This is a genomic window from Polynucleobacter sp. 80A-SIGWE (genome assembly GCF_018882295.1).
Taxonomy (GTDB): domain Bacteria; phylum Pseudomonadota; class Gammaproteobacteria; order Burkholderiales; family Burkholderiaceae; genus Polynucleobacter.
On the sequence record NZ_JACVOR010000001.1, the window covers coordinates 1 to 115,343 of the forward strand.

The 115,343-nt window shown below is 44.7% G+C and carries 112 protein-coding genes, 1 tRNA gene and 1 other RNA gene (1 of these 114 running past the window's edge); 48 read left to right on the forward strand and 66 right to left on the reverse strand.

The features are described from left to right. From ICN25_RS00005 to ICN25_RS00030, 6 genes are all read right to left on the reverse strand, one after another. A partial coding sequence (locus tag ICN25_RS00005; protein WP_216178473.1) for a filamentous hemagglutinin N-terminal domain-containing protein occupies positions 1 to 5,062 on the reverse strand: 5,062 nt, incomplete at its 3' end. A 111-nt stretch (positions 5,063 to 5,173) separates the two neighbouring features. Further along, entirely contained in the window at positions 5,174 to 6,892 is a 1,719-nt protein-coding gene (locus ICN25_RS00010) for a ShlB/FhaC/HecB family hemolysin secretion/activation protein (protein WP_216178474.1), read from the reverse strand. Then, positions 6,889 to 7,569: a response regulator transcription factor gene (locus ICN25_RS00015; protein WP_216178475.1), complete on the reverse strand. Its 681-nt coding sequence runs from the start codon at positions 7,567 to 7,569 to the stop codon at positions 6,889 to 6,891. Before ICN25_RS00015 ends, ICN25_RS00010 begins: the two co-directional genes overlap by 4 nt. A 148-nt stretch (positions 7,570 to 7,717) precedes the next feature. After that, a complete protein-coding gene (locus ICN25_RS00020; protein ID WP_216178476.1) occupies positions 7,718 to 8,401 on the reverse strand; it encodes a response regulator transcription factor in 684 nt (227 codons plus the stop codon). An 85-nt stretch (positions 8,402 to 8,486) separates the two neighbouring features. Then, positions 8,487 to 10,376 carry a 7TM-DISM domain-containing protein gene (locus ICN25_RS00025; protein ID WP_216178477.1) on the reverse strand — a complete coding sequence of 630 codons (1,890 nt, stop codon included), beginning with the start codon at positions 10,374 to 10,376 and terminating at the stop codon, positions 8,487 to 8,489. 80 nt (positions 10,377 to 10,456) lie between these two features. Further along, entirely contained in the window at positions 10,457 to 11,185 is a 729-nt protein-coding gene (locus tag ICN25_RS00030; protein WP_216178478.1) for a hypothetical protein, read from the reverse strand. Positions 11,186 to 11,607: 422 nt separating this feature from the next. On the opposite strand from ICN25_RS00030, the gene ICN25_RS00035 reads away from it, so the two are divergent. From ICN25_RS00035 to dacB, 10 genes are all read left to right on the forward strand, one after another. Further along, the gene (locus ICN25_RS00035; RefSeq protein ID WP_216178479.1) at positions 11,608 to 11,967 is read left to right on the forward strand and encodes a hypothetical protein; all 360 of its coding nucleotides are present in this window, start codon (positions 11,608 to 11,610) and stop codon (positions 11,965 to 11,967) included. Positions 11,968 to 12,169: 202 nt separating this feature from the next. Next, entirely contained in the window at positions 12,170 to 12,868 is a 699-nt protein-coding gene (locus ICN25_RS00040; protein WP_216178480.1) for a TnsA endonuclease N-terminal domain-containing protein, read from the forward strand. Then, positions 12,865 to 14,844, forward strand: a complete 1,980-nt coding sequence (locus ICN25_RS00045) for a Mu transposase C-terminal domain-containing protein (RefSeq protein WP_216178481.1) — start codon at positions 12,865 to 12,867, stop codon at positions 14,842 to 14,844. Before ICN25_RS00040 ends, ICN25_RS00045 begins: the two co-directional genes overlap by 4 nt. 14 nt (positions 14,845 to 14,858) lie before the next feature. Next, positions 14,859 to 15,716 (forward strand): TniB family NTP-binding protein, encoded by an 858-nt coding sequence (locus ICN25_RS00050; RefSeq protein WP_216178482.1) that lies wholly within the window; start codon positions 14,859 to 14,861, stop codon positions 15,714 to 15,716. Position 15,717: 1 nt separating this feature from the next. After that, positions 15,718 to 16,710 (forward strand): TniQ family protein, encoded by a 993-nt coding sequence (locus ICN25_RS00055; RefSeq protein ID WP_216178483.1) that lies wholly within the window; start codon positions 15,718 to 15,720, stop codon positions 16,708 to 16,710. Then, complete coding sequence (locus ICN25_RS00060; protein ID WP_216178484.1) at positions 16,686 to 17,498, forward strand: TniQ family protein; 813 nt, start codon at positions 16,686 to 16,688, stop codon at positions 17,496 to 17,498. Before ICN25_RS00055 ends, ICN25_RS00060 begins: the two co-directional genes overlap by 25 nt. Positions 17,499 to 17,856: 358 nt before the next feature. Continuing rightward, positions 17,857 to 18,684, forward strand: coding sequence for a diguanylate phosphodiesterase (locus ICN25_RS00065; protein ID WP_216178485.1), 828 nt, complete (start codon positions 17,857 to 17,859; stop codon positions 18,682 to 18,684). Then, the gene (locus tag ICN25_RS00070) at positions 18,684 to 19,307 is read left to right on the forward strand and encodes a response regulator transcription factor (RefSeq protein WP_046330786.1); all 624 of its coding nucleotides are present in this window, start codon (positions 18,684 to 18,686) and stop codon (positions 19,305 to 19,307) included. The genes ICN25_RS00065 and ICN25_RS00070 overlap by 1 nt, the downstream gene beginning before the upstream one ends. Positions 19,308 to 19,314: 7 nt before the next feature. Next, positions 19,315 to 21,744 carry a response regulator gene (locus tag ICN25_RS00075; RefSeq protein WP_216178486.1) on the forward strand — a complete coding sequence of 810 codons (2,430 nt, stop codon included), beginning with the start codon at positions 19,315 to 19,317 and terminating at the stop codon, positions 21,742 to 21,744. Positions 21,745 to 21,801: 57 nt separating this feature from the next. Beyond that, the gene (gene dacB, locus ICN25_RS00080) at positions 21,802 to 23,361 is read left to right on the forward strand and encodes a D-alanyl-D-alanine carboxypeptidase/D-alanyl-D-alanine-endopeptidase (protein WP_216178487.1); all 1,560 of its coding nucleotides are present in this window, start codon (positions 21,802 to 21,804) and stop codon (positions 23,359 to 23,361) included. On the opposite strand, the gene ICN25_RS00085 is transcribed toward dacB, so the two are convergent. From ICN25_RS00085 to ICN25_RS00115, 7 genes are all read right to left on the reverse strand, one after another. Then, entirely contained in the window at positions 23,307 to 24,401 is a 1,095-nt protein-coding gene (locus tag ICN25_RS00085; protein WP_216178488.1) for an L-threonylcarbamoyladenylate synthase, read from the reverse strand. The genes dacB and ICN25_RS00085 overlap by 55 nt on opposite strands. Positions 24,402 to 24,403: 2 nt before the next feature. Continuing rightward, on the reverse strand, positions 24,404 to 25,588 hold the full coding sequence (locus tag ICN25_RS00090) for a 5-(carboxyamino)imidazole ribonucleotide synthase (RefSeq protein ID WP_216178489.1): 1,185 nt from the start codon (positions 25,586 to 25,588) through the stop codon (positions 24,404 to 24,406). Positions 25,589 to 25,591: 3 nt separating this feature from the next. Beyond that, a complete protein-coding gene (gene purE, locus ICN25_RS00095) occupies positions 25,592 to 26,086 on the reverse strand; it encodes a 5-(carboxyamino)imidazole ribonucleotide mutase (RefSeq protein ID WP_216178490.1) in 495 nt (164 codons plus the stop codon). 81 nt (positions 26,087 to 26,167) lie between these two features. Continuing rightward, positions 26,168 to 27,064 (reverse strand): phosphoribosylaminoimidazolesuccinocarboxamide synthase, encoded by an 897-nt coding sequence (locus ICN25_RS00100; protein WP_216178491.1) that lies wholly within the window; start codon positions 27,062 to 27,064, stop codon positions 26,168 to 26,170. 7 nt (positions 27,065 to 27,071) lie between these two features. After that, positions 27,072 to 28,136 carry a class II fructose-bisphosphate aldolase gene (fba, locus tag ICN25_RS00105; RefSeq protein WP_015421964.1) on the reverse strand — a complete coding sequence of 355 codons (1,065 nt, stop codon included), beginning with the start codon at positions 28,134 to 28,136 and terminating at the stop codon, positions 27,072 to 27,074. 62 nt (positions 28,137 to 28,198) lie between these two features. After that, the gene (pyk, locus tag ICN25_RS00110; RefSeq protein WP_216178492.1) at positions 28,199 to 29,635 is read right to left on the reverse strand and encodes a pyruvate kinase; all 1,437 of its coding nucleotides are present in this window, start codon (positions 29,633 to 29,635) and stop codon (positions 28,199 to 28,201) included. Between the two features lie 2 nt (positions 29,636 to 29,637). After that, positions 29,638 to 30,849: a phosphoglycerate kinase gene (locus ICN25_RS00115; protein WP_216178493.1), complete on the reverse strand. Its 1,212-nt coding sequence runs from the start codon at positions 30,847 to 30,849 to the stop codon at positions 29,638 to 29,640. A 211-nt stretch (positions 30,850 to 31,060) separates the two neighbouring features. Here ICN25_RS00115 and ICN25_RS00120 point away from each other — a divergent pair, with 211 nt between their 5' ends. The 5 genes from ICN25_RS00120 to ICN25_RS00140 are packed head-to-tail and all read left to right on the forward strand — an operon-like array spanning position 31,061 to position 34,385. After that, positions 31,061 to 31,984, forward strand: coding sequence for a branched-chain amino acid transaminase (locus ICN25_RS00120; protein ID WP_216178494.1), 924 nt, complete (start codon positions 31,061 to 31,063; stop codon positions 31,982 to 31,984). Between the two features lie 14 nt (positions 31,985 to 31,998). Further along, a complete protein-coding gene (locus ICN25_RS00125) occupies positions 31,999 to 32,190 on the forward strand; it encodes a zinc-finger domain-containing protein (RefSeq protein WP_015421968.1) in 192 nt (63 codons plus the stop codon). A gap of 45 nt (positions 32,191 to 32,235) precedes the next feature. Then, positions 32,236 to 33,273 carry a lipopolysaccharide heptosyltransferase II gene (gene waaF / locus ICN25_RS00130; RefSeq protein ID WP_216178495.1) on the forward strand — a complete coding sequence of 346 codons (1,038 nt, stop codon included), beginning with the start codon at positions 32,236 to 32,238 and terminating at the stop codon, positions 33,271 to 33,273. A gap of 34 nt (positions 33,274 to 33,307) precedes the next feature. Further along, a complete protein-coding gene (locus ICN25_RS00135; RefSeq protein WP_216178496.1) occupies positions 33,308 to 33,742 on the forward strand; it encodes a nuclear transport factor 2 family protein in 435 nt (144 codons plus the stop codon). 28 nt (positions 33,743 to 33,770) lie between these two features. Further along, positions 33,771 to 34,385: a DUF2946 family protein gene (locus ICN25_RS00140; protein WP_216178497.1), complete on the forward strand. Its 615-nt coding sequence runs from the start codon at positions 33,771 to 33,773 to the stop codon at positions 34,383 to 34,385. Here the strand turns inward: ICN25_RS00140 and ICN25_RS00145 are convergent, their stop codons facing one another. After that, on the reverse strand, positions 34,386 to 36,104 hold the full coding sequence (locus ICN25_RS00145) for a M48 family metalloprotease (protein ID WP_216178498.1): 1,719 nt from the start codon (positions 36,102 to 36,104) through the stop codon (positions 34,386 to 34,388). Between the two features lie 23 nt (positions 36,105 to 36,127). On the opposite strand from ICN25_RS00145, the gene moaC reads away from it, so the two are divergent. After that, a complete protein-coding gene (gene moaC, locus ICN25_RS00150; protein ID WP_216178499.1) occupies positions 36,128 to 36,604 on the forward strand; it encodes a cyclic pyranopterin monophosphate synthase MoaC in 477 nt (158 codons plus the stop codon). An 18-nt stretch (positions 36,605 to 36,622) separates the two neighbouring features. Here the strand turns inward: moaC and ICN25_RS00155 are convergent, their stop codons facing one another. The 14 genes from ICN25_RS00155 to ICN25_RS00220 all read right to left on the reverse strand — a co-directional run bounded on the left by ICN25_RS00155 (position 36,623) and on the right by ICN25_RS00220 (position 45,613). Next, positions 36,623 to 36,964 carry a hypothetical protein gene (locus ICN25_RS00155; RefSeq protein ID WP_216178500.1) on the reverse strand — a complete coding sequence of 114 codons (342 nt, stop codon included), beginning with the start codon at positions 36,962 to 36,964 and terminating at the stop codon, positions 36,623 to 36,625. A gap of 95 nt (positions 36,965 to 37,059) precedes the next feature. Then, on the reverse strand, positions 37,060 to 37,557 hold the full coding sequence (locus ICN25_RS00160) for a pilin (protein ID WP_216178501.1): 498 nt from the start codon (positions 37,555 to 37,557) through the stop codon (positions 37,060 to 37,062). Positions 37,558 to 37,679: 122 nt separating this feature from the next. Continuing rightward, on the reverse strand, positions 37,680 to 38,387 hold the full coding sequence (locus ICN25_RS00165) for a TerC family protein (RefSeq protein WP_216178502.1): 708 nt from the start codon (positions 38,385 to 38,387) through the stop codon (positions 37,680 to 37,682). An 83-nt stretch (positions 38,388 to 38,470) separates the two neighbouring features. Continuing rightward, the gene (gene sucD / locus ICN25_RS00170; RefSeq protein ID WP_216135082.1) at positions 38,471 to 39,364 is read right to left on the reverse strand and encodes a succinate--CoA ligase subunit alpha; all 894 of its coding nucleotides are present in this window, start codon (positions 39,362 to 39,364) and stop codon (positions 38,471 to 38,473) included. A gap of 15 nt (positions 39,365 to 39,379) precedes the next feature. Beyond that, positions 39,380 to 40,549, reverse strand: coding sequence for an ADP-forming succinate--CoA ligase subunit beta (sucC, locus tag ICN25_RS00175; RefSeq protein WP_215354929.1), 1,170 nt, complete (start codon positions 40,547 to 40,549; stop codon positions 39,380 to 39,382). Positions 40,550 to 40,671: 122 nt separating this feature from the next. Beyond that, positions 40,672 to 41,208, reverse strand: coding sequence for a recombination regulator RecX (gene recX, locus ICN25_RS00180; protein WP_216178503.1), 537 nt, complete (start codon positions 41,206 to 41,208; stop codon positions 40,672 to 40,674). 7 nt (positions 41,209 to 41,215) lie between these two features. Then, positions 41,216 to 42,298 carry a recombinase RecA gene (recA, locus tag ICN25_RS00185; RefSeq protein WP_370624697.1) on the reverse strand — a complete coding sequence of 361 codons (1,083 nt, stop codon included), beginning with the start codon at positions 42,296 to 42,298 and terminating at the stop codon, positions 41,216 to 41,218. A gap of 124 nt (positions 42,299 to 42,422) precedes the next feature. Then, positions 42,423 to 42,956 carry a DUF2878 domain-containing protein gene (locus tag ICN25_RS00190; protein WP_216178504.1) on the reverse strand — a complete coding sequence of 178 codons (534 nt, stop codon included), beginning with the start codon at positions 42,954 to 42,956 and terminating at the stop codon, positions 42,423 to 42,425. A gap of 373 nt (positions 42,957 to 43,329) precedes the next feature. Then, positions 43,330 to 43,731 carry a hypothetical protein gene (locus ICN25_RS00195; protein WP_216178505.1) on the reverse strand — a complete coding sequence of 134 codons (402 nt, stop codon included), beginning with the start codon at positions 43,729 to 43,731 and terminating at the stop codon, positions 43,330 to 43,332. Positions 43,732 to 43,739: 8 nt separating this feature from the next. Next, on the reverse strand, positions 43,740 to 44,198 hold the full coding sequence (locus ICN25_RS00200) for a hypothetical protein (protein WP_216178506.1): 459 nt from the start codon (positions 44,196 to 44,198) through the stop codon (positions 43,740 to 43,742). Continuing rightward, positions 44,195 to 44,569, reverse strand: a complete 375-nt coding sequence (locus ICN25_RS00205; RefSeq protein WP_216178507.1) for a hypothetical protein — start codon at positions 44,567 to 44,569, stop codon at positions 44,195 to 44,197. Before ICN25_RS00205 ends, ICN25_RS00200 begins: the two co-directional genes overlap by 4 nt. Next, positions 44,566 to 45,003 carry a DUF1810 domain-containing protein gene (locus ICN25_RS00210; protein WP_216178508.1) on the reverse strand — a complete coding sequence of 146 codons (438 nt, stop codon included), beginning with the start codon at positions 45,001 to 45,003 and terminating at the stop codon, positions 44,566 to 44,568. Before ICN25_RS00210 ends, ICN25_RS00205 begins: the two co-directional genes overlap by 4 nt. A 14-nt stretch (positions 45,004 to 45,017) precedes the next feature. Further along, on the reverse strand, positions 45,018 to 45,290 hold the full coding sequence (locus tag ICN25_RS00215) for a hypothetical protein (protein WP_216178509.1): 273 nt from the start codon (positions 45,288 to 45,290) through the stop codon (positions 45,018 to 45,020). Positions 45,291 to 45,292: 2 nt separating this feature from the next. After that, the gene (locus ICN25_RS00220; RefSeq protein ID WP_216178510.1) at positions 45,293 to 45,613 is read right to left on the reverse strand and encodes a hypothetical protein; all 321 of its coding nucleotides are present in this window, start codon (positions 45,611 to 45,613) and stop codon (positions 45,293 to 45,295) included. Positions 45,614 to 45,722: 109 nt separating this feature from the next. Between ICN25_RS00220 and ICN25_RS00225 the strand changes: the two genes are divergently transcribed. Then, the gene (locus ICN25_RS00225) at positions 45,723 to 46,685 is read left to right on the forward strand and encodes a YafY family protein (protein ID WP_255536678.1); all 963 of its coding nucleotides are present in this window, start codon (positions 45,723 to 45,725) and stop codon (positions 46,683 to 46,685) included. Positions 46,686 to 46,716: 31 nt separating this feature from the next. Here the strand turns inward: ICN25_RS00225 and ICN25_RS00230 are convergent, their stop codons facing one another. The 5 genes from ICN25_RS00230 to ICN25_RS00250 form a co-directional block, all read right to left on the reverse strand. Further along, positions 46,717 to 47,085: a DUF6876 family protein gene (locus ICN25_RS00230; protein WP_216178512.1), complete on the reverse strand. Its 369-nt coding sequence runs from the start codon at positions 47,083 to 47,085 to the stop codon at positions 46,717 to 46,719. 93 nt (positions 47,086 to 47,178) lie between these two features. Then, the gene (locus ICN25_RS00235; protein WP_216178513.1) at positions 47,179 to 49,935 is read right to left on the reverse strand and encodes a DEAD/DEAH box helicase; all 2,757 of its coding nucleotides are present in this window, start codon (positions 49,933 to 49,935) and stop codon (positions 47,179 to 47,181) included. Positions 49,936 to 49,947: 12 nt separating this feature from the next. Next, the gene (locus tag ICN25_RS00240) at positions 49,948 to 51,693 is read right to left on the reverse strand and encodes a site-specific DNA-methyltransferase (RefSeq protein ID WP_255536616.1); all 1,746 of its coding nucleotides are present in this window, start codon (positions 51,691 to 51,693) and stop codon (positions 49,948 to 49,950) included. Continuing rightward, positions 51,642 to 54,497, reverse strand: a complete 2,856-nt coding sequence (locus ICN25_RS00245) for an SNF2-related protein (protein WP_216862845.1) — start codon at positions 54,495 to 54,497, stop codon at positions 51,642 to 51,644. Before ICN25_RS00245 ends, ICN25_RS00240 begins: the two co-directional genes overlap by 52 nt. Before the next feature lie 68 nt (positions 54,498 to 54,565). Next, on the reverse strand, positions 54,566 to 55,333 hold the full coding sequence (locus ICN25_RS00250; RefSeq protein WP_216178514.1) for a hypothetical protein: 768 nt from the start codon (positions 55,331 to 55,333) through the stop codon (positions 54,566 to 54,568). A gap of 187 nt (positions 55,334 to 55,520) precedes the next feature. Between ICN25_RS00250 and ICN25_RS00255 the strand changes: the two genes are divergently transcribed. Continuing rightward, positions 55,521 to 56,093, forward strand: coding sequence for a hypothetical protein (locus tag ICN25_RS00255; protein WP_216178515.1), 573 nt, complete (start codon positions 55,521 to 55,523; stop codon positions 56,091 to 56,093). An 84-nt stretch (positions 56,094 to 56,177) separates the two neighbouring features. Beyond that, positions 56,178 to 56,579 (forward strand): hypothetical protein, encoded by a 402-nt coding sequence (locus ICN25_RS00260; protein WP_216178516.1) that lies wholly within the window; start codon positions 56,178 to 56,180, stop codon positions 56,577 to 56,579. Between the two features lie 15 nt (positions 56,580 to 56,594). On the opposite strand, the gene ICN25_RS00265 is transcribed toward ICN25_RS00260, so the two are convergent. The 3 genes from ICN25_RS00265 to ICN25_RS00275 all read right to left on the reverse strand — a co-directional run bounded on the left by ICN25_RS00265 (position 56,595) and on the right by ICN25_RS00275 (position 59,060). Further along, positions 56,595 to 57,170: a site-specific integrase gene (locus tag ICN25_RS00265; RefSeq protein WP_216178517.1), complete on the reverse strand. Its 576-nt coding sequence runs from the start codon at positions 57,168 to 57,170 to the stop codon at positions 56,595 to 56,597. Positions 57,171 to 57,379: 209 nt separating this feature from the next. Then, positions 57,380 to 58,711 carry a hypothetical protein gene (locus ICN25_RS00270; RefSeq protein WP_216178518.1) on the reverse strand — a complete coding sequence of 444 codons (1,332 nt, stop codon included), beginning with the start codon at positions 58,709 to 58,711 and terminating at the stop codon, positions 57,380 to 57,382. Position 58,712: 1 nt separating this feature from the next. Beyond that, the gene (locus tag ICN25_RS00275) at positions 58,713 to 59,060 is read right to left on the reverse strand and encodes a hypothetical protein (RefSeq protein ID WP_216178519.1); all 348 of its coding nucleotides are present in this window, start codon (positions 59,058 to 59,060) and stop codon (positions 58,713 to 58,715) included. Positions 59,061 to 59,388: 328 nt separating this feature from the next. Between ICN25_RS00275 and ICN25_RS00280 the strand changes: the two genes are divergently transcribed. Both ICN25_RS00280 and ICN25_RS00285 read left to right on the forward strand, forming a co-directional pair. Further along, complete coding sequence (locus ICN25_RS00280) at positions 59,389 to 59,862, forward strand: hypothetical protein (protein ID WP_216178520.1); 474 nt, start codon at positions 59,389 to 59,391, stop codon at positions 59,860 to 59,862. A 4-nt stretch (positions 59,863 to 59,866) separates the two neighbouring features. Next, a complete protein-coding gene (locus ICN25_RS00285) occupies positions 59,867 to 60,295 on the forward strand; it encodes a surface-adhesin E family protein (RefSeq protein WP_216178521.1) in 429 nt (142 codons plus the stop codon). A 46-nt stretch (positions 60,296 to 60,341) separates the two neighbouring features. Here the strand turns inward: ICN25_RS00285 and ICN25_RS00290 are convergent, their stop codons facing one another. Then, on the reverse strand, positions 60,342 to 60,662 hold the full coding sequence (locus ICN25_RS00290) for a hypothetical protein (protein WP_216178522.1): 321 nt from the start codon (positions 60,660 to 60,662) through the stop codon (positions 60,342 to 60,344). A 143-nt stretch (positions 60,663 to 60,805) separates the two neighbouring features. Then, complete coding sequence (locus tag ICN25_RS00295; RefSeq protein ID WP_216178523.1) at positions 60,806 to 61,327, reverse strand: hypothetical protein; 522 nt, start codon at positions 61,325 to 61,327, stop codon at positions 60,806 to 60,808. Positions 61,328 to 61,712: 385 nt separating this feature from the next. Here ICN25_RS00295 and ICN25_RS00300 point away from each other — a divergent pair, with 385 nt between their 5' ends. Continuing rightward, on the forward strand, positions 61,713 to 62,153 hold the full coding sequence (locus tag ICN25_RS00300) for a DUF6641 family protein (RefSeq protein ID WP_216178524.1): 441 nt from the start codon (positions 61,713 to 61,715) through the stop codon (positions 62,151 to 62,153). A gap of 16 nt (positions 62,154 to 62,169) precedes the next feature. Here ICN25_RS00300 and ICN25_RS00305 read toward each other — a convergent pair whose 3' ends face one another. From ICN25_RS00305 to ICN25_RS00325, 5 genes are all read right to left on the reverse strand, one after another. Then, positions 62,170 to 62,589 carry a hypothetical protein gene (locus ICN25_RS00305; protein ID WP_216178525.1) on the reverse strand — a complete coding sequence of 140 codons (420 nt, stop codon included), beginning with the start codon at positions 62,587 to 62,589 and terminating at the stop codon, positions 62,170 to 62,172. Between the two features lie 132 nt (positions 62,590 to 62,721). Then, complete coding sequence (locus ICN25_RS00310) at positions 62,722 to 63,048, reverse strand: hypothetical protein (RefSeq protein WP_216178526.1); 327 nt, start codon at positions 63,046 to 63,048, stop codon at positions 62,722 to 62,724. 59 nt (positions 63,049 to 63,107) lie between these two features. Beyond that, entirely contained in the window at positions 63,108 to 64,490 is a 1,383-nt protein-coding gene (locus ICN25_RS00315; protein ID WP_216178527.1) for a tyrosine-type recombinase/integrase, read from the reverse strand. A 135-nt stretch (positions 64,491 to 64,625) separates the two neighbouring features. Then, a tRNA-Met gene (locus ICN25_RS00320) sits at positions 64,626 to 64,702 on the reverse strand. A gap of 55 nt (positions 64,703 to 64,757) precedes the next feature. Next, positions 64,758 to 65,168 carry a hypothetical protein gene (locus ICN25_RS00325; RefSeq protein ID WP_216178528.1) on the reverse strand — a complete coding sequence of 137 codons (411 nt, stop codon included), beginning with the start codon at positions 65,166 to 65,168 and terminating at the stop codon, positions 64,758 to 64,760. A gap of 46 nt (positions 65,169 to 65,214) precedes the next feature. Between ICN25_RS00325 and ICN25_RS00330 the strand changes: the two genes are divergently transcribed. Next, positions 65,215 to 65,826 carry an MOSC domain-containing protein gene (locus tag ICN25_RS00330; RefSeq protein ID WP_216178529.1) on the forward strand — a complete coding sequence of 204 codons (612 nt, stop codon included), beginning with the start codon at positions 65,215 to 65,217 and terminating at the stop codon, positions 65,824 to 65,826. A 92-nt stretch (positions 65,827 to 65,918) separates the two neighbouring features. On the opposite strand, the gene ICN25_RS00335 is transcribed toward ICN25_RS00330, so the two are convergent. Continuing rightward, complete coding sequence (locus ICN25_RS00335) at positions 65,919 to 67,589, reverse strand: MFS transporter (RefSeq protein ID WP_216178530.1); 1,671 nt, start codon at positions 67,587 to 67,589, stop codon at positions 65,919 to 65,921. Positions 67,590 to 67,810: 221 nt separating this feature from the next. Between ICN25_RS00335 and ICN25_RS00340 the strand changes: the two genes are divergently transcribed. Continuing rightward, complete coding sequence (locus tag ICN25_RS00340) at positions 67,811 to 69,409, forward strand: gamma-glutamyltransferase family protein (RefSeq protein WP_216178531.1); 1,599 nt, start codon at positions 67,811 to 67,813, stop codon at positions 69,407 to 69,409. On the opposite strand, the gene ICN25_RS00345 is transcribed toward ICN25_RS00340, so the two are convergent. Then, positions 69,396 to 70,025 (reverse strand): trimeric intracellular cation channel family protein, encoded by a 630-nt coding sequence (locus ICN25_RS00345; protein ID WP_216178532.1) that lies wholly within the window; start codon positions 70,023 to 70,025, stop codon positions 69,396 to 69,398. The genes ICN25_RS00340 and ICN25_RS00345 overlap by 14 nt on opposite strands. An 81-nt stretch (positions 70,026 to 70,106) precedes the next feature. On the opposite strand from ICN25_RS00345, the gene maiA reads away from it, so the two are divergent. Beyond that, positions 70,107 to 70,787: a maleylacetoacetate isomerase gene (maiA, locus tag ICN25_RS00350; RefSeq protein ID WP_216178533.1), complete on the forward strand. Its 681-nt coding sequence runs from the start codon at positions 70,107 to 70,109 to the stop codon at positions 70,785 to 70,787. Here maiA and ICN25_RS00355 read toward each other — a convergent pair. The 3 genes from ICN25_RS00355 to ICN25_RS00365 are packed head-to-tail and all read right to left on the reverse strand — an operon-like array spanning position 70,758 to position 73,470. Next, positions 70,758 to 71,687 carry an AEC family transporter gene (locus ICN25_RS00355; protein ID WP_216178534.1) on the reverse strand — a complete coding sequence of 310 codons (930 nt, stop codon included), beginning with the start codon at positions 71,685 to 71,687 and terminating at the stop codon, positions 70,758 to 70,760. The two genes, maiA and ICN25_RS00355, sit on opposite strands and share 30 nt — an antisense overlap. A gap of 20 nt (positions 71,688 to 71,707) precedes the next feature. Continuing rightward, the gene (locus ICN25_RS00360; protein WP_216178535.1) at positions 71,708 to 72,232 is read right to left on the reverse strand and encodes a gamma carbonic anhydrase family protein; all 525 of its coding nucleotides are present in this window, start codon (positions 72,230 to 72,232) and stop codon (positions 71,708 to 71,710) included. Positions 72,233 to 72,267: 35 nt separating this feature from the next. Further along, positions 72,268 to 73,470 carry an ammonium transporter gene (locus ICN25_RS00365; RefSeq protein ID WP_216178536.1) on the reverse strand — a complete coding sequence of 401 codons (1,203 nt, stop codon included), beginning with the start codon at positions 73,468 to 73,470 and terminating at the stop codon, positions 72,268 to 72,270. Positions 73,471 to 73,607: 137 nt separating this feature from the next. Here ICN25_RS00365 and ICN25_RS00370 point away from each other — a divergent pair, with 137 nt between their 5' ends. Continuing rightward, positions 73,608 to 73,970, forward strand: a complete 363-nt coding sequence (locus ICN25_RS00370) for a Rap1a/Tai family immunity protein (protein WP_216178537.1) — start codon at positions 73,608 to 73,610, stop codon at positions 73,968 to 73,970. 50 nt (positions 73,971 to 74,020) lie between these two features. Then, complete coding sequence (locus ICN25_RS00375; protein WP_216178538.1) at positions 74,021 to 74,308, forward strand: glycine zipper domain-containing protein; 288 nt, start codon at positions 74,021 to 74,023, stop codon at positions 74,306 to 74,308. A gap of 99 nt (positions 74,309 to 74,407) precedes the next feature. On the opposite strand, the gene htpG is transcribed toward ICN25_RS00375, so the two are convergent. Together htpG and ICN25_RS00385 are read right to left on the reverse strand one after the other, a co-directional pair. Beyond that, on the reverse strand, positions 74,408 to 76,309 hold the full coding sequence (gene htpG / locus ICN25_RS00380; RefSeq protein WP_216178539.1) for a molecular chaperone HtpG: 1,902 nt from the start codon (positions 76,307 to 76,309) through the stop codon (positions 74,408 to 74,410). Between the two features lie 90 nt (positions 76,310 to 76,399). Next, a complete protein-coding gene (locus ICN25_RS00385) occupies positions 76,400 to 76,810 on the reverse strand; it encodes a rhodanese-like domain-containing protein (protein WP_216178540.1) in 411 nt (136 codons plus the stop codon). Positions 76,811 to 76,891: 81 nt separating this feature from the next. Here ICN25_RS00385 and ICN25_RS00390 point away from each other — a divergent pair, with 81 nt between their 5' ends. The 9 genes from ICN25_RS00390 to ICN25_RS00430 are packed head-to-tail and all read left to right on the forward strand — an operon-like array spanning position 76,892 to position 86,887. Continuing rightward, positions 76,892 to 78,154, forward strand: coding sequence for a putative Na+/H+ antiporter (locus tag ICN25_RS00390; protein WP_216178541.1), 1,263 nt, complete (start codon positions 76,892 to 76,894; stop codon positions 78,152 to 78,154). A 57-nt stretch (positions 78,155 to 78,211) separates the two neighbouring features. Further along, positions 78,212 to 79,570, forward strand: a complete 1,359-nt coding sequence (gene miaB / locus ICN25_RS00395) for a tRNA (N6-isopentenyl adenosine(37)-C2)-methylthiotransferase MiaB (protein WP_216178542.1) — start codon at positions 78,212 to 78,214, stop codon at positions 79,568 to 79,570. Next, positions 79,560 to 80,048 (forward strand): rRNA maturation RNase YbeY, encoded by a 489-nt coding sequence (gene ybeY / locus ICN25_RS00400; RefSeq protein ID WP_255536618.1) that lies wholly within the window; start codon positions 79,560 to 79,562, stop codon positions 80,046 to 80,048. Before miaB ends, ybeY begins: the two co-directional genes overlap by 11 nt. A gap of 56 nt (positions 80,049 to 80,104) precedes the next feature. Further along, positions 80,105 to 80,944, forward strand: a complete 840-nt coding sequence (locus tag ICN25_RS00405) for an HlyC/CorC family transporter (protein ID WP_216178543.1) — start codon at positions 80,105 to 80,107, stop codon at positions 80,942 to 80,944. Between the two features lie 8 nt (positions 80,945 to 80,952). Then, the gene (gene lnt / locus ICN25_RS00410) at positions 80,953 to 82,476 is read left to right on the forward strand and encodes an apolipoprotein N-acyltransferase (RefSeq protein WP_216862847.1); all 1,524 of its coding nucleotides are present in this window, start codon (positions 80,953 to 80,955) and stop codon (positions 82,474 to 82,476) included. A gap of 60 nt (positions 82,477 to 82,536) precedes the next feature. Further along, positions 82,537 to 83,421, forward strand: coding sequence for a glycine--tRNA ligase subunit alpha (gene glyQ / locus ICN25_RS00415; protein WP_015422011.1), 885 nt, complete (start codon positions 82,537 to 82,539; stop codon positions 83,419 to 83,421). A gap of 16 nt (positions 83,422 to 83,437) precedes the next feature. Beyond that, positions 83,438 to 85,576 (forward strand): glycine--tRNA ligase subunit beta, encoded by a 2,139-nt coding sequence (glyS, locus tag ICN25_RS00420; protein ID WP_216178544.1) that lies wholly within the window; start codon positions 83,438 to 83,440, stop codon positions 85,574 to 85,576. Next, the gene (gmhB, locus tag ICN25_RS00425; RefSeq protein ID WP_216178545.1) at positions 85,573 to 86,145 is read left to right on the forward strand and encodes a D-glycero-beta-D-manno-heptose 1,7-bisphosphate 7-phosphatase; all 573 of its coding nucleotides are present in this window, start codon (positions 85,573 to 85,575) and stop codon (positions 86,143 to 86,145) included. The genes glyS and gmhB overlap by 4 nt, the downstream gene beginning before the upstream one ends. A gap of 7 nt (positions 86,146 to 86,152) precedes the next feature. Further along, a complete protein-coding gene (locus ICN25_RS00430) occupies positions 86,153 to 86,887 on the forward strand; it encodes a 1-acyl-sn-glycerol-3-phosphate acyltransferase (RefSeq protein ID WP_216178546.1) in 735 nt (244 codons plus the stop codon). Positions 86,888 to 86,896: 9 nt separating this feature from the next. On the opposite strand, the gene rsmA is transcribed toward ICN25_RS00430, so the two are convergent. From rsmA to ICN25_RS00450, 4 genes are read right to left on the reverse strand one after another with little or no spacing between them, the layout of a single operon-like run. After that, positions 86,897 to 87,676, reverse strand: a complete 780-nt coding sequence (gene rsmA / locus ICN25_RS00435) for a 16S rRNA (adenine(1518)-N(6)/adenine(1519)-N(6))-dimethyltransferase RsmA (protein ID WP_216178547.1) — start codon at positions 87,674 to 87,676, stop codon at positions 86,897 to 86,899. Next, positions 87,673 to 88,701, reverse strand: coding sequence for a 4-hydroxythreonine-4-phosphate dehydrogenase PdxA (pdxA, locus tag ICN25_RS00440; protein WP_216178548.1), 1,029 nt, complete (start codon positions 88,699 to 88,701; stop codon positions 87,673 to 87,675). The genes rsmA and pdxA overlap by 4 nt, the downstream gene beginning before the upstream one ends. Beyond that, positions 88,676 to 90,124, reverse strand: coding sequence for a peptidylprolyl isomerase (locus tag ICN25_RS00445; protein WP_216178549.1), 1,449 nt, complete (start codon positions 90,122 to 90,124; stop codon positions 88,676 to 88,678). The genes pdxA and ICN25_RS00445 overlap by 26 nt, the downstream gene beginning before the upstream one ends. Next, complete coding sequence (locus tag ICN25_RS00450) at positions 90,121 to 92,667, reverse strand: LPS-assembly protein LptD (RefSeq protein ID WP_216178550.1); 2,547 nt, start codon at positions 92,665 to 92,667, stop codon at positions 90,121 to 90,123. The genes ICN25_RS00445 and ICN25_RS00450 overlap by 4 nt, the downstream gene beginning before the upstream one ends. Before the next feature lie 33 nt (positions 92,668 to 92,700). On the opposite strand from ICN25_RS00450, the gene ICN25_RS00455 reads away from it, so the two are divergent. The 10 genes from ICN25_RS00455 (at position 92,701) to ruvB (ending at position 102,264) form a co-directional block, all read left to right on the forward strand. After that, positions 92,701 to 93,702: an aminoglycoside phosphotransferase family protein gene (locus tag ICN25_RS00455; protein WP_216178551.1), complete on the forward strand. Its 1,002-nt coding sequence runs from the start codon at positions 92,701 to 92,703 to the stop codon at positions 93,700 to 93,702. A gap of 12 nt (positions 93,703 to 93,714) precedes the next feature. After that, positions 93,715 to 94,431, forward strand: coding sequence for an N-acetylmuramate alpha-1-phosphate uridylyltransferase MurU (gene murU, locus ICN25_RS00460; RefSeq protein ID WP_216178552.1), 717 nt, complete (start codon positions 93,715 to 93,717; stop codon positions 94,429 to 94,431). Beyond that, the gene (locus tag ICN25_RS00465; protein ID WP_370624675.1) at positions 94,424 to 95,794 is read left to right on the forward strand and encodes an aminopeptidase P N-terminal domain-containing protein; all 1,371 of its coding nucleotides are present in this window, start codon (positions 94,424 to 94,426) and stop codon (positions 95,792 to 95,794) included. Before murU ends, ICN25_RS00465 begins: the two co-directional genes overlap by 8 nt. Before the next feature lie 10 nt (positions 95,795 to 95,804). Continuing rightward, positions 95,805 to 96,962 (forward strand): FAD-dependent monooxygenase, encoded by a 1,158-nt coding sequence (locus tag ICN25_RS00470; protein WP_216178554.1) that lies wholly within the window; start codon positions 95,805 to 95,807, stop codon positions 96,960 to 96,962. A 150-nt stretch (positions 96,963 to 97,112) separates the two neighbouring features. Then, on the forward strand, positions 97,113 to 98,129 hold the full coding sequence (gene dusB / locus ICN25_RS00475) for a tRNA dihydrouridine synthase DusB (protein WP_216178555.1): 1,017 nt from the start codon (positions 97,113 to 97,115) through the stop codon (positions 98,127 to 98,129). A gap of 28 nt (positions 98,130 to 98,157) precedes the next feature. Next, the gene (locus ICN25_RS00480; RefSeq protein WP_215333949.1) at positions 98,158 to 98,397 is read left to right on the forward strand and encodes a helix-turn-helix domain-containing protein; all 240 of its coding nucleotides are present in this window, start codon (positions 98,158 to 98,160) and stop codon (positions 98,395 to 98,397) included. A 48-nt stretch (positions 98,398 to 98,445) separates the two neighbouring features. Next, positions 98,446 to 100,026, forward strand: a complete 1,581-nt coding sequence (gene purH / locus ICN25_RS00485; protein ID WP_216178556.1) for a bifunctional phosphoribosylaminoimidazolecarboxamide formyltransferase/IMP cyclohydrolase — start codon at positions 98,446 to 98,448, stop codon at positions 100,024 to 100,026. Between the two features lie 6 nt (positions 100,027 to 100,032). Then, positions 100,033 to 100,554 carry a crossover junction endodeoxyribonuclease RuvC gene (gene ruvC / locus ICN25_RS00490; RefSeq protein WP_216178557.1) on the forward strand — a complete coding sequence of 174 codons (522 nt, stop codon included), beginning with the start codon at positions 100,033 to 100,035 and terminating at the stop codon, positions 100,552 to 100,554. A gap of 26 nt (positions 100,555 to 100,580) precedes the next feature. After that, positions 100,581 to 101,165, forward strand: coding sequence for a Holliday junction branch migration protein RuvA (gene ruvA / locus ICN25_RS00495; RefSeq protein WP_216178558.1), 585 nt, complete (start codon positions 100,581 to 100,583; stop codon positions 101,163 to 101,165). Between the two features lie 31 nt (positions 101,166 to 101,196). Next, positions 101,197 to 102,264 carry a Holliday junction branch migration DNA helicase RuvB gene (gene ruvB / locus ICN25_RS00500; protein WP_216178559.1) on the forward strand — a complete coding sequence of 356 codons (1,068 nt, stop codon included), beginning with the start codon at positions 101,197 to 101,199 and terminating at the stop codon, positions 102,262 to 102,264. 3 nt (positions 102,265 to 102,267) lie between these two features. Here the strand turns inward: ruvB and tyrS are convergent, their stop codons facing one another. Continuing rightward, complete coding sequence (tyrS, locus tag ICN25_RS00505; protein ID WP_216178560.1) at positions 102,268 to 103,500, reverse strand: tyrosine--tRNA ligase; 1,233 nt, start codon at positions 103,498 to 103,500, stop codon at positions 102,268 to 102,270. A 101-nt stretch (positions 103,501 to 103,601) separates the two neighbouring features. Between tyrS and ICN25_RS00510 the strand changes: the two genes are divergently transcribed. Then, entirely contained in the window at positions 103,602 to 104,732 is a 1,131-nt protein-coding gene (locus tag ICN25_RS00510; protein WP_216178561.1) for an anhydro-N-acetylmuramic acid kinase, read from the forward strand. Between the two features lie 18 nt (positions 104,733 to 104,750). On the opposite strand, the gene erpA is transcribed toward ICN25_RS00510, so the two are convergent. The 4 genes from erpA to rplM form a co-directional block, all read right to left on the reverse strand. After that, entirely contained in the window at positions 104,751 to 105,125 is a 375-nt protein-coding gene (erpA, locus tag ICN25_RS00515; RefSeq protein ID WP_068319574.1) for an iron-sulfur cluster insertion protein ErpA, read from the reverse strand. A gap of 83 nt (positions 105,126 to 105,208) precedes the next feature. After that, positions 105,209 to 106,267, reverse strand: coding sequence for an N-acetyl-gamma-glutamyl-phosphate reductase (gene argC, locus ICN25_RS00520; RefSeq protein WP_216178562.1), 1,059 nt, complete (start codon positions 106,265 to 106,267; stop codon positions 105,209 to 105,211). Positions 106,268 to 106,379: 112 nt separating this feature from the next. After that, the gene (gene rpsI, locus ICN25_RS00525; RefSeq protein WP_071466175.1) at positions 106,380 to 106,781 is read right to left on the reverse strand and encodes a 30S ribosomal protein S9; all 402 of its coding nucleotides are present in this window, start codon (positions 106,779 to 106,781) and stop codon (positions 106,380 to 106,382) included. 9 nt (positions 106,782 to 106,790) lie between these two features. Next, positions 106,791 to 107,219, reverse strand: coding sequence for a 50S ribosomal protein L13 (gene rplM, locus ICN25_RS00530; RefSeq protein ID WP_015422034.1), 429 nt, complete (start codon positions 107,217 to 107,219; stop codon positions 106,791 to 106,793). Between the two features lie 420 nt (positions 107,220 to 107,639). On the opposite strand from rplM, the gene ICN25_RS00535 reads away from it, so the two are divergent. Next, positions 107,640 to 108,065, forward strand: a complete 426-nt coding sequence (locus tag ICN25_RS00535; protein WP_216178563.1) for an OsmC family protein — start codon at positions 107,640 to 107,642, stop codon at positions 108,063 to 108,065. A gap of 11 nt (positions 108,066 to 108,076) precedes the next feature. Here ICN25_RS00535 and rnpB read toward each other — a convergent pair. The 7 genes from rnpB to ICN25_RS00570 form a co-directional block, all read right to left on the reverse strand. Then, positions 108,077 to 108,383: RNase P RNA component class A (gene rnpB, locus ICN25_RS00540), an RNA gene on the reverse strand. A gap of 66 nt (positions 108,384 to 108,449) precedes the next feature. Then, a complete protein-coding gene (gene pyrC / locus ICN25_RS00545; protein ID WP_216178564.1) occupies positions 108,450 to 109,508 on the reverse strand; it encodes a dihydroorotase in 1,059 nt (352 codons plus the stop codon). A 2-nt stretch (positions 109,509 to 109,510) separates the two neighbouring features. Then, entirely contained in the window at positions 109,511 to 110,833 is a 1,323-nt protein-coding gene (locus ICN25_RS00550) for a glycerate kinase (RefSeq protein ID WP_216178565.1), read from the reverse strand. Between the two features lie 9 nt (positions 110,834 to 110,842). Further along, on the reverse strand, positions 110,843 to 112,666 hold the full coding sequence (locus tag ICN25_RS00555; RefSeq protein ID WP_216178566.1) for an ABC transporter ATP-binding protein/permease: 1,824 nt from the start codon (positions 112,664 to 112,666) through the stop codon (positions 110,843 to 110,845). 24 nt (positions 112,667 to 112,690) lie between these two features. Then, entirely contained in the window at positions 112,691 to 113,134 is a 444-nt protein-coding gene (gene nudB / locus ICN25_RS00560) for a dihydroneopterin triphosphate diphosphatase (RefSeq protein WP_216178567.1), read from the reverse strand. 21 nt (positions 113,135 to 113,155) lie between these two features. After that, positions 113,156 to 114,955 carry an aspartate--tRNA ligase gene (gene aspS / locus ICN25_RS00565; protein WP_015422041.1) on the reverse strand — a complete coding sequence of 600 codons (1,800 nt, stop codon included), beginning with the start codon at positions 114,953 to 114,955 and terminating at the stop codon, positions 113,156 to 113,158. 16 nt (positions 114,956 to 114,971) lie between these two features. After that, positions 114,972 to 115,343: the 3' portion of a DUF502 domain-containing protein gene (locus tag ICN25_RS00570; RefSeq protein WP_216178568.1), read on the reverse strand. 282 nt of this gene lie beyond the right edge of the window; the window shows 372 of its 654 coding nt (coding positions 283-654); its start codon lies beyond the right edge, outside the window; it ends in the stop codon at positions 114,972 to 114,974.

Sequence of the window (115,343 nt, forward strand, 5' to 3'; positions counted from 1 at the left end):
CACCGGTTGAGGGTCCTAAAGCTGCTGCGTTACCAGCTTTTAATGTACCCGCGGAGATGGTTGTTGTACCGGTGTAGGTGTTGGCATTGCTCAGGGTGAGAGTGCCAGATCCAGTCTTTGTGAAGCCATTACCACCCGAGATAACTCCAGAAAGAGTTAACTGTGTGCCCGCTACTGAGAAAGTATTATTAATTGCGCCTAAAGTGATTGCACCACTTAAAGAACTTGTGCCTGTTGAGGTGGCTAAGGTGCCGCCGTTAATGGTAAGGGCTTCTGTGAGAACAGCTACGTTTTGAAGATCTAGCGTTGCAGTACTAGCAATGGTGGTGCCAGCATCGCTTGTCCCCAAGCCGGCAGCGTTAGCAATGTTTAAGGTGCCCTTCAATACATTAGTTGAGCCAACATAGGTATTGGTGGCTGACAAGGTAACAGATCCTGTATCTGCAGATGAGCCAATAGTAAGAGCTGTAGTGCCCGTACCAGAGATAGCTGTAGTTCCAACTTCAAGACTTGCAGCGCTAGCCGCAGACAATGTTATGTAGTACCCAGCCAGCGTTACACCGCCCGTAATAACCCCACCTGAAACACTGCTACGAATCGTTCCACCTGATGATGTTATTGTGATTGCATTTGCAATCGAATATCCTGCAACATCCAACACTCCGCTACTACCTATATTTATGGCACTTGTCGAAAGAGCAGTTGAATTTGCAATCTTTAACTTGGCATAAATATTTGTAGCGCCAGTGTAGTCATTAGCTCCACCAAGAACTACAGTACCGGTAGCGCCATTTGCAATTGTTAAATTACCTGCGCCAGAGATAGTTCCATTAATTGTTAAAGTTGTTGATCCTGTCGCATAAAGAATTGAATTCTTAGTAGCCGACAAAGTAATTGCTGGACTAATAGTAATATCAGCACCCGTCTTTAATCCACCGCCCGACATAGTCAGACCACCTGCACCGCTATTAATGTTAGATGCTGATGTGATATACAGATAACCCCAGCTAAGTGTGGTTAAACCGGTATACGTATTATTTCCACTTAATGTCAGTACGCCTGAAGATAAAGGTGCATTTACTGTTACAGCTGTAGAACCTCCAATATTGGCAGCAATAGAGCTCGACGTACTACTACTTTTAATTTCGAGTGATGACAAATTAATAGAAGAACCACTCAATGCAACTGCTCCAGTACCTGATGCAATCGTTAACGAACCACTTGCACTAACAGTACCACTTAAGATTGCGATACCTGAGGCACCATTGCCGCCTACACCACCATTAGTTGAGCCACCGCCACCGCCAGAACCCGGTGTTACACCATTGGCTCCAGGCGCATTGCATCCATAGTTACATGTACCCCCAATACCGCCCGCACCGGAAGACCCTCCTGCACCAGGCACACCGGATACACCAGTATTTGCTCCCGCAAATGTGCCAGTATCACCGGCACCACCGCCGCCGCCAGCAGCGTATGCAACGGTAACCCCCGATATCTCACTAACAGTGCCAGCGCCGCCATTACCACCAGCAGAAGGAGTGCCCCCAGGAGAACCTGCGCCGCCGCTACCACCACCACCACTACCACCCGTATTTGCTACAGATGTTCCACCTGCATAACCTTGAGTTGCTGAACCGCCATTATTAGCAGAAATACCACCTGCGCCACCGCCAGATGCCCCACTAAGACCGGCCGATCCACCTGCGCCACCACCGCCGCCGCCATAAGAAGTTACACCAAATGCCGTTGAGTTACCACCATTCGATCCATTGCCTGAGCTAGCACCAGCACCGCCAGAACCAATAACAATTGAGTAACTAGAGCTAAAAGTTCCTGAGCCAGTCAATAAACCGCCCGCGCCACCGCCACCGCCCCAGTTAGAGCCACCACCACCACCACCGCCAACCAATAAATAATTAGCGTTATAAGACCCGGTCGGGGTATATGTATAAGTACCTAATGAACCAGAAAGCCCCGTTACAGTAGAACTACGCAAGCCATTCACAGACTGCCATGTATCTCCGCTTGTCGCGCCAATCTGAACTATCTGATAGTAACCACTAGAAACACTACCTGTAATAGTCACATCGCTATTGGTCGTAGTAAGTGTGACCGCCCCACTTAAAACTACATTACCGTTGTATGTTTGGGCACCACCGGTGGTGATGTTGGCAGCTATATATATTGCACCACCAGCATCAGGATTCAATGTCAGAGAGCCAGTTCCGGATGCATTAATAGCCGAGTTAATTAGGATATTGCCATTACCTGGCGTTGAGGTGCATCCAGAGACTGAAGGGGAGCAACCGGATGTACTGATAGAAACATTACTTCCCGCAAGGGTGGAGGCAATATTTCCAGCCAGCGCTGAATCAATAATGATGTCATCAGGATCAATCAGCCACATTCCGCCCCTACCAACATTAATGCTAGATAACATTGAAAGTGTGAGACCAGAGGTTTCGATATATCCACCGGCCTGATTGGTTGAATTGGGGTTTAGCTGAGATGCATTGAGGCTTGTCATTGAATCTAAGCTAGTGAATAAAGCAAAAGGCAATGTGCCGTTAGTCGCATCATTGCCTATCTTGATCGTGCCACCCTGACTATATCCAGTTGCCTCAAAAGAGGAATTTTGGATGGTCACACTGTTTTTTGCGGAAATACCAATGCTGCCACCACGACCATTTGAGCCATTAGTCTGAATAAGCGAATTTTGAATATTGGTATTACTGGCGCTGGATACGATCAGAAGTGATCCGCCATCGGTACTGCCACCAGTCGAAATAGTGGCTGAGTTAATTTGAATATCTTGATTACTGAAAAGTGAAATAGATCCACCAGGGCCATTATTGCCATTAGCCTGAATCAAGCCATTAACTGATAAGGAACTACTGGCAGAAGCCAAAACAGACCCACCTGCTAAGTCACTGTTAGCCAAGATTGAGCCTGAGAAAGTTGCTTGATTTGCGCTGACAAAGACCTCTCCACCGGGGCCATTATTGCCATTAGCCTGAATCATGCTGCCATTTTGCAGTTCAATTCTTGGTGCTGCTAAATAGATTTGGCTGCCGATATTATTGCTGCCGTTGGCGATAATTTGCGCTGAATTACCCAGAGTAATCGTTTGATCAGCCAACAAATAAATCACATTATTTTGCTTTGCTGGGTTCCATTGAGGAGCGCTCACAGCCGGATCGTTGGCAGCGGTTGTGGAGAAAACTTGATTCAATACAACCGCATTATTAACCAAAGTTGTGCCTAAATTTTGTGCAACCAAGAATGTAGGCAAATCTTCACGGCGAATAATTTGGCCGTTATAAGTCATTGAACTTGGCGCTGTATTGGTACTAGAAGTGTTGCTGCCAGCACTACTATTGAGGCGCCCAGAAACGTAAATTGCTTGGGCTAATAGAGAGATTACCCCACCTAAAACATCACTAGCGGAGGCATTGATATTGCCGTTAGCATAAATACTTTGGGCCTGAACGGTTACCTGCTTGGCATTAATCGTTGTGCCAACGTTCAAATAAGCGATTGAGCTGTTAATGATGACATTGAGATCTTGACCGGAAATATTGGCATTCAAATTAAATGTACCGGTCGAGAGCAGGGTCAAGGTAGTGCTTAAACCGCTCACTTTTTGAATTGCTGCAGCAATAGTCAAAGCACCAGTACCATTTTGAGTGCAAGCTCCCAAACTTGGGCAAGCCCCTTCAGCTACTGAAATAGTTACGTTGTTATTGACCAGCGCTCCTGAAATTACATTTGCCGCCTGAGAATCAATTACCAAATCAATTGGATCTAGCACCCAGGTTCCAGACTTACCCTTAGGTGCAGTGGTATTGATAGAAACGCCTTTACCCAGAACAACAGAGCCTTTAGAGCTAGTTTCGATGAAGCCGCCATTACCACCTAGAGCTCCACCCATTGCTTTGAGCGTCCCAGAAACAGCTGTTTGGACTGAAGACCAAATACTAATGGAGCCACCATTACCACTCTGGATTGCTGATACGTCCACTAATGCACCTTCGGCAATAGTCACACTATCAGCTAAACGAGTAGCCTGCGTTGGAATAACTTTGTCGGTTCCAAGTAATACTTTTCCACCCGCCGTAGCCCCAGTTGCAGTTGTTTTAGATGTCTCTGTGAGCGTGATTTTCTTGCCGGTAATCGCCACTTGACCACCAGCAGCAGTATCAGAATTAGCGCTAACGGTACCAGACTGGGCCACAGTCTCCGCTACCAAAAAGACTTGTCCACCCTCGCGGCGAACCCCATCAGCAGAAGCCGTTCCAGTATTTTTAATGGTTGAGCCCATTAACTCTTGGGCAGAGTTAGCAGCCAAAATGATTTGGCCGCCATTAGTTTGAATCAAACGCTTGTTCTCAATGAGAGACTTCACTACAGAAGCGTCAACCGAAACCTTTAAAGCCTGACCCGTTTCAAAAGTCAGCGTTACTTTTTGACCACTCACTAATGCAACCGAATTGGCACCGCTCATCACAGCAGTGATAACGCCTTCATTTTTTACTTGTGGAGCCATCAATGCAATGTAGCCATCTAAACTTGTTGAAGTAATGCGGCCTTTATTAACTACTTTGCCAGTCTGCCCACCTTCGAAGGTCAAGCTCTTTTTTCCTGCCATGTAATCTTCTTGATTAACATTCATCGTAGTGGCAACTAAACCACCTACATTGACTTCAGCATGCTTACCAAAGACAACGCCATTGTTATTCACAAAAATGACTTGGCCGGGAGCATTGACGGCGCCATTAATCATCGACTTAGTTGCGCCATTAACAACATTCAAAGTACTAGCAGCAGCATTTGGTTGGTTGAAATTGACGGTCGCATCTTTACCCACATTAAATGACTGCCAATTCACTACAGCACGTTGTGAGGTTTGGTTCACATTCATCACATTTCCCGATTGGGAAATCGCTGCATTTCCTGCGGTGACATTACCGCCAGTCGGCAATGCATTAGACGCAATTGTTCCTGCCAAACTTTGCTGAGCAAAGCTAGCAATTAGTAATGAAACGACTGTGCGTCTCATAGCTAATTTATTTAAAGGAATCATGCGTTTACAAATAATGGATAACCCTGAATTTTATAAAAATAGCCCTTCGCTACATATCCCACGATCAGGGGATATGGGCTTAGCTGCCTAGAAATAAAAAGTTCCTTTAATCCACCCCTGCGGACTGCGATAAGTATTGTCCACATTGAGTTGCTGGCCGTTTTGGTTATAAAGAGGATTGCTTCCTACGCGAAATGCCAAAGCAGCCTGCAATAAAAATTTCTCATAGGAATATTTGGCGGTCAGGCCAGTTGCATACAAAGGGTATGTATTTGCTGCGTGGGTTTGACCCTGCCAACCAGTGAAAGTTGAGACATACTGTTGCACTACGCCGGCATCAAAAAATGCCCCCAATGCAAAGCTTTCGTCGTACTTATGCGTTATCTCTAAAGAAGCAATAGCGCCTTGTGATCCGCCACCTTGCGCAACAGGATATGCACGGATACCGTAAGGTCCACCTAAGTAAAACTGCTCTGCAGAATTCAGATTCTTATTAGCCACTTGACCGTATGCTGATAACTGCGCGCTGGTTCTCTCAATGGGGAGTTGCTGGGTGTATGCGCCATTAAAAGAAAGCTTACCAAAACCCCCAGCAGTAGCAGCGCCATTCAAATCATTATTTGCTTGAGTAGTGTTACTAATAGACAGACTTCCTGCTGTTGCCGTAATCCCCCAATTCATTGATGAATCACTTGATAGCTGGTAGCCATTAAATCCTAAACTCACGTTATTTAATTGGTAGCTACTTACTTCGACATAATTTGTTTTATTAACGTAATTTTTATTCTCGTAAGCGAGAGTTAAGTTACTTTGGGAAGAAGCAGTTCTAGTAATAGCATAAGTAGAATAAATTCCATAGACCTGTGCATTACCTTCGGAAATTGTTGGCGAAAAACTAGTCAGTGTTTTGTAATTTAAGTTATTTGCGCCAATCGATACTTTCCAACCGTCATAGCCCACCGGAATGCCATACTTAATTTGGCCGTAGATTGAGCCTTGTGAACCAATAGCATCAAAGGTCAGCAAGTCACCAATACCAGCGAGATTATTTAAATTTAAGCTAGCAATGGCTTGGGGCACGCCTGTACTAGCCGAACCATAGTTAGAAGCATCTACTCTGCCGTTAAACCAAGGGGTCTCGGCGGACATTACAGAAATATTCGAAGTGCCAGCCGAGCTACCCTCGGTCATCTGCCCTTCAATTGCCGTACCAGGCAACTCATTTAATAAGGCCAAACTTCTCTCTAACCCCGGAAGACTTAATAGTGCTCCTTGCGGGTTATTGGCATAAAGGAAATTTTGAATGACTTCGCTTTTTAACTTGCCAGGAGATGCTTCAAATCGATCGATGATGACATCGCCCATTCGACCTTCAATCATCTTGATTTCGATGATTCCATCAGTGACATTTTGTGGTGGTAATGTTGCCTGAGCTACGCGGCCAATCTGTTGATAAAGCAAAGTTACTTCATTAGCAGCTTCTTTAATTTGAGTAACGGTAAGCTGCCTGTTTGTGTATGGCTTTAAAACCTCTAGCGCTTGCTGCTCAGTGATTAATGTAATTCCCGTTACCTTAAAACCCTTTACGTCAATTAGTGCTTCACCAGGTTTTGGCGGCGTTAACTCACGCTCTTTCTTTTTTAGAAATTGCTCAGGCGCAGGAGTAGGTCGCTCTTGATCAACTTCACGTTGCAATTGTTGTTGCAATGCTCCAGCATCAGGCACCTGCGCAAAAGTAAGTCCATGCAATCCCAATAGGCCCACAAACATCAGGCCAGCACGCCAATATAGAGAAATCTTAATCATGCGCGACCCTCCAACCCATTTGCCAACAATGCTCGGCCGGCATCCATGCTGACCAAACTGATAAGTTGAGATAGGCTCTTTGCCTCTAATTTACGCATGAGTGAAGTTTTATATTGCTTAACCGTATCCAAAGAAATGCCTAGAGCTGATACCAACTCCGCATTTGAATAGCCTTTAATCAGCAAATAAAAAACCTCTTGCTCTCTTGGCGATAAAACATTCAGCTTGCTTTGCAATGTTTCACGACTGGTAGAAAGTGCATGCATCTCAGCACTTAAATTCAAGCCATCTTTAATTGCTTTAATAATCAATTCATCTTCAGCGGGCATTAGCAGAAAATCGAGAGCGCCTAGCTTAACTGCAGCCACACCTTTAGTGACTGATTGAACTCTTCCGTAAAAAACTACAGGAATATTTAACCCTGTAATCTTTAATCTCTCAAGAACATCAAGGCCATCCATATTTGGCAAATCAATATTTGATAACAGCACGCTGGGTGTATTTTTTAGAATTTGTTTCTCTTGAAAAAAAGATGCTGGTGTAGAGAAAATGGAAACCAAGTATTGATTCTTCTCCAAAAAATTAGCAAGCTTGTCCCGCTCCAATGAAGGGGCATCTAAAACAAAAATCTGTTTTAGATTTTGTATATCTTGATTAAATAAATTACTTTTGGACATCTTTCCCAGTTCCCATCAAAGTGCGGTTGATACCGCAGCTTTATCCCACGATGGGGGGAATCGTACCCAGTCTATTTTTTGAGAAATTACAAGTTATTACATGTGGGCGACAGACCGACAATTACTAGTAGCAGAGCTCTTTGGTCGACTACTCTGAAATAACCATGCCTTCAGTAAGTTGATAACCCTGCTTCCAAAGAGCTTGGATAGCTGGCTCTGGAATTCCAGCCTCAGATAACTTCTTATTAAGCCGGTGAATGTATACAACTAAGTTGCCTTTATTCTTCTCAGTCAATTCCAATGACAGTAGTTCGAGTATCTGCCAATACTCTAGGGAGCGGCTGGGGGCCTCAATTAAGGCCTTTAGAATGATTGCCTCAGAAGAGCCGAGCTTTACCTTCATGTTGTGTCGAATAAGGAGCTTCCTCGCAACATCTAGCTTAGCAACATCTGGCTGAGCACTATTTTGTAACACCCTACGCTTTACACTGCTAACGGCAGCACTGAGTTCTTCAGCTGATATAGGCTTTGGCAAATATAAATCAGCGCCACTTTCATAACCAGCAATCTTATCTTTTGCCTCACCACGCACCGTGAGCAAGATGATCTGAATAGAGGGATAAGCCTGGCGATAGCGCTTTGCGATGCTAAGGCCGTTCTCACCAGGCAAGTTCAGGTCCAATATTAATAAGTCTGCACGATTGGAGGCAAAGTAGCTATCTAAGTCTTCTGCGCATGCACCCCCAAAAACAGAATGGCCATCACCCATTAAGTGATCCACAAAGATCTCTCTAAGGGCTTTATGGTCTTCAATGATTGCGATGTTTAGCATTACGCTCTTATTTATATCTAGGGTGGGAATCCCAATGTCTGCCAAATCGTAATAAAACCACATGCAAACTTATTACAACTTATTACTAACTATCCCCGTTAATGGGCATTTTGAGAGAAAAAATTACTTTGCCTAGGTCCGGTTTATAGGCCAATTGAGCCCCTAGGGCAGCCGATATATTTTGAATAAGGTACAACCCCAGTCCAGATCCTGTTTTTTCATATGCCTTGGGTGCTCTGTAATACTTGCTAAATACCTGCTTGTCATCGGGCATGCCAGCATTGCCTGGATAGTTAGCCACTGACACACAAATCCAAGGCTGATCGCCAATTGCGTGAGACGAAAAATCGATCTCAATAGGCATGCCTTCTTTGCCATACTTCGCCGCATTGTCAATCAGATTTACCAACACAGTTCTGAATAAATGAGCGTCTGTATTCACAATTAAATTAGCCGGCCCTTGAATCAGAAAGACTGCTCTACCTTCATAAATCTGAGAAATCTCATTTACTACTTGCTTAATATCGCAGGGCTCCTTGGTAATGCTCAAAGCTCTTCCATCAAACTTATCAGCCATCACGCATCGCTCAACGATATTGTTCATATCCATAATGGCTTGATCAATATGACCCTCAAACTTATCAAAGCTTTCTCTAGAATTAAAGCCCATACGCAAGACCGAGAGTGGCGTCTTTAATTCATGGGTGAGCATTGTCAAAAACTTTCCCTGCTCTTCGCGCCTTTCTTTTTCAAATTGCGCATTTGCATTTGCTTGGCTCACTTCAAAAATTTTCTCCTCTTGGGTAGTGCGATATCGATGTTGCAACAACATCAAGAAAACAACCCCAGTAATCAGGCCATATGCCAAGCCGGTATATGGTGTAAAGGCGTTTCCAGAGAAATAGCCAAGGGCTGGCAACAGATTGAGCCAACCCAACAAGTTGCTTATCAGATAGACGGCAAGCAACATGTACTTAGAAAGGATCGGCTTATTAAGTTTTTGCCAATTTATCCCAAAGAAGGGGATAAAGAGCAGGACAAATGACAATGTCCACAATCCAAGCAAATTAATATTTAAAGCCAAGCGAGCTTTATCTGTAAATAATAGTAATAGATTTATTGGAAAGAGGCACATGCAGCCAATAAAGATGGCATTAAACCATTTTTTTGAATCGAACTGGTGATAAAAATTAAAGTGAAACATAGCTATTGCAAATGCAAAAAATAGAATCACTACGGAAGAAAGCAAATCACTAAGTTGAGGGTCAACATAAGGGCTTAAAAAAATCTTAAAGTACCCCATCACTACGGATGCATGAATTAAGGCGGCGAACTGATTTATAACAAATACACCAACTAATCGATCTCTATCTATCACCCAAATGCCCAATGCCCATAAGAAAACAATTGCTAGTAGGCTAATGTAAAGTGCAAAGCCAAATTCCTGGGTTCGATCTACGGCGGTTATATCTTGGGTATTAAAGACCTGAACCCTCATTAGCGATGTACTGGTAGTTTGCATCCTTAGCCAAATGTATCGAGAGGCAACACCTTCAGGAATCTTGAAATTAAAGTTTAGGGAAGGATATTCATTAGCATCCCAGGCATATTGATCTCCAACAATACGATTGTTAGATTTTGAATAAGCTGGGTCAAATAGTTGAATTTCATCCAAAAAACATCCAGGCTGAATGCGAACAATTAAATCACGCTCGAGTCGATTAGCTCCATCCACTCCACCGCAGATTGCAGGGTCAATCTCAAGCCTTAACCAAAATGCGGAGCCACTAAAACCCTCGGCTAGCATCACGCCGGCAGGCTTATATGTTTGATCTTTTGCTTGCTCAAACGTCATTTGAGCAGTTTTATCTTCAAAATAGGCTCGATTGATTACACAATCTGTAGCCGCAAAAGACGTGGGCGCACCTACCAATAACAAGACGAAAGTAATAAGGGTTAGAGCGCCTTTGAACATAGGGGAATTATCCCTTGAAACAGATAGTTAAAGAAAATCTCATGACAATGGGAAATAAAAGCAGCCAAAGTCTAGATTACTCAAAACGTACGCACCACTTGAACATTTTGAATGCTCTTAATCGCATCTAAAAAGCACTCGCGACCAAAATTGCCTAACTTCTGCTCAAAATAGTCTTTTAGTGAATCGGTATATATCTTGAGAACTCGCTCAGAGCTGGCTGATATTGTTGTTTTAACAAAAAAATAAAAAAGAATCATTAGATATTCCCAAGTGATTCCATTTAAATTTGCCGCCTGCAATCGCAACATTTCTATTGGATTGACTGGGTACTGAACATCTACATCGGGATTGCGTCTGAAGCGCCAGCTTTCTATCTTTGGAAGGGGATATCTCTCTACCCCATGCTCGCCAAATACATCATCAATGCGACTAAATATTTCTTGCTCACTGATTGTCTTAAGCTCAAACAACTCCCAGAGTTTGGAATTGAAAACAATGGCAGTATCTAAAAAATCGGGGTGCTCATTAACTGCTTTTATTAATTCAGCAAGGCTAATTCGGCCTTTTCTACCCGGGGAAACTCCATTGCGAGCAATCTTTTCAAACACCTTGGGTGGCTCGTCAAAAACCTCCCCTAGATTGCCCAAAAACTTTTCATCTAAGTCTTTATAACTAAGCTTGGTGCGGCTCTTTACCTCTAAAGCCCATAACCTAACTCGCGCTATGTTGAGGACTGTCTTTTTTTGCCCTCCTCGAGGTCTTTTCTTTGCTAAATCTACGGAAAGGGGCGTTTGAATCAGATTCATGATTCCTTGAGTTTAGGGGAACCCTATTTCAAAATGAGAATTCTTTAAATATTCATACCAAATGATTAAAAAATTAAATAAACCAGGTCGGTATAACCTGCTTGGGCATACAACCACTCCTGAGCATTACAACTTGCCCATTAAAACCTCTCATAATTCATTGATGAATGAGAGTATTGGTGCCGTGTGCACACCTAAAGAAACTCTATGAAAGTGCCACAAGGAAACTCAGATTGGATAAGTCACTTAATGGTCAAAGAGAATCGAAAATTATTTTCAAAAAAATTAATAAAACTATTGACATTGACTTGGTTTTACAATCTCCGCTTGACAAAACCGCTTACGAGGCATATAATTCAATCTCACTCAAATATCACTGCCGTCCTTCAAGGGGATGGTCCTTCGGAAAGTAGTCAAGCAATATGAATGCATCTAGCATCATTACAACCGGTCTTAAGACTTGCACAACCAAGTCTTTACATCAAATAGACCCGAATCTACACAGTCGCCCATGCAACGAAGTCATTAAAGACTTCCCATGCAAGGCTCGCGATATCAACATACCTCATCCTCCATTTCAGCGCGCAACAAAAGCTGGCCTCAATGGATCACGGACAATATTTTTCCAGCAGCAAACTCAGTATTTCACTCCATTAAAGAGATATCTTCACCTTGGTGAGAGATCATTCAATGCTCAATTGAGCAACTTGGCAACCAATCTAGCCGCGTGGCTAGCAGGCGCAGCCCCTTGTTTAAAAGAAAAGGGGGCAACCAAAATGTAAAAAGCCAACTCGACCCTGAGGGCTAAATTGGCTTGACCGATTAAATCGGGTTACTGCGTCTGTAACCAAAGTATATCCGTTTCTTTGTGACAAGCAAATAGTTTCCCTCAGTTTTTTAGAAAAACCGTTCACGCGGTCAGGGGGAGTTTTTGCTTAAAAAAACCACAAACTCCCAAATCAATATGTCACAAAGGAGTCATCCATGTTTCAGTTCTATCAAGAAAACGGGAAATACTATTCCCGCACCAACAACTTTCAACACAAGCCCCTCCCTTTAGCAAGACAACCAGGGGGTAAGCGTAAAGCCCCGCATCGCCGCATTACATACCTCAATATCCCCTTTCTTCAACGTGATTTGATTGTTTGTGAATCCGATCTTGAGCGTGATTGCGCCATTATTGTTTCGCTCAATCCAGAGGTTGTGCGGATAGACGCCCAACCCCAAACATTTGACCTGGGTATCTATGGTCAGTACACGCCAGACTTTCTGGTGACCTATAAATCATTGCCGCCTTCCTATCTAGAAGCCAAGCCAGATGTATTTGCGCAAGAACCTGAGACATGGGAAAAGATTTTGGCTGCACATCGTTATTTCAAATCCAAAGGGATTGCTTACGAATTAATGACAGACTTAGATATCGAGAAAAAGAATCGTCATCTCAATGCCACTTATATTCATCGCTGTGCGAAGCTAGCTATATACGAAGAACAAAGTCAGAAAATTATTGACGTGGTCAATAGATATCCCAAAGGGATTCGGATGGAGGACTTGCAGGCAATTACTGGCTTATTAACAGACCATATCTTGCACTGCGTAGGTCAGCGTCAAATCAAGCTTAATTATCATTTTGAATATCAACCCTTGAGCATGGTTTATCCGTTGCAAGGAGAGTGCAAATGATGCCATATTCCATCCAAAGTGGCTTTTCTGTTTTGTACGAAAAAACTGAATATGCATTTGAGCGCATCAGCATTGATCGTTTTGGCGAACAATCGATCAGCCTTATCAATCGCAGACTCAATCTACCAACTGCATTTTCCGAAGCAGAGATTTGCCATAAGATTCAATCTGGTGAAATGACTTTACTAACCAGCGGCTTACACATCAAACCCGGAGCAGTTGTGAAGCCGACTCTATTTAAACCATCTAGCTATCTATGTAAGTATGAAAATCAGGTTCATGCCTACTGTATTGGAATGGAACAGCGCGGCATCACTAAGGGCATGCGCAAAAAGATTTCCCTGGCAATCCCAGAAATTGCTAGGGAAATTCTAGATGAAGATCCACCAAAAGACTCTACTGTGATGCGCTGGCTGCGAATTACAGGAGGAAACTCTAAAAACTTCAAACTCGTTACAGAAAACTTTATCGCCCAAAAAAGAGCTTCACGCAAGGCGCCAGAAGTAATCGCTGTAGCCAATGAGATCTTGGATGACTTCTACTTCATCACGAAATTGCATACACAAAAGCCAGAAGATATTGAAACCTGTACGGCTCGTATTAATGCTGAGTTATACAAGCGTGGAATTGTGGGGACCATTAGCTTAAGCACGGTTAAGAAGATCATTTCCAAGCGACCAGCTTATGAAAGAGACCGCATTCGCCTAGGCGCAACAGAAGCCAAGCATAAGCACCACCATTCATCGGGTGGCAAATGGCCCAGCAGAGCACTGCAACGGGTTGAAGTTGACCACACCACGCTAGATCTGAAGGTTCGTGATCGCTTAACAGGAAAAGATATTGATAAACCAACTGTTACTGTTTTAAAAGATTGCTATACCGGCTATCCGTTGAGTATCTGGATTTCATTTCAAGGCGAATCTACCGCTCGCATCATTAAGGCAATTCAATATGCACTAGAAGATAAATCAGCTATCAAAGATAAATATGGCTTAGAGCATGATTGGTTAACAACTCCAGCTATTTGGGAGAAGCTGGTAATGGATAACGCTTTAGCACACCATGCAGATGCCATGCATTCTCTTGCCAAAGATCTAGGATGTAGTTTTGAATTTTCCACCGTTCGTTCGCCATGGGAAAAAGGTGCAATTGAAAACTTTATGGGACGAATGAATCAAGCCCTTCCACTGCATGGAAGACCTACCAAACCTCATGAAGTGAAATCTAAGCAATCAAAAAAACTTAATGAAGCAGTTGTTTATTTTGATGATTTAGTGCAATACCTACACAAATGGATGGTAGATCTATATCCACACAAAATCGTCAAACGTAAGAATACAAGCCCGTATATGGAAATGGAAAAGGCCATTAAAACTTATGATGGTCTTCCAAAAATTCACTTTACCCCTTGTTCTGACTTGCTGAGAATGGCCATCTCAAAACCAACTTTTCATAAGATTGGTTCGGGTGGCTATGAAACAAAAGGTCTTACCTATCGTAGTCGTGAGTTATCCCAATTGGTACAAACGATCGGTCAAGATACTAAATTTGAAATTCGCCAAGATATCAATGATATTGGCGAGGTATTCGTATGCAACCCAGCCACAAATGAATGGATTGTGGTGCCAGAAATGGATTATGCGATTTCAAAAGGTAAACCGCTTTATCAACATGAATTTGAACGCAAAAAGAAACGTGAAGATCTCATAGTCAGTGGGGCGCAGCAAAAGGATTGGAATGCGCGCATTGCGCAATCGGACGCGGCAAGAAATCTGGTCCTTGCTGGCAAAAAACCTACCGTCCCTAAAAAATCCGCAAAATCCAATCGTGCCGAAGCTCGGGCAAGAGGAATCTCCCAAGACAATCCCCATGGCACCGTGATTGACGTCACAAATCAGACCACCGAAATAAAACCCAATCGGTTCCTTGACCCAAAAGCCATTGGGACCTTTAACAACGTCATCATCACAGCCTAATAAGGAAAGTAATTATGAATCAATCTAACTCTATGAGCATTGCAGAAAAAATTAACAACCAAATTATTCACCATACGGCCTATGCCAATGCAGTCAATGGATGCATCAATATCATTAACACGGGAATGCGCACCAATCGACCCAATCGTGGCATGGTCATTATGGGTGATGGCGGAACAGGCAAATCAACTGCTATCACACAAATTCAAAAATATGTGGATAAAAAATATGCAGGGAGATTTAGTACCCCAGTGCTGTTAACCAAAATTTCTAGTGATACCACTATTAAATCGTTTTACACCAATATTCTGGGTGAGTTAAATCACCCAATCATTTTGAACAAGGTTAACGATAAATTAACAGCCGATAAACTTCAAAGATTAGTAAGCAATGCACTCAAAGGACATGTATGCACTCTATTTATAGATGAAGTTAGTGACGTCTTTAGCAATCGCCAAAAGAAACAATTTGCATCCGATTTCCTTGTGATGATTAAGCACTTACTCAGCGATACGTCCATCAATATAATTTTGGTAGGTACGCCAGCTCTTAATCAGTTGTTTAACATAGCCGATGCGCAGTTTCGTACCCGGTTTCCTTCCATTTTTAAACTTCCAATTTTTTCCATGGATGAGGAGTGGATAGCTTTAATAAATGGCTACGCTGATCAATCTAAAGAAATTTTTGATTTAAGCATTCTTCCGCCTAATTACCCAGCATTGCATGAATGGACTGGCGGCAATCTACGCTATTTATCAAGCTTACTCATTACAGCAGTTGATTTAGCCGAACAAGAGCAGAAGAACAAACTAACGCTTGAACACATACATCAAGCTCTAGCCATGGTCTTTCCCACATTGATGGCCGCCTAATATGCAGCTCGATTGGCTAAAGCCCATTACCTTTCCTAACCATGGCCAGATTCATGAAGATGAATCGGGGCCTGGTTATGTTCTGCGAATGTGTGACGCTAATCTGGCGCAATTTAGCGATATCTCAAATTTACTTGGCCTAACTGGCTTTACTTACATTCCAGATAATCGCATTCCAGAGATATGTCGGTTGTTTGGGGCAAGCTACCCCATGCTTGCGCCAAGGTTTGTCACTCAATTTAAGCAAAAGCGTGTTGTAACCACTTATCTTTTGGGGCATAAACTTCAAAAGCCCTATTTAGTACGCCAGCGTCACCCCCAAATATGCCCGCACTGCTTAGCTCACGCGGGCATAGCTCAATTAATCTGGGATATCACTTTAGTGACTGCTTGCCACATCCATAAGAATCAATTGATTGATAGTTGTCAGCAATGCAATCGAAAACTTAATTGGCGTAGACCCAGCCTAAAAAACTGCCAATGTGGCGCTTCATTACTACCAATCCATCAACCCACTAAGCCTGCCAGTAAAGCAGAAATGAAGGTGGCTAAATTGATTTGGCTAAAGCTATATCAGCTGCACAAGGCTGATGATGAGCTTTCCTTTTTAGGCAACCTGGAACTTGACACGGCTCTTAGATTAATTTGGTCTTTTGGGCAATTGGAAAATGATGGACATAGCCTTGCTGTGCGCCCCGGGAAGATCCCAAGCACAGCTATTGCAGGCACTGTTGTTAGAAAAGGGTTCGAGCGGATATATCGAGCCTTAAACCACGTCTCAACAAATTCAGCCTTTTCATCAGGCATCTATATCAACGGCATTAAACAACTTAAGGATGACACACCATGGAATGATCAACTAAAAATTCATTACCTACTGAACTTAATTATCGAAAAAGACTTTCGGGCCTCCAGGCTTTCCAGCTTGGCCACACACAATCAATTAACACTTTTTGGAACTTCAACATCATGCGCAAAAACTTCAACTTATTAACAATGCCACGCGTTATTCAATCGGAATCCCCAGCATCTTGGCTCATGCGTGCATGTCAACTCCATTGCTGTAATTTTGACTTCTTATTTAAGGCGCTAAGATTAGTTCCTCCCAATGATGTAGATATTGTTTCTTATGACAAGGTTTTTAAACGCTTTGCTCATGGTACAGATATACCGCCCACCCATTTAAACGAAATCTCTAAGTGGTTTGAACCCCTTGTTGTATATGACAAGGCCGGCCAATCTCTTCACAAAGAAATTAATAAAAATCCGTATACAAGTTTTTGCCCACATTGCCTAGGGGAGGATAAGATTCCCCATTGGCGTCCAGAGTGGCGCCTCAAGTTTTGGCAGGTCTGCCCAAAACATCAATGCAAAATGGTTGAGGAATGCCCCAGCTGCGGAGAGCACCAACACACGAACAAGGTGAATCCCAACCTAAGTCTGGATTTATCTGAACGCGCACTTCAATACTGTGTTTACTGCTCAGCAGATCTGACGCAAGCTCATGCAAGATCCATCATGGACAACGAGATGCATGACAAATTAATCGCCCAAGATCATCTCTTGAAAATATGTCGGTTTGGGAAATTTTCAGCTCAACACAAACTAGATCAGCATCCAGGTGGTGAAATATCTCAAAATCCCAGTCATGTTCTGACACTCACCCAGCTATTAATCGTTGATTTTCATATGGCTTATATTGAATGTACCGATAAAGCGCGTCACTTTTATGGATTTAAAAATGCCATTAAAAAGCGCTCATTCTTTGATTTGCATGTATAGATAGTCTTTGAGATAGACTAAAGACCGCTCTAGCGGTCTTTTTTTTCGGACCCATTAAAGAATGTTCAATTCTTAAGCAACCTCAGGGCAAATAATTCAATCCCAAAAAAGCTTCTTCTGGAAGCGCTTATTATTGCGTGTTTTGAACCTCTTTGTTTTTAAAGGGAGAATTTAGAAGAAAAGTTCAATTCCTAAACAACCCCAACAGCAAATTCACCTTAAATTTCAAATGGGCATCCTGCACTTTCTATAATGGAGGCAGGCAAGTAGGTAGATTCCTACACATAAATAAGCCTTAAGCCCTTACCGCTCCAATCTGTCCTGCCTAGACTGGCTATTCAATGATTGGAGAATGCTGATGAGCCCGAAATCCCGGCTGTACACGCTTGTAAAGGCTTGGAAGAACAAACCCTTCCAAGAAGTGCGCGATGCCTGCGGCCAGCCTTGGCTTGGTCTTAGCGGCGAAGCGCTCGAAGAACACCAATCCTGGTCCCAGCGACAAGCGATTAGTAACGAACCCATCTTTAACAGCCAAGGAACTAAGCTGACGAGCTCTTTATTTAGACCATTACTGACTGCTACCGACATACAGCTCCTCAGACTATTCATGGAGGGCTTGGACACCATTACGTATTGGTACCGTAGCGGTCGCTTTATTCCAGGCATCTTGCCTATGCCAGCGCAACACCTGGCATCCAGCAACTTCATAGATGCTTTAAGTGATCTGATTCTGAACTCACGACTCCCTGTCGGCCTTGTGAGCTTCGGCGTGCACAAACTCAACGAGGTTGACTCCATGGATTCCTGCATGGAGGGTCTATTGCGCATGCGCCGCCTTGGCGTCTTAATCCATGTCCTCGATTTTTGTGGGACGAGCACACAAGTTCAATGGATTGAACAAATGGAACCGGAAGGTATTCATATTGAGATGGGGCAATTTCGCGCCGATGGCTTGCCAAATGAAATGATTTCGCTTGGCCAGAAATTCCATTCCCAAATCTATGCCAGCAGTATCACCTTGGTCAAGGATTTAGAAAATGTCATAGCAATGGGAGCACACCACTGTTATGGCGGACTCATGATGCCATCAGTAAGTCGACATCAAATGCTACACATAAGCGATAGTCGTATCGCTAAGGCCATTTTTTCGCTGCACCCTCATAAAAACCTAAACGGAGACAAGTAATGAGAAAACGCGTGATGTTGGTAGATGACCATCCAGCTATGCTGATGGCATTAAAAAGTATGTTGCAGGATCAATTGCTTTTTGAGATAGCAGGACAGGCGCAGCATGGGGAGGAGTGCCTACGCTCAATCAAAGAAGTTAATCCGAATATGGTGATTCTGGATTTGGATATGCCCAAGACGGACGGCTTTGATGTCATCCGACGAATTGGTTTGATGCATCCAGAAGTTCGCATTTTGGTCCTATCTAGTCTAGATGAAGCAGTCTATGGTGGCAGAGTGCGATCCTTGGGTGCACATGGCTTTGTCAATAAAACTGCTGGCGCTGATGTCATTTTGGCTGCATGCGTTGCCATCTCCCAGGGATACACCTTCTTCACACATGGGAAGAACGGCAATACCTCCTTAAGCGATAACGATAAGTTGGCATTGATATCTGACCGTGAACTCCAGGTCATGAAGTATCTAGGCAAGGGCAATACGAACCAACAGATATCCGACCTACTGCACATTAGCAATAAGACAGTAGCAACCTACAAGACCAGAGTCTTTGACAAACTAGGCATTAACAATATTGCCGATTTGATCTTGTTCTGTCGTATGAACAACATTATCGAAAGCTAAAGTCGGCATGCATCGATTCACATTGAAAAAAGTATTTTCTCTCTGCTGCATCTATGGAGGCCTAGTGCATGCCGGACCTTTTAGTGCGGTAGAGCAATCATGGATCGATGCCCATCCAATCGTACGATTTAGCATTCACGAAAAATATGCGCCTTATCTTGCCGAATCCAATAAGGGGGAAAGTGCAGGCCCATTTAAAGCTCTATTGTCGAAAATGGAAGAGTGCACCCGTCAACAATATGTTCCGGTATGGAGAAAAACAGACTCAGAAGGTTTAAAGCAACTCCGTAAAGGCGATGTAGATTTCATTATTGATCCGCCAAGCATTGATGATCACGTATTGCAATTCGGCTCCTTATCGGAAGCCATCTTTTGGGGGCACGATGTTGTTGTAACTAAAACCTCAAGTAAGTTGAACTCACCCAATCTCAAAATCGCCTACTTCGATCGGGGCCTTGAGAATGCGCCTTCTGGTATTGACAGCTATAGCCAAAATAAAGAAATACAGTCTTCTAAAGACTTAATTCAATCACTCATTCAAAGTGATATCGAGGCGCTAGTCATGCCCATTCGCTTGGCGCGACGATTAATAGAGGAGTATCAAAATTCAGACTTAAAAATAGATGGGCTATACAGCCGAGATCCTTTTGCCTATCGCTGGTTGATCTCCGATCATGCCGCTCCTTTACAGGATGTATTGAGTCACTTTCTCGATGACTTAGATCCCATTGCCTCTCGCCAACTCTTTGCACTAGGAGGTGAATCAGAGCCAAAATCAACTATGCTTCCCTGGCTCGGTGCATTCCTATTCTTCATTGTCGGTGGGGCGATGTTCTACCAACTCCAAAGAAAGTATTTTTATCAGAAGCAAGCTGCCGTTGAATTACTGCACTCTAAGGAGTTAGCTGAAAAAGCAAATGCAGCTAAGTCTGCTTTTTTGGCAACCATGAGCCACGAAATCCGTACGCCAATGAATGCCATTCTCGGAGTGCAAGAACTGCTTCTAGGTAGCTCACAGTTTCCCATGAAAGATAAGTCGTTATTAAAGAGTGCGCAAGCATCGGCTGAATCTCTTTTGGGGATGCTAAATCAAGTATTGGATATTTCCAAAATTGAGGCTGGCAAACTCACTCTGAATTTAGAACCTTGCAATCCACATCAATTGATTATGGATATTCATACGGCGTTTTCAACGGTAGCTAAGAAACAGGGGCTATTACTCCACACTTCGATTGACCCCAGAATCGCTGAAGTCCTCATGATTGACTCCTTGCGTCTGCGCCAAGTTCTGCAGAATTTGCTCAGCAATGCAATTAAATTCACCACCGAGGGTGAAGTGTACTTTTCTATCACCGTTCTTGCGGATGATCATGCAGGCCAGCTAATTGAGTTTAGGGTGATTGATACCGGTGTAGGCATGGGCAGCGAGCAAATCAAAGTGGCTCTACAGGCATTTGAGCAATTGCCCGCTACTCAAGAGTCATATCTATCGGATCAAGAAAGAGGTACAGGCCTTGGACTCACGATTACCAATCATCTAGTGAACTCTATGAACAGTCATCTCTATTTTGAGAGTGCTCCAGGCTTTGGAAGCAATGTCCATTTTGCAGTGGCACTTCCTAGAACCAGTATTGCCGCCCCACAGGCTGCAGGCTTTAATTCATTTGGACCATCATCCAAAAACTTGGTCTCGAAAAGGCCGGGCCGAAAAAATTGCAGTATTCATGCTTTAGTGGTTGAAGATCATCCAGCGAGCCGCCAAATACTGTCCTTACAATTAGAAGCGCTTGGCATTAATACATGCGTTTGTGAGAATGCCACCGCTGCACTAGATTTGCTAAAAGACAATCACTTTGATCTCATGCTGACAGATCAATCCATGCCCGGCATGCAAGGTTCTGAATTAGCAAAACAAATCCGATCCCTAGGTAATCGTGAATTGATCATCATTGGCGTTACAGCCGACATTTATGCTCTAGAATCGCGCCATCAATTTTTATCATCTGGCATGAATGGTGTACTCATAAAACCACTAAGCTTGGGTGCCCTTGAGAATGAACTCTTGCGCTATTTTGAAACCAGCCAAGAACCCGCTGCCCCTAATGAGGTCTATTCATTTGATGTCTTCTCCAATCTCATTAAAGACGACCCAATCCAAATCATTGTGATCCTAGAGGAGATAGAAAAAGTACACCTAGAGGCTCTAAGTCAACTTAACTTACATAACAGTCAAATCCCCATTAGTGAGAATCAATTTCAAAGCTTGGTTCATAAAGTTAAGGGTGGAGCACAACTGCTACAAGCTACTGAATTTACCCATGCCTGTGAATCACTTGAAGTTGCCGGACCACTTTTAGAACGCATTGAACGATTCATCGCCCTTCTTGAAGAACAAAACCAAATTATTGGGACTTATAGGCAAAGGTATCAACCGTAGTTAAGAATCGCTAGGGTAGTTTTAAGCCCGTGAGCGCTAAGGTTTATCCTATGGGGAATGCGTACCCAAAACTCTTTACCAACTGCTGCTGCACTGATAGCGACCCTCTTAGTCTGCTTGGTGTTTAGCCGACCAGCCTATTCTGCTGATCTAGTCTCCCAGGAGACTGCTTTGCAGTACATCCCTAAGGCTGTCGCCGCAAGCCTTGAAAAGAGTCAGATTCCCAAAGAGGCAATCAGTATTTCAGTGGTTGAAATTGAACCAGGTCGCCCAGGGAAAGTTACAGCAAAAACTGAAGTTGATTGGCGATCCAAGCAGGCCATGAACCCTGCCTCCACTATGAAGCTCATCACCACCCTAACCGGCTTGGATGTGCTGGGGCCTCAATATCGCTGGCGCACGAATATCTATACCGACGGGCTTATTCGTCAGGGTACTCTCAAAGGCAATCTGTATTTACAGGGTACTGGTGATCCAAAGCTAGTCCCCGAAGAATTCGCCAAAATGATGAAGGCTCTACAAAATCTGGGCATCCAGAAAATTGATGGCAACTTGATCTTTGATAGAAGCACCTATGCCCCTAATGTCATGGAGCACAACACTATCGACGGTGAATCTCTGCGCGCCTACAACGTGCCGCCAGATCCACTGCTCTACGCTTTCAGAACTCTATCGTTTCAGCTCGGTAAATCGCGTACTGCAGACTTTATTGATATTAGCTATACGCCGCCACTCTCCCAACTCAAAGTGATCAACCAAATGCAATTGATTGATCAATCCTGTGACAACTGGAAAAGCAATATTCGCTTTAACCTCGATCCAGAAGGCAATGGAGCCACTACCAACCAACTTCTGACTGCACAGTTCTCCGGCAGCTTTCCGAATGCCTGCAAGGGAGTGAATTACAACGTGGTTGCTTTGGATGCCAACACCTTTCTTACTCAAGGCTTCGCTGCAGCCTGGGAATTATCTGGCGGAACCTGGACTCAAGCACCCACCGGAAAATCTGGAGCCGTCCCCCTAGCAGCGCGATTGCTATTGCAGTTTGAAGGCATCCCTTTGGCTGATGACGTGCAAGACATTAATAAGTATTCGAATAACGTCATGGCCAGACAACTCATGCTGACCTTAGCCTTAGAGAAGATGGGTAAACCAGCAACTACTGAAAATGGAGAACTTGTAATTCAGAGCTGGTTAAAGGGGTTAGGGCTTCAGTTCCCAGAACTCGTAATTGAGAATGGCTCTGGTTTATCACGTAATGAAGCAATCTCTGCCGAGCATATGACTCAATTATTAGTTGCAGCTCGCAACTTGTCTATAGCAGATACTTTTTATAACAGCCTACCGATTGCAGGAACGGATGGCACGATGCGCAATCGCCTCATGGCGCATTTACGGAAGTTTTTACACTTAAAGAAAAAGCCTGAGGCGCGCATCAAGACAGGTTCACTTGCAGATGTCCGTGCTATATCAGGCTATGTGATGAGTAAATCAGGAAAGATGTATGCGGTTACCTCATTCATTAACCACCCCAATGCTTGGAGAGGTCTAGAGGCGCACGATCAACTATTGGCGTGGCTACTTGACGATGGTCCAGAGCCAAAACACGCGCGCTGAAGACGATCTCGCACACCATCCCACTCTTCCCCTGCTGGCGGTTCTGGAAATAGAATCAAATCCCAACCCTGCTGATCCAAGTCTCGCAAAGAGCGATATAAACGACTTGCAAATGTAGTGCTATCACTAGGCACAATCACTTCCTCAAAATGCACAGATGGATGCCCATCCTCACCTAGAGAAGAATCTGAATCCCAAACCGCAACTGCCACTCTTGACTTGATGTCGGGGAACTCACTGAGTGCATCCAAGACTCTGCCTGGCGCATACAGTCTTAATGGAGTTGTCGGAGCGTAATGGGCACGCAGACTGCCAGAGACCCTTGGCAGACTATCGTCTTGCTTAGTTGAGTTGAGTTCACTAGGCAAATAAACCTTGATACCTGTCTTTGCAAAAATCTCCCCAGGAGTAACGAGGCCTGGTCGCAATAAAATCGGCTGATCGCCAGAAGATAAGTCAATGATGGTTGATTCAATACCGACTTCGCAATCACCACCATCCAAAACCATCAGGTCTAACATGCCTTCAAATTCGCTACGGACATCGGCAGCACTCGTAGGAGATACCTTTCCGAAACGATTAGCAGAAGGGGCTACTACTCCACCCTTAAATTTACGGAGTAACTCCTGAGCAATTGGATGGGCAGGGGCCCGAATTGCCACCGTATCCTGACCACCAGTAAGTTCATTTAAAACACTTTTATCTTTTTTAAAGACTAGGGTTAATGGGCCGGGCCAAAAAGCATTGATGAGTTTTAATGCATCTTCCGATAAATCTCTTACCCAGGGTGCTAGAACGGGAACCCAATCAACTTGTGCCTGATCAAACTTATCAGGGGCTGCTAAGTGAACAATTAACGGGTGGTTGGATGGTCTGCCCTTAGCAGTAAAAATCTGTTTGATTGCATCCGGGTTCTTTGCATCTGCACCCAAGCCGTAAACCGTCTCAGTCGGAAAGGCAACCAAGCCACCATCTCGCAAATTTTGTACTGCTTCATTGATTACCGTAGATGAATGCAGTGAGCTACTATCGCTGGACATTTCTAGGGCTCGATCCCTAATTCAACAGCGACGGCTGCGCAATTTTGGCGCGCTTGATTCAGGGACTCGCCTAAACAATTAATGTGCCCCATCTTACGACCCATGCGTGGATCAGATTTTCCATACAGATGTAACTTGGCATCCGGGTGAGACAACACCTTATCCCAAGCAGGCTCTCTTGCATTATCTTCACTACCTTCGTACCAAAGATCGCCCAAAAGATTGAGCATAGAGACCGGTGCTAGCAAGCGGGTGTCGCCCAAGGGCAAACGAGCCATACTTCTGACTTGCTGCTCAAACTGACTACTGACGCAGGCATCCATAGTGTAGTGGCCCGAGTTATGCGGACGCGGAGCAATTTCATTTGCAACGATGTCGCCGCTCTTGAGCACAAAGAACTCAACGCACAGGACGCCTACGTAATCAATCTTACGAATGAGTGCTTTGGCAGCTTCAATAATTTTTTTCTCTTGAGCAGGCTTCAGTGATGGTGCTGGCACGGTAGAAGTGTGCAAGATACCATCGCGATGAATGTTTTGTGAAACTGGGTAAGCCACTACTGCATCGTCATATCCTCGCACTACCAAGGCAGACACTTCAAAATCTAAATCCATGCGCTTTTCAAGAACACAAGGCACCTTACCTAATTCAGCCCAAGCAGCAACGAGATTGGCAGAGTCATAAACAGTAATTTGACCTTTACCGTCATAACCCATGCGAGCTGTTTTCAGAATGCCAGGAAATAGATCTGCAGGAGCATGCTCAATATCTGCATCATGCTCAATGACACAATAAGGTGCAGGGCCAATATTGGTTTCTGCTTTCCAGGTGGCTAAGAACTTTTTCTCAGCAACGCGGTTTTGAGCCAAAGATACACAACTACTGCGAGGTGCCACGAATACACCTAAAGACTCGAGCTCGTCTAAAGCTTGCGCAGGAACATTTTCAAATTCAGTGCTTACGGATTTGCATAATGTCGCCATCTCTTTTAATGCGGCAGAGTTTGTGTAATCAGCTTGAATGAATTTTTCTGCGATGGAGCCGGCAGGACTGTCAGATCCAGGATCTAGAACGCAGACCTTGTAGCCCATTGCTTGAGCAGCTTGTGTAAACATCCGCCCCAATTGACCGCCACCTAAAATTCCTAAATACGAGCCCGGCAAAATGGGCTCCAAACGATCCGCCATCTTTTAATATCCCGGCAAATTCATGGAGCGCGCAGTATCGGACTGCTTCGCACGGAACTCTTCTAGCTGCTTTGCTAAAGCAGGATCATTGACCGCCAAATTGGCAATCACATGCAAAGCTGCATTTGCAGCGCCTGCTTCACCAATAGCAAATGTCGCCACCGGAACACCCTTAGGCATTTGCACGATGGAATACAGCGAATCTTCACCCCGTAAATATTTACTAGCAACCGGAACGCCATAGATAGGCACAATTGTTTTCGATGCCAACATGCCTGGTAAATGCGCAGCACCACCAGCACCAGCAATAATTGCCTTGAGACCATTTTTAGAAGCATTTTCTGCATACGCAAACATATCGTCTGGCATGCGATGAGCGGAAACCACTTTAGCCTCATGTGCAATGCCAAAGTGCTCCAGCATTTGAGCAGCGTGCTGCATGGTGTCCCAATCTGAATTGGATCCCATTACTATTCCGACTACTGGCTTTTTGCTCATTTACCTCTCCAAATGCCCTGATCTACATCGTTAATCTATCTAAGGCCTTATTATCCCAGCCTTTTTAGGGCTTCAAGGAAATTAGGCCTTAGTTAAGCGAGTGAGGGCTTCGCGGTACTTTTCCGCCGTTTTATCGATTACATCGGCCGGCAAAGCAGGTGCTGGGGCTGTTTTTTGCCAAAGCTTACCGTCGACCATGGCTGTTTCTAGCCAGTCACGAACAAATTGCTTGTCATAGGAAGGGGGGTTGGCACCCACATAGTAGGTTTCAGCAGGCCAAAAGCGGGAAGAATCAGCGGTGAGGATTTCGTCCATCAATACCAGCTGGCCAGCATCATCTAGGCCAAATTCAAACTTGGTATCAGCAATGATGATCCCGCGAGTTGCAGCATATTCAGAAGCCTCTTTATACAAACGAATGCTGACTTCACGAATCTGATTGGCCAACTTCTCACCAATCGTCTCGATCACTTTTTCAAATGAAATGTTTTCATCATGCTCACCTACTTCTGCTTTAGCTGCAGGAGTAAAAATAGGTTCAGGCAACTTCTGTGCATTCTCCAAACCTTCTGGCAATGCAATCCCGCAAACTTTTCCAGTCTCTTTGTAATCTTTCCAACCGCTACCAGCCAAGTAACCACGAACCACTGCTTCAACCAAGATTGGCTTTAATCGTTTCGCTACTACTGCACGGCCTTTGACCTGGTCTACCTCATCAGCAGGCACAACACTTTCAGGATCAATGCCAGTCAAGTGATTTGGAATTACCTTGGCTAACTTGTCAAACCAGAAGTTGGCCATTTGGTTGAGCACAATACCCTTCTCAGGAATTGGCTGACCCATGACTACGTCAAAAGCAGACAAGCGATCGGTAGTGATCATTAGTAGCTTGTCATCACCTAGTGCATATACATCACGCACTTTTCCTTTGGAGAGCAAAGGCAAAGACTTAATAGAAGTGGCGTACAAAGCTGGCATATTTATCTCACTTAACGATCTGGGCTAATTTGCCACTCTTGTACAACTCAGCCATTTTCTCTAGGGGAATTGGCTTAATTTTAGATGCTTGACCTGAACTACCAAAAGCGTTGAAGCGTGCAATACAAACTTTCTTAGCTGCTTCACGCGCAGGCTTGAGGTAATCACGTGGATCAAACTTACTTGGATTTTCAAACAGGTAGCGACGGATCGCACCAGTCATAGCCAAACGAATATCAGTATCAATATTGATCTTACGAACACCGTTTTTAATACCCTCTTGAATTTCTTCAACAGGCACGCCATAAGTTTCCTTCATATCGCCACCGAATTCACGAATCTCAGCAAGCAATTCTTGGGGAACGCTAGAAGAACCATGCATGACTAAATGCGTATTTGGAATGCGTGTGTGAATTTCTTTAATGCGCTCAATTGCCAAGATGTCACCAGTAGGCTTCTTAGTAAATTTGTAGGCACCGTGGCTAGTACCAATCGCAATCGCTAAAGCATCGCACTGAGTAGCTTTTACAAAGTCAGCAGCTTGCTCAACGTCGGTCAATAACTGCTCACGCGTCATCTTGCCATCAGCACCATGACCATCTTCTTTATCGCCCTGCATTGTCTCTAGTGAACCCAGAACACCCAATTCCGCTTCAACGGTAACCCCAATAGAGTGGGAGAATTTCACCACTTCTCTGGATACATCGACGTTGTATTCATAACTGGCAACGGTCTTACCATCAGCCTCTAAAGAGCCATCCATCATCACACTAGTAAAGCCGCTCTTAATGGCAGCCATACAAACTGCTGGGCTTTGTCCATGGTCTTGATGCATTACGACTGGAATATGTGGGTAAGCCTCAACTGCAGCAGAAATCAAATGACGCAAGAATGATTCACCGGCATATTTACGGGCACCAGCAGAAGCTTGCATGATCACTGGAGAGTCTGCTTCATGAGCAGCTTCCATAATTGCAGTAACTTGCTCTAAATTGTTAACGTTAAATGCTGGCAAGCCATAGCCATTTTCAGCAGCATGATCCAAGAGTTGTCGTAAAGAAACTAAAGCCATATTGATCTCTTAATTAAAAATGTTAGTAATAAATAATTTGAATAAATGTTTTAAACAGTGGACTACTTCACCTGAATAATCTTGAGTGAGTTCGTGCCGCCAGGCTCACCCATAGGCTCACCTGAAGTCAACACCACTACATCGCCCGTTTTCACCGCCCCTAACTTCTTGAGGCAATCCTCTACTTCTTGCAAGGCAGCATCACGTTGCTTGGTGTAATCCAAGCCAATAGGGAACACATTGCGGTAAGTACTCAAGGCACGCTGAGTTGCAATCTTTGAAGTTAAAGCAAAAATAGGCAAATGTATATTGTGACGACTCATCCAAACCGCAGTGGATCCTGAATCTGTCAAAGCAGCAATCGCATTAGCATTGAGGTGGTGAGCCGTAAAGAGCGCGCCCAAAGCAATCGTTTGATCAATGCGTGAGAAGGTTTGATCTAAGAAATCCGTATCTAGTTTTACGCGATCTGACTTTTCTGCTTCAACACAAATCTCAGCCATTGCCTTGATCGTTTGAACTGGATACATACCGGCTGCAGATTCCGCGGATAGCATGACCGCATCAGTGCCATCTAGAACCGCATTAGCTACGTCGCTCACCTCAGCACGCGTAGGTACAGGAGCATTAATCATGGACTCCATCATTTGCGTAGCAGTGATCGTAAATTTGTCAGCCTCGAGCGCCAATTTAATCATGCGCTTTTGTAAAGCAGGAACAGCTGCGTTACCAACCTCAATCGCCAAGTCACCACGCGCAACCATAATGCCGTCGCTTTCTGCAATGATGCTATTGAGCGCATCAGGCTCAATCGCTTCAGCGCGCTCAACTTTTGCAATGGTGCGGACTTTGCCAACACCATGCTTTGCGCTCGCGGCATCTGCCAGCTTGCGGGCATATGCCATATCGGCACCGTCTTTTGGAAAGCTAATCGCTAGAAAATCTACGCCCATCGCGATCGCCGCATCCAAATCAGAAATATCTTTTTCTGTTAGGGCTGGAGCAGTTAAGCCTCCACCAGCACGATTAATACCTTTGTTATTAGAGAGTGGGCCACCTTGTTCTACCAAGGTAAAGATTTCTCCGCCCTTCACACTCTCTACGCGTAATACAACTAAGCCGTCATTCAATAAAAGACGGTCACCCTGCTTGACGTCTTGTGGCAGCTCTTTGTAATCCAAACCTACGCGCTCTTGATTGCCTAGCTCGCAAGCGACGTCCAAAATAAATTGCGCACCTTCTTTTAAAAGAATTTTGCTATCAACAAATTTACCTACGCGAATTTTTGGGCCCTGAAGATCGGCCATGATGCCAACTTCTTTGCCAACTTCAGCGGAAATACTACGTACTAAATCGTGACGCGCCTTATGGTCAGCAACAGTGCCATGAGAAAAGTTCATTCTCACAACATCCACACCTGCACGAATCATCTCGCGCAAAACTTCAGGCTTTTCTGATGCAGGCCCTAATGTGGCAATGATCTTTGTTGCTCTCAACATATTTAGTCTTTCGCTCTTTCAGCCAATACCGCAAAGGCTGGCAAGGTTTTACCTTCCAAAAATTCTAGGAAAGCACCGCCGCCAGTAGAGATGTAATCCACTTGATTTTCAATGCCGTACTTCGCGATTGCAGCTAAGGTATCACCGCCACCTGCAATCGAAAACGCTGGTGAATGGGCAATTGCTGCTGCCAACATCTTGGTTCCACCGCCAAACTGATCAATCTCAAAAACGCCTAATGGGCCATTCCAAACAATCGTGCCAGCATGCGCCAACAAGATCGACAGACGGGCAGCAGTTTTAGGGCCTATATCCAAAATCATGTCATCTTCTGCGACTTGATCTGCAGGAACACGGTTGGCGCGCGCCAATGGAGAGAGTTCGTTCGCAACCACGACGTCTTCAGGAATTGGAACATGCGCACCGCGCTTTTCCATAATCTCCATAATTTCTCGAGCCTCATCAACTAAGTCTGGCTCCGCTAGCGACTTACCGATTGGCAAACCTTTTGCCAACATAAAGGTATTAGCGATACCACCACCCACAATTAATTCATCTACCTTGTCAGCTAAAGCTTTAAGGATGGTGAGCTTTGAAGATACTTTAGAACCCGCCACAATCGCCACCAATGGGCGTTTCGGGCTTGCTAGAGCGCGGCTCAGGGCATCTAACTCTGCAGCCATCAACGGACCAGCACAAGCAATCGGCGCAAACTTGGCTACACCATTCGTAGTTGCTTCAGCACGATGGGCTGTACCAAATGCATCGTTGACATAGACATCACACAAAGCGGCAATCTTCTTGGCCAACTCATCATTATTCTTTTTCTCACCTACATTCAGACGACAGTTCTCCAGCAATACCAACTCGCCTGGATTGACCTCAAAACCACCATCCACCCAATCACTGATTAAAGGCACTTTGCGATTTAAGAGCGTAGCAATGCGATCAGCTACCGGAGCCAAACTATCTTCAGGCTTAAATTCGCCCTCAGTTGGACGGCCCAAGTGAGAGGTCACCATGACTGCTGCACCGGCATCCAAGCACATTTGTACTGCCGGCATGGAAGCTCTAATACGGGTGTCTTCGGTGATATTGCCCACATCATCTTGAGGAACATTGAGGTCGGCACGGATTAAAACCCGTTTTCCCTTGAGAAGACCTGCTGCAGCTAGTTCACTTAGTCGTTTTACTTTAAAGAGAGTTTCCGGCATGAGAATGGGCAAATTTAGTGGTTTATTTGGAATGCTCCATTCTAAATCGTCTGGGCTTGAGACCCCAAAGGAATTGGACTACCCCGCCCCGCTCCCTGCTCTACAATAAAGGCTGAGACGTATTTCAGGCCCAGGGGCTCCCTAGTGGCTTGACACCCTGTTTTACCGAATTGAATCACCCTATTTATTACATATTTAAAAGGTAGAGAAAATGTCGATGTCCGACCGCGATGGCTTTATTTGGTCCGATGGGAAGCTCGTTCCCTGGCGTGAGGCCAATATTCATGTGCTAACTCATAGTCTCCACTACGGAATGGGTGTATTTGAAGGCATTCGCGCCTACAAAACCCCCCAAGGCACCGCCATTTTCCGCCTTCCAGAGCACGTTAAGCGCCTATTCAATGGAACCAAGATTTTCCAGATGAATATGCCTTGGACTCCTGAGCAGATCAGCAGCGGCATTATTGAGGTGGTAAATAGCAATAAGCTGGAATCTTGCTATATCCGCCCAATTATCTTTATTGGCTCCCAAAAACTCGGCATCTCTCCAAAAGGCAACAGTATCCATACTGCGATCGCTGCCTGGGAATGGGGTGCATATTTGGGTGAAGACGGCCTTAACAAGGGTATTCGCGTTAAGACCTCCTCATTTACTCGCCACTTTGTGAACTCTTCACTGGTGCGCGCCAAGGCCTCTGGTTACTACATTAACTCCATTTTGGCTAACCAAGAAGTAACGGCCAATGGCTACGATGAAGCGCTCCTGCTGGATACAGAAGGTTATGTATCTGAAGGTTCTGGCGAAAATATCTTTATCGTTAATAACGGCATTATTTACACGCCTGATCTCGCTTCTTGTTTAGACGGCATCACCCGTAACTCCATCATGCAAATCGCCAAAGATCTTGGCTATGAGTTGCGCGAGAAGCGCATCACTCGTGATGAAGTGTATTCAGCTGATGAAGCGTTCTTTACTGGCACTGCCGCTGAAGTAACGCCAATTCGTGAATTGGATGACCGCACTATTGGTGACGGTAAGCGCGGACCGATTACCGAGAAAATCCAGAAGACCTACTTTGATGCGGTCTATGGCAGAAGTGATCAGTACAAGTCTTGGTTAACTTACGTTAAGTAATAGGAAATCAGAGAATGAGTGAAGCTCAAGTTGTAATGGTGAATGGCAATACTGATTTGCCTTTGCATTGCCCAACCAATAAAACTCCTAGCTGGAATTCACATCCACGTGTATTTCTAGATGTTGCTAAAACGGGTGAAGCAAAGTGTCCTTATTGCGGCACTGAGTACAAACTCATTCCTGGTACCGAGCCCCACGGGCATTAAGCCCATCAGCACTCCAGAGCGGGGTGCTGTTTCGGGATACCTCATATGAATCGTATTCTGATCATCGCCCCCAACTGGATTGGTGATGCCGTAATGTCCCAGCCCCTACTGGCGACTCTCAAAGTAATTTATCCCCAGTCACAAATTGATGTTCTAGCAAGCCCTTGGGTTGCACCCATTTATCGCGCCTGTGCAGAAGTTCATCAAGTCATTGAAGCGCGACTAGAGCACAAGCAATTGCAATGGGGCCTGCGTAAGCAACTCGCAAAGCAACTCGAATTAAATCAATACGATGCCTGCTTTGTTCTGCCTAACAGCTTAAAGTCTTCTCTGATACCTTGGCTTGCCAAAATTCCGCTACGTGTTGGTTATCGTGGTGAAATGCGCTTTGGGCTCATTAATTTTGCTTCAGATAATCCAAGCAAAACCAATCGTCCACCAATGGCCAATCATTACCTTGCACTTTGCAATGTAATAAGTCATTCGAAAGGGATTGATGCTGATCAATCAGCAGATCCTCAACTCAACATCTCAGCCCTAGCCAAGCAGTCTGTAAGCAATAAGTTACAAGCAGCTCAAATTAAGGACCAGTCAATCTATGTACTGTGTCCAGGTGCCGAGTACGGAGTAACGAAACGCTGGCCTACCGAACACTTCGCCACTCTTGCGCGGCAGCTAATCGCCAATGAAGCAGATGCTCGCGTCATTCTTCTAGGCAGCAAGGGCGATTACGCTTTGGGTGAGAGCATTAGGGCTCAAGCCAATAACGCCTCCAAAATATATAACTGGTGTGGCGATACCTCACTCGATGAAGCAATTGCGCTCATCGGCATGAGTAAAGCCTTAGTCAGCAATGACTCTGGCTTAATGCATATTGGGGCCGCATTAAAAGTACCCCAAGTAGCAATCTTTGGCTCAAGCGACCCACACCACACACCACCGCTATCCGATAAAGCTAAAGTCATTTATCTCAACTTGCCATGCAGCCCTTGCCATAAGAGAGAGTGTCCGCTTGGGCATCTCAAGTGTTTGAAAGACATCTCCCCAGAGAATGTATTTGAAGTAATTCAGAATCTTCATTAAGCCCACATCAACTTAAGTCACCAGAAAGTAAGCCATGCCAAAACTAGCCAGACTTTTTCATAATGCCGATGAAGTGGTGGATGCTTGGCGCGATGCTTTAAAGCATCGTGACGTCAAAGGTGCTCTGGCAATCTGGCTAGATGATGACTCGATTACTTGCGTACTTCCAGAAGGTCAACGCCTCAGTGGGCATGCAGAAATTCGCGCTGGCTTAGAGCGCCTCTTAGCCAAGCAGGCTTTGTTTTTAGAGCCCATTGCCTGTATTAGCCACTCCGTTTTAGGCGCGGCTGTTTATGACACCACTGAAGCCGTGCATCTACGTGCTGATCAAATTGAGGCGGAGTTCTTCCTCAACATCACCTTAGTGTTACTACAAGACAGTCAAGGCTGGCGCATTGCTCACCTGCATGCAAGTCATTCAACTGAAGAGACTTTTGATGCACCTTCTACACCGCATGGATTGCATTAATTACTAATGCTAAAAAGATTGCCATCTGATGGATGAGCAAGTACTGCGGTCTCTGATTAAGTGGCCCAATGTTCCCCATTGCTTTGGTTGGCTTGCTCTTGATCGTCGCGGTCAATGGCGCATGCGAGATGAATTTGCACAAGCCAATCAATTAGCTGGGAGCGTTATTCAGCATGCAGCTCTTAATGAATTTATTTCCAGAAATTACGCGTGTGATTCTTTAGGTAGATATTTTTTCCAGAATGGTCCTCAAAGGGTTTTCATCACATTAGATGCCACACCATGGATTGCCAGAATCATTCCCAGTGAAAACGGCCCTCAACTCTTAACCCAGTGCGGCACTGAAATACAACCGCAGGGTGCTCTGAGTGATGAAAAAGGCAATATTTATATCACCGGATTAATTACGCAATCACTCTCTGATCAAATCAATAGTGCTGTGTTCACCAAAATAGAATCGCTATCAGTCGCGCTACTACATGATCATGATTTAGATCTATTCTCAGATCAGTCTAAAGTGATGGAAGACGCCTGTAGTTTTAGAGGTTCTTGGCAATGGGATGGCAAGGATCTGCCAATTGAACCTATTCACTCACTAGAACTCAGTGAACGCTTTCACTTCATCAAAGCGCCAAGCAATTAACTAGCTGGGCATGTTTTTGCCCTGCTCCTTCAATTCCTCTTGATATTGCTTTTGCATTTCACGAAGACGCGCATCAATGCTGGATGCCTGATAGAAATCGGCGCCACCAGAAGACCTAGCAATCTTGAGCTGCTCAATGGCTGAAGGCCATGCACCCTCAAGGGCATACTTTTCTCCAAGAGCGTAATGGCGCATTGGCACATTCTTTGCTTGGTCATACGCGTTAGAAAGCATGGTCCACCAAACCACCTCAGTGGGCTGCAACCTTGTGCGTGCCTTCAGCCAAGCAATGGCGTCATTAGTGCGACCCAGTTTGAGGTAGGCATTCATCATTGCCGCTCCAGCAGCATAGGACTGTGGATAGGCCTTTAAAGTTGCTTGGGCAATTTGCAGAGCCTCATCACCTTTGCCCCTAGCTAATGCCAACTCTGACGCCGTAATATCTAAAGAGAGACTTTGCCGCTGAATAGGTGATCCTGGGGCACTCGCACTATTGGCTAGATTGCGCGCTTGCTGCAGGTAAGTGCTAGCCTGATCGAACTTACCTTGTTTTTGAGCAACTAATGCAAGCCCATAAAAGCCTTCCATCTGCTTTCCGGGAGCGGACTGCTTACTCAAACCCTCAAAGGTATTTTTTAAGTCATACATCTGACTAGAGCTTCCAGACTGCTCCATGCGAGCGCGTGCCTTTATGAAATAAAACTCTACAGATGTCGGGACATTTCTGTTGGCAATATTACGAGCACGATCTTGCATGTCTGCAATACGGTCGGTAGTTAATGGGTGAGTACGTACATAGGATGGGACGCCACTATCCATAATCCCGGTTGCCTTTTGCAATCTTTGGAAGAAGCCTGGGGCGCCATTGACGTCATAACCACTCGCAGCAAGAATCTGAAAGCCAATGCGGTCCGCCTCGCGCTCAGCATCTCTTGAGTAGGAGAGTTGGTTATTTACAGCCAAGGCCTGACCACCCTGCATAAGCCCAGAGGCGGCGCCTGGATTACGGGAAGCCGCTAATGCACCTAGCACCATGCCAGCTAAAGCGATCATCGTATTGGTAGCTTGCTTGTCCATCTGACGCGCAAGGTGACGTTGCAAGACGTGACCAGTCTCATGCCCCATTACCGAAGCCACTTCTGAATCTGTTTCAGCACTAACCAACAGTCCCGTATGAAATCCAATAAATCCACCAGGCAATGCGAACGCATTAATACTGCTGTCTTTAACAGCGAACACCTCAAAGTTATAGGCTCCGCTACCTTGCTCATTAGCCCCGCCCAATTGCAAACGTTTTGCCGCTTGCAATAAGCGTCGCTCCATTTGATTTAAAAAATCATAGATTGGCAAATCATTTGAATAATCTGCATCTGGACGAATCTGTCGCATGATCATTTCGCCATACTTTTTCTCATCCATACGACTTAAGCTATCACCACCAGGATCACCCATATCAGGAAGAACAAAGGCTCCTTGAGTTTGAGGTGTATTGCGAGAGGGCAGATTCGAAGAGCGGGCATCAGGTGACTGAACTGCCCTACCTAAGTTCTGCAAAGCAGCAGACTCACCTTGCACGGATACATCACCCGTTACAGATGAGGGCGCCGGTCCAGCCGCATACACAAAGCCAGCACTCGGACAAGCCAAGGCCAGAATCAGCTGACCGGCCAAAATTCGCTTAAATAACGATGATTTTTGTGATGTCTTTATGACTTGCATCCCTATATGGTAAAACTTATCCCATGAACAAACTAACTCATTTTGATGCCAGCGGGCAAGCCCATATGGTCAACGTTGGAGATAAGCCCAATACCCATCGGATTGCTATCGCTACAGGCAAGATCACTATGCTGCCAGAAACCTTTGGCATGATCGAGGGGGGCACCCATAAAAAGGGGGATGTTTTAGGTATCGCCCGAATTGCGGGCATTCAGGCATCCAAAAAGACTTCGGACTTAATACCCCTCTGTCATCCGCTAGCTTTGACACACGTGAGTCTAGAGTTTGTTCTCAACAAAGATAGCAGCAGCATCACTTGCCAAGTCAGGGCTGAGACCACCGGCCCCACTGGCGTAGAAATGGAAGCCCTCACCGCAGTCCAAGTCGCCCTACTCACAATTTACGATATGGCAAAAGCAGTTGATAGAGGCATGGTGATGGGTGATGTCCACCTACTTGAGAAGAGTGGCGGCAAGTCTGGTGAGTGGAAGTCAAGCTAATTACTCCAACCAATATGACTAATCTTTAACAATAAAAGAGTACAGAACACAGAGGGCCGCCGCAGCTGCACCCGTAATAATCGCTTCCGCTGAAATTGCGGCTGGATGAGCAATAAAATCTGAAGCAGCAGTAGCAATCCCAGTTAAAGCTCCTGTCACATAGCGATTATGGAGCCACTTTTTAGATTCAATAAAAGATAGCAGAACTAATACAGCTCCAGTAATAGCACCTGTTCTCAGCGCAGTCTCCCAATGGGCCAGAGTGATGGCGCTGAGATCTCCATGCACCATTACCAATAAGCAAGCGGGGGTCGCCTCGGAAACACGACGAAAAAATATGATGGCTTTTTCTTGTATCACTATCGACCTTTCGACTCAAAGAATACAAGTCCATATTAATCTAGGGGCTCAATGGAATACAAGCCTCTCCAAGTCTATCCCGCCTGATTCATATCTTATTTACTGATGCGACACTCCGAAGGTAGGAGTTGAGGCAACAAATTGGTTTCAGTAGAACGACATGACCAACCGCCAGCCCAAGTTGATCCCTCTGGTTTGGATAAATCAATCGATTTAGGAATATTAGCATCTGGGTCATTCGTCGGAATGAGATGCAATGTGTTCTTATTTTCTGGTGCAACATTGTTTTGAAAGTCGATTGCAATAGCACCAGAAGGCGTGATCTCAATTAGCTTCACACTGCGTGTTGGTACAAACGTAAATGAACCGCTAGTTGCTTCATCCATCGGCACCGTGCCTCTACTGGCAAATGCCTCGGTCACAGCCAGCTTTGCGCTAGAGGAAAGATTCATGCCCTCTACGATGCGACTACGCGCGATGTAGTCTTGATACTGAGGAACGGCAACGGCTACCAAAATACCAATGATGGCAACTACCACCATCACCTCAATCAAGGTAAATCCAGAATCTTGCTGCTGATCTTGTGTAGACATACTTATTGGCTCCTGAGTGTTAAACCCCTCATCATCCAGTCTATACTCAACGCACTCAAGATGTCCAAACGTAAGAAAAGCCGGCTTTGAAGGCCGGCTTTTCTGATTTATGCGAGAAAAAATTAGTGCGCTGCTTTAGCCGAATTTCTTTTCTTGAAGTAAGTACCAACAAGAATAACTATCGCCACGCCAATAATTTCAAAGGCCAATTTAGCATCGCCCATAGCGGCCTGAATGCTGTCTTTGATTGCTGGATCATCCACCAACATTCCACCAGCCAACAAGCCCAATAGACCCGCACCCAAAGTAATGATGATTGGGAAGCGCTCCATCACTTTTAGCAACATAGCGCTACCAAAGATGATCAATGGAATGGACATTCCCAAACCGATAATCAACAAGAGTAAGCGAGTTTCCTCTGGACCTTTTTGGGCCGCTGCTGCAACTGCCAAAACGTTATCCAAACTCATCACCAAATCGGCAATCAAGATCGTACGAATAGCAGCCCAGATACTGGTCTTTGCTTCCATATGCTCTTCACCACCGCTATCAGACAACAACTGAATACCGATGTAGAGCAACAGCAAGCCGCCAACGATTTTTAAGTAAGGGAGAGTTAAAAGAGCAACTGCGGTAATTGTGAGTACTACGCGCAAAATGATGGCTGCAGCACTGCCCCAGAAAATGGCTTTCTTTTGCTGAGCGGGTGGTAAGTTGCGGGATGCTAAAGCAATAACAACCGCGTTATCACCAGATAACAAAATATTGGCAACGATGATTGAGAGTAATGCAGCCCAAAAGGTTGCATCTGAAAATGCTGAAAAATCCATAATGTCTCCGTACTTTTATATATTTTAGTTTTAACTACTAGGCGCTACAAAAAGCATGCCGACGAATCGGCATGCTTCTTTGATTACAACATGGCTTTGAGCAAAGCAGCCATTTCTGAAGGATTTCTTGTTACTTTAAAGCCACACTCTTCCATAACGGCAAGCTTGGCATCGGCTGTATCAGCACCACCAGAAATCAATGCGCCAGCATGGCCCATACGTTTTCCAGGAGGCGCTGTTACACCAGCGATAAAGCCAACAACTGGCTTCTTCATATTGTCTTTACACCAGCGAGCGGCTTCAGCTTCATCCGGCCCACCAATTTCACCAATCATGATGACTGCATCAGTCTCAGGATCTTCGTTAAACATACGCATCACATCAATGTGCTTCAAGCCATTAATTGGATCGCCACCGATACCGACTGCAGTGGACTGACCTAAACCAATTGATGTCAACTGACCAACCGCCTCATAAGTCAGAGTACCAGAACGGCTAACTACACCAATACGACCCTTTTTATGAATATGGCCAGGCATGATGCCGATCTTGATTTCGTCTGGAGTAATAATTCCAGGGCAATTTGGGCCAAGCAATAAAGTCTTCTTGCCACCAGCAGCTTCTTTTGCATGCATCTTGTTACGCACTTCCAACATATCCTTGACTGGAATGCCTTCAGTAATACAGATGACAAAATCGAGATCAGCTTCAACAGCTTCCCAAATTGCAGCGGCTGCGCCAGGAGGCGGAACATAAATTACAGAAGTAGTAGCACCAGTTTGCTGAGCGGCTTCTTTAACAGTTCCATAAATTGGAATATTGAAAATAGACTCGCCTGCTTTTTTAGGATTTACACCAGCTACAAAACAGTTCTTACCGTTTGCGTATTCCTGGCACTTCTCAGTGTGGAATTGGCCAGTCTTACCAGTAATACCTTGAGTAATTACTTTAGTATTTTTATTTACCAAAATAGACATATTGAAGTTCCTTGATTATTTGTTTTTAGCAACAGCGGCAACTACCTTAGTAGCAGCTTCTGCCATTGAATCGGCGCTAATGATTGGCAAGCCAGAGTCTGCAAGAATCTTCTTACCCAACTCCTCATTGGTACCCTTCATGCGCACAACCAAAGGTACAGTCAAGTTCACTGCTTTACATGCAGTAACTACGCCGTCAGCGATCACGTCGCAACGCATAATGCCGCCGAAAATGTTGACCAAAATGGCTTCAACACTCTTGTTCTTGAGCATGATCTTGAATGCTTCTGTTACTTTCTCTGCTGTAGCGCCACCACCAACGTCTAGGAAGTTTGCTGGCTCGCCGCCAAACAACTTAATGGTATCCATCGTAGCCATTGCCAAGCCAGCACCATTCACCAAGCAACCAATGTTGCCGTCGAGTGAGATGTAAGCCAAGTCGAATTTAGATGCTTCGATTTCTGCTGCATCTTCTTCATCGATATCGCGGTAAGCCACGATTTCTGGATGACGGTACAAAGCATTTGGATCGAAATTGAATTTAGCGTCAAGTGCCTTGATCTTGCCGTTGCCTTCAAGAATCAATGGGTTGATTTCAACCAATGACGCATCAGTTTCCCAATAGGTCTTGTACAAATTTTTGAATACATCGCTTGCCATTGGGATGGAAGCATCTGGAACTCCAATGCCTTTTGCAATGATCTGGCAATCAGCATCTGTCAAACCAATTAATGGATCAACAAATACTTTAATAATTTTTTCTGGGTGAGATTCTGCAACCTCTTCAATGTCCATACCACCTTCGCTGGACGCCATGATCACATTCTTTTGTGTGCCACGGTCGGTAACAATACTGAAGTAGTACTCTTTTTTGATATCAGCGCCGTCTTCAATTAAGAGGCGATTTACTTTTTGACCTTCTGGACCAGTTTGATGAGTCTTCAACTGCATACCCAAAATTTCAGAAGCGTACTTTTTCACTTCGTCCATGCTGCGAGCTAATTTCACGCCACCGCCCTTACCGCGACCACCTGCATGAATTTGCGCCTTAACAACCCATACTGGGCCGCCTAGCTTTTCGGCAGCTTTAATTGCCTCATCAACACTAAATGCAGGGATGCCATTTGGAACAGGCACATTAAATTGGCGCAGTAATTCTTTGCCTTGGTACTCGTGAATTTTCATTATTACTCCCGAAACAGTATCTTTTTTAGCAAGCGATGAGGATTTTTAAAGCCGGTTTAGCCGACTCCATAAGTCTATCATGCTGCAATGCGGCAACATCGCCTATTGGCTCCGTAATTGCCCTAGTCAGGACGCCCAGCCACCACCTTAGATACGACATCTGAACTGAAGCCCTTAGAGGCTAAAAACCGGTACTGACGTGCCCGTTCCTTTTGCTCGGTTGCCAAAGCTCCAAACTTACGCATCCACAGCTCATGAGCCCGTTGATATTCAGTTTCTTTGAGATTCTTGAGTAAATCTGCCGTCTTTGAGCTATCGACCCCAGCCTGAGCAAGCTCATCCTGTATTTTTCGGGTTCCAAACCGCTCACTACGACGCCTAACCAGGGCCTCTGCAAAGCGCTGATCAGAAAGCCAACCGCGGGCCTCAAAATCATCTAAAACAGCCTCAATCTGGACGGTCAGTGGAATTGCTGGGATAACTTCCTCAGAATCTTCGTTCGGGGCCTGAAATTTAAGCATTCTTGCAGCAGACTCTTCAAGCTTTGCTGCCAAACCCTTGCGGCTGTACTCACGCATAGATAAAAGGCGCAAAGCCCGAGCTTTGAGACTCGGGCTTTGTTTCTTGCTTTTTTTAACGGTGCTGCCTAATTCTGACATCGAAGAATTATGCTTCCTCTTCTTCACTCAAAACATCGCTCACCACTGCTGTACCGGCCTTCACACCCAATTTCGCACGAATCTTGGCTTCAATATCTTGGGCAATGGCTGGATTTTCTTTTAAGAACTCACGCACATTGTCTTTTCCTTGGCCAATACGATCGCCGTTGTAAGCGTACCAAGAACCTGATTTTTCAACGATATCGGCTTCAACACCCATATCAATAATTTCACCTTCTCGGGAAATTCCTGCGCCGTACATGATGTCAAAAATTGCTTCGCGGAATGGTGGGGATACCTTGTTCTTCACAACCTTCACACGGGTCTCATTACCAACAACTTCATCGCCCTTCTTGATGCTGCCGATACGACGAATATCTAAACGCATAGAAGCGTAGAACTTAAGCGCATTACCGCCAGTAGTAGTTTCAGGCGAACCGAACATCACGCCAATCTTCATACGAATCTGATTAATAAAGATAACCGTTGTATTGGTGCGCTTGATCGCGCCAGTCAACTTACGCAAGGCTTGACTCATCAGGCGAGCCTGTAAGCCTGGCAATGAATCACCCATATCGCCTTCGATCTCCGCCCTTGGAACCAAGGCTGCTACGGAGTCAATGACGATTAAATCAATGGAGCCTGAACGCACTAAAGCATCAGCAATTTCCAAAGCTTGCTCACCAGTATCTGGCTGAGAGATCAATAAATTATTAACGTCTACACCTAAGCGTGAAGCGTACTGAACATCTAAGGCATGTTCAGCATCAATAAAGGCGCAAGTTCCACCAATCTTTTGCATCTCTGCAATCGCATGCAAAGTTAATGTTGTCTTACCTGAAGACTCTGGACCGTAAATCTCAATCACGCGCCCACGTGCCAAACCACCAACTCCAAGTGCAATATCTAAACCTAATGAGCCGCTAGACACTACCTGAATATCTTGATGAATCTCTGCATCGCCCAATCTCATGATTGAGCCCTTACCAAATTGCTTCTCAATTTGCGCCAAGGCTGCAGTTAATGCCTTTTGCTTGTCTCCGCTCATGCCGTCAAACTCTGATGAGGCTGATTTTTTCTTATCATCCAAGGCCATTTTTTAATTCCTTTTCGCTATGTATTGGGCTATTTCCCGTAGTTTTCGTGCTTTTCAACAACTCAGAAGTTACTGTATATAAAAACAGTACTATTTGCAAGCGGCTTTTTAAAGGAATTTACGGATTTTTTACTAGGCCACCATTGATTGAGGTGCGATCCCAGTAGAAAAATAGGGGGATAGCAATACCCCACACAAGCCCAACCAAGATAAAGCCAACGGTCTGACTGCCAGCACCCCAGCCCCCAGCCCCCATACGAATACCAGCCTCATAGGACATTGGTCCGCAGATAGCCCCCAAAATGAAGCCCAAAACAGGTCTGCCCCTCAACCATGACAGGGAGCCATTAATCGTGCCGCCAACCAGTACCCATAAAACCCACATCCAAAGAGGCGATAAATATGGGGAGGGCCAGTCATCCTGAAAATCAAGATATCCCAAGTGCATGATGATGGTGTCGACAGCTATTCCGTAAACCAAGACCTTGGCGAGGAGTCTCAGAGCCGACTTGGGGGTATGGTGACGCCAAATAGTGAAGGCGATATAAGCTAATGTGCCTAAAACAGCCCAAAGAACCTGCTTGTTGGCCGCACCCAAAACACATGCAAACCAACCGACTTGGAAAAAGACGAAGTTCCAAAATTTAGCCATCGATCGAACCCAAGCGACATTACCTAAGAAAAAGGCCACTGCCGGTGGGCAATGGCCTCTTGATATGGTGGCGAATCAGGGATTTGAACCCCGGACCTGCGGATTATGATGAAAGATAAAGTGTTTAAGTTATTGATTTTAAAGTACTTTATTTTGGTGTGTAGCAAAGTGTGTAGATAATAATTTATTTTATTAGGTTTTAAATCACATAATTCTAATAATACAGAAAATGAAAAGATTAGAAACCTATAATCAATCCATGTTCAGTCCTTAAGGGGTTTAGTATTTCTATTACTAAACCCCTTCTTTTTTTCGTATGAGCATTCGTAGGCTATCGTCATAAATGATCAATAGCTTTGATTTACTTAAGAATCTAGAAATTAGTTTGGGTCTTATCCCCATCACGATCTTCACCTTCGCCCTCGTCGCAATCTTTTTCTGCATTTCCCCACATTGCGAGATATTCAGGGGTCATTGAAGCTTTTGCTTTCTCATTTAATTCCTTATCCCCGTCATCCATCATCTGCGTCCAGCTTTTGCCTTTCACAGTCTCCTTAAGCCATTGTTGCTTAGCCTCTTCAAATTGCCTTGCTCTGCCCCACTCAAAACTACAAGACATGCAGCGATAGTTAGGCTGATTAGGCTCAATTACGCATCCACCTAATGCTATTTCACCAAGCTCAGCCTTTTTAGCAAGATCCTCACTAGGCATCCCATAAATAATCTCAACGCCTGTCTTCTTGCTACAAGATGGGCAAATAAATATTCTCGTCATCGTATCCCTTATGTTGCAGATCGCTTTGGAGACCAAAGCCTTATAGGCTCATTCTCAACAAATGAAGAATAGCTATTGAGAGCAGAGCTTTTAATAGCTAGTCTAGTTGCTTCTAGCATAGATGCATAGCTATATTGCGGCTCACCTGTAACTGGATTAAATGGATCGTTGCCAGTGCTGTCTTTATATTGCTGACATTTTTCTTTAAGCAAGTTCTCTAGTGGAATGAAAAGGTAATCCGTTAGCGTAAAGGTAATTGGGGCATAGGATTCGTTCTTTGAAGCATCTTGCTTAGCCTCTTTCATGATTTCCAGAATTGTTGCAAACGTGCCTACTGGTCTTTTTGTTTCAGGGTTATAAGTTGGTATACCTTGCCTCTCCCACTCTTCGCAGATTTTTTGAAGAAGAAGTTCAAGTTCATTGAACACATACTCATACAAGCTAATTGGGTAAGCGTAAGTTGTCATTTAATCCCTAAAAGGTCTTTTATTGAATCTAGGAAAGAGAGCCATTGACTAAGCTCCTTGGGGCTTGGTAGCTTGCTAAGGTAGCCCGTAGTCTTGGATATAAATTCCTCAACCATTTCTTTCGTTACAACCTGATCCGTCATTTTTCTTTTGATCAGAGCAGGCAATCCATCCGTCTTTTCCCATAGCTGGTCAGGCAAGGATTGCTCTATCTTTATGCGCTGAATAATCACAGACGGCTCTTTGAGCTCCAGCACTGTCAGGAGCACAAGGGCAAATGGATGCCACTCCTTAAAACTTGAATACCTGCCAGACCCACCTAACCTAGCAAAGTAGTCTTGAGCCTCATCTAAGCATTTCCAAAGAATCACTTGGCAGACCTTTCAATCACTTCTAACGTCTTTTTGTCTAACTCTTGATTAAAGAATTGCTTAAGAGCAGTAATCAACAATGGGCTTGCAGGATCAATCTGCAGGAAAAGGGTTAGGCAGGATTGGAACTTCATCGCATCAATCTCTTTGCCAAATAGTTCTATTGCCGTTCTATTCGCATCTATAGCTAACTGAATACACTCTTTTAATCGTGCACCAATAATAGGATGATTCCAGTATTCCCTTGCCTCATCTAGAGAGCGAAGTCCATAAAGCTTTGAATTGTGACTCTCGCCAAGGCCATACGCTTGAGGGAAGATGAACCACATCCAGTGGCTTTTCTTTACACCAGCTTTTAGTTCGTCAATAACCCATCTATACATAGGATCTTCTTGTGCTTCAAGAAATCGCTCAAGATTAAATTTATTCATCATTACTCCCAATAGCTTTATACGCCACCTGAGTGAAAATATTTTCTAAAAAATAATTGTCTTGTTGAAACGGGCTCAGGAGCGTAAATGGTTACTTGCTGTAAAACTGGATCTACTAGCTGGACTTTCTTTGCATGTGCCTTAGCGGCCTTTGAGGATGGCAAGCCTACTATTTGTGCCGCATCAATTACAGCCTGCACAACATAGGGCTTGAAAGTTACTCCAGTAGGCTGACTTACGTTAATAGATACTGGAATAACAATGCTAATGAATAGTGCGCCAATAAGCATTTCTATCTTCCTTTTGACGTAGGAGAGTAGCCTATGCGATTGCCGTTGGCATCAAAGTAATTTGTTACCCCACTTGGCGCCTTAACTTCATAGCCAACACGATTTCCGTTGTTATCGTAAACCCCGTTATTTGAGTTGTAGTTCATTCCACTATTTTGATAATTCATTGGACTATTACGGTAGTTCATGGAACTGTTCTCATAGTTCATAGGGCTATTTTGATAATTCATTGGGCTGTTATCCCAATTAACAACCTGAGCCTCGCTATATCTCGCATAAATTGCTATTTGCGCAAGAACAAATAAAGCAACCAAATATTTCATATTTCCCCCTAATCAGTGGTGTCTATTCAGATTAATATCAGGTAGGCTCATTAAATGAGCCTGTCTTTAAATAATCTCTGCATATTGAAAGGGGACTACCTTGGGTGATATGGAGCGCTTGCATCGTATTAAGTACCTAATTCAGGCACGAAACTGCGTGCCACTTAATGTCTTTTTAGATGAACTAGAAATCTCAAAAGCCACTTTTAAGCGTGACTTGGAATATCTGCGCGATCGTATGAATGCAGACATCATTTATGACAGAGCTATGGGTGGGTATCGTTTTGGATCCAATCAAAGCGCAGGTGAAAAAATTGAATTGCCAGGCTTATGGTTTTCTGAAGAAGAAGCTACAGCTCTCGTAATCACTCAATCGCTACTAGCAGACATAGATCAAGGTGGATTACTAGGGCCACACCTAGAGCCATTAAAAAACATTATTGATGGCATCTTAGGCCGCAGCGAGACTACGGAGAAAGAATTGCGGAAACGCATTAAGGTTTTTGGCATGTCTGCTCGCAGAAGCGCAATAGAATCTTTTGAAGTTATTGGTAACGCCTTGCTAAAAAGAGAGAGGTTGCATATAGACTTCTACTCAAAAGGCAAGAACCAAATGACTGAACGAGATATTTCCCCACAGAGGCTAATTTACTATCGCGATAATTGGTATCTAGATGCTTACTGTCACATGCGCAAGGATTTACGTAGCTTTGCAGTAGATGGAATAAAAAAGGCAAGGATCATTAATGCAAAAGCTGATGAGATTTCTGAAAAGCAACTAAATGAGCATTTTGGTGAAAGCTATGGCATCTTTTCTGGAAAAGCTACACAGAAGGCCAAGTTGAAATTCACACCAGAGAGGGCTCGCTGGGTAGCTTCAGAGACATGGCATAAGCATCAAGCATCTAGTTTTGATAAGGATGGGAATTACATACTTGAGTTTGATTACAACCAAGATCCAGAGTTAATTATGGATATCCTTAAGCACGGCTCTGAAGTGGAAGTCTTAGCACCCACATCTTTGAGAAAAAAGATTAAGGAAGAATCATTAAAGGTGGCTAGCAAATATTAATTTGCTAGGAAAGTTTAATTGTCTTTTTATGCTAATACTCAGTTGGAAGCATTCCAACCCAACAGTTTTTATACCAAGAAGCAAAAAGAAGACATTCCTTCAGTGGAAATGCTACGCAATCAATATTCTGACGATCCAACTCATTGCCATTTCCGTCTTCAATAATTAGTAGCGCCTTGAGGCTATTGCATTTTAGGATCAATACAATAAATGGATTTTCTTCGTGACTAGTTCGAGCTAAAAACAGACCAAATAGATGACCTAACCAATAACAATTAGCTTGGTCCATCAAATACTTCAAACCATCAGTAACAACAAAGCAGGGGGAGAGGCGGTGATAGGAGCTTGTACCTATAAATTGATTAAGCTCATTTAGTAGCTGTTTTGAATTTAATTTCACTGTTACAAAATATAGTTGTTACCATCTTTTTTAAGAACTTAAGATGGCAATACAACTATATTTTCTGAATGCAATTTGGACAACCTTGAAAAGCTACCCTTTGTATTGCTGAACCAACCCCTTTAAAGTTGCACTTGGCAAAATAGAAGTGTGGGGTATGAGCACATAAGACCATGACTTGCCACCATTGCTTTGTTCGTACTTTGAAGCATTCTCACACCATGTCACAGTCGCGCTTTTCTTTGCCAGCACATTGGGATCAGTCATCATGCTGGCTTGTTTAGGTTCAACAATATATTTGTGCGTGTCTGTTTCCACAACAAAGTCTGGCTCGTACATGGCCGTACTTCCACCGCTATCACGGTAGCTAATTGTAAACTGGTCACGTGTTGGCTTAAACCACTTCTTCGTATCTGCATCTTTTTCAAGCAAGCTAGCAAACATGCGCTCACTATCACTACTAAATTTTTGCACAGGATATGAGCAACGCTCAAAGCCACCAAATACCATGCCGCCAATTTTGTCGCGCTCACCAGTTGCTAGAGGCTGATGCACATTACGCAGCTTCTCATTACCGTCTGCTGTGTAGCTCGTATCAGTAAACGTTTGATAGCCACGACTAATAACTACGTCATACCCTTCATCTGCCTCTTGCCACCAATGCATTTGCATTTGCGAATGAATGTGGTTTGCAAATTGACGTTGATTGAACTGAACAACGTTTAATATTTCCTCATCAGTCTTTAAGTAGCTGCGGAGCTTGGCTACCAATTGACCTGAAAGCTTGTAAAGAATTTCTGCGTGGTCGTCATAGCTAATGTCATCAAAGTCCACTAGGTTGCGAACAATGTAATCCTCAACGCGCTCTTCTGTCGCGTATGCTAAGTCTGCGTGAATTTTTGACCTATCGCTTGTGCGAAGATGCTGAATGAGAATGTTTTGGTCTACAGGTTGCTGATTGACTGCTATTACATCCAATTCAAAGTCCTTAAATCCTGTACGTACAGCTCCTTTGGGCCTTACACTAATACGTGGAATGCCAATATTTAAATCAACAAATCGTTTAGAAATATTTCTCACAATCTCAGCAATGTCAGGCTGTGTACTTGTTTCTTCGAACTCTGATTGTGCAGGCTTATAAGTTGTCTCGTATGCCTTAGTAACTTGCTGTGTGATGCGCTCTTGCACTTCTGGCTTAATTAACGACTCAAGACTTGGCACTTCCGTTACCCTGCGCTCAAAGTCTTTAATTGCCTCTATGTACAAATTCACTACAGCCTGCTCTTCTTTCGTTTTAAGTGCGGGCTTGTCTTGTATCTCAAGCTCAAATTGCTTTTCTTGAACTGGCTGAGTAGCTGGGCGTCCAATCAATTGCTCTACTGCTGTTGTGGAAACTGTCACAGCCTTTTTGCCAACTAGGTTAACGTCCTTGCCAATACGTACAACAGAACGGATGATTGAGCCTGGCTTATTTGCCTCGTTAATGATTGCATCAAACTTGTCATGCGCCACAATTGTTAAGCGGTCAACTGCCTCAACGCCCATACGCTTCCCGTACGGGAGTCGCAACCCACGCCCAATACTCTGTTCAACAAGTGTTGTGGAATTAGCAGCACGCAAAGGAACAATGGTGTACAGGTTTGTTACGTCCCAACCTTCTTTCAATTTGTCAACGTGCACAACAATTTCTGTAGGTTCGCTTGGATCTTCAACAGCTAACAAACGTGCAATCGTTTCGTCACTCTCAACACCTTTTTGGTTTGAGTGAACAGTGATTACTTTATCTTTGTAGCGTCCACTAAAAAAATCATCACGCTTAATACGCTCAACAATCTTATCTGCATGGCTTGTATCTTTAGCAACAACAAGCATGAATGGCTTAACTACAGGTAGATTATGGTTACGTGCAAATGTAGCCAGTTCAATCTTTGTGTCTTCATGCACAACTACACCATCACGTATCTTCAAGTCCTCAAGCTCTTCTTCGCTATAGTTGTCAGCATTGAAGTCTTCACGTGTAGCTACTGCTGGCTCTTTCACGAAACCATCAGCAATAGCATTAGCTAAGGGATAGTCGTAAATCACGTTTTTGAAACGCTCAGGCGTTGTACCACTCTCAATTTGAGGTGTAGCAGTTAGCTCTAAACCAAGCATAGGCTTTAGTTCGTTAATCGCTTTGAAGCCCGCACTAGCACGGTAGCGATGGCTTTCATCCATAATCATTACCAAGTCATCTAAGCCAGCTAAGTATTCAAAATAGCTCTGCCCAATGTACTCGCTAAGACGTTTAATGCGCGGAGCTTTACCGCCTCGCACTTCGCTACTAATTTTAGAAACGTTGAATACGTTAATCGTTACTTCATCTTGATTAAGTCTGCCACTACGAACGTCAATGCCACTATCGTAGTTATCACCAGTAATAACTAGGGGCGAGTTATTCGCAAATTCTTGCAATCCATTCAACACGTATTTGCGCGATGCAGGAGAAAAATCCGCAATCAACTTGTTATAGATCGTTAGGTTTGGCGCAAGAATAAAGAAGTTACGAACACCATACTGCGTATATAGTAGCGCCATAAACGCACCCATCAAGCGTGTCTTACCAACGCCTGTTGCTAATGCAAAACACAGCGATACAAACTCACGGTCAAAGCTAGCTACGTTTGGATATGCCCCTTGTACCTTAGCTAGCTCTGCAGATAAATCACCACCCTTAACAGGTGGGTTAATCTCAAGTATGTGTGCCAAGATTTCAAGGCTGTCACGTTGAGGCTGACGCAAGCTAAGACGAGATGCAATTGCATTCACATTGCGCTTGCTTTGATCGTTAAGGCTATAGAAGACTTCCATCACCACTCCCTTTTACTCAGCATCGTCAAATAAGTCAGCTTCTTTGCTAGCAGCTTTCTTTTTGACAGCAGGAGCAGGTTCATCATCTTGCGCTGCTACTTGCAAGTTTGTTATGTTTAAGCTGTAATCATCCTTACCCCACTCGCACTTTGATAGCAGAGCGTTTGGCATCTTTTTAACAGTTAGATTTGTCAACTTGTCGTTAAGAATCGCAGCACTCGCCTTATAAGCGGCGCAGCAGACAAGTAAGGTGCGGTCACTTCCAACCTCTTCACTTAAAACAATAAGCTGGTCTTCTGTCAACGTTTGAGTCGTAATGTAAATAAAATCAGTCTCAGTACTATAACCATGCGCCCACCAATCTATATCGCTTGGGCTATATGTGAAGCCTTCATGCTTGCATACCGCTGCGGCAAGCATATTGGGGTCGTATTCCTTATTAATAATCCAATTACCCCATTTGTCTTTTTCAAGCAATGATGGCGCAAGCTTGTAGTAACGGAAACCTCCTCCACCTTTCCAATTAACAGCATCAGTAATGCCGCCTTGATCTTCGCCATTAATTACTTTTTTGAGGCGAGGAATAACGTGAGTATGGCAATGTTCCCCAAGCTCAACCATAATCCAACGCCTACCCATCTTGTGCGCTACAGCGCCAGTAGTGCCTGACCCCGCAAAAGAATCAAGTACTAAATCTCCTTCGTTAGTTGCAATATGCAATATGCGCTGAATTAAACGCTCTGGCTTAGGCGTGTCAAAAGATTTTTCACCTAATTGCAAATTTTTAATTTCAGCTTTTGATGTTCTATTTGTTCCAACCTCATTGTTGAACCAAATAGTTTCAGGGGGACGGCCAGTCGTTGCATCTAAATACAACCTAGAGTTTGCACTCCATCCGTTTTTGGATTTAATCCACTCAATACGGTCTTTTTCAGCTTCAACTTTACTTTTTTGCCATCGCCAAGCACCATCAGTGCCATCTTGTTTTTTTGGGAAAATTTCCGTGCCGTCAGGTGCAGTTAAACCATAGTAGAGAGAAGGACGAGCCTCCCTGCTGTCACCCTGTCCACCCATCGCCCTGAGCGGCTTCAAATAATACCGCCTACCATTCTTATCAACTTTGTTGTAGTGAGCTAATTTTTCTTCTGGACTATCTAAACGATTAAGAGCGATGTTGTTGATGCTCTTACAATAAACGAGCACATGATCATGCCTTGTTGAAAAAGTCTTAGCATCCATTCGTGGACTATCTGCCTTTTCCCAAATAACATTCGCTATGAAATTGCTTCGTCCAAATATTTCATCGCACAAAACTTTTAAGTAGTGGCTCTCGTTGTCATCAATCGAAATCCACAACGTGCCATCATCACTAAGCAAATTTTTAATGATGTACAAACGATCCCGTATTAAGCTAAGCCAAAGCGAATGTTCAATTCCATCGTCGTAATGTTCAAAAGCTGAACCAGTGTTGTAAGGTGGATCAATAAATACACATTTAACTTTGCCTGCATATTCTTGTTCTAGTGCCTTCAATGCAAGTAAGTTATCGCCAAATATCAACTTGTTGTCAAATAAGTCTTTATCACTATGCCGTTTTAATGCGTGACAAGAAAATTCTGCATCTTCAATAAGTATGCGTGGCTCTAGCTTCGCCACTTCTTCTTTGCCAATCCAAGTCAGCTCTAGTTTTTGTTTACCAGCCATTTTTATTTCAAGCTCCATTTCACAGCAAATAGTTTCACTGTATTCACCTTGCATTGCAATTGTTTTTCAACCTTATTAATCAACATGTCACGTTGCACGTCAATACCATCCTGTGCTTCATATAAGCTCCTGCGCTTAGCATTTCTGCTCTGCTCCAAATCACGTAAACGCTTTTGTTGCTCAAGTTTTGCAGCAAGGGACATTGAGGCAGACGCAGACTTCTTTGCCTCCTTAATGTCTTTGTCTAGCTGCTTAATCTCAGTCTCAAGCCCAAATTTCAAATCGTCAGCCCAACTATCCAGCTTAGCAGTCTCTTCCTCAAAGTACTGTGCATTGCGTTCGTCCAGCTTTCTAGCTACTGCGTCACGCTGTTTAATTGCGGCAATTTCAAGCTGTTCTATAGGTGGTAAATCATGGGTGGGTGTTGTAGCTTTACAGTAAATAGCCATCAAGCGTTCCGCTAGCTCAGCATCCAGCACCTCACCACTATCAGTAATCGCTGTAAGCACTAGGAAGTCCTCATCTTCAATACTGCTCACAGTAATCTTTTCAGCAATAATCCAACCAGTGCTACCTATGTACTGTTCTAGTGCGCTAATTTTGAATGGGTAGGCGTTGTAGTCCAATTCAAGTTCAACGCTGCAATCCAAGTTGTGTCCAAGTGCATTGTCCACAATCCAACCAGCAAGCGGACTAGTTTCAGCAAAAAAGTGCTGCTCCTTCTTGTCAGCTTCACGCCAATCTAAGTTGTACACGCCTGTAGCAGCGTTGCTGTTATCTGGGCTGCTATTAAGCACGAACTGTGTGTTGCCGTTAAATTCAGCGTAGTCAGCTAGCTCCGTACGTGCAAGTGACATCATCAAGGCACTACGCTTATCTAGCATTGCTTTAGTTAGATCGTGGCTTACTTTTAAACGTGCGTTCACTTCTTCATCAAAATTTTCAAGCAGTTTTAAGCGTGTCGTTTCAAGAGCCGCTTTAATTTGTTCGTCTAGCTCTTGCTGAATTTCATCAAACGCATGTTGAATTTCATCTGCTGTACGGCACGTTTGATAAACGCTAGCAATTCGCTTTTCAATGTCAACGCCACTTTCAATCACACCAAGCACTTCGTCACTTGCGCCAAACACACCATCAAATAATTTAAATTTTTCAGCAAGTAACTGGTACACACGTTGGTCTGCTGCATTGCGCTTATTGAGAAAGTTGACAACAACAACATCAAATTTTTGACCGTAGCGATGGCAACGTCCAATACGCTGTTCAACACGTTGCGGGTTCCAAGGTAAATCGTAATTAACAACAAGAGAACAAAACTGCAAGTTCACGCCTTCTGCTGCACTTTCAGTAGCAATTAAAATTGTGGCGCTATCTCTGAAGTATTCAACAATTGCAGCTTTCATATCTGCAGTTTTTGACCCAGATACCTTGTCACTACCTGCGTGTTGCTTTACCCAATCAGCATAAATTGCTTTGGACTGTGCATCAGCATTACTGCCATTCATCATGCAAATCTTGCCTTCGTAGCCACTACGAGCAAGTAAATCAGCAAGATAACGCTGTGTACGGGTTGATTCTGTAAAGACTACAGCCTTCTTGGCTGCGCCAATATGCTCTAGCTTATTAAAGGCTGTGCCAAGTACCTTTAATAATGCTGCACCCTTTGCGTTATCTCGTATGTTGCCAGCCAACTTCGCATACTCACGCAGCTCTTCTAACTCAAGTCGCAAGTCCTGCAGTTCTTCTGCTGTTAGTTTCTCGCTAACTGTATCAACTGTGTCTTGCCCAAATTCATCAGCCAACTCATCCAATCCTTCAACTTCGCCTTCAAGTAGCTCAAGCACTGACTGTCTTGCTTGCGCTCTCTCAAGTCGTTCAACAAGTTTTTCAAGAGTAGATGCAATGGCATAGCTACTAGACGCAAGCAACTTACGAAGCACAAGTGTCATCAGTGTGCGCTGACTACGTGGCAATGCATTTAGTTTTTCGCGTTGCAAATAAGTAGACACTTGCTCATATAGCCTGTGTTCGTCGTCGCTTGGCATGAATTCTTCTGTCATTGCCACTCGTTGCGTAAACTTGATGTACTCAAGTACTTGCTTACGGAGTGTGCGTTGACAGAATGGCTTGATACGCTCTTTAAGCCGTGAATTCCGTAATGCTTCATTCACACCACGTACGTATTGCTCCTTAAAGCTGGTGATATCACCAAAAACATGCGGGTCAATAATGCTCACTAAGCCATACAGTTCAAGCAGACTATTTTGAAGAGGCGTAGCTGTTAGGAGTAGCTTGGGTGCATCAGCAACTACGCCTGCAATTGCAGAAGCCATCTTGTTGCCAACTTTGTAAACGTTACGTAACCTATGCGCCTCGTCCACTACAACTAAGTTCCATGCAATATCTTCAAGCACATCTGCTTTATTTGCTGCGAAGTTATAAGAGCAGATTAGTAGCGTATCGCCACTTGCTAGCTTGCCATCCTTTCTTAACTGCTTATAACTGGCGTTTTCCAAAATAGTGCTTGGGATATTGAACTTATCCATCAACTCCTGTTGCCACTGCTTGCGTAGCGTTGCAGGAGCAATTATTAGCAACTTGCGTTTACGTTCAGCCCATTTTTGGGAAATAACAATACCAGCTTCAATAGTCTTACCTAAACCAACTTCATCAGCCAATATCACACCTTTGCTAAGTGGACTGCGGACAGCGAATAATGCCGCATCTACTTGGTGCGGATTTAAATCAACACGAGCTGAGGCTATTGCGTGACTGAGTTTGTCAATACTATTAGCTGGCTGCCTCAACGTTAGCTGAGTAGCAAACAGTTTGGCTTGATGGTCTGAATATGGTCGCATTAAATTTGTTTGCACTATTGAGTTGACTTCAATATTTCGAATCATTAAGCATTGTGTATTTTATCGTTTTACCTATTGCTATAAGGAAATGATTTAGTTGCCGCTGACTCAATAAATTCTTCAGCACGCCTGTAATGTCTCATTGCCAAAATAGTTATGTTTCGCTTCACAGAGCTTTCTACTTTGTGACTTTTGTTGCCTAGTGCATATGTCATAGGCATTTTGGCCTTTATCGCCACATCCACCCAAATCATTTTGATACCCTGGGCTTCAGATTCCTTCTTGATCGTATAGATCTTATATGCTGTAGCCATTGCTTCAGCATGCCAACGTCCACTTATCTTGTACTGCGCTTCACTCTTCTCAACGCTAATTCCCTTTTTACCTTTCTCCACCTTGCTTAGGACAAGCTGAGAAAAAGCCTTTTTGAGGCTACGTTGCGACCATGTTAATGGCACAACCAAATTCAATACCTCTTCTGAATTAAATGGGGCAAGTTCTTCTTGGTTATTGGCTATAGCCATCCTATACCCACGTCTGGGCTCAGAGAAGAAGCCATCCTTTGTATTCCACCAATCTTTAAAATTGGTTATATAGATATTGCCAAAATCCTTGTAAATGGCGGCGCACTTTCCCTTGCCTTTAGCTTTGCAAGTTGCCTTGTAATCTTCATTCAACCTTAAAAACATAAACCACCAGTAATAAGGACTTTCCTTAACTGTGTCAGGTGGATTACTTTCATCAAATGATTTGCCCCTACCAAAAGTTGGATAGCTGCGAGTAGAGAAGATCAAGCGCTCTCTTTTGGGATTTTTCAATGCAGATTGGGTTGCCATGTCACTAACACTTGAATAGTTTTATAACTTTTTCAGTGTAACCAAGATTTACTCCTAAAGATATAGCCTATTAAAGCTAACACTTTAATAACTTTTAAATAATGTGTGTGTAAGTAAATTGCCTTTTAGAAGATACTAATTATGTAGCGAATGGTTCGTTACACAAACTTAAATAGGAGTAGTAAATATGAAATCAGTAGATCTAGTAAATAGCGTTAAAAAGACCATTTATGACGAATCTGGAAATGAGGTTGGCTGGAGTTTAAATATGACTGACTTAGCTGAGGCTTCACGTCTTTCATCCACCTCAGAAAAACTTAAAGGCCAACTGAAGAAATCTCAAGCTAGAGTCATAGATAGAATTGCAAATCTTAAGATTGGGCTTCAAGCACTTAAATCTCAATGTAATGAGATAGAGCGCAAGGGTTTCAATTTACGTTTAGAGCGAGATAAAGAGGCAATGAAGATCGCTAAAAAATATCAAATTGATAAATTCATTACAGCCTCTAATATGGATATGAAGAAGATTAGGAAATACATTCTGACATTAGATAAACCTAAAGCAAGACAAGAGGCGGTTAGGATTTCAAAAATCTACAACGATCAATATATTCCTGATTTGCAGGTAATTGAAGATAGGTATAAATTAAGTGGAGAGGAAATTTCACTTCTCAAGTCCTACAATGATCAAGCGATGAAGATTAATGAAATGTGTCTATCTGCGCAACGTGAATTTAAAGATATAGACTTTTCACATTAATTTATTTCATATCAGATAAAGGCTTTCACGGCCTTTATCTGATAATTATTTAATACACTTTAGAAATTTTTACTTGGATACCAAATGCCTAACTATCAACTCTCTACAAAAGAAAAAAAGAATGTTGTCGATACCCAAACCTACTCTAAAGACGGGCACTGGCTTCAGTACAGCGAAACCTATAGATGGGGATCAATATGGTTTGATAGCGATGATCTTGAAGACTTTAATATTGACGAAATAGATTTAGAGAATCCAGATGGAATAGATGTGGGATTAATACCATTTGATGAACATGATTATTCAGATGGGGTTAGTAACGCACTCAATTTTTCGCCCAATTTTCCAGCCGCTGATCAAGAACAATTTGAGGCAATTTTTGAGGCTGATGGATTTGAAACGCTAGCCTCTCAACTGTATAAGATGGGCTGGTCAGATGACTATGAAACAATGTTTTATGGCCCACTTGAATTGGTTGAGTGCTAAATGCATTTGATTGCTTTAAGCCAACTCCACGGCACTACGCAGCATATTGTCATTGATGTCTATATATGCCTGCGTAGTTGCAATACTTCTATGTCCAGCCAAATTCATTAATACGCGAACAGAAACACCTTTACTGGCTAAGTTAGTAATAAAGGTTCTGCGACCACTATGGCTAGAAGCGCCATCTACACCAGCACGCTTATAGAGAAAGTGAAAATGCTGAGTTAGCGTATTGGCATTAAATCCGTCACTACCCTTTTTTTGGCTATAGAAAAGCTTATCGTCTAGCTTGCTGGACTTAAAGTGCGCCACATACTGAGCCAACTCCTTGCGGAGTTTGTCATTAACAAATACAACACGGGCATAGTCGCCTTTAGTCATTTCAGGAGTTAAGCGAATCTCGTTGCGTATATTCCCATCTGCGTCCAACACATCTTTAAATCTCAAACTGCAAACTTCTCCCACACGCATACCACTTAAAAAAGTAGTCATGAGCATCGCCCTATTGCGTGCAGCGTGTTTGCGTGTAGCGATGTAATCTAAAACTTTACGTAGCTCTTGTTGATTGAGAGTTTTTGCCTTCTTACTCATAGCGAAATCCTTTCCTAAATAAAGCTTTGCTATGTCGTAAGTATGTTTTCTTATGTCTAAATTTCCTACCTGATTCTGGTCGTTAAATGCCAAGTTATTATTCCTATATTTTTCAAGAGGTTACGCCTTGTAAACCAATAAACATAAGATTTCATGGGAAACCTTATGTTTATATATTTATCTAGATCGTAGGATATTGACGACAAAAACTAAGGGGCTGAAAACCCACCAACAATATCCCCGCAATTTAGCGATTCTCCATAGAACTTTTTATATTCAAATGGCAACTCTCCCTTATAAATTCTGACGCCATTAACAGGAAGTGGCGTGTCATTGAGACCTAAAAGAAGATATATTTTCTCGCCTTCTTTTATTGCACATTTTCCATGCTTCAATGAAAAAATTGCGCTTGTAATGGGTCTATTGTTAGGGTTGTATAAACGAATAAAAATATTATTCTTTTCAATCCACCATAAATTGTTATTCTCCATAATCTCAATCTGAGGGGTGGATAGGGCTTTGCTATATGCGTTCCATGGAAGAGCATATATTTTAGAAACGTCATTAAATAATTCTACTTTTGCTGGATAGACAATTAAAGAACCTTCCTTAATTTTTTCCATCGTATAACTACGTCTATCAGCATAAGAGCTCTTATTTTGCCCAGAGAATGTTGGAATTGGCTTTTCACTTGAATAGCTAGATTTATTTTCAAATGAACGAATTCCAATAAAAATTAGAGTGACGATCAAAAGTAATGTAACTATAAATACTATGTATTTAATGGTCTCATTAGATTTGTCATGATTGGCCGCACTACTAAATTCATCATTGACGTCATTGCCTGTTTTCTTTTCCTTACTAAATCGTGTAGCTTCTTCATTTTTGCTGACATCATTAAGATCAACACTTAATGGACGAAGACTCTCTGTATGGATAACCTCTTTAGACTGAACTAATAAAGCAGCAGGAACACTTGCTCTTGCTACAACTTCTTTCAAATAATCTGCCTTTGCTTTATTTTCATCTCCATGATTATTAGCAAAGCACTTTGCCCATAGCCCTTCATTTCTATTTGCTGAGTTAAATTCATTTAACGCCATCTCCCATGCGTCATCACTATCAACAATAGTCTTTTGACTACTTGCAGTTACAGCTGAAGTATTGCTATATAAATTATTTGAAGTTTTTGTAGCGCTCACTGCAATTTGACTTTCAAAAAATTTGAGTAGCCCAAAAGAAATTGCAATCGCAAGAAGGATTAAAGCTGCATAAGCAAATATTGTGGCGCCATCATCCTCATTGAAGGCGAGCACAACAAGCCCAATGCCACCAACTATTACCTCAAACCATAGCAAGACCTTATATAGACTTACTAACGATTGATTGTTACGTTTATACATAAGCCATGCCGTATAACCCCATAACAAAACTCCAGCGCCACCCTTCGACCCTCCAAGCAACAAAACAAACATCATGAAGATTGCGAATGCAAATACTGCCTTATAGGACCCTGACATAGGTTGCTTTAAGTTGCTCATGCTATTTCCTTTTTGCCATATCTCTTACGCTTAAATCATCTAGATAAATTTGATACATGTCTTTTGCCAAACTAACATAAGTCCTATTCTGACTATGCTTTGCAGTCACCTCAAATTTATCGTATCCAGTTAACACATTTCCATCTGCATTAAGTATTGCCGCTTTTTTACTTGCTTTAATAAGAAGGGCGTCTAGCCTAAGTCGCAAGCTATGATCAATCTCATTACGACTCATCTTGTTGATAATTTGACAGGCCGCAACCACCCTACTTCTTACGTCGCCCTCACCAAACAGCAGTGACCTAATTGCGAGATAAAGTCTATCGTTTCCAATTTCCATAAATTTCATGCTCAATGAGATGCATTTAAGTCTAGCAGTTTTGTGAATTGCTTATAACTTTTATTTAGATATTGCTTCGTTAGTTAATGCTTCATTTAGCTCTAAGTTCTATCAGCAGGAGGCAACTAAAGTCCGCTATGCTGTATTACGCCAAATCCCATGGTTCTGAAAAACTTGCTCATAAACCCAATGCGCCGCTTCCAGAAATCTTGAGTAAGTAGATTCGCTCACTCAATTTATGTGCTTATAGGCTTATTTGATGGGCGTAACATAAAGCTATACTCTTTTTAGCAACAAGAATTTTTTTGCCCATTTATTTTTGCCTCCTTTTATTTCCATGAAGAAAAATATCATTTATACAGCTTGCCTATTAACAGCATTGCTAATTGGCGGCTACTTTTACTATGTCAATAAACCTATAGAAGGATTAGCTCTGACTGGGGAGTGCCTACCTAATGGCTTTAGGGCTGAATATCAGTCCAAGGATAATCCTCGTAAATTTTGGGCTGAGCAAAGCAAATTTATTGAGGCTGACTGGAAGTATTACCTTCAAGAAGTAGAGGTTAGAAAGCTAGAACGAGAACAAGGAAAGATCAATGAGGAATTTGAAAATAAAAAACTGAAGGCAATAGGAATTGATTTTGATTCTCATAACAACAGTAAAGCGGATAAAGATTTGGATGAGTTGCTAAAGAAGATCGATGAAGATGATGTAAAGTTTTATAGAGAAATGGATATTAAGCAAGCCAAATGGACTAAAAGATGCTTTAGGCATTCCCAACTTCAACTTGAAAAATCAAAGGCTAACTAGCTCTATGCTCAAAACATCCTTAATGCTGCTATTAGCAGCACATCCTTTAATTGCCTTTTCTATACCAGCCAATTCTGATTGGGTTTATTACGCAGAATCAAGCAAGAGTGGTTTTGAAATTTACTACTCCAAGTCTAGCGTTAAGCATGAGGGCATATTTACTACAGTCAAAATTGTAAAAAACTTTAGTGAGCTTCAAGAATTTACAGCAGAAAAACCTTACTTCAGATTTCTGTCTAGCGTAGAAACGCAATTGATTAATTGCGAAAATAAATCATATCGCGGCATTCGTACTGAAAAGTGGACTGAGCATTGGGGCAAAGGTAAATTAGGTAGGGCTTATGATTTTGAAGATAATAAGAAATATGCCTGGAGTAATCCAATAAAAGATACTCAAATTGAAGGCGCTTTAATGGCTAAGGTTTGTAATTAAGAGCTAGCATTGGTGCGACGTAGTTGTAGCTTTAGAAAAGTTTTAATCATTTCTCAGCAATTTGCTCCAGTAGCTGCCAACAATCCAATGTTGTTTTAACTGTTACATTCTTCGCTTCAACATTACCAAGTAACTCATCTAAGCTACTATCAGCTGTAATTGGCTTAATTTCTAAATTGCTCTCTTTAGCAATCTTTTCCAAATCCTGCAATGCTTTATATATCAAGCGTGCGTCATAGCTAGCATCATTTACTTCAATGTGAGTTGAGCCTATCTTATGTGACTGTGTTACATCCCTCAACTGAAGAATTAGATTGACTATTTGGTAATCCAGCAACTCACCAGTAAGTTCTGTATTTCTCAACATTTTGGTTGCCTAGTTTGTATATGTTTATGTCTTCTAATATTACCCTATCACTTTAATAGTTTTTAGTTATAGCTTCGCTAATTAAAGCTTCATTCAGCTTTAAGTGCTATCAGCAAGAGACAACTTAAGTCAGTAGTGCTGTACTACGCTAAATCCCACAGCACGTTGTCTGTGTCTTTCATGCCTAATTCTTTGGTTAAGTATTCCATCCAGCCACTATCCACAATATCTACTTTGTACTGTGCATCTAGCTCTGATATCTTAAACTTTGCGTTGCGCACTAAACCATCCACCTCGTTCCATTTCACATAGCTAGGCAGGTCACCAATTGCCATATGTAAATGTAAGTTCTTACCTGTACGCTCACCTTCCACTACTACTAAGTATTTCAATCCGTTGCCATAACGCTTTGCGCTACTACCAAACACTTGCTGGTTTAGCTTTTGCGTAAAGTGCTTAGCTATGCGTCTTACCTCGTCTTTGTCCAATTTCTGTATGTACGCACCATTAGCGTTTTTAACGAGATTGGACTGTTTAAGCGTAAGGGTTAAAGCAAGTGGGTATTGCTTGTGTAAGCTGTTTAACCAAGTGCGTGTAGCCTGCTTTTGCGTAGGCATAGCAGTAGGGCAATAGGCTGTTTTTTGTCTTATTTGGTCTAAGTTCATGCTTTTATTTAGCTGACCTAATAAAAGGCCTAATATTTCCAGCTTTTCTTATCTAGAAAAGTGAGCCTATATTCAAAAATATGCCTATTTTTTAAGCACCATTTAAGCGTTTTTTGCCTAAAGCTAAGCAAAGTCCTGTCCCAAGCATTTAAAACGCTTGTGCGCTGTTTTAAGGGCCCTAAAACAGCTTATTTTGATAGGAAAACTATGCGCCTTGAAGAGAGATGAAGGTTTTGAGACAGAAATACCCTTTTCAGACCTAATACTAAATTTTGTATGTTTGAAATTAATAGGTTCTATTGGACGAATGAAGGCAAAAAGAGGTCGCCCATTTCGTATTTCAGGTCATAAATTAAGTGTGCCCATTAACCAATAGGAGGAAAAGATGAGCACATTAAATAGCCTTAAGTTAGTAGCAACAAAAAAACCAAGCCACACACCATCAATTGTTTTGCGTAGAAATAAACTCTCAAACAAATTGTGGGAACAGATTCAGCTAGCAAATGGTCAAATAAATGGAACTCCATTTACAGCAACAAAATTAAGATCATTCAAAGACAAGGAATCAGGTCTTACAAAGCGTATTGAAATGCCTAAGCGCATTAAGCCTTGGTGGTTCAATTCTGAAGCAGGAAAAATGTGCCTAGCTGTTAAATATGGAAGCTGGACTATTGAACTCGCCAAAGGAAAACCTAGCGTAGAAGTAGCAAACACGCGCGAGCTAGTTCAGGCGCTAGAAGTAATTAAAGGCGCTGTAGAAGCTGGTGAACTAGATTCACAAATTGAAACAGCCAGCGCAAGTTTACGAAGTGGCTTTAAGCGTTAAGAATAAAAGGGATGCTTTATGCATCCCTTTTTTTAATGAAGTATCTCTTTTTTAAAGCCTGCAAAACTTTTGTAAACGTCTTTTCGCTAAATGGTATGTTTACTGCCAAGCGTAAATTATCGCCAAAGAACCATTTTTTAGACTTCACCTCATACCACGCGTAGATGCAAATAGTGTCTGTAAATTCCTCATAGTTTATGAAGTTAATTTTTTCAGGGAAGGTGTAATCTTTAATTCCTGAATCTTCATTTATCAGCGTCATGTAGGATTCACTATCTTCATCATCAAACATACCTGTTAATGGATTTTCTGCGTATCCATTAAATGCGATCTTTATCTCATCAATTGGCGAGATGTCTTTATCTAGAATTAGCTTGTGCTGCCTTTTTCTGGCTATCTCCAAAAAGTATTCAAGGATTTCATCGTTAGGTGTCATAGGCAAGTATTTACCTACAAAGAAATGAATTCCTTATATTTGCTATACAAGGCCTATTTTCTAGCTCGTAGAGAAAGCGTACTAGCTGGTTTTAAACCACCCCCAGTTTTTACACCCCTACCCCCACCAATTTCACATCCCTCGCGGACTAGATGGAAATAATGGTCCTGCTGGAAAGGTAGGCGCTACAGGTGTATTCATTGGTGCTATTGGCACTGACTGAAATGGCTGGGTAGTTTGCGCTGTTCCAGCAGGCATGCCATTAGCATTGGAATAGTAAGTTGTATTGCCTGACTGTTGAGCAGTACCTACTGGCATGCCGTTTGCGTTGGAGTAATAGGTTGTATTGCCACTCCTTTGCGCTGTTCCAGCAGGCATGCCATTAGCATCTGAATAGTAAGTTGTTTGCGCAAATACAAGCGCAGGGGTAGCAAGCAATGCTGCAACTAGATATCTCATATCAATCTCCTTTGTAAGCTATTACCTATCTTCTAGCTTTAGGAGCTCACCAAATGAGCTTATGGCTTCTTTTTCTTCTTGGGAACTTCCCTGTATTCATACTTCTTATCAACCACTAGATCAGCTTTAATTAGCTCTCTGCTTTCCTCACCACGTAACTGATGGATAGCCTTAACTGCATCTAGGTGGCTATAGTGCTTTTCCAGCATCGCAATACTTGTGCCCATTTGCTTTGCCAATGTATGTGGTGATACTTTGTCATGAGTAAGCATCAGTGTTGCATAGGTATGCCTCAAGCTGTATGGCTGACGCTCTTTACCTGTAACTGGGTCTTCCAATAAACCATGCTCTTCCAAGAAGTTATGGAAGAGCTTTACAAAGCTAGTAGGTGCAATAAATTTAACTTCTTCTTTTTCTAAATTGCCACGTCTCTTACTTAAGAACTCTTTATATCTAAATACAAAGTCCTGAGACTTCTTTTCAATTGCCTGCGGTAAGTTCAATCCGTAATTGCGACTTGCTATACGAGTTAATGCCTCTACAGTTGCCGCCCTGCCAATAGCCTTACGCTTGCCAGTTTTCCCTGATTGAATATTGAGTATGACTGTTCGCCTCAAGTCATACGTTTCTATATTCTTTCCACGCTGATTTTCCTCACTAGGCTCTGCCTTGGAGCTACCCACCAACACTGGATCCATTGATATCTCTATTTGCGCCCACTTCAGATCCAACAGCTCCTTGCCTGGACGCGCCCCTGTATCAAGCAGCACCTCTACGTAATCCCTTAACAAAGCCCTGACTGGCTTGGAGTCTTCTCTACCAAGTTCAATCCAAGTCTCAAAGCAACCTCGCATTGCCCTTACTTCTGGCTCAGTGAACTCAACACGTCTCTCACTCTTCTTGCCCTTGGCGTGAAGCTCAGGCCTACTACTCTGAGACATATAGCCTTTTTCAATAGCTAGATCAAAAACTCTATTCAAAGCAGCGTTATGGTTTAACAAGGTGCTCTTAGTTGGCTCCTTCTTCATTTTCTTGATACGGCCTTCATCAAGCTTCTTGAGGGCTACGTAATCAATACTGTCTACCTTGTATTTGCCTAGTATTGGAATCAGATATCTATCAAGGGCAATGATGTAATCCTTGTAGATGGCTTTACCTTGTCCAGCCTCAATATCCTTCTCAAGTCTTTTGACCACAGACCTAGCCACATCCTTAAATTTCCTAGTGATAGGTGTGTAGTTGTTTTCTTTGCGTATCTGAGCCTCTAAATAGAGCTTTTTAGCCGTTTCCTTGGCTTTCTTGATGTCACGCTCACCCGTGGTGGTTCTTTGCCATAGCCCGTCTATCTTGTAGCGACACTGCCAAATGCTGCTTCGCTCTCGCAAAGCAATCAAAAGCTCGCCTTCAGTGATGATGTGGGTGGTTTCTTTTCGTGGTGACATTTTTACTCGCAGTGCTTACAGGATATAGCTTAGCGGGTTTTTAGTCAAAAAGTGTGTAGTAGGTGTGTAGTGATTAAAAATGGAAAAGGGCTAGGAGCAAATCGCCCGCTAACCCTTTTACTTACTACGTTTGTTTGGTGGCGAATCAGGGATTTGAACCCCGGACCTGCGGATTATGATTCCGTCGCTCTAACCAGCTGAGCTAATTCGCCGAACTCGTAATTGTAAATGATCAGGCGCCTTCTGTCTAAACCAACGGGGCTTGAACTACTTAATCTGAAATACGCTCACTGCCTCATCCCGGTTGTAGCGAACAAAAACCTCAATTTTCTTGGCTAGAAAGAGCTTTTTCAGAACCTCGTCCTTATTTTCAAAAATGATGGCTGTTTGCTCAGGGAAGCGCGAAAAAGGGTCGCTCATCACCTCAATAGGCTGTCCATCCACCTTGATGAGGCGAATGGTGCGCTTATATAGCCGGTCAGGCTGAATGAAAATCAGGCGCTTCACGTACTTATCTAAAACCAGCTTTTGCCCTTGTTCATTAGTCTTAAAGTAATAAACCAGCTCATCTTTACCATTTGTGGTGACATCCCGCTCCTCATCCCACTTAGCAAATGCAGTTGGGCTGGCAAGCGCACAAAGAATTGCTAGCACTAATAATCTATAAAGATGCATCATTTACTTTCTTAGTTCGACCATTTCATCTTATCAGTCATCTGCACCTATGCGACTTCTCTCTATATCTTCTGGCAAAGTAATGCCACTGTTTGGATCTCATCACCCGAACTACTCAACAGTAGCCTCAGCAATTAACAAGCAAGCTATTAGCACTCTTGCCTCCCCCGCACCAGTGGAAATCACTCGACTGGGAGTTGCAGGCGATGAGCAAGCGGATCCATCGGTACATGGCGGAATAGAGAAAGCAATTTACGTCTACCCAATAGAGCACTACGCTTTTTGGAACGAACTACTCAGTCGAGAAACTAAGAAATCAGTTGGGCTCCCCTTGGGCGCATTCGGTGAAAACTTCACAATCGAAGGTTTGCTTGAAACCGAAATATTTGTTGGGGATCAAATGCAAATTGGTGATCTTCAATTTACCGTCGTCAAACTACGCGAACCCTGCTTTAAATTCAATGCCAAGATGGGCTACAAAGGCGCTGCCAAAGCCATGCTGCAGTCAGGCTTTAGTGGTTGGTACCTACGCGTGAATCAAACTGGCATGCTTTCAGCAGGCTCTGAAATCCAGGTGCTACCAGGCCAAAGAATCACATCTATAGCCGATCAAAACCAAGCACTCTTTAATCGCGGCAATCAGAAAAATCTTTGGGACTAATCGCTGTAATTAATCGCTGCAATTAATTTCAAGCAATAAAAAACCCGACCACATAGTGGTCGGGTTTAGTTTTTGAAACAGACTAGTAAAGCTTAGTCTTTAGCGTAGATATCTACGTCTTTAGTTTCTTTAACAAACAGTACACCGATTACCAATGTCATCGCAGCGATGATGATTGGGTACCAGAGACCGTAGTAAATGTTACCGTTTTGCGCTACCAAGGCGAAGGAGATCGTTGGCAACAAGCCACCGAACCAACCGTTACCAATGTGGTATGGCAAGGACATAGATGTGTAACGAATGCGAGTTGGGAACATCTCAACTAACATCGCTGCGATTGGGCCATAAACCATGGTTACCAAAATCACCAAGTAAACCAACAAGAGCAATACAGCAACATAGTTAATGTCAGCTGGGTTTGCTTTAGCTGGGTAACCAGCAGCATTCAATGCCTCACGGATGGCTTTCTTGAACTCAGCATCTTTAGCTTTTGCATCAGCAGGTGCCAAGCCTTTTGCAGAGTAACCAGTGATTTCTGTATCACCAATCTTCACAACAGCTGTACCGCCAGCAGGGCCAGCAACAGTAGTGTAGCTAGCAGAGTTGGAAGCCATCACTTGTTTTGCAATATCGCAAGAACTTGTGAACTTAGCTGTACCTGTTGGGTTGAACTGGAATGTACATTCATTCACATCAGCAGTAATAGTTGCTGGTGATGTTGCCATTGCCTTTTCTAACGCTGGGTTAGCAAAGTGGGTCAAGGCATTAAATACAGAAACTGGTGTATTTGGAATGTATGTAATAACAGCCAATAACAAGCCACCCATGATGATGACCTTACGGCCAATCTTGTCTGACAAGCTACCGAATACAACGAAGAATGGTGTGCCGATTACCAATGAAGCGGCAATCAACAAGTTCGCAGTCTTAGCATCTACCTTCAACACTTGTGTGAGGTAGAACAAAGCGTAGAACTGACCTGTGTACCAAACCACCGCTTGACCTGCAACCAGACCAAACAATGCCAAGATAACAATCTTCAAGTTCTTCCATTGACCGAATGACTCTGTCAAAGGAGCTTTAGATAATTTGCCCTCTTCTTTCATCTTCTTGAAAGCTGGGGATTCGTTCATTGATAAACGGATCCAAACAGAAACAGCCAACAAACCGATAGAAAGGATGAACGGAACACGCCAGCCCCAAACGTCAAAGTCTGCGCCAGTGAATTCACGTGTGAACAAAATCACTAACAAGGACAAGAACAAGCCAAGAGTAGCTGTTGTCTGAATCCAAGCTGTGTATGCACCACGACGACCGTGAGGAGCATGCTCAGCAACGTAAGTTGCAGCACCGCCGTACTCACCGCCCAATGCCAAACCTTGAAGCATACGCAATGCGATCAAGATCACAGGAGCAGCAACACCGATAGTGGCGTAGTTAGGCAGAATACCCACGATGAATGTTGCACCACCCATCAACAGGATCGTCACCAAGAAGGTGTATTTACGACCAATTAAGTCACCTAAGCGACCGAATACCAAAGCGCCGAATGGGCGAACGATAAAACCGGCAGCGAACGCAAGCAAAGCGAAAATGAAGGCTGAACCTGCATCTAGGCCTGAGAAGAATTGCTTGGCGATAACGGCAGCCAATGAACCGTAAAGATAAAAGTCGTACCACTCAAAAACCGTACCTAAAGAGGAAGCAAAAATAACTTTGCGTTCTTCAGCGGTCATTGGGGCTGCTTTAGTTGATGTTGACATCAGTAGCTCCTAACTATTTTTATTGAAATAAAAAACAACGGGTCGATTATGCTTTGAAAAAAATCAAAGAAATCCACTACTTAGGGTAATTCCCCATCAAATCGAATCGGGGTTTTCCCGAGAAAACTGCAAACTAGAGGCGATAAAGCAACATTTATTGGCCTAGCGTCTAATAGAAACATCAAGCAACATCACACATTCATTATTTGGAACTAAAAACCATGCAACAAAAATGGGGAATTCGAGGGATGGCGGTAGCACCTCACTCACTCGCATCTGAATCAGCATTAGCAGTGCTTCGCGAAGGTGGCAATGCATTAGAGGCGATGATCGCTGCTGCCGCAACCATCGCCGTTGTCTATCCACACATGAATTCCATCGGTGGCGACTCCTTTTGGGTAATTCACTCCCCAGGTAAAGCCATGGGCGGGATTGATGCCTGTGGGGCAGCAGCTGGCCTGGCAACTAAACACTGGTACGCCGAGCGTGGCATTACCACCGCAATTCCCTTCAGAGGCGCCGTTGCAGCCAATACAGTTGCAGGCACCATTTCTGGTTGGGGCGCGGCACAGCAACTTTCAAAACAAGGTTTAGGGGGAAGGCTCCCACTCTCCCGCTTATTGGCGGATGCAATTCACTATGCTGAAGCCGGTGTTCCTGTGACATTTAGCCAATCCAGTCTCACGGCTAAGAAACGTGCCGAGCTAATGAATATCCCTGGCTTTGCCGAAACATTTTTGGTGGATGGCAAAGCGCCAGAAGTAGGCAGCATCTTTAAACAGGATCGACTTGGAAAAACCTTGCGTCAAATTTCTCGCAAAGGGACTGAGGATTACTACCGCGGTGATTTAGCCGACCTCATTGCACAAGAACTCACAGACATCGGCAGTCCACTCAGGCTCGCAGACTTTCATCGACATCAAGCCAAGCTAATTGATCCGCTTGAACTCAAACACAGCTTGGGCAATGTTTACAACATGACACCGCCAACGCAGGGTGTCGTGTCTTTGATGATCATCGGCATACTGGATCAACTCAATCTCAAGCGCTTTAAAGTCGATAGCGCTGAATATGTTCACCACTGTGTTGAAGCTACCAAGCAAGCCTTCATGGTCAGAGATAAGTATGTAACCGATCCTGCTTACATGAAAAGAAATGCGCAATCATTCCTGTCCCCTGCTTTCTTAAAGAAGTTAGCAAAAAATATTGACCCCCAAAAAGCTTTGCCTTGGGGTCAAGGCAAGGGACCGGCCGATACGATTTGGATGGGCGTGATTGATGGCAATGGAAACTGTGTTTCATTTATTCAAAGTATTTATCACGAGTTTGGTGCTGGCATCGTTCTACCCAAGTCTGGAGTGAACTGGCAGAACCGCGGCTGCAGCTTCTCGCTTGATCCGAAAACGCTCAATCACCTTGAGCCCTATCGCAAACCATTCCATACACTGAACCCAGCAATGGCTTTATTTAAGGACGGTCGCTCCATGGTGTACGGCACGATGGGTGGTGATGGGCAACCTCAAACACAATGCGCGGTCTTCACTCGCACAGCAACATACGGACTTGATCCACAAGATGCCATTAGTCGGCCACGCTGGCTCTTGGGCAGAACCTGGGGGCAAACTAGTGACAGCCTAAAGTTAGAGTCACGCTTTAGTCCATGGGTAGCAAAAGAGCTTTATGCCCTAGGTCATGAAATTGAAATGCTTGATGCCTTTGATGAAACTGTTGGGCATGCAGGCTGCATTATTCGTGACCCTTCCGGCACACTACATGGTGGCTGGGATCCGCGAAGTGATGGTGCCGTTAGCGCGTTTTAGTAATAAATAATTTGGGTACGCGCAGATCCCAATAAATGGCAGCTGCGCGTAATCCAAAAATAGCGAGCATACAAATCACCGATCCCTCGAGCGTGTACTCGGGAAAGAAATTCAAAATTAGAATGTAAATGCAGCAGCCCAAAGTCACTGGGATCGCATAGAGCTCATGCGACATGAGTAAGGTTTTTCTACCGGCCAAGACATCGCGCAACAAGCCACCACCAATCGCAGTAACCACTCCCAAGATTACTGGCGCTACTGGCAGACCGAATCCCAAGTTCCAAGCCTTGTCAGCCCCCTGAATTCCAAACAAAGCCGCGCCCAGGCCATCGATGTAGAGCATCCAGCGATAAATCTGTGGCTGCGTAAAAAAAGATTCCGCTACGAAAGTAATAATGCATGCACCCAATGCAACCCAAATATAAATTTGCGCAATGGACCAAAATGCAGGCACATCCAAAATGATGTCACGCAGAGTTCCACCGCCAATCGCGGTAATCACCCCTAGAACTAGTACGCCAAAAAGATCCACGCCTCGATCGGCAATAGCTAGAACACCTGTTACCGCAAATGCGATGGTGGCAATAATGCCAATCCAGAAATTAATTTGATCCATAGCATCTAGTCTAAATCACCGACACCAGCCAATCAATGAAGTCCTCAATATACTGAGGGCAATGCCATCAAGGAATCTTTCATGAAAACTCAGCTCTATAGTTTTTGGCGCAGCTCAGCAGCCTTTCGGGTGCGTATTGCTCTTAACTTAAAAGGGCTTGATTACAATGTGATCCCGGTCAATATCGTTAAAAATGGAGGCATCCAAACTGCTGGCGAATACGCCAACAAAAATCCCAATCGCTTAGTACCCCTCTATTCCGATGGCACTCACAACATTCACCAATCTCTTGCCATCATTGAATATATCGAAGAGGTTCAACCCAATCCCCCACTATTACCCGAGACCGCAATTGATCGAGCCTGGGTACGTTCATTAGCGATGGATATCGCGATTGATGTTCACCCGCTTGGCAATGTAAGAGTGTTGCGCTACTTAATCAGGCAATTAGGTCTCAGCATGGAGGCAAAAGATGATTGGAACCAACACTGGATTACTTTAGGCTTAACCAGCTTAGAAAAACAATTAAGCTCGGACGCTAGAGTGGGTCGCTTTGCCTATGGCGATCAACCAGGCTTAATTGATATTTGCTTGGTGCCGCAAATTTTTAATGCGCTCAGCGCAAAGCTCGATATGAGAGCCTATCCAACTCTGATGAAAATATTTAATGAGTGCATGAAGCTACCAGCATTTATTGACGCCTCTTGGGAAAAGCAAATCGATGCAGAGGGATCAAACCCCCCTGCTCCACCACAAGAATAAAGACAGCGTTAACAAAGAACCGATTGTGGTTAAAAGCACCACTCGAGAAATCATTCGGCCATCTGCGCTGTAGTACTGCGCCAACATAAATGGTCCCGTACCAGTGGGAAGCGCTGCCAGTATTACCACTGCACTTACCCACAATGCAGGTAAATCCAAGATTGGTCCGGCTATGAACCAAGCAATGAATGGTTGAATAATTAATTTTGCAAAACTAACACCCCATGCCTCTTGCTGAGCTGACTTTTCATTTTGCATCAAAAAGAGTCCGATAGAAACCAACGCACAAGGAGTTGCAGCTGCAGCCAGAAAAGAAATAACTTGCGCTAATGGGTCATACAAAACTAAATCCGTAGATGACCATAACAAACCTGCCACAGGCGCAACTAGTAATGGATTGGTGCACAGTGACTTCAGTACGCTCCAAGCAATTTCATGAGATTTTTTGTGAGACTGTATGCCAACTTCAATCAGGACGGTTGCTATAGCAAACATCACAAACACAATAAAAGTAGAAATGATTGCTGGCGCTAAACCATCCTGACCAAGAGCTAGAACACAGAGCGGAATACCCATATATCCCGTATTGGAGTAAGACGCACTCAAGCCTGAGAAACTTGCGGCCACTAAATCTCGATTGCGCAACCAACTAACTACCAATACAAGAATAAATACTACCAAGCAACTCAGAAAAAAAGCGGCAATAAAGCCTGGCTGCCATAGTGTTTGCCAACTACTACTAGAGGCAAATTGAAATAGCTGCGCAGGTAAGGCGAGCCACACTACAAAACGATTTAATTCTATGGATGCGCTTTCGCCTAATTTGCCTGTACGTCCACAAATATAGCCAATCAGAATGAGAGCAAATACCGGAAAGACGACATTGAAGACGTAGAACAATTTAGGCGTGCTTTTTTAAATCAGGCAATTTTCTTCAGAGTCTGCTGGTAGCGCTGTGCATTCTTGATATAGCGACCGGCAATATCTTGAATGCCAGCAATCTGCTCTGGACTTAGCGTCTTCACTGCCTTAGCAGGTGAACCCAAAATCATTGAACCATCTGGAAATTCTTTACCCTCGGTAACTAATGCGCCAGCACCTACTAAACAGTTCTTGCCGATTTTGGCGCCATTCAAAATCACAGCGCCAATACCAATCAAACTTCCATCGCCGACATGACAACCATGCAGCATCACTTGGTGGCCAACGGTGACATTTTTGCCAATGATGAGAGGATAGCCAGGGTCCGTATGCAGAATTGAAGCATCTTGCACATTACTGCCCTCGCCAATTTGAATCAGATCGTTATCACCACGGATAACTACTTTGGGCCACACGCTCGCATTTTTATGCAGCTCGACCCTGCCGATAACTTCCGCGCTCTCGGCAACCCAAGCTCCCTCGTCTAAGCGGGGAGTATTTCCATCTAGTTCAAATATAGCCATCACTCATTATAGGTAATGGCTATATTTAAGAAAGCCTACCAGTTCGGCTCACGATCAGGAGTGGAAGAAATCCGGTGAATACTCAAATCAGCACCTTCAAACTCTTCCTCTTGCGACATCCGGATACCTAAAACAGCCTTGAGCAATCCGTAGACCACAAAGCCACTAACAAGCGCGATAGCAACTCCTAAGCCACTTCCAATTAACTGGCCTAAGAAAGTCACACCACCAATACCGCCCAGTGCTTTGGCTCCGAAAATACCTGCAGCCAGTCCTCCCCACAAACCGCATAGGCCATGAAGAGGCCAGACTCCCAATACATCATCAATCTTCCAGCGATTTTGGACCAAGGTAAACATATATACAAAGAGAGCACCAGCAATTAAGCCAACCACTAAGGCGCCCATCGGATGCATTAAATCTGATCCTGCGCAAACTGCAACCAAGCCAGCTAAAGGACCGTTGTAAGTAAAGCCCGGATCGTTACGACCAATAATCCATGCAGCTAAAGTACCTCCAACCATCGCCATCAAAGAATTCATTGCCACTAAGCCGCTGACCTTATCAATAGTCTGGGCACTCATAACGTTAAATCCAAACCAACCTACCGCCAAAATCCAAGCACCCAATGCCAAGAACGGAATGCTTGAAGGTGGATGGGCTGCAACGTTGCCATCTTTGGTATAGCGGCCACGACGTGCACCCAAAAGAATCACCGCTGGTAAAGCGATCCAACCGCCAACCGCGTGCACTACAACGGATCCCGCGAAGTCATGAAACTCTTCACCAGTAAGTGACTTGATCCACGCTTGGATACCGTAATGCTGATTCCAGGCAATACCCTCAAAGAAGGGGTAGATGAAGCCAACCAGAATAAAAGTGGCAATTAATTGAGGATTAAACTTCGCGCGCTCAGCAATACCGCCAGAGATGATTGCCGGAATAGCAGCAGCAAAGGTCAGCAAGAAAAAGAATTTAACTAGTTCATAGCCATTTTTCTCGGCCAATAATTCAGCGCCAGAGAAAAAATCTACGCCATAGGCAATGCTGTAGCCAATAAAGAAATAAGCAATGGTTGACACTGCAAAATCGACCAAGATTTTGACCAAAGCATTGACTTGGTTCTTTTTACGAACAGTCCCAAGCTCCAGAAATGCAAACCCCGCATGCATAGCCAGCACCATGATGGCGCCAAGCAAAATAAATAAGACATCGCTGCCTGATTTCAAAGTTTCCACTGAAATACCCCCTATGTTTTTTGCATCATTATGGGGAATATTAAGACCGAATTTGGGCATAAGTGCACTTATTTAGTGCAATTTAATGCTCTTAATATGGTTTATTATCAAATTTACATACACCCAAGGGAGAACCCATGAAAAAAGTTTTAGTTCTATTGGCCGCCTTAGGCGCATTTTCTGGCTTAGTACAAGCTCAAGAAAAAATTCAGGTATTGAGCACACAAGAGCTCGTGAATGTCTGCAAATTGCCAGCTAGCCCAGAATCTCGTAGCTTTTGCGTAGGCTACACAACAGCTATTTACGACACGTATTTGTCTACACGTCATCCACAGCGCGCTAAGCCTTTCATTTGCGTAAAACAACCAGCGCCGTCACGCGATGAAGTTATTGGTGATTTTGTAAAATTCGCTCAATCCAATCAACAAACTGCTGATAAACCAGCATCCGGTGTTTTCTTGGGCTTCTTGGCAGCACGCTTTCCTTGCGCCAAAAAATAATTCAAAACATTTAGTCAATTCAATATTTAAAGAAACAAGGAACAGTTGATATGAAAAAAATTATCGCTATTACTGCCGCAACCCTAGCAATCGCAGGTTGCTCAAACATGAGCAACACTGAGCAACGCACTTTATCTGGCGCTGGCATCGGTGCAGCTGCAGGTGCAGTTGGCACAGCCATTTTCCACGGCAACCCAATCTGGGGCGCAGTTGGTGGCGCAGCAGTTGGTGCAGCATCTGGTTACGCTTATGATGCCTACAAAAAAGAGCAGGCCTCTCAGTACAACTCTGGTTACAACGCTGGAAAAAATAATCAGCCTGCTAATGCTCCCCAGTAATTTCTAGGAAGCTTGCAGACTAGATTAGATCTAGCGGCGGAAAAATAAAAAACCCGACTTGTGTAATGCAAGTCGGGTTTTTCTTTGGGCTCTTGAGAATTACGAAAGCAAGAGTTGGTTAATACGTTTCACATAAGCAGCCGGATCATTCAACTGACCACCCTCAGCCAAGAGGGCTTGATCAAATAAGACCTGGGTCCACTCATCAAAATGCTGGTCGTCAGCTTTCAACTTCTGCAGCAAAGGATGCTCGGGATTAATCTCCAGAATAGGCTTGGTATCAGGCGCTTGTTGACCCGCAGCTTTTAGCATGCGCAATAAATTACCGGAGAGCTCGTTCTCATCAGAAACTAAACATGCTGGAGAATCCGTTAGGCGGAAAGTCACGCGCACATCTTTAACCCTGTCTTCCAGGGCCGCTTTCATACGATCGAGCAAGTCCTTAAAATTCTTCTCAGTTTCTTCGTGCTCTTTCTTTTCTTTCTCATCGCTGAGATTGCCAAGATCAAGACCGCCTTTAGCGACTGAGGTCATTTGCTTGCCATCAAACTCGGTGAAGAAAGAAAGCATCCATTCGTCTACTCGATCGGACAGCAACAAGACTTCGACGCCCTTCTTGCGGAAGATCTCTAAATGCGGGCTGTTTTTAGCGGCATTAAAAGTATCACCAGTAACGTAGTAAATCTTGTCCTGACCTTCTTTCATACGAGAAATATATTCAGCCAAGGAAACAGTTTGATCCGCAGAGTCATTATGCGTACTCGCAAAACGTAAGAGTTTTAAGATGCGCTCTTGATTTGCTTGATCCTCACCAACGCCCTCTTTAAGCACTTGTCCAAACTGAGTCCAGAAGGTGCGGTATTTTTCTTTCTTGGCCTCATCATCACTATTAGCCAAATCTTCCAACATGCTCAACACACGCTTGGTAGAGCTTTCTCGAATGATTTTGACATCACGTGATTCCTGCAAAATTTCACGGGAGACATTTAAAGGCAAGTCTGTCGAATCAATTACACCAGTAACAAAACGCAGATACATCGGCATTAATTGCTCGGCCTCATCCATGATGAATACCCGCTTCACGTATAACTTGATACCACCGCGTTTGTTGCGATCCCACAAATCGAATGGAGCACGTGCTGGTACATATAACAGTTGCGTAAACTCACTACGCCCTTCAACTCGATTTAGTGAATAGCACAAGGGATTTTCGTAATCATGTGACAAGTGCTTATAAAAATCGTCGTACTGCTCTTCAGTGATTTCAGACTTTGAGCGAGCCCATAAAGCGCTGGATTGATTAATGCTCTCGAGCTCATCCTTGATGACTTGCTCTTTTTTATCTGCATCCCACTCTTCTTTATTCATCTGAATAGGCAAAGAGATGTGATCGGAATACTTACGAATAATTGACTTGAGTTTATGGGTTGAGAGGAAATCATCCTCACCTTCACGAAGATGCATCGTGATGGATGTCCCACGCTGTGGGCAGTCAATGCTTTCGACTGTAAATTCGCCAGAGCCATCAGACTCCCAACGAACACCATCAGAAGCTGGCAAGCCTGCTCGACGAGTCTCAACGGCAATGCGGTCAGCAACAATAAAGGCTGAGTAGAAACCCACACCAAACTGACCAATGAGAGCAGCATCTTTTTGCTGGTCGCCTGAGAGCTTGGAGAAAAATTCTTTTGTGCCAGAGCGAGCGATAGTTCCTAAGTTAGAAATCACTTCTTCGCGGCTCATACCAATTCCATTATCAGAAATGGTGACAGTTCTAGCGGCTTTATCAAAACTGACTTTGATCTTCAGATCAGGATCATCGCCATACCAATCGGGATGCTCGATTCCCTCAAAGCGGAGTTTGTCTGAAGCATCAGACGCATTAGAGATCAACTCACGGAGAAAGATTTCCTTGTTCGAATACAAGGAATGAATCATCAGTTGTAAAAGTTGTTTTACCTCGGCTTGAAAGCCTAAAGTTTCTTTACTGGCTACAGGCATGCGTATTTCCTCTTCCCTCTTAATGAATGAACATAACCCCCAGTAATTGGGGGTTATTTAATGGATTTCAAGATCTAGGAAATGGGAAATTTAGCCAGAATGTGGTTTTGAATGCTTCTCTGCTACGGGCAATTCAGCCTTTTTCCAAGCGCTAAAGCCTCCCTCTAAATGGCAAATTCCGGGGACCCCCATCCTTTGGAGGGCTTCTGTCGCTAGAGCGGAGCGCCATGCAGATGCGCAATAGAGCACTAAACGCTTACCTTCTCCAAAAACAGGCTTGTAATAGGGGCTGTCTGGGTCAACCCAAAATTCCAGCATCCCCCGGGGCGCATGAATCGCATTGGGAATCATGCCATCGCGCTCCAACTCCCTCACATCCCGAATATCTACAAAAACTGTATTTTGATCATCTAGGAGTTTTTGCGCTTGTTCCAATGGAACGGTCTCAATTTGCGCCATCGCATTTGCAATTAATTCTTGATAACCTAATTTCAATTTCATCAAAATCTCCTAAATTGCTAACACTTCTAATGTATTAGCTTTATGCCTATTCTGGCAGGCTTGCCCTGCTAATATGTATATATGAACTTTACCCCTACAGAGCTTGGTGCAAGCATTATTTTTGCCATAGCGGTGCTGCATACTTTTTGCACTGCGTATTTTGAAACGCTTGCCAAAAAATCTCCAAGGCATGCCGGTCTATGGCACCTCCTAGGTGAAGTAGAAATCGTCTTTGGATTTTGGGCAGCAATACTGATTATTTTTATGTGGCTTGCAAATGATTTAGCCACAGCAAAAGAGTACGCCAACAAGCGGAACTTCACAGAACCACTATTTGTTTTTGCCATCATGGTCGTTGCGGGTAGCAAACCTATTTTGCATTTCGCCACCCAAATTCTTCACAAGTTAGGTCAGGGATTGCAATTGGTATTCCGCACCAAGCAAGCTCCAACCCTATATTTCCTAACCCTTAGCATCACCCCCTTACTAGGCTCACTCATTACTGAGCCTGCAGCAATGACACTGGCGGCATTCTTATTGCGAGACTTGGTCTATCGCCATAAATGCTCCACCCCACTTTTGTTTGGCACCCTAGGCGTGTTGTTCGTCAATATCTCAATTGGCGGCACGCTGACTAATTTCGCTGCACCACCAGTACTCATGGTGGCCTCAACCTGGGGTTGGGATAGCGCATTCATGTTTGCCAACTTTGGGCATGAGGCGACGATCGCTATTTTTGTCAATGCAACAATTGCAACACTGCTCTTTCATAAGCAACTCATTGAACCTACGAGCAAATCTGATCACGTTCGTATTCCGCTAGCTATTACAGCAATTCATTTACTCTTTTTGCTGGGCATTGTGGTCTTCGCGCATGACCCAGTGATTTTCATGTGGCTCTTGCTATTTTTTATTGGCTACACGACTGCTTATCCAAAACATCAAAGTCCACTCATTTTGCGCGAAGCTTTGCTAGTGGGATTCTTCTTGGGTGGATTAGTTGTCTTGGGTGCACTCCAAGGATGGTGGCTTCAACCGATTCTTGAAACCATGAGTCCTACTGCGGTTTTCTATGGCAGCCTGGCATTAACTGCGATTACCGACAATGCGGCGCTCACGTATTTGGGGTCACTAGTACAAGGTACTTCACCAGAATTCAAGCTAGCCTTAGTTGGCGGTGCGGTGGCAGGCGGCGGCTTAACCGTCATTGCCAACGCCCCAAACCCGGCTGGACTAGCTATTTTGCGCAGTTATTTCCCGAATGCAGCCGTTTCTGCAGGATTACTGTTTGTAGCTGCCATTCCACCAACCATTGTTGCGATTCTGGCTCTACGTCTGCTCTAAACGCCTTATCCCGTAAAATCTGAGCTTCGCCCCCAGCTATAAACCTGAGAACGGCATATGAAAAAGCTCTATATCAAAACCTTTGGCTGTCAAATGAACGAGTACGACTCGGGCAAGATGGCCGACCTCTTACATGCCGATGAAGGCATGGTCATGACTGATACCCCCGAAGATGCAGATGTGGTTCTGTTGAACACCTGCTCGATTCGCGAAAAAGCGGAAGACAAAGTGTTTTCTGATTTAGGTCGCCTGCGGGAGCTTAAGAAAACTAAGCCCAATTTATTGATTGGTGTTGGTGGCTGCGTTGCTAGCCAAGAAGGCCAACAAATTATCAGTAGAGCACCATATGTTGATGTTGTCTTTGGACCGCAAACTTTGCATCGCCTATCTGACCTCATTGCACAACGTCGCGAGACTGGTAGATCTCAGGTAGATATCTCTTTTCCAGAAATTGAAAAGTTTGATCACCTTCCTGCCTCACGTCAAACTCGAGGCTCTGCTTACGTCTCCATCATGGAAGGCTGCTCAAAGTATTGCAGCTACTGCGTGGTTCCTTACACTCGGGGTGAAGAAGTGTCGCGCCCTTTTGATGATGTATTGACTGAAGTGGCTGGTCTTGCGGCTCAAGGTGTTAAAGAAATTGTTCTACTTGGTCAGAATGTAAATGCTTACCTTGGCAAGATGGGTGATACAGAAGAGGTCGCAGACTTTGCTTTGCTAATTGAATATATTGCCGAAATCCCCGGTGTAGAAAGAATTCGCTTTACTACTAGCCACCCAAAAGAATTTACACAGCGCTTAATTGATGTCTATGCAAAAGTTCCTAAATTAGTAAGCCATTTGCACTTGCCAGTGCAGCACGCATCCGACTCCGTTTTGTCTGCGATGAAGCGCGGCTATACCGCCTTAGAATACAAGAGCATTATTCGTAAGATGCGTGCTGTAAGGCCCGATCTGACGCTGTCGAGTGACTTCATTGTGGGCTTTCCGGGCGAGACCGATGATGACTTTGCAAAGCTACTTAAGATGGTTGAAGAACTCAATTTTGATAACAGCTTTTGCTTTATCTTCAGTGCGCGTCCTGGCACCCCCGCAGCCAATCTGAGTGATGACACTCCATATGAGGTCAAACTCAAGCGCCTGCAAACACTACTTGCCCTGGTGGAGTCACAAGCAAATCAGATTAGTAAAAATATGTTGGGCAATATTGAGCGAGTACTTGTTGAAGGACTTGCAAAGGATGGCGTCAACTTACAAGGTCGTGCCGCCAATAATCGCGTGATTCACTTTACTGCGCCTGATCAAGATATTGAATTACTCATCGGCCAAATGGTAGATATCCGCATTACCGAAGTACTGAACTACACCCTCCGAGGTGATCTGATTAGCGAATCCACGCTCACCCATGCCCATTAAGATGACAAGCAAACCGGCCTCTCCCTCTAAATTAGAGATCGATATTCAATTTGCTAACGCCACTATCGAAGATAAAGTGCTTGCGATCGCATCTTTAGCGCTAATTAAAAAATGGGTGAAATCAGCAGTTCAATTGAACGGACTCATCACTCTGCGCTTTGTTAATGCGGCCGAAGGTAAAAAACTGAATTTTGCTTTTCGCAATAAAGACTATGCGACTAATGTACTCACCTTCCCATACGAGCTCAGCAAAAAAACCATAGCCGCCGATATTATTTTTTGTCTTCCCGTAATTCAAAAAGAGGCGTCCGACCAAAGCAAAGCTGTTAAGGCTCATTTAGCTCACCTGATTATTCATGGCTGCCTGCATGCCCAAGGCCTTGACCATGAGAGTGATAAAGAAGCGAAGAAAATGGAGGGTAAGGAAATCACCCTCCTGAAATCTTTAGGATTTGCCAATCCCTACGCACCTATTTAAAGCATCTTTACGGCTTCCTTCATTGAATTTACTGATTTCTGCGATATTCTTGCTATATGCCTGACCCCAATAAATCCCTTTTAGAACGCTTGGCCGATTTTTTAACGCCACAGCCAACCAGCCCAGCAGAGCGTCGCCAAGAACTGATTGATACCCTCAGAGAAGCCCAGACGGAAGGCTTAATTGATGCGGATGCCCTCTCCATGATTGAGGGCGTATTCCAGGTGGGCCAATTATGTGCTCGTGATATTTTGATACCTAGAGCCCAGATTGACTGGATTGATATCAATCAACCCCTGTCAGAAATTATCAAGAGTGTGATTACTGCCGCTCACTCACGCTTTCCCGTATTCGAAGGTAGCCGCGACAACGTCATTGGCACCTTACTAGCAAAAGATTTATTGCGCCACTCGACTGAAAAAGATTTTCAAGTGCGTGATTGGCTTCGCCCAGCAGTATTTATTCCAGAATCCAAACGTTTAAGTGTTTTGCTGCGTGACTTCAAAGATAACCGCAATCACTTAGCGATTGTTGTAGATGAATACAGCGGCGTTGCTGGTGTGATTACGATTGAAGACGTGCTGGAACAAATTGTTGGGGACATTGAAGACGAGCATGATATTGATGAAGAGGCAGATAACCTCATCTCTTTAGACAATGGTGATATTCGAGTTAAAGGCATTACTGAGCTCGAGCAATTTAACGAGACGCTAGGCACCCAATTTCAGGATGACGATATTGAAACAGTTGCGGGCTTAGTCATTCAGCATCTTGGCCGAGTGCCTAAGATGGGCGAGTTGATCGAGATCGACGGAATTGAATTTGAGGTTCAGCGCGCTGACCCAAGACAGATTCATATCTTGCTCGCACGCCAACTCCCGAAAAAAACTTCCTGAGAATTACCTTGATTGATCAGCAATCAGCAAGACTAAGTAATAGCGTCAATTTATTGGCGCTATTTTTTCTGGGAGCATTGCTGGCTGCTGCCGCAGAACTACCTTATGGTGGCTGGATACAAATCCCTGTACTGAGTTTGATTTGGTGGCGAATGAGTCAGCAATCCATTCTCTCGATTAAAAATCAATTTACCTCTGGAATGGTATTTGGCCTAGGTTACTTTGTTCTGGGGCTATGGTGGATCTACATTAGCTTGCACGACATAGGTGGAATGCATGCTGCGGTTTCTTGCTTAGCGGTATTTTTACTAGCCTCTGGTATGGCTTTATTTTTCTCCAGTGCCTCGCTTTCCCTTTGTCTGCCTAGAAGAAGGTATCTAACAGGTCTAGTGCTAGCAGCCTCTTGGGTGCTTATTGAATACCTACGTAGTGTGGTGCTAACAGGCTTTCCTTGGATGGGATTTGCTGAAGCACAATTCAATGGCCCCTTCGCACCAGCAGCACCATTCTTCGGCGGCCTAGCCTGCACATTTTTAGTGGTGTGGATTTCTTGGGAGATTACACAGCTAAGGAAAAATATTGTCTTTAGTTCTGCCTGCATTATTTCTGCTGTCGCACTTGCGCAACTTGCGAGCTTTTGGACTTTCACAAAACCGATTGGCGAGCCACTCAGTGTTCGTTTAATTCAGGGAAATTTTGAGCAAAGCCTGAAGTTCAACCCCAAGGCAATCGAAGAACAATTTAGTTTTTACACCAATGCTATTGAGAGCCAATCAGCCGATCTCATCATTACTCCAGAGACTGCTTATCCCTGGCCCCAAAGCAATCTTCCTAATGGCTTACTGGAATCACTCCAACAGTTTTCCACGAATACCTCTAGTAATGTCTTGCTAGGTGTCATTGGGGAGTCGCGCGACTCCACTGAAGTGAAATACACCAATCGTGCGCTTGGACTTTCTCCCAATGTGCCGAGCTATGAATATGACAAGTCTCACTTGGTGCCCTTTGGAGAATTTATTCCGCCTGGATTTCATTGGTTTGTGAATGCCTTCCATGTACCTATGAGTGACTTCGCACGCGGTAGATTAGATCAAGCCCCTTTCAGCATTGTTCGCCCAGGTAAAGATGCGATTCAGGCGGCGATCACTATTTGCTATGAAGATGTCTTTGGCGGGGAATTGGCCTCTCGAATTCATCACAGCAGCAAACCCGTCAACCTGTTGATCAATATGACTAATTTGGCCTGGTTTGGGGATTCTCAAGCGCCAGCGCAACAATTACGTCTATCGCAGCTGCGCTCCCTTGAGACTGGACTGCCATCTCTACGTGCAACAAATACGGGTATCACGGCAGCTCTTGGGCCAGACGGCAAGGTGCTGTCTCAGTTGGGCGAATTTACCCAGGGCGTACTCAGCTTCAAGATTCAAGCCTACTCAGGAACAACCCCTTATGTGATTTGGGGAAATGCACCTATTTTGAGCCTTTCTTGCCCCTTGCTTATCTTGGGTCTTATTCGCCAAAAACGAATCTAATCGCTATTTCATGGTTCGCTAGCTTAGCCATGTAAAATCAAAGGCTTAGCCAGGTAAATCATGCTTACTTTTCAGCAAATCATTCTCAAACTCCAAGATTACTGGGACCAACAAGGTTGCGCCCTATTGCAACCTATTGACCTTGAGGTCGGTGCCGGTACATCTCATACAGCCACTTTCTTGAGGGCCATTGGCCCCGAGCCATGGAAAGCCGCTTACGTTCAGCCTTCACGCAGACCAAAAGATGGTCGCTACGGAGAGAACCCAAATCGTTTACAGCACTACTACCAGTACCAGGTAGTGCTGAAGCCTGCACCAGAAAACATCCTTGAACTCTATCTAGGCTCGCTTGCTGCTTTAGGTCTGGATCTTCAAAAGAACGATGTGCGTTTTGTTGAAGATGACTGGGAAAACCCAACCTTGGGCGCATGGGGCTTAGGCTGGGAAGTCTGGCTTAACGGCATGGAAGTGACGCAGTTCACCTATTTCCAGCAAGTGGGTGGCATTGACTGCAAACCTGTTTTGGGAGAGATCACTTACGGAATTGAGCGCTTGGCGATGTATATCCAAAATTGCTCAAACGTATATGACCTCGTTTGGGCCGATGGCATCTCTTATGGTGATGTGTATCACCAGAATGAAGTAGAGCAGTCTTGCTACAACTTTGAACACTCCAATACCGACCTATTATTTGCAAACTTCACCAATTACGAAAGTGAAGCCAAGCGATTGATGGAAGTCCCATTGGCCTTACCCGCATATGAAATGGTACTGAAAGCTGGGCACACCTTTAACTTACTGGATGCCCGTGGCGCCATCTCCGTAACCGAGCGTGCCGCCTATATCGGTCGCATCCGCAATCTATCTCGCGCAGTAGCGCAGGCTTACTTTGAATCTCGTGAGAAGTTGGGATTCCCGATGTGCCAACGTCAATCCAAAGCCTAAGTAGCTCGATCTAATTATGAGTACACCGAATTCCCTCTCTCAATCAGACAATCTTCTGATTGAAGTATTTACCGAAGAACTTCCACCGAAATCTTTGCGTCGCTTAGGCGATGCTTTTAGTGAAGGTATTTTTTCCTCACTGAAGGCCGCTGGACTCTTGGGTGAAAACTCTGTTGCTGCTAGCTTTGCTACACCCCGTCGCCTTGCCGTTCATGTAACTAATGTCTTAAGCCAAGCTCCAGACTATCCAGTTCGTGAAAAATTACTCCCGACCAGCATTGCTTTTGATGCTGATGGCAAGCCGACTGCGCCACTACAAAAGAAGTTGGCCTCCTTGGGTTACGCTGATATTGATATCTCCACCTTAGAAAAATCCGGTGAAGGGAAAAATGAAGCGCTATATCTCAATGTCATCGCCAAAGGCGCAGCATTAGAACAAACTGCGCAACAAGCCCTAGAGCAGACACTGAGTAAATTACCCATTGCCAAAATGATGCACTACCAAGTGCTGCAGAAAAATGGTGAATTAGCAGACGTTGAATTTGCACGTCCGGCACACCGCATCATCGCCCTGCATGGCACGCAAGCATTACATATCAGCGCACTGGGCATTGACGCAGAAAACCAAACAGAAGGTCATCGCTTTCTGGCTCCTGGCGTTATTACGATTGCCTCTGCAGATCAGTACGAATCTGACCTCAGAACCAAAGCAAAAGTATTGCCAAGCTTTAACAAGCGTCGTGAATTTATTGAATCTGCATTATTAAAAGCTGCTGGTACTGATTTAGTTTTGATGCCAGATAGCCTGTTAGATGAAGTGACCGCATTAGTTGAGTGGCCAGCAATCTATGAGTGTCATTTTGATCAAGGGTTCTTGGAAGTTCCACAAGAATGCTTGATTCTGACAATGCAGACTAATCAAAAATACTTTGCTTTAACGGACAAGCAAGGTAAGTTACGCAATCGCTTCTTAATTGTTTCCAACATCGAGACCGATAAACCAGAAGCAATTATTTCTGGTAACGAGCGCGTAGTACGCCCACGCCTATCCGATGCACGCTTCTTCTTTCAACAAGATCAAAAGCGTCCACTAGCATCCCGCGTAGCTGATCTTGGAAAAGTGGTTTATCACAATCAGCTCGGCAATCAACTGGACCGCACCAAGCGCGTGCAAGGAATTGCAGTGGGTATTGCCAAAGCCTTATCCGCTGATGAGGCGCTAGCCAGCCGTGCTGCTGAAATTGCCAAAACCGATTTGCTAACCGATATGGTTGGCGAGTTCCCAGAGCTTCAGGGGATCATGGGTCGCTACTATGCAACGCATGATGGCGAAAATGCGGAAGTAGCATCTGCTTGCAGCGAACATTACATGCCTCGCTTCGCTGGTGATGCTTTGCCACAGAGTCAAACTGGCACCATCTTAGCGATTGCGGACAAGCTAGAAACTCTCGTTGGCATCTGGGGTGTTGGTCTTGCGCCAACCGGTGATAAAGATCCGTATGCCCTTCGTCGTCATGCTCTCGGTATCTGCCGTCTCCTACTTGAAAAGAACCTTAGCCTAAGTCTGCCTGACTTAATTGAACTAGCGCGCAAACAATTTCCGCAAAAAGACGTACAAGAAAAAGCTAAGGCGGAAGATATTTACGCCTTCATCATTGATCGTCTACGCGCTTACTTACGCGACCAAGCGGTTGCAGGCAAGCCATTTACTACCGAAGAAATTGATGCAGTATTAAGTCAGTCTCCAGCCCAGCTAAATGATTTAATTGATCGCTTAACTGCCTTGCGTGAATTTAATGCCTTGGCAGAAGCAGCTCAGTTAGCTGCCGCTAATAAACGCATCAGCAATATCTTGAAAAAGAATGCTACTGCTATTCCGGTGAATTGCTCAAGCACACTCTTGCAACTTCCTGCTGAAATCGCGCTGCATCAAGCGCTTGAGAAGCTGACTCCAACACTGACAACGGCTTACGAAAAACGTCAGTTCGTGGAGCTATTGAAAGCACTCGTTGCTCTCAGCGCTCCAATTGATCAGTTCTTTGCCGATGTGATGGTGATGGATCCAAATCCAGAGTTGCGCGATAACCGCCTAGCTCTCCTGCAACAACTTCACCAGAAAATGAATCTCATTGCCGACCTCGGCAAATTAGCATGAGCATCAGCTCTTCTAAACTGATCATTCTTGATCGCGATGGCGTGATCAATGAAGATCGAGATGATTATGTGAAGTCGAGTGATGAGTGGATTCCCCTACCCGGGAGCCTTGAAGCAATTGCACTACTCAATCAAGCAGGCTATCAAATCGCCGTAGCAACTAACCAGTCCGGTTTGGCGCGGGGTTATTTCAATATCAACGATCTTCATGCCATGCATGGCAAGATGGATAAACTGCTCAAGCCTTTGGGTGGTCACATCGACAGCATTTTCTTCTGCCCACATACCGATGCCAATGCATGCGATTGCCGCAAGCCGCTGCCAGGGATGATGAAAGAGATTGCCCTACGCTACAAAAAGAATCAGAGCGCCACACCGTTATTGGGGGTGCCGATTGTGGGTGACTCCTTACGTGACCTGCAAGCAGGTATTGCCCTTGGCGCCAGCCCACATTTGGTATTGACCGGCAAAGGTAGTAAAACCTTAGATAAAGGTGGCCTCCCAGAAGGTACCCAGATTCATGCGGATTTGATGGCATTTGCGAATGCACTCTTACAAGATAAGGTTTAATGCAAATATGATGTTTATTCGCTCAGCTCTGTTTACCCTCTTCTTGCTGATATTCACCCCAATCTGGTCGGTGCTTTGCATACTAGTATTCCCATTCCTTAGTCCAGAGAATCGCTATCGCTTTATCGGACTTTGGAACAAGGTCGTAATCTGGATCTTGCAACCCCTCTGTGGTATTCGTTATGAGATTCGCGGAATGGAGAACATGATGGCGGTATTGGATAAGCCTGTTGTTGTTCTTAGCAAACATCAGTCTGCTTACGAAACCATTTTTTATATCGCCAAGCTTCCCAAGCAAGTCTGCTTCGTTTTCAAAAGAGAATTGCTTTGGATACCTTTCTTTGGCTGGGCTTTGGCTTTGCTCAAGATGATCCATATAAATCGCAATAGCAAAGAAACTGCCGCCCTCTCAGTGGTTGGGCAAGGCAAAAAGCGCTTAAGTGAAGGTAAATGGATTTTATTGTTTCCGGAAGGCACTAGAACTCCTACTGGATCACATCAACCCTATAGCAAAGGCGGCGCAAGGCTTGCTAGCGCTACTGAAGCACTGGTAATCCCAATTGCCCACAATGCGGGTCGTTGCTGGCCTAAGAATAGCTTTCTTAAGCAACCTGGAACAATCATCTTCTCAATCGGCCCTGCCATTACCTCTACCGGAAAAACCGGCGGACAACTACATCAAGAAGTAGAAAAGTGGATTGAAGCTGAAATGCGAGTAATTGATCCTGCTGCTTACCAATAGCACCAGGGCTTACTGGGCTAAAGTTTTGGCCCATTCAATATAGCGCTCAACTGGAATATCTTGGGCGCGTGCCTTTAATTCAGATTCAGATAAAGACAGTCGATCAGCGAAGGCTGACAAGTTTGTGCGCAGCATTTTTCTTCTTTGAGAAAACGCTGCTGCCACTACTTTTTCCAGAGCATGCCACTGCGCATCACTTAGGCTGAAATCTCGTCGCGGGATCATTCGTACGACAGCGGAATTCACTTTAGGTTGCGGATCAAAGGCTTCAGGCGGAACTTCTAAAACTTGCTCCATGTCATAGCGAGCCTGCAACATGACAGAAAGTCTGCTGAATTCAGAACCACCAGCCTTGGAGACCATACGCTCGACCACTTCAGCTTGAAGCATAAATACCTGCTCATCAATCACATGCGCGGCGGAAACGAGATGAAAAAGCAACGGAGACGAGATGTTGTAAGGCAAGTTGCCAACTACCTTGCATAGCCCGCTATTGGCTGGACGTGAGTTTGCCCATTCCAAGAAATCAAACTTGAGGGCATCACCCTCAATGACATTCAGGCCCTTGAGATTCTCTTGATTCCAGTAGGCCACCAAATCTCGATCAATCTCTAAAAGATCCAAGCGATCTAAATTACTTAACAAGGGCTTGGTTAAAGCGCCAAGGCCTGGACCAATTTCAATCACATGCATATTTTCACTTGGATTGATGGCTGCAATGATGGAATAAATTACTCCAGAGTCTTGCAAAAAGTTTTGACCAAATCGTTTACGGGCGCGATGCGTCATATCTTTAGATTCTTTACGTTCTTGATGTTTACTGCTAATTGATAAGCCAGTCGCAAAGCCTCTAACATGCTGCCCGAGTCTGCAAGGCCTTTACCAGCTATGTCCAGCGCAGTACCATGATCTACCGATGTACGAACAACTGGCAAGCCTAAGGTGACGTTTACGCCGCCACCAAAGCTCACAAACTTGAATGGCGCTAGACCTTGATCGTGATACATCGCAATAAACGCATCCACACTATCCAAGGCCTTGGCATCAAACATGGTGTCACCTGGATAGGGTCCACTTACCTGAATGCCTAACTCTTGCGCAGCTTCGATCGCTGGTGCAATCACATCGATTTCTTCGCGCCCAAGATAACCTGATTCACCTGCATGGGGATTTAAACCAGCTACTCGAATCAAAGGCTTAGTAATACCAAATTTTGTTCGTAAATCCTGATCGACAATCTGAATCGTTTCCAAAATATGCTGATAATTGAGCGCCTCTGGAACTGCACTCAGGGGTAAATGTGTTGTTACCAAAGCAACTCGAAGGTCGCGGCTTTTATGTAGACCTAAAAATCCTGCTGGCAATGTCGCACACAACATCATAACAACATGCTCTTGATGGCAAAGCTTCGCTAGGTATTCAGTATGGCCAGTAAACAAGGTATCGCTTGAGGGTGACCCCTCGTTGATAACACTCTTTTGTATTGGCGCAGTCACCATGGCGTCAAAGCGACCATCTAGACACCCCTTAACAGCGGTATCCAGAATTTTAAGAACATACTGCGCATTGGCGGGATTTAGCTGACCAGCAACTACGGGGGAAGCAAGTGGAATGGGCTCCACTATTAAGCGAGCTGATAATTGTTTGGGGATATCGACTGCTGAAAATAAATTTGAATCCCCAAGTACAGTAATCGTGCTTGCAGGCTGCTCTTGCAAAAAAGCGAGCGCAGCTGCAATAGAGACCTCTGGACCAACCCCTGCAGGCTCTCCAGAGCTGATGACTAGGTTAACGAGGGCTGGCTGCTGGATCATCTGCGTTAATGATCTTTACCGTAGCCGTGTCGCGTAGCTCACGCAACCAATCTTGATAAGCCTGCTCAAACTTGCGCTCACGAATTGCTGCACGAGCAAATTGACGCTGCTTCTCAACTGTTAATTGCGCTTCACGACGTTCGAGCACCTGAATTAAATGCCAGCCAAACTCGGACTTCACTGGATTACTCACCTCGTTAATTTGCAAGCGATTCATAGCTTGATCAAATTCAGGAACTAGATCGCCAGGGCCCATCCAACCGAGATTGCCACCGTTCGCAGCAGATCCATCTTCAGAGTACTTTTTAGCCAGCTCACCAAAATCAGCCGTCTTTGCGCGAACCTGATCACGGTAACCCGCTAGGCGTCTTTCAGCGTCCTGATCGGTCAAACCGGGACGGCTACGCAACAAAATGTGGCGCGACAATGTCTGCATCACCATAATATTTTGCGGGGTAGATGAAGTTTCTTGAGGCGCAGCTTGCTGCGGCTCAGGCGCCCCAGCCACTAGTGCACGTCTGTCAAGAACCTTGAGTACGTGATAACCAGCAGGGCTCTTAACAACCGCATTCGCAACCTGTCCGCTACCAGTATTTCTGACGGCCTCGTAAAACAATTGCGGCAAGCGATCTGGAGTGCGGTATCCCAACTCTTGAAACTTAATCTTCGGATTCTCTTTTGCAGCCATCGCACCTAACTGCAAGAAATCAACATCACCACGCGCTTCACGCAATAGTGATTCCGCTTTTTTCTTTGCGTCAGCTTGGGCTCCCGCACCTGCACCTGCATCTGCCGGTATGAAAATCTGCGCCACATCGATTTCTTCTGGCTCACCTTTTGCAGCCGGAGCGGAACGTGTTGGTTTTCCTCCACCAGCTACCGCACGATTACGATCAGCAATAAAGTTATCCACTTCCGCATCAGAAATCTTAATCTTGCCCTCTACTTCGCGCTCACGGTAGCGACTGATAACTACGTCATCACGCAACATCTGACGATAGCGCTCATAGCTACTGCCAGTTGCGGCGATTTTTACCTTTAACTCGGCTAAGGTTAATTTGTTCTTAGCCGCAATATCAGCAATAATTTTGTCGAGCTCTTTGCTGGTAACGCCCATACCCTCTTGCTCGGCATTTTGTAGCTGAATCTTTTCAATGATGAGGCGCTCGAGAATAGTCTTACGCAAAGTGGCAGGATCGGGTAATTTAGTACCCTGCTTTTGTAATGCAGCAATACGATCATCAATCTCTTTACGTGTTACGTAACCAGTATTAACGACTGCAGCAACACCATCAATATTTCGAATTTTGCTATCGCCCGAAGTCTTTGAGCTATCTTGCGCAAATGCAAATTGAGACATAAAAGCAGCGCCAGCCAAAATCATGGCTGCAAGTGCTTGGTTAAATCGATTCCTACGCATCATTGATAGTTCTCATATGTTGAAGGTGGTATAGGCTTGGAAGTAGGCATATATCCGGGAACATTAAACTTCATGATATCAACTGGATTGCTACCAGCACTACCAAAGCCCCTAAATTCTATTTGGAATAAAACCTGGGTGGTGGTTATTTGTGAGGTATTGAGTATTTGCGAGTAGGCTCCACGGAAAGTCCAGCAGTCGCGCATCCACTCCAATGCCACTAGAGTATTGAGTGTTTTAGTAGTTAATGCGTCATAACCCCAACGCCCTAAGACGGAAACCTCACGCGTCAGTGGCCATTGGCCTGAGACGTTGTATTGGTCAGTTGTCGTCTGCGCCAAGGTTGCTGGAGTAGGACCAAAAGCCTGTGTTGGCGGTGACCAAACGTTTCGATACCCAAAGTTCAAGCTTCTACCCGGCGTAGGGCGCCAACTTCCGCCTACTGTAGTCTGCACAAATTTATTTAATTGCGTGTTGTACTGACCAAACATGTCTGCGCTAAAGTTTCCAAGCAGACGGACCGAGGCCGATCCCAAAGTGTCTGAATAGGTTGTGGGATTAGCAATATTGCCATTAAGACCTACCTTTTGCCCCGTAAAAGACTGGCGTTGAGCAACAGTTACGTTTGCACGCTCGGCACCGGTGCTAGCCTCAATCATGCGACTAGTTAGTCCTCCGGTTAATTTATTGTTGTCGGCAATACGGTCATTACCAATAAATGTATTTTCACTAAAGATCTGAGTCACGCCAAAGCCTGCATCGGCCGTATCAAACAAAGGTGTCAAAGCCTGGTTTTGATACGGGGTATAAACATAATAAGCCCTCGGCTCCATGGTGAGAAGCATGTCTCGCCCAAAGAAACCTTTTAATTCTGCTGCATCTCTTTCAAATGCAAGGCCTGAGTCCAGACTAAAAGTGGGGATAGTGAAACCCTGTGCTGGAGGCGCGGCACCCAAGGGATTATTACTAGTCACTGCTGCGGTAGCAGCATAAGTATTGGACTGGAAACTCACCTTAGGGGTAATGTAATAGCCAGGAGTAATCTGTGGCAAAGACATTGCGCCTTTAATTACAGTACGATCCGCCTGGCTATAGAGGTAGCCTGCTGGAGCATAAGCAAGATTACTATTTACGTTATAGGCAAAGCGGGTGTAATCCGTTGAGAACGTAGTGATTGGCCCTGAGGGCAATGTCAAATACTTTCCACTAGCATCTGAAACAGTAGGGGTTAATCGATTGGTATAAGACGCATTGATATTTGGCAATACGTTGTACGGCGACTGAACTGGTGCAGTCAGGTCTGGCTGCAGGGTTTGGAAAGTAACTGCCTTTGCTGAAACAATCCAGTTACTAAGACTACCGGTTAAGTTCTTGGTTGTTCCAAGCTCCTGACGAAACTGATTAGTTACAGCCCCCGCAATAGTTTGAGAAAAGTCTGTGGGGTACAGGCTATCTGAAACCCGTGCAATATTCGCATAGCCGGTCCATGCACCAGCAATTGGGATGCCCCCCATCCCCAATAAGTCTCCGCTAAAGTTCTGTCTTTGCTGCCAGTCATAGCGCCAGCGATCAGTTCCAGTTTTGCGGTCATAAGGGAGATAGTCTCCACCCAAACTACCAGCATATTGCTGATCCAAAAATTGATATTTAGCGCCCATCTGAACACCCCGTTGACCCATCACGCGCGGTATCAACAATAAATCGCGATTCGGAGCAATGTTGACGTAGTAGGGCTGCGTCACATCAATACCATTATTAGAGTTATAGCCTGCTACCGGAGCCAATATTCCAGAGCGGCGTTGATTTGATGTTGGAGCACTAAAGTAAGGCACATAAGCAATAGGCACATCAAAGAATCGCATGACACCATGCGTACCAACCATTTCTTTTTGTTCGTTATCAATCTCGAGCGTGCTTGCTGTGAAATACCAATCTAAATTTTCAGGAGTACAGGTTGTGTAGGTTGCTTTATCAAATACAAAGACATCTGAGGTTTCGATTGTTAATTTTTTTGCATTGCCACTAGCTCGGTTATCGCGCAGTTCGTAACTTGGGGTTTCCATTTCGCCTTCACGGGCGTCGACTCTAAAGCGCGCTTTTGGGCCCTTGAAAGATGCATTGCCTTTTGAAAACTCAGTATTGCCTGATAAATTCGCTACATCAGAATCGGGATCGTATTTAATTTCATCAGCTTTAATCACGGCGCCATTTCGACGAATTTGTGCGCGTCCTTTTAAACGCATTTCACGATCAACGATTCCATCAATCGAATCACTAGAGGTAAACGTCAAAGCATTACCGTCAGCTATAGGTTTGCCAACCCGTAATTGATCATCTAACTTTAAGACAGTGACATCACCACGATCGGGAATTAAAACGGAGTTGGCGGAGCTACCTACGGACTGCGCAGAAGGGGGTAAAGGTGCAGGTGCTTGGGCAGCGCCTAGAAGCGCAAATTGTGACAATCCAACCCCCATCATTACGCGCAGGGTGACAGCTAAAAAAAGAGGGGCGCAAAGGCCGGCGCGACGGCGATAATGACTCATAGATCCAGACCCGCCTTATTATACGAATCGACCATGACTGACTCTCGCTTAAACACCCTCCGTAACTGGCTAAAAGGCCTTGAACCTAGCTGGCAATTAGATCTCCCCACTTTGGCCACTGCCTCGGCAGATGCCAGCTTTCGGCGGTATTTCCGGATTGAGTCCAAAAACCCGGATTTTCCGACTTTGATCGTGATGGATGCCCCACCCCAACATGAGCCCTTAGACGCCTTCATTAAGGTCGATTTATTGCTCGAAAATGCCGGTCTAAATGTCCCGAAAATTTTAGAAAAGAATGTGGCCGAAGGCTTTCTTTTACTCAATGATCTTGGCACGAAAACTTATCTGGCAGAACTCAATTCTGAGAGTGCTGATCATCTCTACAAAGATGCAGCCCATGCATTAGTTCAAATGCAATTAGCAAGCAAACCAGATGTTTTGCCGAACTACGATGAAGCACTCTTACAACGTGAGTTAGATTTATTTCCGGAGTGGTATCTCAAGAAACATTTGCACATCGAATTAACTGAACTTCAACATTCTCAAGTCAAGCAAGCATTTGAACTCATCATTCAAAATAATCTTGCACAAGCAAAGGTCTACGTCCATCGCGACTACCACTCACGCAACTTGATGGTGACTGAAAAAAATAATCCTGGAGTGATCGATTTTCAAGATGCGGTTTATGGTCCCATTACTTACGATGCATCTTCACTCTGGCGTGATGCTTACATTGCATGGCCAGAAGAGCGCGTAATTGATTGGGTGATTAAATTTTGGGAAGCTGGCCGCAAAGAAGGCCTGCCAATGCCTGATGATTTTGGTCAGTTCTATCGTGACTTTGAGTGGATGGGCTTACAACGCCATCTGAAAGTTTTAGGTATTTTTGCAAGACTATTTCATCGGGATGGTAAAGATGGTTATCTCAAAGATATCCCATTGGTACTTGAGTATGCGATTGCCACTGCAAATCGCTATATTGAATTAAAGCCCTTGGCACGCTTATTAGAATCGACGCGCCCAACAAAGGAATAACAACAAACTGTCATGAATAAGCGCAATCTCATTCCGTGCTTTTTACTAGCCGCCGGTCGAGGCGAGCGTATGCGTCCACTAACCGATGAATTACCTAAGCCACTCCTCACGATTAAGAAAAAATCTCTGCTTGCCTGGCATTTGGAAGCACTGAGTGCAGCAGGCATTAAAGACGTTGTCATTAACCATGCCTGGCTTGGCCACAAGATTGAGAAGGCTTTAGGCAACGGTAGCCAATTCAACCTCAACATCACCTACTCCCCAGAAACTAGCGCCCTAGAAACGGCAGGTGGGATTCGCAAGGCACTGCCTTTGCTCAACCCTAGCGATTACTTCCTAGTCATCAACGGGGATGTTTTTAGCCCAAATCTACCGATTGAGCAGCTTTTGGAACAAGTCTCCAGTTTGCGAAGCATCCCAAATCAGCCTTTGGCACACCTTTTGATGGTTCCCAACCCAGTTCAGCACCCTGAGGGGGACTTTTATCTGAAGGACTCCAAAGTGACTAATGAACCGCTGGATGGCGCTGAAAAACTCACTTTTTCCGGTATTGGGCTATATCGCCGAGATCTCTTCAAAGATGTAGAGGTGGATGTGCCCACTAAGTTAGCCCCACTCTTGAAAAGGGCTATGGCCGACAACAGAGTGTCCGGTGAAAAATATACCGGTCCGTGGCACGATGTAGGTACGCCCCAACGATTACAAGAGCTCAATGCAGCGCATGAATAAGTCCAATATTTACCAACAACGTCGGATTGAATTAGCAAAACTGATCTGCGCCAAAACTGGTGGGGGCATCGCCATCATTACTACGGCGCCAGAGACTTCCCGCAATAGGGACAGTGAATTTCCTTATCGTCACGACAGTGATTTTTTCTACCTCACTGGCTTTGAGGAACCGGGTGCAACACTGGTACTCAAGATTGCTGGATCAGCATCGCAAGCTCAACTGGAATCCCATCTTTTTTGCAGGCCCAAAGATGCGGAGCGTGAGATTTGGGATGGCATTCGTTTAGGGCCAGATGCAGCACCTTCAATCTTAGGTGTGGAGTATGCGCATAGCAATCACGAATTAGATAACAAGCTGGGTGAGTTATTAGCAGATCAAGATGCTGTCTATATTCGCCTTTCAGAAAGTGCAGAGACAGATCGTCGCCTACGTCATTGGATGAAGCAAGTGCGAGCTCAGGCCCGCGCCGGCGTTAACCCACCTTCAGAGTTTCATGATGTAGAGAGCTTGATTCATGAAATGCGTCTCTTTAAAGATGCACATGAAATTGACACCATGCGTCGTGCTGCGCAAATTTCTGCGCGCGCCCATATTCGTGCAATGCAAGCTTGCAAACCCGGTATGCGTGAATATCATCTCGAAGCCGAACTTCTTCATGAGTTCCGCTATAGCGGCGCACAAAGCGTTGCATACAACAGCATTGTTGCTGGTGGAGCGAACTCCTGCATTCTGCATTACCGCGCTGGCGATACTGAACTGCGTAGTGGCGAACTCTGTTTAATAGATGCAGGATGTGAACTGGATGGCTATGCCTCCGACATTACTCGCACATTCCCAGTGAATGGCAAGTTCACAGGACCGCAACGCGCGCTCTACGACATCACACTAGCTTCGCAAGAAGCGGCTATTGCAGCAACTAAGCCTGGCAACACATTTATGCAACCGCATGAAGCCGCGCTCAAAGTTCTGACCCAAGGATTGCTTGATGAAAAGCTTCTCAAGCTTGCAGAACTGGGCTCACTAGATAACGCAATTGAGACGGGCGCTTATCGTCGTTTCTATATGCACCGTACCTCACACTGGTTGGGCATGGATGTCCATGATGTTGGCTCCTATCGCGAACCTCTGAGCACATCTACAGACTCCTCAGAAAAGCCATGGCGCCTTCTCAAGTCTGGCATGGTCCTCACTATTGAGCCGGGTCTATACGTTCGTCCAGCAGATGATGTAGATGAACGCTTTTGGAATATCGGCATTCGTATTGAAGATGATGCGGTTGTTAACGACTCTGGATGTGAATTGATTTCTCGCGGCGTACCAGTCAAAGCCGATGAAATCGAAGCGCTGATGAAGAATAATTAAATTGCCAAGCATGTCAGCAATAAATTTTGATATTGCGATTCAGGGTGGTGGGCCAGTTGGTTTAGCCTGCGCAGCATGGTGCCTGCAAAAATTTCCTGAAGCCAAAATCGTATTACTCGATCGCAATCCTGTAGACGATGCCGATTTAGCCGCTGCAGATAGTAGAGGGATTGCTTTATCGCACGGTAGCAAACTCTTGCTCGACACCATTAATGCGTGGCCTATTGAGTGTGCAGATATTCATCGGGTGCATGTGTCACAAGCAGGTCGTTTTGGCCGCGCTCTCATGACTCGCGAGGAGCTTGGACAAGATGCTTTAGGTCACATTATTCGCTATCGTGATATTCACCTGACTTTGCGCAAAGCTTTAAGGGCTATTCAAACAAAAAGTCCGAATTTTGTTTGGAAGCATATTGATGCGCAAGCAGACACATTAAATATTCAAGCCAAATGCGTAGTTCATGCTGAAGGTGGTTTATTTAAAACTCAGGATTGGGTAGAGTCGGGTCGAGACTATGAGCAATCCGCTTTGGTTGGTTTGGTTGAAGTTGAGAATGCTGCGCCCTATCAGGCGTGGGAGCGATTTACATCTGAAGGACCTTTGGCAGTTTTGCCAAGTCACTATGGCTCCAATATTCTGAATCTAGTTTGGTGTGGAACCCCAAGTTCCTCACAAGCACGTCTCGCTTTAAGTGATGCTGAATTTCTGAAAAGCCTGCAAGCCGAGTTTGGCTCGCGTATTGGTCAGTTCCTCAAAATCCAAGATCGCCGCCTCTATGAGTTAGGGCTCAATTACCGCAAAGAAATTACTCAGGGAAATGAAGTTTGGATTGGTAATGCTGCTCAGACTTTGCATCCCGTTGCAGGACAGGGTCTAAACCTTGGTTTGAGGGATGCCTACCTCTTAGCCGAAAAACTGAGCGCTTTATTCTCCAAACCCGAAGATCAAAAAACCCCTCTAGCCATTGAAACTACCTTGCAGGACTATGCCCAAAGTCGCAAGGCTGATCGGTCTGCCACCATAGGCTTAACCGACTTCATGGCCAGAATCTTCACTTCAAACCTATTTCCTATTGTGGTCGGTCGTGGATTGGCTTTATCAGCCCTCCAATGGCTCCCATCAGTCAAAACAGCCTTAGCTCGCCAGATGATGTTTGGCAGGCGCTAAGGAGCTTAAATAGCCTTCCAAATCCACGCATTAGTCGTTTGATCTAAATCACAGAATCTGCCTATTTTTTAGGCAGATTTGGGCTGACTTGTGCTAAAGTGACACCCTTTCCCAAGCGCTTGAAGCCCTCTAGAAGCCAGCCCGAAACAGATGAAAATTGGTCCACACCTGCTCGCAAATAGATTATTTGTTGCCCCTATGGCTGGGGTAACAGATCGTCCATTTCGTCAGCTTTGCAAAAAGCTGGGTGCTGGCTATGCCGTATCTGAAATGATCGCCTCAAACGCATTGCTTTGGAAGAGTGAAAAAACCCAGCGTCGCGCTAATCACCAAGGTGAATTTAAGCCAATCGCAGTCCAAATCGCAGGGGCTGATCCGCAGATGATGGCTGCTGCAGCCAAACTCAATGTCGATCATGGTGCCCAGATTATTGATATCAATATGGGTTGCCCAGCTAAAAAGGTTTGCAATGTTGCGGCTGGTTCTGCGCTATTGAGAGACGAGCCTTTAGTGCAGCAAATTTTAGAAGCCGTAGTTCAGGCTGTAGGTGTAGGGCCTGATGCAGTTCCGGTGACACTAAAAATTCGGACAGGCTGGGATCGCGAACATAAAAATGCAATTGATATTGCACGCCTAGCTGAAAAATCCGGCATCTCCATGTTGACAGTTCACGGTCGCACGCGAGCCGACCTTTATCACGGTGAAGCGGAATATGAAACCATTACCGCAGTGAAGAATAGCGTCGCCATTCCGGTGGTTGCTAACGGTGATATCACCACTCCAGAAAAAGCAGGATTTGTTTTAAAAGAAACTGGTGCCGATGCCATCATGATTGGCCGTGCTGCCCAAGGACGTCCTTGGATCTTTCGTGAGATTAATCATTTTCTGGAAACGGGCGGCAAATTACCAACGCCGCAGATTAATGAGATTCAAGAGATCATGAACGCCCATCTGATTGATCACTACGAGTTCTATGGCGAATATGTTGGCTTGCGCACAGCGCGTAAGCATATCGGTTGGTATTGCAAAGGCTTACGTGACTCACATGCCTTCCGCCAAAGAATGAATACTGCCGATGATTGCAAAACCCAATTACAGATGGTGAATGATTTTTTCAATGAAATGAAATCCCACTCTGATCGTTTGTTATTTTTAGAAGCTGCCTAAATTTAGTTTTTAGTTATTTAATTTATCCATGACCAATAAGCACCCCATCACTGAATGTATTGAGACCCAACTCCAACGTTATTTGGATGACCTCAAAGGAACACCTCCATCTGACTTGTACCAAATGGTTCTCGCAGTAGTTGAAAAGCCGATGCTCGAATTAGTGATGCAGCATGCGAAGCAGAATCAATCTTTGGCTGCCCAGTACCTTGGCATCAACCGCAACACACTGCACAAGAAATTGGTTGAACACCAGCTCCTGAAATAAGCCAGACCCTATTTGCAAATTCTTTATTAATTAATCCTTCTGAAAAATATGATCCGTACAGCCCTACTCTCTGTTTCCGATAAAAATGGCATTGTGCCGTTCGCCAAATCCCTGCATGAGCAAGGCGTCAAGCTGATCTCTACTGGTGGTACCGCAAAACTCTTAGCTGAAAACAATTTGCCTGTAGTGGAAGTGTCTTCACTCACTAAGTTTCCAGAGATGCTGGATGGTCGTGTAAAGACATTACACCCAATGGTGCATGGCGGTTTGTTAGCTCGCAGGGATTTTCCTGAGCACATGGCTGCATTAAAAGAACATGGTATTGATACGATCGATATGCTCGTAATTAACCTCTATCCATTTAATGAGACAGTTGCTAAAGCAGATTGCTCATTTGAAGATGCGGTTGAGAACATTGATATCGGTGGTCCAGCGATGTTGCGTGCAGCTGCCAAGAACCACCAAGATGTGACCGTACTCATTTCTCCAGAAGACTACGCACCCGTACTCGAAGAAATGAAAGCCAATAAGAACGTAGTTTCTTATAAGACCAATTTGGGTCTAGCTAAAAAAGTATTTGCGCATACCGCCCAATACGACGGTGCAATTGCAAATTATTTATCTGCATTAGGTGATGACCTCGATCACAAGAAGCGTTCCGCCTACCCAGAAACGCTGCACCTTGCTTTCGAAAAAGTACAAGAGATGCGTTATGGCGAGAACCCGCACCAATCAGCAGCTTTCTATAAAGATATCTACCCAGTCGATGGTGCGCTTGCCAACTACAAACAATTACAAGGTAAAGAGCTCTCTTACAACAACATTGCTGATGCTGACTCCGCCTGGGAGTGTGTCAAAAGCTTCACCGGTAATGCTGGTGGTGCTGCAGCGTGCGTCATCATCAAGCATGCAAATCCTTGCGGCGTAGCTGTCGCCTCTAACGCCCTCGAGGCGTATCAAAAGGCATTCAAAACAGATCCGAGCTCAGCCTTTGGCGGAATTATTGCCTTCAACGTGCCATGTGATGGCGCCGCAGCTGAAGCAATTTCTAAGCAGTTTGTAGAAGTATTGATTGCACCTAGCTTTAGCGCTGAAGCAAAAGCGATTTTTGCCGCCAAGCAAAATGTACGTCTCTTAGAGATCCCATTAGGTACTGCATTTAATACTTTTGACTTCAAACGTGTTGGCGGTGGCTTGCTCGTCCAGTCTCCAGATGCGAAGAACGTACTTGAGAACGAAATGCGTGTTGTGAGCAAGCGCCTCCCAACTCCAAGCGAAATGCACGACATGATGTTTGCATGGCGCGTTGCCAAGTTTGTGAAGTCCAATGCGATTGTGTATTGCGCTAACGGCATGACGCTCGGTATTGGCGCTGGCCAAATGAGCCGCGTAGACTCTGCTCGCATGGCAAGCATTAAGGCCGAGAACGCAGGCTTAAGTCTCAAAGGGTCTGCAGTGGCAAGTGATGCCTTCTTCCCATTCCGCGATGGTTTGGATGTCGTTGTAAATGGTGGTGCAAGTTGCGCTATCCAGCCTGGTGGCAGCATGCGTGACGATGAAATCATTGCAGCAGCTGATGAGCATGGCATTGCCATGATCTTTACTGGCACACGTCACTTCCGTCACTAAGCACCCATGCGCTGGATAGGAATCGACCCAGGTCTACGAACAACCGGTTTTGGTGTCATTGATGTTGATGGCCAAAAACTGAGCTACGTAGCCTCTGGGACGATTGAAAGTGGTGATCCAGACCAAGGCCTTCCTGTGAGATTAGGAATCTTGTACGCGGGTATTAAAGAAGTTCTGGAGACCTACCAACCAGAGCAAGCAGCTATCGAAGAAGTATTTCTGAACGTCAATCCTCGCTCTACCCTGATGCTAGGTCAGGCACGAGGTGCAGTAATTGCAGCCCTGGTGTCAGACAAACTCCCCGTTGCAGAGTTCAGTGCGCTAAGGGTAAAGCAGTCCATCGTAGGAACCGGTAGAGCTACTAAGCCCCAAGTTCAAGAAATGGTGAAGCGTTTACTCCGTCTAAGCCGAGCTCCCGGAACCGATGCAGCCGACGCTTTGGGGGTAGCGATTTGCGCTGCGCATCATGCCCAAATTCCGAAAGCAATTACCGCTGCCCTTGCACCCAAAAAGACTAGCAAGAAATAACAATATAAACAGGTTAAGATCTTTACATGATTGGTCGCATACAAGGCATTCTCGTTTCAGTTCACCCTCCTCGCCTCTTGGTAGATTGCCAAGGCGTTGGCTATGAGATCGATGTGCCAATGAGCACCCTGTATCAATTACCAGAAACCAATCAAAAAATTACACTTCTCACGCACTTCCAAGTTCGTGAAGATGCCCAGCAACTTTTTGGCTTTGCCACTGAAACAGAGCGTGAGGCATTTAGACAGCTCATCAAGATTAGTGGCGTCGGTTCACGCACTGCCCTTGCCGTACTTTCTGGCATGAGCGTCAATGAATTGGCCCAAGCCATTGCCATGCAAGAAGCAGGACGTCTGACTCAAGTTCCCGGCATTGGCAAAAAGACTGCTGAACGTCTTTGCCTTGAGCTCAAAGGCAAGTTGGCTCCAGATTTAGGAATTGTGGGTGGCAAACCCCAGGCGATTGAAGCAAGCAGCGAAGTATTGCAGGCCCTCTTGGCACTGGGTTATTCAGAGAAAGAGGCTCTACTAGCCCTCAAACAAATACCGCCTGACACTACAGTTTCAGACGGCATCCGCATGGGCCTCAAATACCTGTCGAAGTCTTCATAACTAGTCACCCAAACACCACTACACTTGCAGTATGGCAATCCACACAGAAGACCTCAGCTCAATTCCTGAAGATTTACCGGAAGGCAATGACCGCATCGTTAGCGGTGCAGCTGGAAACTCGGAAGCCGTCTTCGAAAGAGCTCTGCGTCCAAAACAGCTCGATGAGTATGTTGGCCAAACGAAGGCTCGCGCCCAATTAGAAATCTTTATTACTGCAACTCGAGCTCGTCAAGAAGCTCTAGATCACGTTCTCTTGTTTGGTCCTCCGGGACTTGGTAAAACTACCCTGGCCCACATCATTGCCAGAGAACTTGGTGTGAACTTGCGCCAAACTAGCGGCCCTGTTCTCGATAGACCTGGTGACCTCGCTGCTTTACTAACTAATTTAGAAGCAAACGATGTGCTCTTTATTGATGAGATTCATCGACTCTCTCCTGTAGTTGAAGAGATTCTCTATCCAGCACTAGAGGACTACAGTTTAGACATCATGATTGGTGAAGGTCCTGCAGCGCGTAGCGTCAAGATTGATCTCAAGCCATTTACGTTGATTGGCGCAACCACTCGTGCCGGCATGCTCACCAACCCACTGCGTGATCGCTTTGGCATTGTGGCAAGACTCGAGTTCTACACCACTGAAGAGCTCACTAAAATCATTACGCGCTCTGCCAGCTTGCTAAAAGCTGATATTGACCCAGAGGGATCAATTGAGATTGCGAAGCGCGCTAGAGGCACTCCACGTATTGCCAATCGCCTATTACGTCGCGTACGTGACTATGCTGAAGTTAAAGGTACCGGAACTATTACTAAAGCCATGGCCGATGCGGCATTGAAGATGCTCGATGTCGACCCAAGTGGTTTTGATGTAATGGATCGTAAATTACTAGAAGCCATCTTGCATAAGTTTGATGGCGGCCCGGTGGGTATTGATAACTTGGCTGCAGCGATTGGTGAAGAGCGTGACACCATTGAGGATGTCTTAGAGCCTTACCTGATTCAACAAGGCTACCTACAAAGAACCTCTAGAGGAAGAATGGCTACAAGGCTAGCTTACGAGCACTTTGGCCTCACGCCGCCAAACAACTCCGCAATAGAGTCCTAAGACTTAATTCAGAGTTACCTTAGCGAACTTACGCTTACCAACTTGTACAACGTAAGTACCAGCCTCAACTTTTAATTGCTTATCAGTAACTGTTGCGCCATCAATCTTCACACCGTTTTGTTCGATATTGCGATTGGCTTCTGATGTTGATGGGGCTAAGCCAGCAGCCTTCAGAAGATTGGCGATTTGCATTGGTGCTCCAGACAAGCTTACTTCTGGGATGTCATCTGGGATTCCGCCTTTTGCACGATGGTTAAAGTCTTCCAACGCTTTTTCTGCAGCAGCTTGAGAATGGAAGCGCGCAACAATTTCTTGTGCGAGCAGCACTTTGCAATCTTTAGGATTTCTGCCGGCAGCAACTTCTTGCTTCATTAAATCAATTTCAGCCATCGGGCGGAATGAGAGCAATGTGAAGTAATCCCACATCAACTCATCGGAGATACTCAAGAGCTTGCCAAACATCTCGCCAGCAGGCTCGCTGATGCCGATGTAATTACCTTTGGACTTACTCATCTTGTCCACGCCATCCAAACCAACGAGGAGAGGCATAGTCAAAATACATTGCGGCTCTTGGCCATACTCACGTTGGAGCTCGCGCCCAACTAAAAGATTAAATTTCTGATCCGTACCGCCGAGCTCTAAGTCACTCTTCAAGGCAACAGAATCGTAGCCTTGCATCAATGGGTACAAGAACTCATGTACAGAGATCGGTACGCCACTACGGTAGCGTTTTGTAAAGTCATCGCGCTCTAACATTTGCGCAACGGTGTATCGCGCTGCCAACTGAATCATGCCGCGTGCACCCAGTGGATCGCACCACTCGCTGTTGTAACGGACTTCCGTTTTAGCTGGATCGAGCACCATGCTCGCTTGACGATAGTAGGTCTGCGCATTGACAGCAATTTCTTCAGCAGTCAGGGGTGGACGCGTTGCATTGCGTCCAGAGGGATCGCCGATCATGCTCGTGAAGTCACCAATCAAGAAAATCACAGTGTGACCCAAATCTTGCAGCTGACGTAACTTGTTCAAAACAACGGTATGGCCCAAATGAATATCAGGCGCTGTTGGATCTAAACCTAACTTAATACGCAAAGGTGTGCCTGTTGCCTGACTCTTAGCCAGCTTCTGAATCCAATCCGCCTCGACCAATAACTCATCACAACCCCTCTTGGTTACTTCAAGGGCTGCAAAAACTTCAGGAGTCAGTGGGTATTTTTGTTCTGGTTTAGCCGTCATGCTGATTGGGTTAGCTTAGTGACTTACTTAGTCGATTAAATTAGTATTTAGATTGCTAAAGCATAATTGTCGCATTCCTGAGAACAAAGTCCTGATACCGCATGAATAAGCCTCAATCCCTCTATATTGGCCTGATGTCTGGCACTAGCCTAGATGGGATAGATGCCGTGCTGGCAAAGATTGAATCCTCAGGGGAGACATGCCTTCTAGACTCCGTTAGCATCGCCTTTAGCCCCGAATTACGTAAAGCCCTAATAGATCTCCAGACCCCTGGGCCAAACGAGATTCACCGGGAAAACCAAGCTGGCAACTCCTTAGCCGCAGCCTATGCGGATGCAGTCAAGCAATTACTAGGTCAGACCAAGCTTTCTCCTGCAGATATCAGCGCGATTGGCGCTCATGGTCAGACTATTCGTCACCAAGCTGATCTTGCTCATCACTTAGCTTATACGCACCAAACCCTCAATCCAGCGCTTCTGGCAGAGTTGACCGGAATTGATGTCATCGCGGACTTTAGAAGTCGCGACTTAGCGGCAGGTGGTCATGGTGCGCCTCTGGTGCCAGCCTTTCATGCGCAACAGTTTTCTACAAGTAAAAATATCGCTGTGCTGAACCTTGGCGGCATTGCTAACCTGACCCTATTACCCAAAGATGGTGAAGTAAAAGGATTTGATTGCGGGCCCGGCAATATGTTGATGGATGCTTGGATTGCGGATCAGCAAGGACACTCCTTTGATGAGAACGGCACCTGGGCATCACAAGGCAAAGTCAATCAAGCACTGTTATCAAGAATGCTGACAGATTCATTTTTCGCAAAAGCTCCGCCCAAAAGTACGGGGCGTGATGACTTTCATCTAGAGTGGTTGCATAAGCAAATTGGTTCAGACAACATTAATGCAGAAGATGTTCAAGCCACACTATTGCAATTAACTGCAGACTCAGCTTTGCAAGCTTTAGAGGGCTATGCCCCGCAAACCCAGACGCTAGTTATCTGTGGTGGCGGTGCGCGCAATATTGCCTTATTGGAATTATTTAAAGCCAGAGCTGAAGACTTATTTAAAAACTCACTGGAGATTGTGACTAGCGATGCACTTGGCATTGATCCACAACTCGTAGAAGGCCTTGCGTTCGCATGGCTTGCTTGGGCCCACAAAGAAAAACGGCCAGCAAATTTGCCAGCCGTTACGGGAGCGAAGGGTCCTAGAATTCTAGGTGCTTGCTATCCTGCGTAATTAAATTGCTTTCTCTCTTTAAGCAGAGAAAGAAGATCCGCAACCACAAGTAGTTTGCGCATTTGGATTCTTAATCACAAACTGTGAACCATTGATATCTTCTTTGTAATCAATCTCAGCGCCAACTAAATATTGGAAGCTCATTGAATCAACCAACAAAGTAACGCCATTCTTTTCAAAGAGTGTGTCATCTTCATTCACAGCATCATCAAATGTGAAACCGTATTGAAAGCCTGAGCAACCGCCGCCTTGAACAAACACGCGTAGTTTTAATTCAGGATTGCCTTCTTCAGCAATCAAGTCAGCTACTTTTGCAGCAGCGCTATCCGTAAACACCAATGGAGTTGGTGGCTCGGCTAAGTCTTGTGCTGGTTGTGTCGCTAATTCAGTCATGATTTACTCCTAATTCAAAAGGCAATAATCTATTTTAGGCTTTTAATTCCAAGTGTGCTGAAGGGTCTTTCCAGCACGCCCGATTATGGTGAAACAGCAATCTGCGTTAATCCAGTGGTCTCAGGCAAGCCAAACATGAGGTTCATACACTGAACACCCTGGCCTGAGGCACCCTTCACCAAGTTATCCTCAACCACCAAAATAACCAAAGTATCACCATCACCAGGACGATGGATTGCAATCCGCAAACCATTGCTACCCCGCACAGAGCGCGTTTCTGGATGGCTACCAGCCGGCATTACATCTACAAACGGCTCCCCTTTGTAGAAGTCCTCATACAGCTTTTGGAAATCCACTTTCATGCCAGCCTCAGTCAAGCGGACATACAAGGTTGAATGAATGCCTCTAATCATTGGCGTCAAGTGCGGCACAAATGTCAGACCAATCTGATCGTGACCAGCGATTGCCTTTAAGCCCTGAACGATTTCAGGAAGATGGCGATGGCCTTTAACACCATAGGCTTTGAAGTTATCGCTAGACTCTGACAGCAAGGTCCCAATCTCCGCCTTACGTCCAGCACCAGACGTACCCGACTTAGAGTCAGAAATAATATGCGTGCCATCAATCAGTTGTTTGCCACCAGTAGATTTTGGTGAGAGCAATGGAGCAAGCCCAAGCTGCACAGAAGTTGGGTAACAGCCAGCCAAACCAACTACACGTGCTTTTTTAATTTCTTCACGATTGATTTCTGCCAAACCATAAACTGCTTCAGCCAAAATTTCTGGGCAGCCATGCTCCATGCCATACCACTTAGCGAATTCTTTAACGTCTTTCAAACGGAAGTCAGCAGCGAGATCCAAAATCTTCACGTTGTTAGCAAGCAACTCTTTGGCTTGTGCCATTGCTACGCCATGTGGCGTTGCAAAGAACACCACGTCGCATTCATTTAACTTAGCTTCATCGGGTGTCGTGAATTTCAGATCAATGCGTCCACGTAAAGATGGAAACATCTCAGCCACTGGCATGCCAGCTTCTGTACGAGAAGTAATTGCCTGAATTTTGACTTCGGGGTGTTGCGCTAATAAACGCAGTAATTCCACTCCGGTATATCCAGTACCACCTACGATGCCAACTTTAATCATGCCATTCTCCAAAATACTGACTGATGAATTTTATTTCTTTAATACCTAGATTGTAGAAACAAAAAGGGCCGCTTGCGCGACCCTTTCGATAAAACTTAAGCGACTGAAAGAATTAGCGCTTGCTGAACTGCTTACGACGACGCGCGCCATGCAGACCAACTTTTTTACGCTCAACTTCACGAGCATCGCGAGTTACCAAACCTGCTTTAGACAGGGTTGGCTTCAATGCGTTGTCGTAGTCGATCAATGCACGAGTAACACCGTGACGAACTGCACCAGCTTGGCCAGTTTCACCGCCACCGCTAACGTTTACTTTGATATCAAAGGTTGTTAGGTGGGCTGTGAGAGCCAAAGGCTGACGAGCGATCATGCGTGATGTTTCGCGAGCAAAGTAAGCATCGATAGGTTTACCGTTAACGATAATCTCACCTTTGCCAGATTTAATGAATACACGTGCTACAGAGCTCTTGCGACGTCCTGTACCGTAATTCCAATTTCCGTAATTAATAGCCATTTGGTTTCCTTAAATCTCTAACGCTTTTGGCTGTTGAGCCGCATGCGGATGACTGGCGTCGCCGTAGACTTTTAATTTCTTAATCATGGCATAACCTAGTGGGCCTTTTGGCAACATACCCTTCACAGCCTTCTCCAAAGCGCGACCTGGGAAACGATCTTGCATCTTGTCGAAGTTAGTCGAGCTAATACCACCTGGGTATCCGCTGTGACGGTAATAAATTTTGTTCAAGCCTTTTGTGCCTGTGACACGCAGCTTAGAAGAGTTGATGACAACAATGAAGTCGCCGGTATCAACGTGTGGGGTGTATTCAGGCTTGTGCTTGCCGCGTAGACGGAGTGCCACTTCACTGGCGACACGACCGAGGACTTTGTCCGTAGCGTCAATCACGAACCATTCATGCACTACCTCATGGGATTTTGCAGAAAAAGTTTTCATGATTTCTCAAATTGTTATAGTCAAAAAAAATTACTCCAATCAAATTACGTCCACCTTGGCCCTGCTTATGTTTGCAAGCTCGCAGATTCTGTAATTCACTTGGTACAACAATTACCGCTGACTGGTTCGGTAATTCAGTAAAGCCTTGAATTGTAACCTAAAAAAAACCCAGGAACGAGTCCTGGGTTGGAATCCACCTATGTTTTAAGTGGAGGAGACACTGGGAGGTAAGTCGCAGTCTTGTATAAGACTGACTACCAATATGGTTATTCTACACAAGATATATGGTGCGACGCAAGAAAATTGACCAAAATCAAGTTTTTGATGCTTTTTTGCAAAATTGGGCCAGCCACTGAAGTTCGCCATTATTGGTAAACTATTGATAATATTGATTAATTTTCGAATTTAGGGGTCACTAGCATGGAATGTCGAGTAACTTGGTTGGGTAATGGCGGAATGGCCTTTTCAGCAGAAACCGGTAGCGGTCACCAAGTCACCATGGATGGTCCACCTGAAGCTGGAGGTAAAAATAGCGCCCCAAGGCCTATGGAGCTGATTTTGGCTGGAACTGGCGGCTGCTCTGCCTTTGATGTGGTTCTCATCCTACAACGTGCCCGTCAAGAGATTAGCGCCTGCGATGTCCAGTTAACGGCCGAGCGGGCAGAGACTGAACCTAAGGTATTCACAAAAATTAATCTGCATTTCACGGTTAAAGGCAAAAACCTGGATTTAGCCAAGGTTGAACGTGCAGTGAAGCTCTCTCACGAAAAGTACTGCTCAGCGACAACCATGCTCGCCAAAACAGCAGAAATCACCTATTCCATTGAAATCCAGAACGACGAATAAGTATTTGGAAAGTGCAGAGTCAATCGATAAGCCGGATTCTGTCGCCTAGATTTGCATCTAGGGGCAATCATTCCTCTAGGCCGGCAGTTACCTGACGGCTCAAGCTCCCTACCCGCAGACTCAGCGGGACGCCTCATCGCCTGCTTACTTGGGATTGCTCCAGGTGGAGGTTACCGCGTTTCACCGTAACTAAATACGCTCGTCTCTGTGGCCCTATTCCTCACGTCACCGTGGATGGCCGTTAGCCATCACCCTTCCCTATGGAGTCCGGACTTTCCTCCCCCTCAATAAAGAGGCGGCGATTGCCCAATTGACTCTGCGCCTGCAGTCTAACGCAGTCGCAGAAATTAATCTTAAAAACGCAATATGGGAATGAAGATTGGCTTAAGCCAAAGTCCAAGCAATAGTCTCGCCAGCACGAAGCGGCACAATCGTGGCATCACCCAAAGGAAGTTCCGCTGGAATGTTTTGCGCCTGCTTCACCAAAGTAATTTTCTTGGTATTGCGGGGTAATGAATAAAAGTCAGGGCCAAAGAAACTGGCAAAGCCCTCAAGCTTATCTAACTTGCCAACACCTTCAAATGCCTCAGCATATAAACCCATCGCATTGAAAGCACTGTAACAACCAGCGCAACCGCAAGCAGCCTCTTTGGCACCCTTGGCATGTGGCGCACTATCAGTGCCCAAGAAAAATCTAGGGCTGCCACTCGTTGCAGCTTCGAGCAAGGCAACGCGATGCTCTTCACGCTTGAGCACCGGTAAACAATAATTATGTGGACGAATACCGCCAGCAAAAATCGCATTGCGATTCATCAATAAGTGTTGTGGAGTGATAGTGGCAGCTAAGCTATTTTTACCAGCAGTTTGTGCATCACGTACATAGTGCGCAGCCTGCTTAGTAGTGATGTGTTCAAACACGATCTTGAGCTCAGGAAAATCTTTGCGCAAAGGCTCGAGCACTTGATCAATGAAAACTGCCTCGCGATCAAAGATATCAATCTCAGCACTAGTTACTTCACCATGGACTAACAAGGGCATACCGACTGCTTGCATCGCTTCAAGTGCAGCGTAACAACGCTGGATATCGCTGACACCAGCATCACTATTGGTTGTTGCTCCAGCGGGATACAACTTAAATCCAACAATACCAGCAGCCTTTGCTTTGCGCACCTCCTCAGCTGATGTGTTGTCAGTGAGATATAAAGTCATCAAGGGGGTAAAACTAGTCACGCCCAATGATTGAAGACTCGCTTCAATTCGAGTGCGATAGGCATTTGCCAAATCAACCGTAGTTACTGGTGGCTTCAAGTTCGGCATGATGATGGCACGCGCAAACTGGCGCGCAGTATCTGCCAATACATCTTTCATGACTTCACCATCACGAATATGCAAATGCCAATCATCTGGCTGAATCAGTTGAATTTGGGTTGAGGTATTAGTCATAATTATTTATCTAGCAAGATGATGCGGAAATCATTCACATTCGTCAGTGTAGGGCCAGTTTCCACCAAAGCATCTAATTGCGCAAAAAAACCATAGCAATCGTGCTGATCTAGATACTGCGAAGGGATCAAGCCTTGCTTATTGGCAGCTTGGCGAATCTCAGGGGTAAACCACGCACCAGCATTCTTTTCACTGCCATCGATACCATCGGTGTCCGCAGCTAGAGCAGAAATATTAGGAATATCTTTAGAAGCTGCAAAAAGTGAAAGTAGATATTCGCTACAGCGACCACCGCGACCTTTTATTCCATCAGGAATGGTGACGGTACACTCGCCACCTGAGATAAGGGCTACAGACTTATCACCCTTAGAGAGCGAATGCTGACGTGCCAAGGCGGCTTGCTCTACACCCACATCCTGCGCCTCACCAGTAATCGTGTCACCCAAAATCACAGGCTCGTAACCTTGTGTGCGAACATAATCTGCCGCTGCCTCAAGACTCTTATAAGCAGTAGCAATCACATGGTTGCGTACTGCGGTGTTTTGCAGATCAGCTTCTTTTAAAGTTTCTGGAACTTCACCAGCAATACCGCGCTGCAAGTGAGATAAAACAGATCCCGGAATTGAGTCAGGGCCTAAGTGATGTTTATCCAGAATATTGAGAGCATCTTGGTAGCTTGAGTAATCTGGTGCACAAGGACCGCTGGCAATATCTGCAGGCGCATCTCCCGTGACATCAGAAATCAGCAAAGCTTCAACTCGAGCGCCTCGCGCAATTGCTAGTCTTGCTAAATTTCCACCCTGAATCGCTGACAAGTGTTTACGAACAACATTCATCTCCTCGATCGGTGCGCCAGAACGCAATAGCGCTTCAGTAGTCTTGCGCATATCTTCAATGCTGATGCCGGCCTGTGGCAAAGTGAGCAGGCTAGAGCCGCCGCCAGAGATCAGGGCAATCAAAATATCGCCTTGATTCAACTCGCTTACTAAGCGGTAGATTTCTTTAGCGCCATCCATACCAGCCTGATCGGGCACAGGGTGACCCGCTTCAATAATTTGGATATGGCCAGCTGGAGAATGATGCCCGTATCTGGTCAACACGACGCCCTCAAGAACTGCATTGGGCCAATGATTCTTCGCATGGGACTCTAGAGCGGTTGCCATAGATGCACTTGCCTTGCCTGCACCAACTACCAAACATCTTCCTTTGGGCTCTGAGCCTAGAGGAAAGATCTTGGCAAGATATTCTGGAACGATTTTCTTGGGGTCAGCAACTGCTAAAGCGGCTGCAAAGGCATTTTTGAGAATAGTTTCTTGCTGGCTCATGCAGATATTCTAATCAAGAGCGGTGCGCTCTTGCATTTGCCACATCTCAGCATATCGTCCGTTGGCAGCCAAAAGCTCGGCATGCGTTCCACGCTCCACTATCTGGCCATGATCCATTACCAAGATTTGATCAGCATGAACAATCGTGGATAGCCTGTGGGCAATGATCAAAGTTGTACGATTTTTAGCCAAGCCAAGCAGCTCTTCCTGAAATGCTCGTTCCGTTTTGGAATCTAGGGCCGATGTTGCCTCATCAAAAATAAGCATCGCCGGCTTTTTAAGCAAAGTACGAGCAATCGCAACACGTTGTTTCTCGCCACCAGACAACTTCAGGCCACGCTCACCCACTTGAGTGTCATAGCCATCTGGAAGATGTTGAATAAAACGATCGATCTGCGCAGCTCTTGCAGCCTCATGAACTTCTTCAATTGAAGCATTAGGATTGCCATAAGCAATGTTGTAACCAATCGTGTCATTAAATAAAACGGTATCTTGCGGAACGATACCAATCGCCTTGCGCAAGCTAGATTGAGTAACATCCACAATATTTTGATCATCGATCAGGATCTTGCCAGACTGAACGTCATAGAAACGAAACAGTAAGCGAGCTAGAGTGCTCTTACCAGCACCGCTCTGCCCTACGACTGCAGTAATCGTTCCTGCTGGAATGTTAAAACTCACATCTTTAAGAATTTCACGCTTAGCATCGTAATGAAACGAGACATTCTCAAAACGAACATCTGGGCCACGGCCTTGATTGTCAATATGTAAAGGCTGCGCATTAGGTACATCCGCAATCTCTTTCTCTGTATTGAGAAGGGAGAACATACGATCCATGTCAGTCAAAGCCTGCTTGATCTCGCGATAGATCACACCCAAAAAATTCAATGGAATGTACAACTGAATCATTAAGGTATTCACCAAGACCAAATCACCCAAGGTCATAGATCCGTCGATCACACCCTCCGTTGCTCGCCACAAAATGAGGACTAATCCAATGGCAATAATTGCTTGCTGCCCAAGATTGAGTACAGCTAAGGATTTTTGGGACTTCACAGCAGCCGTTTGGTAGCGAATGAGATTTTGATCGTAACGGCTAGCCTCAAAGGCTTCGTTACCAAAATACTTTACGGTCTCAAAATTCAACAGGGAATCAATCGCCTTCTGATTGGCCTTGGAATCCATGTCATTCATAGTGCGACGGAAATGAGTACGCCATTCTGTCACTACGACCGTAAAGGCAATGTAGAGCACCAATGCAACCAAGGTAATAACAGCAAACCAAATATCGTACGCGTAAGCCAAGTAGCCAAGCACCAAACAAAACTCAATCAGAGTCGGCAAGATGCTGTAAAGCGAATAAGAAATCAGCGACTGAATACCGCGAGTTCCCCGTTCAATATCTCGGCTGACTCCGCCGGTCTGACGAGCCAAATGAAAGCTGAGTGCTAAGGAATGCAAATGCTCAAAAACCTGTAGAGCCACTTTGCGTACTGCATTTTGAGTGACAAGAGCAAAAAGGGATTCGCGCAACTCGGTAAATAAGGAAGCAGAGACCCTCAAGAGACCATAGGCCAGAATCAATCCAGCTGGTACTACCAATAAAGCCTGGTGAGAGTCCGCTTTGATATTGAGCTCATCAATTAATTGCTTCATCAAAATTGGAATACCAAGATTGGTGACCTTAGCCGCCACCAAGCATGTCAGGGCTATCGCAACCCTAAATCTGTACTCTAATAAATAGGGAAGTAAATCACGAATGACTTTCCAGTCGTTTCCCGATGATGGCTTTGGATTTCCTGCTGAATGGTGATGCCCTGATGAATGTCTCATCGCTCTATCTTAGTCACTTCCACTCTAGCGTGCAGAGAATAGCTGCAAAATTGCCTCACCATTACTGCGTGAAAAACATTTGCTAGCAGCATCTGTAAAAGCTAGCCACTGATAGGCTACGTGCTCTCTAGGAGCCAATTGCACTTGAGTATCGTCTGGCACCAACAATGAAAACCAATGCTCAGTATTTCTAGTAACCCCAGGAGCGTAGCGGTGACGCCACTGCGGATAGATCTCATACTCGATCTGATGATGCATATCTTGCAAGGAACCTACCGGAAGAGCATCAACATCAATTCCCGTCTCTTCAAGTACTTCGCGTGCAGCAGCAATCCGGAGATCCTCATCGAGGGAATCGACACTGCCAGTGACAGATTGCCAGAAATTGGCTTTATCGGCCCGCTCTATCAGCAAGACCTCCCCATTCGATTTGTAAATAACTACTAAAACCGAAATGGGGATTTTCAAGATACTTTAAGACTTTCTTGCTTAAGCAGCCGGAGCAGCTTGGCGCAAACGAATATGCAATTCTTTTAGCTGACGCTCATCCACTGGGCTAGGAGCCTGTGTCAATAAGCACTGTGCACGTTGCGTTTTAGGGAAGGCGATCACATCACGAATAGACTCAGCACCGGTCATCATAGTGACGATACGATCCAAGCCGAACGCAATACCACCATGTGGAGGTGCGCCATATTGCAAGGCATCTAACAAGAATCCAAACTTGGCCTGCGCTTCTTCAGCACCGATCTTCAATGCACGGAATACCTGACTCTGAACTACCTCTTGGTGAATACGGACTGATCCGCCACCAATCTCACTACCGTTCAAAACCATGTCATAGGCTTTAGCCAAGCACTTACCAGGATTTGATTCGAGGTATTGCATATGCTCATCTTTAGGACTGGTGAATGGATGGTGACATGCAACCCAACGGGCATTGTCTTCATCATATTCAAACATTGGGAAATCAACTACCCACAATGGCTTCCAACCTTCAGTAGACAGGCCATGCTCTTTACCCCAAGCAGAGTGACCAATCTTCAAACGCAAGCCACCGATAGCGTCATTAACTACTTTTTCTTTATCTGCTCCGAAGAAAATAATGTCGCCATCTTTAGCGCCAGTGCGCTTCAAGATGCCTTCAATCGCAGCATCATGCAAGTTCTTCACGATTGGTGACTGCAAACCATTGCGACCTTCAGCAACAGAGTTCACCTTGATCCATGCCAAACCTTTAGCACCATAGATTGCTACAAATTGTGTGTAGTCATCAATTTCACTACGGCTAATTTCAGCGCCGCCAGGTACGCACAAACCAACTACGCGTCCACCCTCTTGGTTTGCTGCGCCGGAGAACACCTTGAAATCCACATCTTTCATCAAGTCAGTCAATTCGGTGAATTCAAAATTCACACGCAGATCTGGCTTGTCTGAACCAAAGCGCGCCATTCCTTCTGAGTAAGGCATCGTTGGGAATGGATTAGGCAACTCAACATTCATGGTGGTTTTGAAAATATGACGGATCATGTTTTCAAATAACTCACGGATTTCTAATTCATCCAAGAAGGCTGTTTCACAGTCGATCTGAGTAAATTCAGGCTGACGGTCAGCACGCAAATCTTCATCACGGAAACACTTTGTAATTTGGTAGTAGCGATCAAAGCCAGCCACCATCAACAACTGTTTAAACAACTGAGGAGACTGTGGCAGCGCAAAGAACTGGCCATCATGAACGCGTGAAGGAACTAAATAGTCGCGCGCACCTTCAGGAGTGCTCTTCGTCAACATCGGCGTTTCAATATCAATGAAACCAGCGGCATCTAAGTAGCGACGGCATTCCATGGCAACGTTGTAACGCAAACGCAAATTCTTTTGCATTTGCGGGCGACGCAAGTCGAGTACGCGATGGGTTAAGCGAGTGGTCTCAGATAAATTCTCATCTTCCAATTGGAATGGAGGAGTAATAGACGCATTAAGAATGACCAAGCTATGGCAAAGCACTTCAATCTTGCCGCTCACTAAATCATTGTTTTCAGTGCCGGCAGGACGTGCACGCACTAAGCCTTTGATCTGAATACAAAACTCATTACGAACCTGCTCAGCCAATGCAAACATCTCTGGGCGATCTGGATCGCAGACTACCTGAACAAAACCTTGGTGATCACGCAAGTCAATAAAGATCACACCACCGTGGTCACGGCGACGATTCACCCAACCTGAGAGAGTAATTTCTTGACCAATGAGTGATTCAGTTACCTGACCGCAGGTATGGCTTCGCATCGACATAACAATTTCCTATAAATCAAAGATGATGGTTTGACCCAATAGCGGTCAAACCAGTTGAACTGGTGGGGGGAACGGATCCCATTGAAACAATATGTTTGAGCGCCTCTTCGACACTCATCTCTAATTCAATGGTGTGTGCACGTGGGACGATCATGAAAAATCCGGAGGTTGGATTTGGCGTAGTTGGCAGAAATACATTGACGTAGTCCTCGCCTAACTTGGCAGCAACTTCTTTTGCTGGCATGCCAGTCTGGAATGCAATCGCCCAAGAATCTGCATGCGGATAACGAATTAATAATGCTTTGCTAAAAGCTTGGCCACTGCCAGAAAACAAAGTGGATGACACTTGCTGAACGCTGGAATAGATCGATCGCACAATTGGAATGCG

What these genes read in the sequence shown, in the direction of transcription:
- ICN25_RS00010 (WP_216178474.1), bottom strand. Translation starts at nt 6,892, where the DNA reads ATGATTAAGATTTCTCTATATTGGCGTGCTGGCCTGATGTTTGTGGGC.
- ICN25_RS00015 (WP_216178475.1), bottom strand. Translation starts at nt 7,569, where the DNA reads ATGTCCAAAAGTAATTTATTTAATCAAGATATACAAAATCTAAAACAG.
- ICN25_RS00020 (WP_216178476.1), bottom strand. Translation starts at nt 8,401, where the DNA reads ATGCTAAACATCGCAATCATTGAAGACCATAAAGCCCTTAGAGAGATC.
- ICN25_RS00025 (WP_216178477.1), bottom strand. Translation starts at nt 10,376, where the DNA reads ATGTTCAAAGGCGCTCTAACCCTTATTACTTTCGTCTTGTTATTGGTA.
- ICN25_RS00030 (WP_216178478.1), bottom strand. Translation starts at nt 11,185, where the DNA reads ATGAATCTGATTCAAACGCCCCTTTCCGTAGATTTAGCAAAGAAAAGA.
- ICN25_RS00035 (WP_216178479.1), top strand. Translation starts at nt 11,608, where the DNA reads ATGAATGCATCTAGCATCATTACAACCGGTCTTAAGACTTGCACAACC.
- ICN25_RS00040 (WP_216178480.1), top strand. Translation starts at nt 12,170, where the DNA reads ATGTTTCAGTTCTATCAAGAAAACGGGAAATACTATTCCCGCACCAAC.
- ICN25_RS00045 (WP_216178481.1), top strand. Translation starts at nt 12,865, where the DNA reads ATGATGCCATATTCCATCCAAAGTGGCTTTTCTGTTTTGTACGAAAAA.
- ICN25_RS00050 (WP_216178482.1), top strand. Translation starts at nt 14,859, where the DNA reads ATGAATCAATCTAACTCTATGAGCATTGCAGAAAAAATTAACAACCAA.
- ICN25_RS00055 (WP_216178483.1), top strand. Translation starts at nt 15,718, where the DNA reads ATGCAGCTCGATTGGCTAAAGCCCATTACCTTTCCTAACCATGGCCAG.
- ICN25_RS00060 (WP_216178484.1), top strand. Translation starts at nt 16,686, where the DNA reads ATGCGCAAAAACTTCAACTTATTAACAATGCCACGCGTTATTCAATCG.
- ICN25_RS00065 (WP_216178485.1), top strand. Translation starts at nt 17,857, where the DNA reads ATGAGCCCGAAATCCCGGCTGTACACGCTTGTAAAGGCTTGGAAGAAC.
- ICN25_RS00070 (WP_046330786.1), top strand. Translation starts at nt 18,684, where the DNA reads ATGAGAAAACGCGTGATGTTGGTAGATGACCATCCAGCTATGCTGATG.
- ICN25_RS00075 (WP_216178486.1), top strand. Translation starts at nt 19,315, where the DNA reads ATGCATCGATTCACATTGAAAAAAGTATTTTCTCTCTGCTGCATCTAT.
- dacB (WP_216178487.1), top strand. Translation starts at nt 21,802, where the DNA reads ATGCGTACCCAAAACTCTTTACCAACTGCTGCTGCACTGATAGCGACC.
- ICN25_RS00085 (WP_216178488.1), bottom strand. Translation starts at nt 24,401, where the DNA reads ATGTCCAGCGATAGTAGCTCACTGCATTCATCTACGGTAATCAATGAA.
- ICN25_RS00090 (WP_216178489.1), bottom strand. Translation starts at nt 25,588, where the DNA reads ATGGCGGATCGTTTGGAGCCCATTTTGCCGGGCTCGTATTTAGGAATT.
- purE (WP_216178490.1), bottom strand. Translation starts at nt 26,086, where the DNA reads ATGAGCAAAAAGCCAGTAGTCGGAATAGTAATGGGATCCAATTCAGAT.
- ICN25_RS00100 (WP_216178491.1), bottom strand. Translation starts at nt 27,064, where the DNA reads ATGCCAGCTTTGTACGCCACTTCTATTAAGTCTTTGCCTTTGCTCTCC.
- fba (WP_015421964.1), bottom strand. Translation starts at nt 28,136, where the DNA reads ATGGCTTTAGTTTCTTTACGACAACTCTTGGATCATGCTGCTGAAAAT.
- pyk (WP_216178492.1), bottom strand. Translation starts at nt 29,635, where the DNA reads ATGTTGAGAGCAACAAAGATCATTGCCACATTAGGGCCTGCATCAGAA.
- ICN25_RS00115 (WP_216178493.1), bottom strand. Translation starts at nt 30,849, where the DNA reads ATGCCGGAAACTCTCTTTAAAGTAAAACGACTAAGTGAACTAGCTGCA.
- ICN25_RS00120 (WP_216178494.1), top strand. Translation starts at nt 31,061, where the DNA reads ATGTCGATGTCCGACCGCGATGGCTTTATTTGGTCCGATGGGAAGCTC.
- ICN25_RS00125 (WP_015421968.1), top strand. Translation starts at nt 31,999, where the DNA reads ATGAGTGAAGCTCAAGTTGTAATGGTGAATGGCAATACTGATTTGCCT.
- waaF (WP_216178495.1), top strand. Translation starts at nt 32,236, where the DNA reads ATGAATCGTATTCTGATCATCGCCCCCAACTGGATTGGTGATGCCGTA.
- ICN25_RS00135 (WP_216178496.1), top strand. Translation starts at nt 33,308, where the DNA reads ATGCCAAAACTAGCCAGACTTTTTCATAATGCCGATGAAGTGGTGGAT.
- ICN25_RS00140 (WP_216178497.1), top strand. Translation starts at nt 33,771, where the DNA reads ATGGATGAGCAAGTACTGCGGTCTCTGATTAAGTGGCCCAATGTTCCC.
- ICN25_RS00145 (WP_216178498.1), bottom strand. Translation starts at nt 36,104, where the DNA reads ATGCAAGTCATAAAGACATCACAAAAATCATCGTTATTTAAGCGAATT.
- moaC (WP_216178499.1), top strand. Translation starts at nt 36,128, where the DNA reads ATGAACAAACTAACTCATTTTGATGCCAGCGGGCAAGCCCATATGGTC.
- ICN25_RS00160 (WP_216178501.1), bottom strand. Translation starts at nt 37,557, where the DNA reads ATGTCTACACAAGATCAGCAGCAAGATTCTGGATTTACCTTGATTGAG.
- ICN25_RS00165 (WP_216178502.1), bottom strand. Translation starts at nt 38,387, where the DNA reads ATGGATTTTTCAGCATTTTCAGATGCAACCTTTTGGGCTGCATTACTC.
- sucD (WP_216135082.1), bottom strand. Translation starts at nt 39,364, where the DNA reads ATGTCTATTTTGGTAAATAAAAATACTAAAGTAATTACTCAAGGTATT.
- sucC (WP_215354929.1), bottom strand. Translation starts at nt 40,549, where the DNA reads ATGAAAATTCACGAGTACCAAGGCAAAGAATTACTGCGCCAATTTAAT.
- recX (WP_216178503.1), bottom strand. Translation starts at nt 41,208, where the DNA reads ATGTCAGAATTAGGCAGCACCGTTAAAAAAAGCAAGAAACAAAGCCCG.
- ICN25_RS00190 (WP_216178504.1), bottom strand. Translation starts at nt 42,956, where the DNA reads ATGGCTAAATTTTGGAACTTCGTCTTTTTCCAAGTCGGTTGGTTTGCA.
- ICN25_RS00195 (WP_216178505.1), bottom strand. Translation starts at nt 43,731, where the DNA reads ATGACGAGAATATTTATTTGCCCATCTTGTAGCAAGAAGACAGGCGTT.
- ICN25_RS00200 (WP_216178506.1), bottom strand. Translation starts at nt 44,198, where the DNA reads ATGACAACTTACGCTTACCCAATTAGCTTGTATGAGTATGTGTTCAAT.
- ICN25_RS00210 (WP_216178508.1), bottom strand. Translation starts at nt 45,003, where the DNA reads ATGATGAATAAATTTAATCTTGAGCGATTTCTTGAAGCACAAGAAGAT.
- ICN25_RS00215 (WP_216178509.1), bottom strand. Translation starts at nt 45,290, where the DNA reads ATGCTTATTGGCGCACTATTCATTAGCATTGTTATTCCAGTATCTATT.
- ICN25_RS00220 (WP_216178510.1), bottom strand. Translation starts at nt 45,613, where the DNA reads ATGAAATATTTGGTTGCTTTATTTGTTCTTGCGCAAATAGCAATTTAT.
- ICN25_RS00225 (WP_255536678.1), top strand. Translation starts at nt 45,723, where the DNA reads ATGGAGCGCTTGCATCGTATTAAGTACCTAATTCAGGCACGAAACTGC.
- ICN25_RS00235 (WP_216178513.1), bottom strand. Translation starts at nt 49,935, where the DNA reads ATGGAAGTCTTCTATAGCCTTAACGATCAAAGCAAGCGCAATGTGAAT.
- ICN25_RS00240 (WP_255536616.1), bottom strand. Translation starts at nt 51,693, where the DNA reads ATGCAAGGTGAATACAGTGAAACTATTTGCTGTGAAATGGAGCTTGAA.
- ICN25_RS00245 (WP_216862845.1), bottom strand. Translation starts at nt 54,497, where the DNA reads ATGCGACCATATTCAGACCATCAAGCCAAACTGTTTGCTACTCAGCTA.
- ICN25_RS00250 (WP_216178514.1), bottom strand. Translation starts at nt 55,333, where the DNA reads ATGGCAACCCAATCTGCATTGAAAAATCCCAAAAGAGAGCGCTTGATC.
- ICN25_RS00255 (WP_216178515.1), top strand. Translation starts at nt 55,521, where the DNA reads ATGAAATCAGTAGATCTAGTAAATAGCGTTAAAAAGACCATTTATGAC.
- ICN25_RS00260 (WP_216178516.1), top strand. Translation starts at nt 56,178, where the DNA reads ATGCCTAACTATCAACTCTCTACAAAAGAAAAAAAGAATGTTGTCGAT.
- ICN25_RS00265 (WP_216178517.1), bottom strand. Translation starts at nt 57,170, where the DNA reads ATGAGTAAGAAGGCAAAAACTCTCAATCAACAAGAGCTACGTAAAGTT.
- ICN25_RS00270 (WP_216178518.1), bottom strand. Translation starts at nt 58,711, where the DNA reads ATGAGCAACTTAAAGCAACCTATGTCAGGGTCCTATAAGGCAGTATTT.
- ICN25_RS00275 (WP_216178519.1), bottom strand. Translation starts at nt 59,060, where the DNA reads ATGAAATTTATGGAAATTGGAAACGATAGACTTTATCTCGCAATTAGG.
- ICN25_RS00280 (WP_216178520.1), top strand. Translation starts at nt 59,389, where the DNA reads ATGAAGAAAAATATCATTTATACAGCTTGCCTATTAACAGCATTGCTA.
- ICN25_RS00285 (WP_216178521.1), top strand. Translation starts at nt 59,867, where the DNA reads ATGCTCAAAACATCCTTAATGCTGCTATTAGCAGCACATCCTTTAATT.
- ICN25_RS00290 (WP_216178522.1), bottom strand. Translation starts at nt 60,662, where the DNA reads ATGTTGAGAAATACAGAACTTACTGGTGAGTTGCTGGATTACCAAATA.
- ICN25_RS00295 (WP_216178523.1), bottom strand. Translation starts at nt 61,327, where the DNA reads ATGAACTTAGACCAAATAAGACAAAAAACAGCCTATTGCCCTACTGCT.
- ICN25_RS00300 (WP_216178524.1), top strand. Translation starts at nt 61,713, where the DNA reads ATGAGCACATTAAATAGCCTTAAGTTAGTAGCAACAAAAAAACCAAGC.
- ICN25_RS00305 (WP_216178525.1), bottom strand. Translation starts at nt 62,589, where the DNA reads ATGACACCTAACGATGAAATCCTTGAATACTTTTTGGAGATAGCCAGA.
- ICN25_RS00310 (WP_216178526.1), bottom strand. Translation starts at nt 63,048, where the DNA reads ATGAGATATCTAGTTGCAGCATTGCTTGCTACCCCTGCGCTTGTATTT.
- ICN25_RS00315 (WP_216178527.1), bottom strand. Translation starts at nt 64,490, where the DNA reads ATGTCACCACGAAAAGAAACCACCCACATCATCACTGAAGGCGAGCTT.
- ICN25_RS00325 (WP_216178528.1), bottom strand. Translation starts at nt 65,168, where the DNA reads ATGATGCATCTTTATAGATTATTAGTGCTAGCAATTCTTTGTGCGCTT.
- ICN25_RS00330 (WP_216178529.1), top strand. Translation starts at nt 65,215, where the DNA reads ATGCGACTTCTCTCTATATCTTCTGGCAAAGTAATGCCACTGTTTGGA.
- ICN25_RS00335 (WP_216178530.1), bottom strand. Translation starts at nt 67,589, where the DNA reads ATGTCAACATCAACTAAAGCAGCCCCAATGACCGCTGAAGAACGCAAA.
- ICN25_RS00340 (WP_216178531.1), top strand. Translation starts at nt 67,811, where the DNA reads ATGCAACAAAAATGGGGAATTCGAGGGATGGCGGTAGCACCTCACTCA.
- ICN25_RS00345 (WP_216178532.1), bottom strand. Translation starts at nt 70,025, where the DNA reads ATGGATCAAATTAATTTCTGGATTGGCATTATTGCCACCATCGCATTT.
- maiA (WP_216178533.1), top strand. Translation starts at nt 70,107, where the DNA reads ATGAAAACTCAGCTCTATAGTTTTTGGCGCAGCTCAGCAGCCTTTCGG.
- ICN25_RS00360 (WP_216178535.1), bottom strand. Translation starts at nt 72,232, where the DNA reads ATGGCTATATTTGAACTAGATGGAAATACTCCCCGCTTAGACGAGGGA.
- ICN25_RS00370 (WP_216178537.1), top strand. Translation starts at nt 73,608, where the DNA reads ATGAAAAAAGTTTTAGTTCTATTGGCCGCCTTAGGCGCATTTTCTGGC.
- ICN25_RS00375 (WP_216178538.1), top strand. Translation starts at nt 74,021, where the DNA reads ATGAAAAAAATTATCGCTATTACTGCCGCAACCCTAGCAATCGCAGGT.
- htpG (WP_216178539.1), bottom strand. Translation starts at nt 76,309, where the DNA reads ATGCCTGTAGCCAGTAAAGAAACTTTAGGCTTTCAAGCCGAGGTAAAA.
- ICN25_RS00385 (WP_216178540.1), bottom strand. Translation starts at nt 76,810, where the DNA reads ATGAAATTGAAATTAGGTTATCAAGAATTAATTGCAAATGCGATGGCG.
- ICN25_RS00390 (WP_216178541.1), top strand. Translation starts at nt 76,892, where the DNA reads ATGAACTTTACCCCTACAGAGCTTGGTGCAAGCATTATTTTTGCCATA.
- miaB (WP_216178542.1), top strand. Translation starts at nt 78,212, where the DNA reads ATGAAAAAGCTCTATATCAAAACCTTTGGCTGTCAAATGAACGAGTAC.
- ybeY (WP_255536618.1), top strand. Translation starts at nt 79,560, where the DNA reads ATGCCCATTAAGATGACAAGCAAACCGGCCTCTCCCTCTAAATTAGAG.
- ICN25_RS00405 (WP_216178543.1), top strand. Translation starts at nt 80,105, where the DNA reads ATGCCTGACCCCAATAAATCCCTTTTAGAACGCTTGGCCGATTTTTTA.
- glyQ (WP_015422011.1), top strand. Translation starts at nt 82,537, where the DNA reads ATGCTTACTTTTCAGCAAATCATTCTCAAACTCCAAGATTACTGGGAC.
- glyS (WP_216178544.1), top strand. Translation starts at nt 83,438, where the DNA reads ATGAGTACACCGAATTCCCTCTCTCAATCAGACAATCTTCTGATTGAA.
- gmhB (WP_216178545.1), top strand. Translation starts at nt 85,573, where the DNA reads ATGAGCATCAGCTCTTCTAAACTGATCATTCTTGATCGCGATGGCGTG.
- ICN25_RS00430 (WP_216178546.1), top strand. Translation starts at nt 86,153, where the DNA reads ATGATGTTTATTCGCTCAGCTCTGTTTACCCTCTTCTTGCTGATATTC.
- rsmA (WP_216178547.1), bottom strand. Translation starts at nt 87,676, where the DNA reads ATGACGCATCGCGCCCGTAAACGATTTGGTCAAAACTTTTTGCAAGAC.
- pdxA (WP_216178548.1), bottom strand. Translation starts at nt 88,701, where the DNA reads ATGATCCAGCAGCCAGCCCTCGTTAACCTAGTCATCAGCTCTGGAGAG.
- ICN25_RS00445 (WP_216178549.1), bottom strand. Translation starts at nt 90,124, where the DNA reads ATGATGCGTAGGAATCGATTTAACCAAGCACTTGCAGCCATGATTTTG.
- ICN25_RS00450 (WP_216178550.1), bottom strand. Translation starts at nt 92,667, where the DNA reads ATGAGTCATTATCGCCGTCGCGCCGGCCTTTGCGCCCCTCTTTTTTTA.
- ICN25_RS00455 (WP_216178551.1), top strand. Translation starts at nt 92,701, where the DNA reads ATGACTGACTCTCGCTTAAACACCCTCCGTAACTGGCTAAAAGGCCTT.
- murU (WP_216178552.1), top strand. Translation starts at nt 93,715, where the DNA reads ATGAATAAGCGCAATCTCATTCCGTGCTTTTTACTAGCCGCCGGTCGA.
- ICN25_RS00465 (WP_370624675.1), top strand. Translation starts at nt 94,424, where the DNA reads ATGAATAAGTCCAATATTTACCAACAACGTCGGATTGAATTAGCAAAA.
- ICN25_RS00470 (WP_216178554.1), top strand. Translation starts at nt 95,805, where the DNA reads ATGTCAGCAATAAATTTTGATATTGCGATTCAGGGTGGTGGGCCAGTT.
- dusB (WP_216178555.1), top strand. Translation starts at nt 97,113, where the DNA reads ATGAAAATTGGTCCACACCTGCTCGCAAATAGATTATTTGTTGCCCCT.
- ICN25_RS00480 (WP_215333949.1), top strand. Translation starts at nt 98,158, where the DNA reads ATGACCAATAAGCACCCCATCACTGAATGTATTGAGACCCAACTCCAA.
- purH (WP_216178556.1), top strand. Translation starts at nt 98,446, where the DNA reads ATGATCCGTACAGCCCTACTCTCTGTTTCCGATAAAAATGGCATTGTG.
- ruvC (WP_216178557.1), top strand. Translation starts at nt 100,033, where the DNA reads ATGCGCTGGATAGGAATCGACCCAGGTCTACGAACAACCGGTTTTGGT.
- ruvA (WP_216178558.1), top strand. Translation starts at nt 100,581, where the DNA reads ATGATTGGTCGCATACAAGGCATTCTCGTTTCAGTTCACCCTCCTCGC.
- ruvB (WP_216178559.1), top strand. Translation starts at nt 101,197, where the DNA reads ATGGCAATCCACACAGAAGACCTCAGCTCAATTCCTGAAGATTTACCG.
- tyrS (WP_216178560.1), bottom strand. Translation starts at nt 103,500, where the DNA reads ATGACGGCTAAACCAGAACAAAAATACCCACTGACTCCTGAAGTTTTT.
- ICN25_RS00510 (WP_216178561.1), top strand. Translation starts at nt 103,602, where the DNA reads ATGAATAAGCCTCAATCCCTCTATATTGGCCTGATGTCTGGCACTAGC.
- erpA (WP_068319574.1), bottom strand. Translation starts at nt 105,125, where the DNA reads ATGACTGAATTAGCGACACAACCAGCACAAGACTTAGCCGAGCCACCA.
- argC (WP_216178562.1), bottom strand. Translation starts at nt 106,267, where the DNA reads ATGATTAAAGTTGGCATCGTAGGTGGTACTGGATATACCGGAGTGGAA.
- rpsI (WP_071466175.1), bottom strand. Translation starts at nt 106,781, where the DNA reads ATGGCTATTAATTACGGAAATTGGAATTACGGTACAGGACGTCGCAAG.
- rplM (WP_015422034.1), bottom strand. Translation starts at nt 107,219, where the DNA reads ATGAAAACTTTTTCTGCAAAATCCCATGAGGTAGTGCATGAATGGTTC.
- ICN25_RS00535 (WP_216178563.1), top strand. Translation starts at nt 107,640, where the DNA reads ATGGAATGTCGAGTAACTTGGTTGGGTAATGGCGGAATGGCCTTTTCA.
- pyrC (WP_216178564.1), bottom strand. Translation starts at nt 109,508, where the DNA reads ATGACTAATACCTCAACCCAAATTCAACTGATTCAGCCAGATGATTGG.
- ICN25_RS00550 (WP_216178565.1), bottom strand. Translation starts at nt 110,833, where the DNA reads ATGAGCCAGCAAGAAACTATTCTCAAAAATGCCTTTGCAGCCGCTTTA.
- ICN25_RS00555 (WP_216178566.1), bottom strand. Translation starts at nt 112,666, where the DNA reads ATGAGACATTCATCAGGGCATCACCATTCAGCAGGAAATCCAAAGCCA.
- aspS (WP_015422041.1), bottom strand. Translation starts at nt 114,955, where the DNA reads ATGTCGATGCGAAGCCATACCTGCGGTCAGGTAACTGAATCACTCATT.